Raw genomic sequence first — 92,040 nt, 5'->3', positions numbered from 1 at the left:
TGATAATTTTATTAAATCATTACTTCGCCCTATACTTCTTCCATCAAAACGAACAAGCAACAACTTAGCAATTAACGTATAAAGCGAGATTATTATGAAAATGAGTCATGTAGGTATTATGGTTGGTAACATGGATAAAGCCGTCGAGTTTTATACCCAAGCATTAGGTCTTGAAATTGTCATGGGCAATTCAACAGTCATCGAAGAAAAACAAACTGCCATTGGTAGAATGTGTATTGCGGTATTTGGTGAGGGTTTTAAAGGTTTTAACATCGCCCACCTCGTCACTTCTGATGGCATCGGCTTTGAGTTATTTGAAATGAAAGACCGCGAAGAAAGACATCATGTCGACTTCACTAAAATCGGTATCTTCCATTACTCGTTAGAAACAGATGACTTTGAAGGCGTTATCGAGCGAGTTGAAAAATTCGGCGGTAAAGTCAGAATGGACATCATGCGCTATCATCCAGAAGATGATAATAAGCCTTACAAAATGGTCTATCTAGAAGACCCATTTGGAAACCTATTTGAACTGTATTCTCATTCTTATTCAGAAACTTATTCTTCTGAATACACATAAGAATTAAAGGATTTTAAAAAGCAGCTAACCGTGGTTAGCTGCTTTTTTTGTATTAGAGAAGTTTGTAGGCAAGTATTATTTAAGCGCCTAAATCACTTTTGGACAGAACCTTCTTAGGGTAATTACTTAAATTAGTGGAATACGGATAACTTTTTGTGTAGGAAATAGCGCTCAAAACAATCAAGGTCGTATGCCAACATCGTTAAAAAGCCTCATCCCAATACGGCAAATCACCATAATAATTACTGAGAAACTCGATAAATGCACTCATCTTAGTCGCAATCAGCTTACGATGCGGATACACCGCATATAGCGCCATCGGTTCTGGTTCAAACTCTTTTAGAATGACATTAAGTTTGCCCTTCTTTACCGCTTCAGATACGATAAAAGTAGGTTGAAAAACATAGCCTTCTCCCGCAATTGCTGACTCAACCAAGATATCGCCGTTGTTGCAGGATATACCGGAACTCTCCTCTTTTGACGAGAGCTTCAGTGCATGCATAAGTGGGGACTCGGATTGACTGTAATCCATGTAACTGTAGCTTAATAGATGCTCTGGAATTAGCTGATCCGGATGCTCAGGTGTTCCATGCCGTTCAAGATAGCCTGGGGAAGCACACATAACCAATCTAATCGGAGCGATACGCTTTGCAATTAAGGATGAACTCTTTAATTGTCCGATCCTCAGCGCCAGATCAAAGCCCTCTTCAACCACATCGATTTTCCGATCATTTAGCTGTAAATCGATACCTACAGCCGGATTGTGCTGCTTAAAATCCCGAATAAGTGAAGCAAGGTGTTTGGTAGCAAAAGTCACCGGTGCACTGATACGCAGCAAACCTTGCGCCTCATTCTTTAACTGCCCTATGCTCCCTTCCATGTTTTGAATACTTTCCAATATGTGCTGAACGTGTTGCACACACCGCTCGCCCGCTTCTGTAAGATGCACTTTTCTTGTCGTGCGGTTAAGCAGGCGTACCCCTAGTTGTTCCTCCAAATGCGAAACGTATTTACTCACCAACTGGTTTGACGTTCCGAGTTTCTCTGCTGCCTTGGTAAAACTACCTTCTCTAGAGACCGTGAGAAACGCCTTCATGGTGTCAATCCTATCCATTAAACAATTCCTTTTAACAAACCAATTACCAACAATACATTGGAAATCATTCAATGAAAACGCCATTTATCATCTAAATGAGAAGGAGTAATCTTGTTTCCAAGTTAAGACTTACTTGAATAAATCAACTCTGAGGGAAATACCATGAACAAGCACATGTTTAACAAAGTAATTCAATCCAATGCTGGCTTTGCGGCACTAGTACTGAGAGTTCCGGTAGGAATCGTTTTGGCTGCACATGGCGCGCAAAAGCTGTTTGGCTGGTTTGGTGGCTACGGACTTGAAGGCACTGGCCAATGGATGGCAAGCATTGGACTAGCACCCGGTTACCTAATGGCATTGATGGCTGGCAGCGCAGAATTCTTCGGGGGTTTAGCCTTGATATTTGGCCTTTTGACTCGCCCAGCGGCACTGGTCAATGCATTTGCCATGTTAGTGGCTATCTTCAGCGTGCACATCAGCCATGGCTTGTTTATCAGCAATAACGGTTACGAGTTTGCTTTGGCGTTATTCGCTGCCACTTTTGCGCTAGCCATTCAAGGTGGCGGAAAGTTTGCCATTGATAACCGCTTAAATGGCTTACTTGGCGCAACCAAAACCGCTTAAAAATAGCGTTCAGACTCGAAACAAATTAGACAAACAATAGGGACCCATGGCGTTCGATCACGGGGGACTCTTCGAAAAAAGGTAAGATTATGTTGGTAAATGGTAAGTGGGAACGCAAGTGGGATCCAGTTCAAGAGAAAGACAGTGAAGGCCGCTTCATCCGCCAAAGTAGTGCATTTACAAATCGCATTGACGATGCACAGTCAGCATTAGATAAAGGTTTACGACTCTATGCTGCTTACATTTGTCCTTGGGCAACACGCACATTAATTGCACGCACGTTGTTTAATTTAGAAGACGTGATTGACGTAAAAATCTTAGACCCAGTACTAACGGATTTCGGTTGGCATTTTGGTGGTGAATCTGATTCAACGGCAGGCTCTACAGAGAGTGGTATTGAAGGAGTGGAATATGCTCACCACCTTTATACGATGACCGACAACCAATACACAGGCCGAGCGACTGTGCCTGTACTTTGGGATTGCGGTGACAACAAAATCATCAACAACGAGTCTGCTGACATTCTTCATATTTTGAACGAAGACTTGCGACCGATTCACAATTCAGACATCAATTTGTACCCAACTGAGTTGCAGTCACAAATTGAAGAGTTTAATGCCAGCATCTACGACAGCTTAAATAATGGTGTTTACCGCGCAGGATTCGCTTCAAGCCAGAAAGCTTACGACGAAGCCATGGTTGATATTTTCGCTCGCTTAGAAGAATTGGAAACACATTTTGTGAATAACGAATTTGCCGTTGGCAACCAGCTTACAGAAAGCGACATTCGGTTATTCGTTACCTTAATTCGATTTGATGTGGCCTACCATGGCTTGTTTAAAACCAATATCAAGGCCATCTCTGACTACCCTGAGTTGTCAGCGTATTTGGGCCGCTTATTACAAATCGAAGCCTTTGCGAAAAACACTCGTGTCGATCATATTAAAGCGGGCTACTACTCGGTAACTGCGCTAAATCCATCTGGCATCATTCCTCAGGGCCCATACATGGATTGGTTTAAATATTTACCGGAGGGAGTATGAAACTGGCACCTCTGATGTTCGTTGGTCACGGTTCTCCGATGTTTGCGTTAGGCGCTAGCATCGAGGCTCAACAACAGGCTACCGATAACTTAACCCATCAAATAGCTAAATTTGATGATGTGGAAGCTATCTTAGTGATATCACCACACTGGGTTACCCGCGGTAATGTCGTTATCACCAACGATCAACCAGAAACCATTCACGACTTTGGTGGCTTTCCACCTGAATTGTACGAATTGAACTACCCTGCTGTGGGCTCACGCATTGTTGGTAATAGAGTCATCGACTTATTAACCAACAATGGTTTCGAAACCAAGGCAGACAATAACCGAGGCTGGGATCACGGTGTTTGGGTGCCGCTGCGTCATTTGCGCCCTAATGCAGACAAGCCAATAGTGCAATTGTCGTTGAATGTTGATTTGTCACCCGATGAACTAGAAAAGCTCGGTAATACCTTGAAGCAATTGCGTAAGCAGAATATTGCGGTTATCTGTTCAGGTTGCCTGACGCACAATTTGTATGACATCCGAATGAGTCATGAACGCATCGCAGATTACGCTACCAAATTCGCACTTTGGGTTAGACATGCAGCTATTGAAGGAAATTTAGCAGACGTTAAGCAACCTCACGTTAAATCAACTCATTATGCGAAGTCACACCCTACCTCTGAGCATTATTTGCCATTGATTATTGCAATGGCAGCAAAAGATGGCGCTGATAATCTTACGGTATTGGAAAGCCCAATCTTGCATTACTCTATCTCAATGGAGAGTTATGTTTGGTCTCAGTGTGCAATAACATTACTTTAGTTTGGGAAAATAGCAGCAACCAAGATAGGCGTAAATTGCAAGGATAACACCGAATGGGGCATAAATGCGTTACAGCCACCAACTTTATACTTCGTTTATATTGGCTCTTTTTCAGTAGTCCATTACTTCAGTTTAATCTATTGCCTGCCGCAGGTGCTATATAGAATATACGAATGTCGCGATCACATAGTCAATGATGTTCCCTACATCATAATGACATCTAACCCATATCCCTATGGGTTAGATGTGAAACAGCGACCTTATGTGCAGATACAACTGCGAGACGCTGCACTCTTTATATAAGTCAAAAGGCCCATAAACTTTGCCACAACAAATGCCTGTTTTGGTCATATTTGTTCCCGACAAATAATGACTGTTCCCGCCATCCTTGGCAGTCAGAAGCTTGCTGCTGCATCTACACAGGGGTTATTATCTCTTCGATTTGACTGCATTCGTGGCAATAAAAGAGCTAACGTTAGAAATCTATAACATTAAAAGTCTAAAAGACTCAATTTGAATTGAGGTCATCGAGACTCTTTATTCCGAGAACTCGTGAGCTTGGCATGGAAGCCAATTCAAATTGTAATACTTCATCTAAACAGCAACATTGCCCTGCTTATAACACCTTAAAGCATCATCACTAAGAGTCAGCCTCAAAACGAGCCACTCTGGCTTCAACCTCTGTGCAGCCGGTGCTTTGTATCAACTCAGCTAAGGTGGTACTCGGGCGTTCAGTGAGCAGGCGCACCAGTTTTACGGCTAATGGTTCTAACTTGTCACTATGTTCAAGCAGTGCGATGTTTAGCTTTTTTATCAGGTAGGCAAACTCATTATTAGTTTGCCCTGATAACTGTGCGGCAAAAGACTGAATATTAATGGCATCTCCCACGAGTTGCCAATTGCGAGAACGACGCACTCGCTTAAGCTCACAACCATATTGCGTAGCCATATCTTTAGCCTGCTTGGCGGCGCTGCCACCGATGCGATGAATAAGCGAAGGCAGTGCAATGGTGATATCTTCATTCATAGGAGGATTGGTTAATACTCATTGAGGGCCTTTGATTAATAATGAATCATACCCCAATAACACCAATCTAAACATGAGAAAGCAGCTTGGCGAGTTAAAGTGCACTACTTTTTCAAAGACTTAAGCTGACCTGTTTAAGTTCAGATAAAAAAACGCCGCATTGCTGCGGCGTAAAGGAGGTTGGAACGAAAAAAGCTTAACGCTATATTCAGACCTCTTGGCCCAATAGCGTAATTAAAACTAGCTAGCCATGGCTAAAGAAGGCTTGTTTTCTGGTAACTTCACCATGAAAGAGATGACGGTTGATAATACGATAAGTCCTAGCATTAAGTAGAAAGTCGGAACAAAGCCACCAAATAACGAAGCGACAATAGAGCCAATGATGCTGCCGATACCAAAGCCAAGATAAATAAAGCCATAAATTTTGGTTAAGTTGTTAAGGCCAAAGAAGTCACTCACTAGCGATGGGAACACAGTAATGGTGCCACCAAAACTAAAGGCGATACAGGCAACGGCTAAGTAAAAGCTCCACGCATTTAAGTGAACAAATAACAGTGAACCGACACCCGCTAAACATACAATAAGCGCAATGCTGATGACTTTCATGCGATCCATTTTGTCAGATAACACACCAAGAACTAAACGACCTGAAAGGTTAGCCACCGCAATCACTGCCACTGCAGATGCTGCTGTTGCCATACTTAAATGTACGTAACCTTCGCCAATGTCTTTTGCCACACCAATCACGTATAAGCCACTCATACAGATGGTTAAAAAGATTAATGCTAGTACCCAAAACTGTGATGATTTCATTGCTTGCGCCAGTGTAAAGTCTCTGTTTGCAACGCTGTTTTCTGCGGTTGAGACTTCTTGAAGGGGGGCATCTTTCATCATTAATCCACCCGCAATGACTAGCACCATGGCAATCACAGCCCATGTATCAAATGTCATCGCCAAACCTGAATGGGTCAGCATATACATGTTGATGTATTTAAAGCCTAAACTGCCAAGGCCATAAGCACCAATAGCACAAGCAGACACTAAACCTTTACGTTCAGGGAATAATTTAACGCAGTTAGATAGGCTCATTAGGTAACCGGTACCATCAGCAAAACCCACTAACAGGCCACCACATACATATAGCATTAATAGGCTATCTGCATGCGCAGTAAGAAATAAGCTCGCGCCGATTAATAGCCCAGCACCAATGGTGACATTACGAACCCCAAAGCGCTCTTGTAACTTGCCTGACACTGACGAGGCCACGGCTAGTGATAAACTTAAAATACCGAAAGTAAACGCCACATTACTCACTGGAAGCGACAGTTTCTCAGCTAACGGGGCATTGAATAAGCTCCATGTGTATACCGAACCCAAGGCGAACTGCGCCAAAATGGTACCAATAAGCGTCATAATACGCGCTCGGTTTGATATTTGTGCTGACATAGTGTCACTCTCCACAGCAATAATTAATGATTAATTTAACAATATGGTGGTCAAAATACGGCTTTTTGAGAGGAAGACAAGAGTCTGAATTAACTAAAACATGAGCTGTAAAATAGCGGCATCAAATGCAATATATCGGCATGAAATGCATTTATGGGGGTTAAATGCTGAGTGAGCTTATCTGCAGTAGCAAGGGTGGTTGTATCGTTTTTTGAGTCGTCTTTATGGGTAGGCGGTGTTGAATAGTTCGTTAGCTAGCCAATGACAGCAGCGGTTATAAGTTCATCAGTGCTCGAAAGGTTTTTATGTTACTGCGACTCACCAGCACTTCACCGTCAATATCGCGCAGTTTTAACAGATAGGTGCTATTGGTCCAAGGGATGATCTCACGAATTTTATCGATATTAATGCAATAGGATCGATGGCAGCGAAAAAACGATTCGCTCGGTAAACGTTCCATCAAATCAGTAATGGTATAAGGCACATGAAACACCCCTTCGCGAGTATATACCTCAGTGATTTTTTCGTTGGCAACCGCATAATAAATATCATTAATATAGCTGACCACAATGCGGTTATTTTGGGTTAAATTAATGGTCTGATTAAGGCTGCTGGCCTTAGGCTTGGGCTTGTCGGTATTCACTGGCAAAGACTCGACATTGATATCTGCCGCTGGTAGGTGTTTTTGAGCTTGCTCAAGTTTTTGCAACACCCCAATAGCCCGCTGCTCATTAAAAGGCTTGAGCAAATAATCAAATGCTTCTAACTCAAAGGCATCTGCGGCGTGCTCTTTATAGGCAGTCACAAACACGATATGCGGCTTTTCAGAAAATTGATGAATGTTTCTCGCCAATAACATACCGTCAATGGATGGAATATTAATATCAAGAAATATCACATCCACTTTATTGCTTTGCAGGTATTTAAAAGCTTCAAGACCATCATCGAAGGTCGCTACCACTTCAATCTGACTATGGGTTGCGATCAAATAAATCAGCTCTTCTCGTGCTAGGTATTCATCTTCTACAATCAAGGCTTTTAACATAGCTCCCCCTATAGTCTTCTAATGAATGAAAAAAGACATCTCAGTGCCTTTTGTCAATGCAGTAATCTCTAAGCCAGCACCATAGAGTAGCTTTAACCTTTGGTGTACATTCATCAAGCCGATGCTCGTGCTGTCTATGGTTCCTTGGTGCAACTTATCAATCAAAGCCGGATCGATGCCAACCCCAGTATCACGAATGGTAATTTTCACCCGATCATCTTGCTGCTTTTTAACCGTAATCAGCACCTCACCAGGATAAGACGCAGGCTGAATGCCATGTAAAATGGCATTTTCCACCAGCGGCTGTATCAGTAAGCTTGGCACACAAGTGTGTACATCATCAATATCAAAGCTGACGGTTAATTTAGGCCCAAATCTCGCCTGCTCAATCGCGGCATAATCCCGCACCTGTTGCAGCTCTTCTTGGATATCTATCAGCTCATCAGTGTGATCTAAATTAAAGCGCAAAAAATCCGCTAGTTTGGCGATCAATTCTCGAGCTTGCTGAGGCCGAATACGTATTAACGTAGAGATAGCATTGAGGGCGTTAAATAAAAAATGCGGATTAATTTTACTTTGCAGCGCCGAAAACTCTGCTTTTGAGGCCATGGTTTTTAACTGTTCGATGCGCGACACTTCCATTTGGGTAGAAATCAGCTGCGATAATCCCACCGCCATTTCCCGCAGTGAAGACTTAATTTGATAAGGCTCACGGTAAAATATTTTTAAGGTACCAGTAACGACATTGTTCTCCATTAATGGAATGATTAACAATGAATGAAAGTCATGGGCATCAAGGTTATTGCTAATAATTTGTTTGCCTGTGGCAACGGCTTGCTCGGTCATCTCGTTAATTTTATTGTGGGGCTCTAGGTAGTTTTCTTGACCTATACCCACATAAGCCAGTACTGAGGTGGTATCAGTTATCGCCACCACATCCGCTTGTGTATCAAGGCGGATGATCTGGCAAACCGCAATTAACGACTGACGATCATTTTGACGAAAATAAGGTAAGGTTTTATTGGCAATATCTAAGGCCAATTTTGCCTGCTGCGCAGCAATCCAATCTTTTTCATCGTCAATATCTTGCACTAACTTGATAATCAGCCCAATGGACACAGTGCCCAATATCATCGGCAAACCAATGTGACGCACAATCACCATTGCCTGCTCATAATCATCTGAAAACACCACAATCAGCACCATGGTCAGCACCTCGCAGATAACCCCCGCTAAAATGCCATACCAGGTATAGTGTTTTTTATCGACACCGACATGTATCCAACTTGCCAGAAAACCTGCAAAAATACTCGATATTAAACAGGCGGTTGAAGTCGCGCCATCAAGATCAATTAAGTAACGATGCAGCCCTGAGATGATACCTGCTGGGATCCCCACCCAAGGGCCAAAAAGGATACCGCCAGATAACACTGCAATAATACGCACATTAACCAAGGAGCCATCGACCTCAATGCCGGTGTAGGTGCTCATAACCGCAAATAAAGTAAATAACAGCGACATCATCGCCATCTCAATCGGTTTTCGATTTGGTTTGGTGATGATTTTTTGAAAGCTGCGGGTGCGAGTAAGCAAAAACAGCAGCATCAGCATTAAGGCTGCCCGTTCAAATACGGCGATTAACATCATTAATTGCTCGGTATACATAGCAGCGCCTCTAATAAACCCAATTGATAGCAATAGGTATAAGAATTATATGATGAAATTTTTACAATGCCAGTATTTGACCTTAAAGGTAAATTGTAGAAAGGTTTATATCGATTAAAGAAGTTTAAAATTTTCCAAGCTTAAAAAGCTTGCCAAAAAATGCCAAATGAACAGAAAATTGCCACAAACCAAGCCAGTGAGCGCATAGTTGATAAGCCCTTTAAGTACAGCAAGTGATAGCTCACTCTAGCAACCACATGCACCATAGCTAACGTCGAAACAGTAGCATTAACATTATCAGTTGCGATCGCGGTTAAACTGCATAAACCAAAAACGATCAAAGATTCAAAGGCGTTTTGATGCCCTGCTAGTGCTCTTGCGCCAAAACCGGTTAACTTGGCTTGCTGTGCCCGCGGATGTGCATTGTCATAACCGCCGAGTTTTGCCATTGCCACAGCAACTGGCCCCTTGGCTAAATAGGGTAATAAGATTGTGATAAACAGACAAATCAGTAACGTTTGCATAAAAGCAGCCCGAGTAAGTTAAGGTCATTAATTACTAGTAAATCATTAATTACTTTTTAAGCCCAATGTTTTATTCAGCTAATGTTTTATAAATAATTGATTACCCATGGACCATTCCACCCTGTAAAACCGTTACTACTAACTTATGCACAGTCATCAGAATTTATTTTAAACAAAGTGATTCATTATTAAGCCTTTAAAATCAGAAACACACCTTGGTTAAATTAGCTGTCAGTCATAACAGCCTAGTAACAGCTTCACCAATGCAACTGATACAGCGCCCTGATTGAGGTTACTAAAGGTAATCCTCCAGCAATGAACCCCAGCCTACTGACAGCATAAATCTAACCATTTTATGCACAATATCGATAAGTTATACTTTAGCTAAATTCTTTAGCTCAAAGCTTTAGATCAAAGCTTTAGATCAAAGCTTTAGCTGAGTGCTCTGTTCACTGCAATTTGAGCCACTGTCACGATCGCAACCCTTCACGCGTTCAGGGTTTGTCAGTCATTGCTAATAAATAGATAAACCATTGGCAGATTACGACTCTAATACTCGCCACCCTAGCTGTATCATTATCAAACAATAACAGTTGTTTTTATGCACATTTTTTAACTACTTATTCCTAAAAATCTTTTGACACCTTTGTTAATGAATTGTTAAGTTAGAGCTTGTACTCCAGCTGATAATGAATTGGAGTGACAAAAATAACCTCATGAAAAAGAAGGCTAATTGATTAGTTACTTTTAACCATCGTGTATGTAATGACGTTTATTTCGTGATGGATAATAATAAAAACACCCACAAGGAAGCGCTAAATTATGAACAGATTACTGGTTCTCATTTTACTCTTTGTCAGTTTACAAGTTTCAGCTAAATCGTTACCACCGATACTCGATCATCTGCCTGTGTGCACGCCAACAGTGATCGATGGCATCTATGTGGAAAATACCCTTAAAAATAGCTCAAATGATAAATTAATAGAAACTAGCTTTCGCCTGATCCAGAAAAAAGCCAAACAAAAGCGGGTCGATGCCGTCATTATTACTAATTTAATTGAAGCCAATAAAATTATTATCACTGCTGACTTAATTGATTTTTGCGACGAAGATGACCGGTTATCTTCGGTGAAAACTGCTTATAATCAACTTAGTCGTAAACCCATTAGCTTTAAAAAACCGGCGCCAGCCACTAAGGTTTCAACAGCAGCAACGACCAATCGCATTGCAGCTAAACCCAAAACGACCACTGCGCCACAAGTCACTTTAGCGCAGTCACAAATTAGCCCTGCGATTACAATACTGTCAGAAAAAGAATTATCTAGCCTTGCAAGAGAAGCAAGCTTTCCTTCAACTAATGTGACTCTATCTAGCGCCTACGGGGTTAGCATTGATGATTCAACCCAACGTCTGATTGAATTACTAGGTCCTGCCAGCGCTTTATTTACCCTAAAAGATCAATCCCAAGCATGGCTATATGGCCGCGAGCTGTGGTTTATTATCGACAACAATAAAATTCAGCAAATATCCTATAAAGATCGCTCATTACTTAACTACAATGGCAAAAATTTAATTAGCTACAACGAAAGGTTTGATAATAACTGGCTGATTGATGATAAAGCCGGATACCGTGATGAAGTACTGCAAGTGCGCAATAAGCTTGATTATTTAAAGCAAACCAGTACTGAAGAATATATCGTCTCCAATCATAAAAACTTACTGACGTTAGAGTTTGATGAGTTTTCTTCTATCACCAGCGATGAGCCTGAATTACTGCTCACAGGTTTCACCTTTAAATCAAGAAAATACAGCCGTGATAATGATGAGATATTATTTTCGGAGCTCAATACCCAAAAGTTAACTGAAGTACTTTTACCTACTGAGAACAATCAACCCAGCACGCTCGATGCGCTAGTTAACCGTTTTGTGCCTAATGTTATTCAATTTTCAAACAACGGCGTTTGGAGTTTACTGTCAAAAAATGTGCAGGTTAAGCATTACAATAATGTCATTCAAAAAGTAAAACTCTCTGAGAGTATTAACTACCCTATTGAGTCTGATGAGCAGTTTATGGCTTATTTAAAATCCATTAATATCCCAGCCACCCGTGAAGCTATGTTGGCACACTTTAGCGATCAAGCCAGTGCATGGTATGAGATCATTAATGTCGAAAGTGATGACTTTGTATTAAAAGCCGAGTTCACTTCAGAAGATGATGATGCGATGTTGATTTCATTGGAAGTTGAGTATTTATAAACAGCTCTTATACGTAGCACTTATCAATAACAATCATCACTCGCTTAAACAGTGATATTGTTATTAATACTATGATTAACACTTCAAAAAAGCCCAATAGAGACTATCTATTGGGCTTTCTTTATTCTTACCGTTATTAACTAAGTACGACTACTCATTTGGCAGCCACAATTTAACGCTTAAGCCTTTCTCTTTACGATTTTGCATGGTGATATGGCCACCATGAGCTTCAACTATTTCGCGGCATAAGGGTAAGCCAATGCCAGTGCCCGATTGTTTAGTTGAATAAAACGGTAATAAGGCTTGAGATAACACCTCGCTAGACATGCCTAAACCGTTATCTTCAATGGTGATCATCACCCCAGTAAGCGGATGACTGACCTCTAGAAACGCCATAGTGACTCCGTCTTTATCAGTCCCAGATTCATGGGCATTTTTAAGTAGGTTTATTAGCGCCTGTTCTAATTGCACACAGTCTAAGGCAATGGCTTGTTGCGGCAATGCTGAAGTTAAACTGAACCGATACTGCTGGTCTAACTGCTCGATTAAATTGTCCCAATTAACTGGCGATCTTTTAGGTAAAGGCAGCTTAGCGAATTGGGCATAATGGGAAATAAATTGGCTTAAATGGGCGGTGCGATTTTCAATGGTATCGAATATCAGCGCTAATCTTTCATTATCAAAATCTTTAGTGAGTACTCTGCCAGAATTGACCATTGAAGCAATAGGCGCCACAGAGTTATTCAACTCATGACTGATAATGCGGATGACTTTTTTCCACACCGCTACTTCTTGGCGATTAAGTTCTTTGGTTAATTGTTTAAGTAAAATTAAATGGTGACGTTGATTATTTTGATTAAATTGCCCACGGGAGATATGCCATGTTTCGATTTCACCCGCGCTATCATCGCTTAACCCTTCGCCATTGGCATCAATGGAAAACAAGCCTTCATGTTCACTCTCTAATGCCTGCTTTAACGCGCTTGGTAACACTGCAATCAGCTCTGAAAGCAACATACCTTCAATTCTAATCCCCTGATTAAATAAGTGTCTGGCAGCATCGTTAGCATAAATAATGCGTTGATTATCATCCACCAGCAACATGATGTTAGGCGAGTTTTGTATCACTTTATCGAGCATTAATTCACGCTGATAAATAAACTGCCGCTCTTTTCGCAGCTTGGCCGAGGCTTGATTGTATAAATCAGCCAGTTCATTCAGTTGCGGCTCAGCATATTCAGGTAATGACACACTAAATTCATTATCTTTAAAGTTGAGTAAGCCGACTTCTAATGCTTGTAAGCTTTCGCCCAGTTGACGAGTCAGGTACATACTGATGAGAAAACACAGGCCCAAGCTCACAACCACCGCGGCCCATACTGACTCATCCCCAAGCCATTGCCACAGACCGTAAGCCAGCAACAATGACACTAGGGTGCAGGCTAAATTTGACAGTACCAGTTTGTTCCGTAGGCTCATTTAAGGTTTGTTCTCTAAGTTGATTTTCATAATGGTTTTCCATAACCACACTGCTGAGCAAAATTACTTATTCACTGACAAGCCATATTTTTCCATCCGCCTGTACAGTGCTTGGCGGCTTAACCCCAGTGCTTTAGCGACTCTGGATATTACCCCATTGTGCGCCACTAACGCTTGTTCAATTTGTTGCTTATCAGGCTCTACAGTGGTGTTTGTCGACGTAACTGTGTGGTCTTGAGTAGGAAACTCTTTAGTAAGAGGTACGTTGTGCGATGAAGTCTTTGTTAGTGCATTCTGCTCTGTCAGCGTTTGCAACATTGACAACCCTAAATCAGCACTGCTTAATTGTGATGTCTTAGCCAGTAATACCGCCCTTTTACAGACATTTTCAAGCTCACGTACATTGCCCGACCAAGGATGATTTAACAGCGCTTGCTGTGCCTGTTTATCAAAACTAAATGTCTCCCCGACAAAGAAACTGGCTAAAGGTAAGATGTCATCAATACGCTGATTAAGCGGCGCTAACGCTAGTTCAATAACATTTAAGCGATAAAATAAATCTTCTCTGAATTGCCCATTGGCAATATCTTCAGCTAAATCAGCATTGGTGGCGCTGATGACACGGACATTCACTTTTCGAGTTTGATGGCTACCTAAACGTTCAAACTCGCCAGTTTGTAATACCCGCAATAACTTCACTTGCCCTGATAAAGGCAAGTTACCAATTTCATCTAAAAATAAAGTGCCACCATCCGCCGCTTCAAAACGGCCTATCCGCGTTTTATTGGCGCCAGTAAAAGCGCCCGCTTCAGCGCCAAACAGTTCAGCTTCCAATAAGTCCATTGGCAAGGCGCCAATGTTCACTTTTATAAATGGTTTACTTTTTAACAATGAATTTGCTTGGACGATATCAGCAATTTTATCTTTACCTGCGCCATTGGGGCCAGTGATCATCACCGACACATCAGAGCGCGCCACTTGCAGTGCTAAGTCAATGCAACGTTGCATGGCGCCGCTGCCAAACACCATACCGCACAAGTCAGCGTCTTTAATGGCGCTCATGCGTTCAGAATCAACCCGAGACAATTGATTATTCTGTTTTGAAAGGTGATAAATCGACAGTAAATTGCTGATGCTATTGAGCAACTTGGCATCATCCCAAGGTTTACCCATGTAATCAGCAGCCCCAGCTTTCACCAGCTCAACCGCGGTTTCTAGCTGAGTCCAGGCGGTCATTAAGATGATAGGTAAATTGGGTTGTTGTTCACGTAAGGTATAGAACAGCTGGCGGCCTTCTTCACCTGAGGTGGTGTCCTGGGTGAAGTTCATATCCTGAATAACCAGGCTGATATCTTGCTCTGCCACAATCTGTAAAGCTTGCTCTGGGGTTTCGCAGCTTAATGATTTATAGCCATGAATATCCAACATTAATGTCAGAGCGCTACAAATGGCATGATTATCATCAACGACTAAAATACTATCCATGTGTGTTCATTGTTCTCTTTTTTAGGGATACCCTTATGGGGTTCAAACTACCGTAAAATAGCCTCGTTTACGAGGGTATCTTACGGTACATTTGCTCTACACGCTGCGGGTGGCCATTGCAGGTGAAATACTTGAGGCGCGAACGGCAGGAATAATAACCGCGAGAGTCGTCACCACCAATAAACCCAAGGCTGCAGAAATTGGATAAACACTGGGCAGCATAGGCAGGCTATATAGCGTCATTAATTGTTGGCCTAACTGCATCGCCAGTAAGCCCCCGATAATGCCGCCAGCAATACAAATTAAATAATTTTCAACCATAAAATAACTGACTATATCGCGCTTTTTAGCCCCTAATGCACGGCGAGTACCAATCTGTTTAGTGCGGCGCTGAATGTTAAACATCACCATTCCCGTCAAGCCTAATGCAGTAATCAATAGCAATAGCACCACCATCATACTCAGCACTGTCGCCATTAAACGGTGATTACTATAGGTCTGTTTTTTAAGGTCTGACAGCGATGAAAAGTTATCAATAACCCGATTAGGGTTTTCTGCATGGAACGCCTTTTTAATGATCGCTTCCAAATCTGCTATATGCTCAGGTAGTGCTCTTACCATATAGGTCTTATTAGTACTCTGACCACCAAAATCAATATTTTGCATCACACTGTATTCAAAATTTGGGTTATCTACCCAAGCCCCTTGCAGCTTTTCAATCACCCCGATTATTTCAATGGGCGTCTCACCTTGATACATGACTTTACCCACGGGTGATTCATCGCCCCAAAACTCTTTAGCTAAAGGCTGAGACACCATGGCTAACATACCGCTGTCATCTAAGCTGGTATTCATTTCTTCAGGCCTAAAATTACGCCCTTCTATGAGTTTAGCTCCCATGGTGTTTAACAGATGATCGCTACCTAAATAAAAGGCAAAACCAGGCGTTATTTTAGCAGTATCACTATCTGGTCCATCGTTATATATGTCCATCCAACCACTATCACTTAACGGCATCATATTCGTTGATGACGCATCAATCACATTAGGCAAACTGCGCAATATTTGCTGGTCAATTTTGTTCTGCTCAATATTATTAATTGCGGGGTCAAAGTTATAAACATTAAAGCTAAAGATTTGCTCTTCAGCGTAACCTGAGTCGCGCTGCATCATGGTTAAGCGTTCATGAATAATAAAACTGGCATTAGCCACAATCGCTACTGAAAGCATGATTTGCAGTAACAACAGAACTGGCGCGCTCTTACTGCGCAATAAACTCGATATAATCGGTTTGATATGTAACATGTCGAATTCCTTTTTCTGGTTAGCTATTGTGCTTTCAAATACACACTTGGTTTAGTGCGGCACACGACCCAAGCAGGATAAACACCCGCTAACACAGCGGTTGAAATGGCAATTAATGGGGTAATAATCCACATACTGCTATCAAGCCCTGCCACGCTGGCATCGACATTAAATTGTGATTCAAGCAGGATTAGTGCCCCCCAAGCCCATAACAACCCGACCACGCCACCAATAAAACCGATAATGCCAACTTCAACCATATATTGACTGAATATTTGCCCACGGCTAGCACCAATAGCACGGCGAACACCGACTTCTGGCGCACGCTTTAAAAACTTTGTCAGCAATAATCCAAGAATATTGACTAAGCACACCGTCAGAAACAATACACTCAATCCCACTAAGATTTTGTTATCCCTCGGTACGACATTATTGTCCTCAAGCCACTTCTCCACATGACTTATCTGTACAGCTTCTTTGGCTGTTTTAGCCGTATCAGTAAAGCGGCCAAAGCTGCGTTGCTGTTCAACATATTGCGTTAACCACGTTTGTAACTGTTGCTTATCAGCTTCTGTATCTAATAGTGTCCAGAATTGAATCCAAACTTTCTCAGAATTCAATCTATCTTGGTGGGTCAACATCGGTTCAAACTGCCATCCTTGGGTATTACCCCAAACATCAAATTCTTCTTGTTCGGTTAATGAGAAGGGAATAAATATATTCTCTGCATCATTAAAACCACCATTGGTAGGATCATAGTATTTAGGTTGTGGATTCCAATCCTTTATCACCCCAACAATTTGATATGGTTTACGGTTTAAATAAATTGTTTTACCAATACTATTCTCACCATCAAAAAAAGTAGTATTAAGTTTTTCACTAATCACCACTTGATACGCTGGCAGAGAATCAACACTTTTATCCCATCGCTCACCGTATAGGAATGGCACTTCAAAAATGGTAAAAAAATCGCCATCAATCACTCGAACACTTTCTAAAGTCGGCTCTTTTTTAGGATCATCAGACTGCATGGCCAGTCCCGTTCGATAAGAAGCGGCTTTAAGCTTTAGATCATTATGATTTCTAAGGTTAATTACATCCGTGTAGGTGATGTTTGACATGAACTCATCCCATGAATCTAATCCTTGGCTCCACAGCTGCACCGAGTTAATTTGCTCGCTACGCTCCCCTGCGGGGTTATAGGACATGGTTTTATAGACATTTAAGGTGGTGATGGTAATACCAATGCCAATAGATATGGCTAATATCATTAGCAATGACAACATGGGTGTTTTCTTGATGCTGCGCCAAGCAAGATCGCAATAGTATAAAAACATAGTGACTCTCCTACTGAGTGATTAAGCGCCGTTAGCGACTTTTTGTAAGTCGGCTACCACACTGTGGTCAGCTTGTTGATACATCGAAAAATCACAAACCTGGCCATCGACAATTTGGATATTGCGCTGAGCGCGGCGAGCAAGTTCGGCATCATGGGTTACCATAATAATGGTGGTCCCTGACTGATTAATATTTTCTAATAATTCCATCACTTGGCGCGCCATTAAGCTGTCTAAATTACCCGTTGGCTCATCGGCAAGTAAAAAACGAGGTTCACCAGCCAGCGCTCGAGCAATAGCAACTCGTTGCTGTTGCCCGCCGGATAGTTGCGTCGGTAAATGCTTCATTCTGGCAGCAAGACCGACTTGTTCTAATGCTGATTCCACACGGCGCTTGCGCTCAGCCTTATTAAAGCCACGATAGCGCAGAGGTACTTCAACATTTTCAGCTAAATTCAAATCAGGAATAAGGTTAAATCCTTGGAAAATGAAACCAATTTTTTCATTGCGAACTTGGGCACTTTTATTGTCATTAAGGTTTGATACATTGACGCCATCAAGGTGATATTCGCCGTCAGTAAAACCTTCAAGCAAACCTGCAATATTCAAAAAGGTGGTTTTACCTGAACCTGATGGCCCTGTTACAGCAACAAACTCACCTTCTGCCACTTCAAGGTTAAACTCCCGTAATGCATGGGTTTCGACTAAGTCCGTTTTAAATACTTTGCTAATATTTTTCATTGATAACATTGTTGTATTTCCTTGTTTAACTCGGCGGTATTTCATACCACTTCAAGTTCAATTAATTTGTTTAACCTTCCATATATGATCGATATGGCATGATTGAATAGGCGTTAAAAAATCACCACTATCTGTAATACTGAGGAGATGTCGAGCTTGATGAAGGCGTTAACTAAGTCATTCTGAACCGCTTCAGTCGCGCTATCTGACACTTGAGCGGTTAAATCAATGAGCTGAAAAGTGAATGACAACCAGTCTAGGCTGGCATCTATACGATAACTCACCGCTAAACTTAAAAGCATCAAAGCCATCACGCTAATAAAGGGTCTAGTTTGTAATTTTTTCATGGTCGTATCCTTACCGAGCTTGGATTAAATTTGTTGGATAAAATTTAAGTTTTTATAAATTCTGATTATCTAATTTGAGCTTATCTAAGCTGAATAGTGTCATCGTTACTAAAAGCTTCGGTGCCTGAAATTACCCACACATCACCTTCTTTACCGCCTTCAATCACTTCCACCTGACTCATACTTCTCACACCTAAAGTCACGGCCGTCTTTTGGGCTATATCATCAGTCAATAAATAAGCTGTTGAGCCACCGCGATTTAAAAAGTCGCCGCGCTTAACCATTAATACATTGGGGCGGTTTTCCAGTAATACTCGAGCCGATAAGCGCTGATTTTGACGTAATGACAATTGCTCATCAGCATCAAAGCGAACTCTGGCAGTGACTTCACGGTTACGCACTTCTGGTGAGATTGAGGACAATTGCCCCATGACATTGATATTGCCAAAGCTCAGCTCTACATCCATGCCGATACCTAAGTCATCAGCATAAGATTCAGGTACGGCGAGCTCTGCTTCAAAGGCACTTAAATCCACCACGGTTAAAATAGGTTGGCTGGCACCAATACGGGCTTTTTGCTCCACCAGCCAGTTACCAATAATGCCTTTCACTGGGGCTTTAATGTTAAGCGCACCAAGTTGACGGGCTAACTCCTTGACCACTAACGCTTGTCTAGACACTTCTTCGGCACGATTTTTAAGCTCAAATGCTAAGGTATCGCCCATTAAGTCAACTTCGGCAATGGCATGTTGATGCAGCAATTTTGCTTTGTGCAGATCATCCTTACCCTTTTCAAAATCGATTCGACTAATCAAACGGCTTTCAATCAGTTGATCGCCGCGGCGACTTTCACGATCTGCCGCCTCTAAGTCCACTTTGGCCATGTCTAACACTTGGCTAACTCTGAGTTGTTCTCGGCGAGCATCTAACTTGGCCCGTTCTAAATTACTTTCCATTGCCCCATACAATGATTGCTGCTGCTCATAAGAATTTTGTAACTTAGGGCTTTCTATTTGAGCAACCACTTGACCAAGTTCAACGATATCGCCAGGTTGGCTCAGCATAGTCACCACACCTTGTTCAGTGCTATATAAAACAGGTGCATTAGCAGCAACGATTTTACCGGTGGTGGCAATATCACGAACCAAAGTGCCGCGAGTCAGTGTTGCTAGCCTTAAGTCAGTTGCATCAATTGAGCGAATATTATTGTCATGTCCTAAGCTTGCCCACACCAACGCACTCATCAACAAGCCAAGGGTACCAATCACTAATGGCATTTTTAGCTTATTGGTTAGCTTTGGCTGAATAACCTTATCTTGTCCGCTGGTATCTTTAATCATCATTAATCCTAGAATGCGCTCAATGCTGCATTTATCAATCATATTGCATTGGATATAGCACAGGCTGTGCCATAAATTAAATAATGATATTAATTAGATACTTAAGATATTTTAATTATACGACCAACAATCGAAAGTGTCCGCGGACACCTTGTAAAGTGTCCGCATTAAAATGAGAAGTGTCCGAAAACAAAAAAAGTGTCCGCGCGGACACTTTTGGGCAATCTATATTGAACTGCTTAATTCAAGCCGCTTTAGGGCTGACGCACTTTATCCAATGCACCACACAAGGCTTCAACACCTAAAATAGCCCGTGGGGAGGCGCGATGCAGTACATCAGCATTGAGTTGATAGATATGCTGATTTTTAACTGCGGGTAATTCTGGCCACTGTGACCAATCAACACCAATAACGTTGCCCTCATCTTGGCTTTGTAAAATCACTTCTGCCATGGTGAGCAATACATTCTCAACGCTTACTTGCGGGTATTCACTGGCTGCATCGATAAAAACATTTTCACCATGACAAGCTTCGATAATATGCTCTATCCAACTGCCTTTAGATACTGTCATTAACGGCGTTGACCACAACTGGTAAAACACTTTTACTGGCGACTTTAATTGATTTTCAGCGCGGATATCCGTTAGCTGCTGACGATAGTTTGCTGCGACTTTCGCCGCTTTATCTTGATTACCCGTAAGCTCACCCAATTGTTCTAATTCATTGGCTACATCATCAAGGCTTTTAGGATCGCTATTAAACACCTTAAAGCCTAGCTGAGTTAGCTGGGTGATATCGTCCATTTTATTGCCGCTATTCCACACCACGATTAAGTCAGGGTTTAGCTCTAACACTCGCTCAATTTGAATACCGTAGTAACCACCGATACTGGGAATAGACTTTGCTGCCTCTGGAAAATCAGTATGATCAGTAGTGGCAACAATAGACTCGCCAGCACCGATGGCATAGAGCATTTCAACCGCGTGGGGCGAAAGCGCTATGATACGTTTAGCGGGTTCGGCTTCTTTTGTCTTAGCGTCTAAAAAAGGACTTACCACAGTTGTGATGATAAAAAAGATACTGATGGAAATTCGTGACAACATGCTTTTCCTTTGAAAAATTACACTGGGGTTATTGGGTCAATGCTATCCCAGACTCTATCTGCAACCGACCATTACTTCAAACAACTCAGTCAATGAGCTACTCAATGAGTGTATCAGGCCAACCGTGAGTATCGATGTAAGCTTGTAAGTTTTTAGGTCTATATTTCATGTCAGCATCCCACCTTTGTTTCACTGATTGATGTATCCAAATAGGTTTCTCGCAGTCAGTTAGCGGGCGATGATATTCACCACGAATACGATACACATGCTTTTTAGACTTATGCTTGGTCGCCATAGGATTAGGGCGCAAACTGTCATGCAAATGGGTCTCAAATGCTAAGTCAAATTCACTGGCTTGTTGCATCATCCATTTAAGCGCGATATCCGATAAACAGCTCTGATCATCATCAGGCTTATAACTGCCGCCTATATTACTGTGCACCCCTGCAAACCACACTTGTTGAATATTCATGTTGCTGCGAGGCTGCCAAATGGTGGGTCTAAAGTCGTCACGCACTTCATCAATGGCCAAAGCATGGCGCGCTACGCTAACATTACGCCCAAGCTTAGTGTCGTAAAACTCATCTTTATCTTCAAATAAGCCTAAAAATGAGAATGGAATTCCCATGGCGCCGACGGTATCCCACACCCCAACAAATTTGACCTGCCTTGATGGGTAACTGTATTGCTCACGAAAAGCGATGGATTTTGCGCCATCAGGCTTATAAGGTTTTGATTTGGATTTATAGTGCTCAAACGCCGCTTGAATTTGATTGGCATCGGGGCGCTTTAGAATGCCGCAGTTATTAATTAAGCCGCATAAACTGCGCACGGTATAAGCGCCGCGGCTAAAACCAAACAGATATATTTCATCGCCTTCGTGGTAGTTTTGCACGATATAGCGATAACAATCCATAATGTTCTTTTGAACACCACTGCCGGTTATGCCACCAGATACTGAGTCATAATATGAGCCGACGCCCCAATCGTAAAACACCTGTTGCGCCACACCATCATCGGCAATGGGTTTAATACCTCTGGCAATACGTAGCACATTGGTGGGAAAGTCTTTTTTAAGGTCTTTCTCTGGGCGGTTCCAAGTGCCATCGGCACAAATAACAATACGTTTTTTCATTATATCTTCCTTGAATTACAGCAATAAGTGCTAAGTAATAAAATAGTATCAATCCTTGCTAGCAGATAAAGCTTCGACCTTTAGACTATAGTCAGCCCGCCCTAACAGGGTTTACTCTAACTCAGTTATTGAGCCATAAACAAAGGAGTTTTTATGTTAACTGCGGATCAATCTGTACTGGTGATTGTGGATGTGCAAGGTAAACTTGCACAGGTAATGCAGCAATCTTCGGCGCTGCATCATCAGCTCGCTATCTTGATCCAAGGGGCGCAATTATTTGATATTCCAATTTTATGGCTAGAACAACTGCCCGATAAATTAGGTCCGACCTCAGCGCAATTGAGCGAGCATTTATCTAAAACTACCCAAGTGATTGCTAAATCTCACTTTAGCGCATGGCAGTGCCAGGAGTTTCAGCAGCAGTTAACGCGCTTAAATCGCAATCAGATTATTCTCGCGGGCATTGAAACCCATGTATGTGTTTATCAAACCTGTCAGGATTTGTTGGCTAATCGTTACCATGTGCATTTAGTTGCCGATGCGGTGTCATCGCGCATTGAGGCCAATAGAGCCTTAGGCATTGAAATGATGCAAGCCCTAGGCGCTAAACTCACTAACACTGAATCTTGTTTATTTGAATTGCAACATCAAGCGACAGGCGAGCGCTTTAAATCATTACTTAAGTTGATCAAATAGCAATTCTAAATTAAAGCCTTATGGATGATTGTTAGCGCTTTGATACCAAGCAAATGGCTTTTTAGATGTCATATTTAATCCCATGTAACCTTTATCATTGGGCATGATTTGGACTTAAATAATCGCATTTCTTGCGCTAAACACTGCTGCATGCAAACTTAGTTTCTCGATTTATCCTCCCAAGATTGTCAATAAATTGCTGTAAATCTAACCTGTGTATTTTGTATTAAGCTAAACTTACTGATAGTTTTATGGGAAACACAGTATTTCTGTTATTATTTGCAACCAAATAATCATAATTTAATGGATTAGCACTCGCTATCCAAGTTCATTCGCCACAGGTAAAAATATGATTAACCACTTCACCGTCCTCGGTGTTAAAGCCAGTGCCAAAGAAGACGAAATAAAAAAAGCCTATAAACGTTTATCAAATAAGCTGCACCCCGATAAACTGCTTAACGCATCTGAAGAAGAAAAGCATCAAGCTGCAGAGCAGCTACAAAGGGTTAAAAATGCCTATGATGTTTTATCTGATAAAAAATTAAGAACTGCATTTATTAAAGATTTTAATAATGTCATCGTGACCAATCCTACAGCGGCAATGACCGAGCTGTGGGACCAATTTTATTCTTGAGAAACCCATGAGCCAAACACTTAATATCTCACGCATCAATGAGTTAAAAAATAATGCCTATGACAATATCGAATCGTACAACGACCCCGATACCCCTGATGCATTAGCAAAATTCACCAACTCAATGAAAGAGATTTTATTAGCCGATCCGTCGATGCTAGCTGCGGTACCCGAGTATTTACCGGTTGCCTTATTTAATCGCATTCGTTTTTCTGACGAAGCCAAAATGAAATGGGCAGGCTGGATTGATAATGCGGTATTGCCAACATGGGACGAGTTTAAAGTCACGGTGCAGTTCAACAATGCCGATGTGCCATTAGTCCTTGCAGTACGTAAATATTCTGAAGAACTGTTAATTGAAAGCTGCGCCGTGGTTTATCTGCTTAATACTCAAGATAACGTGGTTGCACCAAGTAAGTCTTTTGCTTCATCTGAAGGTGGCAATAGCGACGATGGTTATGACCCATATAATAATGATGACGACAGCCAAAGCGAAGATGAAGAAGGCTATTACGACCAATATGATGAAGAGGAGCGTTAATGAACAATCTTATTGAAATCACTGCTGCTGAGATTAAAGATCTCGCTGATGTTGAGCCACAACAAGCCAGTAAGCGCTTCGAAATCATTGCTAACACAATGAATGATGAGCAGCTTGTTGATGTCATTGAGCATATGGATATCGTTACCTTAACTCAAATCAACAGTCATCATGATATTTCTTGTCCGTCGATCATGTCTGAGCTGATGACCCCAGAGCAGATCCGCGACATCGTATGCCAACAGCCTTTGTATTGGGAAGAGCAGGTTAAAACTAATGTTGATGAGCTAATGCATCATACCTTTGAGTTTTTAACCTACCTTATTCGTATTCAAGGTACTGAAGAAAAACAAGCTGCTATTTTAGAATGTATTGCTGAAGATCCTGCTGGGTTATTTTACTTATCAATTCCCTTTATTGAGTTGATTTTGGCGCCATCAGCCGAGCAAGACCACAACACTATTTTTGATTCTTACGATGACGAAGATGATGGTGAAACAGTGGGTTATAGCAACTGGCAAGCAGATGAAGAAGCCCATAGCCTAGCGATGGATGATCCCCGCAGCCTATTGGCATTAATTCAACAAATTGCGCCTGAAGTGGCCAAGTCGATTAAAAATCTGCTGCGTAATGAAAGTTCTGGTTGGGAACAAATCATCGGTAAATTCGTTAATGAGCTGGTGTTACAAGCAAAAGATAAAAACCAAGTGGCTGATGAGTACGCTGAAGTCGATGATATGTTTACTTTTCTTGATTAAGGAAACCAGTTAATGCAGTTAGCATTACGTGATAACAATCAAGGCCCATACTTTAGTCGGGTACTTGAGTATGGCCGCCGTGAAGCACTATTAACCGATGAGCATGTCACCCAAATAAAATCGAAAGCGATTTTAATGAGTCTTAAACTTGCTGATAAGTTTTATAACAAGCACAAAATGCATTTGCTGGAGCAAGCAGCCCATGATGTCATTGGCGTGGTTAGCCTAGGGCTTATTGCACTAACCGGTCACGAACCCGTTGGCTCAATCAACTTGCTGAAAACCCCTGATGGCATAATGAAATGCTTTCAAAAAGGCTGGAGCATGTTGACCACTGTGAGTAAGCATATGCATGGCAGTGAAAAATCACTCTATGGTGATATCAATCCAATACTCATGGAAAAAATCTCGACCCCGCCAGATACAGATGAGTGGCTAGGTTGGCAAGATTATCAAAAAGCGCTTACTGACCACAGAAGTCAAGAAGCCACGAAAGTATTGCTTGAAACCTTTTACGCTAAAACTGAACTCGATCCATTATTTAGTCTTGGGCTTGAAAGCGTGCTGGCTGAAGCCGTGCTTTATCGCATGATGTTTGATGATGCTCGTGTACGTGAAGACATGAAAAAGCGCCTGCGTAAAATTGCGTTAGACGATAAGTGGTTTAGTGTTGAAGTGATTCAAATTCATACCGACCGCGCGTTGAAACTGTTACCAGATTCATTAGCAGAGGCCATTCGCCAAGACTTAGGTAAACATTTTTACCAAGAGTTATTGCGAACGCTTAAGTTTGCCAAGAAATACCGAGAACTTGCCCTTGGTGATGCCAGTCCTGAAAAGCTTGAGCGTTACGAGCAAAAACATGGCCTACAAAGTGTGTTACTCGGTTGGCAAGACACCTTTGAGTTTTAGTGACACCAAAGACACTAAATAGCGCAATATTAAAGGGTAATAACATTACCCTTTTTTTATGCTTTAAACTTCTGATCTGAATATAAATTTCCAACGTATTATCTAACTCAGTATAACGCGAGCAAGTACCGGAGTTGCCCATGAATAGAGATGTTACTGACAGAAATAGCGCGAGCAGTGTAGCCAAGATCCCCAGTAGTCGTTTATCTCGTTTAGGTAAAATGGGCTCATTAGCATCAAGGGTTGCTGGCAACGTACTGTTTGAAGGCGCCAAACAGCTCAGTAAAGGTCAATCACCTCAGTTGCAACAGCTGGTACTTACTCCCAAGAATATGACTCAAGTGGCTGAAAAGCTCGCTCAACTTCGTGGCGCGGCCATGAAAGTGGGTCAGATGATCTCTATGGATAGTGGTGATTTACTGCCTCCAGAAATCAGTGACATCTTAGCGAAACTCCGCGATGATGCTAAAGCCATGCCCCATAAACAACTGGTTGCGATCCTCAAACAACAATGGGGACAAGATTGGTTAGCTCCTTTTGCCCAATTTGAATTACGCCCTTTTGCAGCCGCCTCTATTGGTCAGGTACATTTAGCCTATCTAGACAGTGGTGAAAAACTAGCAGTTAAAATTCAATATCCCGGTATTAAAGACAGTATCGACAGCGATATTGATAATGTTGCGAGCCTGCTAAAAATGGCGCAGTTAGTGCCCGACCATGTGCAATTTGATAAGTTACTCACTGAAGCTAAAGCACAATTACACCACGAAGCTGATTATCACTACGAAGCTAATTTACTGCAGCAATACTACACTTGGGTCGCTGATACGCCACACTTTGTGGTACCAAGAGTTTATTCGCAGCTTAGCACCGACAGTATTTTAGTGATGCAGTTTATCGAAGGCGTGCCAATAGAATCTGTGCTCAATATGGCGCAAAGCATTCGCGATAAGGTCGCCACCCGGTTACTCAGTCTTTTTTTAGATGAGCTGTTTACCTTTAAGTTAGTACAAACAGATCCCAACTTTGCCAACTTTATGTACCAAGCAGATCCTGACAAAATTGTGCTGTTAGATTTTGGTGCTACCCGCAGCATTTCTGATGATTTATCCAGCGGCTATAACATGTTAATGCAAGGCGCTATGACCAGTGATAGCGCACTCATGACCCAGGCTGCAGCGCAAATTGGTTTTTTTCAAAAACACATTACCCCAGAGCAGCAACAAGTCATTGTCGATATTTTCCATCAAGCCTGTGAGCCATTACGATGTGAAGGGGAATATGATTTTGCCAATAGTAATCTCGCTAAACGCATTACCGACTCAGCCAAGGCCATGAGCACCAAACAAGATGAATGGCACACACCGCCAACCGATGCGATTTTTATCCATCGCAAGTTAGCCGGTATCTACTTACTTGCCTCTCGCATAAAAGCAAAAATTGATGTCAGGCAGCTGTATTTAAGCCATCAAAACAACATCTAGCATTCGCACTTAACGCTGACGTTTATTGCCAAAAGGCTTGTTTAATAATAAAACAGTCCCATATAAGAAAGTGACGTTTATTAAAAAATTTATAAACGCCTTATAATTCAACAAGGAGAGTGACATGTTCAGCCACATCATGATCGGCAGTAACGATATACAAAAATCAAAAGCATTTTACGATGCCACCTTCGCCGTTTTAGGTTACGAACCTGGGGTCATCGATGATAAAGGTCGTTGTTTTTACTTCACTGAAAGCGGTATTTTTGCCATCACTAAACCCATCGATGGCGAACCTGCAACCCACGGCAACGGCACCACTATCGGTTTTAGTGTTAAAGATGCTGCTCAGGGCGATAAATGGCATGAAGTCGGCGCCGCTCATGGCGGCACACCTTGTGAAGAACCGCCTGGAGTACGTTCAAACCCTGCGATGAATTTGTACCTTGCCTATTTACGCGACCCTGATGGCAATAAAATTTGTGTACTGCATCGACTTCCAAAATAATCGCAGTCGTAAATACAAAATAGTAACGACTGAAGTTATTTCTACCGCACGATAAACACTGAAAAATGACTTAAAGTCCAACAATCACATAGCCTTGATACTCGCTATGTGATTGTTAAATTGTCAAAGGCTGACATCAGCAACTCAAATAGCGTCTCTCACTCAAAATAGCTCATAATGCCGCTCAACAAAGGCTCTCATACTGAAGCCTATCAACCTCAAGCGCTACCTGTGTAAAATTAGCCACAATAGTAAGCGGCTACACTATCTTAATAGACTGCACCATCTTAATAGCAATAGGGTAAACTCTAGCCTGTAACCACTTGGACAGAGACTGCATGATGAAATTGGCCATAGCATTATTCCTCGCTTATATTTTACTGTTAGTGCCCAGCACCCACGCTAGCCAAGAACAGTTTAAAAGCGCCACTAATCAGCTTGAACCAACAAAAGGCCAATTATCAGTCAAGCCGTTAATCGACAATGTATTTCAGTTTACCTCTTACTTCCAAACTCAAGATTACGGCTTTGTATCAGCTAATGGCTTAGTGGTTATCGATGGCTCAGAGGCCTACTTGATTGATACCCCATGGACAGAAAAAGATACCATTCAACTGGTGCGATGGATTAAGCAACAAGGCTTTACGCTGCGGGCGAGTATTTCAACTCATTCCCATGATGATCGCGCAGCCGGAATTGGCTACTTAAATACCATAGGGGTTGATACTAACGCCTCTGAATTAACCAATTCATACTTAAAAGCCAATAATAAGCCTTTAGCAAAACAGGCTTTTACAGGCGACAAGTTGCAATTAGCCCACAAGCAGATTGAAGTAAAATATCTCGGTGCAGGCCATACAGAAGATAACCTCGTGGTGTGGCTGCCTGAGTCGAAATTACTATTCGGCGGATGCCTAATAAAAAGTCAAGCTAGCAAAACTATGGGCTATATTGCACAAGCGTCACTTTCTGAGTGGCCAAATACCCTAGATAAAGCCAAAAGCCGTTATAATGATGCAATCATTGTGGTACCAGGTCATGGCAACAATGGCGGATTAGAACTACTCAAGCACACCCAAGAGCTGATTAGTAACCATTTAAAGTAATTTATTGAAAAAGAAGCTGTAGAAGATGCCAACTGATAATAACGCAAGCCATTCCACTACAAACCAGCACTGCTTTGTGCCATTTAACACCAATGTAGATGGATATACATTGCCGGAAAAATTTACTTTCCCCTTTTATTATCAGCCACACCCATTAGCGATTATCGCCGCCGAGCAGCTACAAGAGCATTTACAACAGCAAACAGATTGGCTGCATAATTTTGGCATTACCGATAAAGAACATGATCAGTCAGCACCAACTGAAGCATTGCTTAGAAGAGAAGCATCAAAACACCTTCCTGCCATAGGTAAAATGTTTGGGGTATTAGTGGTCAAAAATACTCAGGGACAACTGGGTTTTTTAGCTGCTTTTTCAGGTAAATTAGCTGATAAAAACCTATGGCCACAATTCGTGCCGCCAGTATTTGATATGCTCAGTAAAGATAGTTTTTTCAAACAAGAAAATATCGAAATCAATCAACTCAATGCCCAGCTGGTTGAGTTAGAAAACGATCCATTATTACAGCAGTTGACCACTAAACTAGCGTTAACGCAGCAGCAAGCTGAAAATGCCATCGCGGCGCAGCGATCGCAAATGATCGAAAACAGAAAGTATCGCAAAGCTCAGCGAGCTCAAGCGCAAAGTCTCAATGAAACTGACTTTAAAACCTTATCAATTGAAATGAGCAGACAAAGCGTTAATGATAAATATTGCTTAGCAGAGCTTAAAGAGCATTGGGAGCGGCAAACTAAACTGGTTGCTGAGCCATTAGCTGAATTAGAACAAGCTATTAGTGCTATTAAACAACAAAGAAAGCAGCTATCTAATGGGCTACAGCATAAGTTATTTAGCCACTATCAGTTTTTAAATGCCCTAGGTGAGAGTAGTGATCTTAATAAGATTTTTAATGATGCGCCCAATCATTTACCACCTGCTGGAGCTGGTGAGTGCGCCGCGCCTAAACTGCTACAATATGCCTTTAAACATAATTTCACTCCTATCACTATGGCTGAGTTTTGGTGGGGCATGTCGCCCAAATCTGAAATTAAACAGCATAAAAACTATTACCCTGCATGCCATGGAAAATGCCGCCCAATTTTAGGGCATATGCTTAAAGGCCTACAGGTTGATGAAAATCCACTACTTAGCAACCCTGCTGAAGGGGTCGAGCTTCCCATCGTTTACCAAGACGATCATATTGTGATCGTGAATAAACCAGCGGAGTTTTTATCTGTGCCTGGTAAAAATATCACCGACTCAGTATATAGCAGAATGAAGCAAGCTTTTCCCCACGCCACTGGGCCACTCATAGTACATCGCCTAGATATGTCGACCTCAGGATTAATGGTTATTGCGCTGTCTAAAGAAGCCAATAAGCATTTAGTGCAGCAATTTATCAGTCGTACTGTCACCAAGCGTTATATCGCTAAGATCGATGGGGTCCCACAGCTTGATCGCGGCGATATTACACTGCCATTAAGAGTAGATTTAGACGATAGACCAAAGCAACTTGTCTGTTATTCACACGGAAAAAATGCACAAACCCATTGGCAAAAAGTACAGGAATTAAACAACTCTTGCTTAATTCACTTATTCCCCAAGACAGGCAGAACTCATCAATTAAGAGTCCATTGCGCCCACGCCAAAGGCTTGAACATGCCAATTTTAGGCGATGATTTATATGGAAAAAATGCACAAAGACTGCATTTACATGCTCAATTGCTGTCGATTATTCACCCTAATACAAATCACAGAATAACCTTTGAAGTTAATGCTGACTTCGAATAATCACAATATAAAACAATAGTTTTAAACAACTGAATGAATTAGTGTCAATTTTCTGTCTATTTGGCACTGATAAAAACTCTTAAAAATCCCCATTTCCAAGTGGAAATGTTAATCAATATCAGTTAATGTAATAAGTTCGTACGATATGCGATTTAATTGATAACAACCCAATAAGCTAACGTTTTCTACGTTATAAATTTTAGCCTTCCTACAAGCTGTTGATTAAATTAATAAAACTTTGGCTTACTGCACTATTTAAGGAAAAAAGTGGACTATGAAAGAGTGGTATTTCTCAAATAATGGTGAGATCAGCGGACCATTAAGGCTGGCAGAATCAAATAAGTTTATTGCGTCAAATCCAAATGTTTATGCTTGGCATCCTTCTTATGCGCAGTGGGTTCCTGTAAGTGATATAGAAGAGTTCGATGTTATTGGCTCTCCACCACCTGCACCGGCGGAAATCCCGCAACAACTGATAGAGCATTTCACAGCTAAAGAGCGTGAGCTAAATGCTGCGCTAGGCCGAATAGATAATACGATTCAAACTATCAGTAGTTCAATGGCAGATATTGATCGCGACACCAATCGCTTTAAACAAACCACCAAAGATTTAAACGATAAAGTAGAAGCAACGTTAAAAAGCGTTAATGAGCAATATGCTGCATTACAGAAGACTCTTGCTGGTGTTAACTGATTGAGTAAAGAAACCTTATTACTCTGATTTGCATATAACATTTGTTTATAACTAAAACATTAAGAATACGATTATGAAAAAATGGTTTTTTTCCAAAAATGGCAAAATAACTGGGCCATTTACAGAAGTTGAAGCAAAAGAATTTTTACTCAGTGATGGTAACTGTTATGGATGGCACCCATCATTCACTCAATGGAAACCTGCAAGCAGCATTCCCGAATTTGCCGCCTTTGTTCCAGCAGTGACACCACCAGCTGAAATACCTCAAGCATTAATCGCCGAATTTGCAGCTAAAGATAAAGCATTACAAGCAAAAATACTTAGCATGGAAGAAAGCGTTATTTCTACCAAGGCCTACCTGCTTGAGTTTGAGCAAGAAATTACTAATTATAAAAAATTAACGAATAATCTAAATGATGAAGTTAAAAATAATATTAGTCCTTTTGAAAACAAATATAATTCGCTACAAAACTCATTTGACGAATTAGTTAGTGCGTTATCAATTGCTAAAACTGAAGTTAATGAAGCTGTTACTGAATTTAATCAACGAGTCAACAAACGGCTTGCTGAAAGCGGCACCGATACTAAAGCCGTTACCGCAGCTCCTGTAGCTAAAGATGCTGCAGTAAGTTCGGCAGCTTTATCTGTTGATAATGTCTCTGCAATCAGTGATCAAATTCAAAAAGCACTTGCTGAAAGCATGATGTCAGCAGTAGAAGACGTCAACAACTCAGAACTGACAGCGAAGAAATCGTTAGATCCTGTTGCCGTAGCACCTAAAAAAGCTAAAGCAAAAATTGATAAAATAGAATTCTCTGAAGACATCGCTGAAGATACTCAATCTGAAGCTGAAGAAAAAGCGGCTGGTCTATCTGGCGTGAGTAATATCTTCAAATCTGTCTTCAAGGGGGATCCTAAGACACCGCCAAAAAAGTCAGAAACGCCGGATGATGCAGATCAACTGGTGAAATCAACGAATGCTAACAGCAATGATAAGAAAGCTACTGATAAAAAAGAAGAAGTTGTAGAAACTGAAGATGAAAAAGAAGCCAGAATGAGACGTCGTAGAAGACGTACACATTACATTGCTTCTTAACATTTACAGCTACTGAGGTAATGATATTTAACTGCTGATAGTTGCACCGAATTGAATATCAAAACGGCCTATTTATTAAATAGGCCGTTTTTTATTGAATCGAGTTCGTTGGAATAGTCTTAACAGAGGTGACTCAATGCAGTATTCAGCGACTCAACTTTCCGAGTTGAACATTTGCAATGATTATCACTGTAATCGAATACAAAAATGTCCGCTCACTGCTGCAATCACCTTGTAAATGTCGCTTGGATATTACTCACTGCATATGTTGGCAAAGGTTGCTTGAGTTAGCGTTTGCAAATCTGCTGGCGCCAATGAGATTTCTAAGCCCCTGCGACCCGCGCTCACGTACATGGTATTAAGCTCCTTGGCAGAGCTATTTATCACGGTTTTTAAACACCGTTTTTGTCCTAATGGGCTCACTCCACCAAATACATAACCGGTGGTTTTTTCCGCTAGCCCTTTATCCGCCATGACCGCTTTTTTACCACCAAGAGCTTTAGCAAGTAATTTAAGGCTCAACATTGATGTCATGGGCACAACCGCAACGGCCAATTCCTTGCTGTCTATTGTAACCACTAAAGTCTTAAACACTTGGCTCGCTGACACGCCAAGTTTTTCTACCGCTTCATCACCATAGGACTGGGCATTACTATCATGCTCATATTCATGGATAGTGTGAGGAGTTTTATGTTTTTTGAGGGTGTTAATCGCTGGGGTCATAGTGTCTGTAATAAATCCGTAAATAAGACCACCTAATGCTGTGATCTTTTAGCTGTTAGTATCTGTGATTTGTTGATATTCAAAACTGGTAATTTCAAAAGGATTGCCATCGGGATCTGCAAAGTAAATTGACCAGGTAATTTCATGATCGCTTTCAGTATATTTTATCTTATTCTCAGCAAGTTTTTGTTTCCACATCTGGTAATTATTAGCATCCACCCCAAAAGCGACTGTGGTAAATTTAGGCTTAATACTTTCAAAAAGCGCTAAATGAATATCACCATGCTCGATAGTTAGCGGGCCGTCGCCTTGACTCCAAAAGGCTAACGCTTCGACCAGCCTAAAACCCAGCACTTGTTGATACCAAGCGAATGCCTTTGCCCTATCCCTGACATAAATATGAATATGGTCAACCCGAGTCAGTTTAGGGCCAGTTTGACTGAGTTTTGGCTCATTAGAAACAGACATATTAACTCCGATTAATCCACGTTGGTGCACCAAACTCAGTCAATTGCTTATCGACTAGCACAATTGCATCATCATCTGAACAACACAGCAATGCTTGCTGTTTAGCTAATGGCAGCGACTTAAACAGTGATTGCGTTTGTGCGTCATTAATCTCTGTGGCCGATAGGTGCGGCACAAATAAAAATGGCACTAAGGCTAAAGCGCTGGTATCAATTAATCCCACTTGATTACTATCACCACATAAAGGCGCTGTATCAATTGATGGCGTCATTATCATCGCCCCAGCACTGATCCCAATAATCGCAGTACTAGTTCCTGCACTCTGTTTTACAGGACGATCAATTCTAAGGCGATCAATTTCCGGGCTATCTTGACTTATATCACCCAGTGCCAGTTGATAGAGTAACTTATCTAGCCCACGCTGCTTTAACCAGTATAGGAAACGATAAGTATCGCCACCGGATAAATATATTAGCCCTGCTTGGCGTAAAATACGTTCCGACTCGGTGGTATAACCATCTTCAAGATCAATATAGTTAACCTTGTCAAAGCCAAGGCCCTTAAACATGGCAGCTACTGGCGCAAAATAGCTTCGCTGAGCATCTGGCTCAGATGCTATATAAACTACGCCAGCTTGCTTTTCAGCAATCGACAATGTCGCCACCATAGCTGCTATCGCTTGCTGGGATGCTATTGATGTTGCATCACTTAATAATGCTAATTTCATTGATCTTGTAAGTCCGTTTACTGTTTTGCATTTATGTCACATTTTGCCGAATAGCTAGACTGCTTAGTCGTCTGCTAAAGCATCAAACTGCTGTCTTTTCTCGTCCATAAACTGCTGCATCGCTGCAGGATCTTGCATCAAATGCGCCATTTGCGACATCACTAACATGTGTGGGGCATCTTGCTGCTGAAACATCGCCATAGCGTGCATTTTACTTTGCGCGACCATTTGCTCGAATGTCTCTGCGCGAAATACTTCATCACAAGCGCCACCAAGCTGTTTACAGGTCATTGTTTTCATCATTATCTCTCTTTTTAAATTATTAAAATTCTGTTGTATTAAGCACTTTGGCTTGCATAATGTTACCAAGGGTAAAGCAACAAATAAATTTGATTAATAATCAAACCCTAGCTGCGCTTTAATGCCATCATTAAAAGCGTGTTTTATCGGTTGAACTTCGGACACTGTATCGGCAAGTTCAATGATTTCACGATGGCAGGCACGGCCGGTAATGATAACATGTTGCATGGCTGGGCGATTTTTTAACGCATTCAGTACCCGCTCAACCTCTATGTAGTGATAGCTCACCATATAAGTTAACTCATCTAATAGCACTAAATTAACTGACTCATCTTGTAAGAGTTTTTCAGCTTCAAGCCAGGCTTCCATCGCCGCTTGAGTGTCTTTTTCTTTATCTTGGGTTTCCCAGGTAAAGCCTGTGCCCATGACATGAAACTCAACCCCTGCGCCTTCTAACAGATTGCGCTCGCCACAGGCCCAAGTGCCTTTGATAAATTGCACCACTGCGGCTTTGTGTCCATGGCCGACGGCGCGGGCTACTGAGCCAAAACCTGAAGTCGATTTACCTTTACCGTTACCAGTAAGCACTAGCAAAATGCCTTTTTCATCTTGGGCGGCAGCAATTTTTGCATCAACCCCTTGTTTTACTTTTTGCTGACGCGCTTTATGGCGATCGGCTTTAGTGGCATCGATATTACTGGTTTGGCTCTGGCTTTCGTTTTGGTTTTCATTATCACTCATGAGAGACTTCCTGTTAATTTATCCATATCTAAATGCGCTTCAAGCACATCTGCTAATCGTTCTAATTGTTGTTCACGTATTTGGTTTATATCAATGCTTTTGGCTTGAGCAAGCCCTGCCCACTGCAATATAAGCTCACAGGCATCTGGGCTATCAAATAAACCATGAACATAGGTTGCCAAAATTTGGTTATCATCACTGAGTAGGCCTTCTGCGTACTGCGTATCACTCTGCTGTGATGTGAGACTGATAGGCGCTAGCAAATCTGCAGAAGTTAGCTTTTGAGTCACCCCGCAGTGAATTTCATAACCTTCAATGCTTGCTTTAGCTTGATTAAGCCCTAAGTGACCACTTACTTTACATAGGGTTTTATCTGCCGTCAGTGTGGTTTCAATGGGCAGTAAGCTTAAGCCTTTACTGCTACCTGCCACATCTTCAATGGCATCGGGGTCATGAATATATTGGCCTAACATTTGATAACCACCACAAATGCCTATGACTTTACCGCCATAACGTAAGTGCTTATTAACCTCAAGATCCCAGCCTTGTTGACGCATAAATTCTAAATCTGCTCTGACATTTTTACTGCCTGGTAATATGATTAAATCCACTTTGGGGAAATCTGGATTACTGGATTGGGTTTGCAGGCTAAGATAATGAAACTCAATGTAAGGGTTCAAGCGTAAAGGGTCAAAGTCGGTATGATTACTGATCCTTGGAAAAACTAACACCAGCACTTTGAGCTTATGATTGATAATGGCTAAGTCCTTTTCCGAACCTGTGACTTTCCCATGGGAGTCAATCAGCGCATCTTCAGCATCTAAATGTAAATCATGTAAGTAAGGCAAAACCCCAAATACCGGTTTTTGGGTGTAGTTTTCCAGCCAGTCGATGCCAGATTGTAATAGGCTAATATCGCCACGAAAGCGATTAATCACAAAGCCTTTAACTCTTTGTTGCTCAGATCCACTGAGCAGTGACAAGGTGCCCACAAGGTGGGCAAATACGCCGCCTTTATCAATATCAGCAATAATAATGACAGGGCAATCGACCGCTTCAGCAAAGCCCATATTGGCGATATCCCCTTCGCGCAAATTGATTTCTGCAGGGCTACCTGCCCCTTCAACTACCACCAGCTGATATTGCTGGGTCAAGCGCTCAAAAGACTGTAATACCGCATCCATAGCGAGGGTTTTATAGTTACGGCTTTCCGGGCCAAAAAAAGCTTTTGCCTCTAATGTGGTCAAGGCTTTACCGTGAATAATCACTTGGGAGCCAGTATCACTACTTGGCTTTAATAATACTGGATTAAAATCCGTATGCAGCGCAAGCTTACACGCCACGGCTTGCAATGCTTGGGCGCGGCCAATTTCGCCGCCATCTGCGGTAACTGCGCTATTTAATGCCATATTTTGTGGTTTAAATGGCGCCACCTTAGTACCTTGGCGAGCAAATACCCGACAAAGACCCGCAACTAGGGTGCTTTTACCCGCATCTGATGTGGTGCCTTGCACCATTAAGGTTTTAGCCGCTCCAGCTTGATAGCTATGGCCAGAACTGCCCGTATTGCTTGTGCTAGTTTTAGTTTGGTTTTTAATTTGCATCATGGTTGATTTTTATCTGTCATTTAAGCTGCTATGGCGTGACATTAGAGAAAGTGAATGAGGTATTGGCAGTGTTAACCATGCTTATACAATCGCTGTTGTAAGAATATAGCTTAGCCATAGGTTTAGCGTTTAAGCTCAACGGGTAAGCCTGCAACCACTAAGGTGACCTTGTCAGCGATTTTAGCAATAGCTTGGTTTAACCAACCGGCTTCATCAGCAAAACGACGGCTTAATTCTCCAAGTGGCACAATGCCTGAGCCCACTTCATTGCTGATTAATATCACCTGCGCTTCAAGAGTGGGTAAACATGCCAATAACGCCTGCTTTTGCTGTTGCCATAATTCATCAACACCATCACGGTGGGTCTCTTCACTGGCCACAAGATGATTAGTTAAATACAGCGTGAGGCAATCGACAAACAATACCGTATTCGGGGAGTCATATTTAACTAAGGTATGAGCAATGGCTAGCGACGTTTCAACCAGCTGCCAATCAATATTTGAGTTATCTCTGTCTTGTTGGTGACGTAAAATTCGCTGCTTCATCTCATCATCAAGTGCGGTGGCGGTGGCGATATAGACGCAACGATGCCCTTGCAAAGCGAAAGGCTCAGCAAGGGATTCACCATAACGGCTTTTACCTGAACGGGCACCACCAAGCACCAGATGGATCATGCAGTTTTTCCTTTATTAACATTCATCTAAGCTAAAATTTTTACTTCAAAAATTTAATTTAGCCCTATGACTAAAATTGCGCCATAACACAGTAGTTCAGCAATCTGTTGTGCAGCGCCTAACGTGTCACCGGTATAGCCGCCAATTTGACGATTACCGCCCCATATCAAGGCTTGTCGTAATAACACTAATAGCAATAACAAGCCAAAGGCGACTACGCCGTTTAAGCAGGCTAGTACCACAAAGCCACTTAAGCATAAAATCAATAAATCATTGATGTGCTGATGCTGCGCCAGAGGTTTTGATTTGCTGCCATCATCTTCAGTAACATATTGGCCTGAAAAGATAATGCTCCCTGCTAACACGCGGCTTAAACCATGGGCAACAACAATGGCGACGACCGCATTAATCGGGCTATAAAGGGCAATTTCGACTAACAATTGCCACTTTAATAATAGGCAAAGCACTAAGGCTAAGGTGCCATAAGTGCCTATTCTTGAATCTTTCATGATGCGCAGCTTGTCAGCAACTTTCCAGCCACCACCAAAACCATCAGCGGTATCAGCAAGGCCATCTTCATGAAAGCCTCCTGTGACTAATACGCCGGTTATCATCGCCAAGATCACCGCAACCCCATTAGGCAACACAAACTGACTCACCCAAAACACCGCTGCGCTTATGCTGCCAACAAATAACCCTATTACGCCAAAATAACGGCTAGCTTGATTAAGCTTTTCACTGTCAAACTCAACCCAAGCTGGCACAGGGATTCGAGTGAAGAAACTTAACGCAATAAGCAATAAATTCAGTTGTTTTTTTAGTGTACTTCCACTTTTAGGCGCTTGATAATCAGTTTCATCAGACTGATTTTTTGCCCCCTCAGATGACGACTGTTGCTCCATGACGTTTCCTTTAATTGCCTATCACAGCTAATTGGCTATCACAGCGTTAATATTTACTGCGTTATTTACTTCTCGATTTACTTCTCGATTCGCAGCGCAATTACACCACTGACTTTACGCCGGCATTTTCAAAACTAGCCATATCATTGTAGAAGTTCACCGCCGCTTCAATGATTGGCAGTGATAGCGCAGCGCCTGTACCTTCACCTAGTCTAAACCCTAATTGCAATAATGGTTTAGCATCCATTGCGGCTAGCATTTTAATATGGCCTTGCTCATCTGATTGGTGAGCAAAAATTAAGTAATCTTTTACATCAGGGTGTAATTTAACTGCGGCTAATGCCGCTGCGGTTGCAATAAAGCCATCAATAACCACCAGCATCTTTTTCTCAGCGGCCGCTAAAATAGCGCCTGTCATTTGCACAATTTCAAAGCCGCCAACACAGGCAAGTACATTAACCGGATCGGTAAATTTACTTCTATGCAGGTTAAGCGCTACCCCCAATAACTCGGTTTTAAGAGCAAAGGCTCTATCATCAATCCCCGTACCTCGGCCGACACACTCTTTAATATCTAAGCCTAATAATGCGGCCATAATCGCCGCAGCTGACGAGGTATTGCCAATGCCCATTTCACCAAGCGCAATCAGGTTACAACCTGAATCATAGTGACGTTGCACCACTTCACTTGCATAGCTAAAGCCATCTTTAACCGCTAATAAACTCATGGCCGCTTTTTGATGAATTGCTTGAGTGCCATTGCCTAAACGATGCTGAGTAATACGAGGGGCATCAACTGGCTGCAACATGCCGCAATCAATCACTTCAAGGTTTAAACCCATTTGACGGCAAAAGACATTAATCGCAGCGCCGCCATTGGCAAAGTTAGCCACCATTTGTTGAGTAACTTCACTGGGGGCAATCGATACCCCATGAGCAGCAATACCATGATCGCCAGCAAACACCAACATAGCAGGCTTATTAATACTCAACTTATGCCTAATATTGTACTTTGGTTTCATATTAGCTTGTGGCGTTAGTTGCACTTGCGCAATCTGCATTGCTAGCGTTTCGAGTAACCCTAGCGCCCCTAGCGGCTTAGTTTTCTGATTAATTTTATGCTGTATTTGATCATCAAATTTATGACTAACTGGATCTACCGCAAACATCCCTTACTCTCCAAAACTGCAATCTCATCGACGATGACGTAATACAAAAAGAAAAAATACACTACCAATTGCGGCAGTGATAATACCTACCGGCAACTCTTGGTTGCCTAATAAACAACGGGCTAATACATCAATCCATACCATAAATATGCCGCCGACTAATGCCGTCATCATAATAGGTTGTTGCCCAGGATAGAGCAGCCGCACGGTATGAGGGATCATCAAGCCAACAAAGCCAATGCCGCCGCAACTTGCCACCAGCGTGGCGGTGATTAATGAACACAAAATAAGCATAGCTAAGCGAATTTTGGCGACGTTAACCCCTAAGGAGTGCGCCGTTTCATCCCCCGCTTGAATGGCTAATACCTGACGCTTAAAAGCTAAAATAATTAATATGCTGCAAACTACCACCACAGATGGGATAACCAGGCCTGCCCAGCTAGCTTTAGCAAAGCTGCCCAAACTCCAAAATAATACTGAAGCCGCCGCTTGAGGGCTTGAAAAATACAGTACCAAACTGGTTAGCGCGCCGAACATGAAAGAGGTGGCCACCCCAGACAATAGCATCCGCTCAACTTGGCTAGCACGACCAAAACCAGATAAACCTAATACCAACAGCACAGATAAACTCGAACCAATAAAAGCGCCAATTGGTAAACTAATGGATGACCAAGACCACCAGGCATCATTACTGAATAAGCCTGAACTTAAAATGGCATTGGCAAGATGACCAGAAGACTCTCCTAACCATTGCAGCACTAAGCCTTGGCTGCCAAAAAAGCTCAGCACTAATACCGCCCCAAATGACGCCCCAGAGCTAATACCAAATAAATAGGGATCCGCCAACGGGTTACGTGTCACCGTTTGCAATACACTGCCCGCAAGCGCCAAACCTGCGCCTGCCACAAAGGCTAAAATAATTCTTGGAAAACGCAGCTCAAACACAATCCGCTGCGTTAGTGAATCTGTTTCACCTGTACCTAATGCCAAATTAGCAAACAAGCTAACGACTTGTTCAAAACTGATATTAGCAGCGCCGAAACTTGCCGCGGCGATTGGAGTAACTAAGGTCACTATGGCAGTAACAAACAGCAGTAGCTTATGCTTAAAACTTAAACTCATCTGCTTTGCTAGCTTCACTGATTGTGTGGCATCAATGGCTGTCATTTATCGCCCTGCCCGTGGTTTGATTGGCCATGTTTTTGTTCAGAGCTTGGATATGCGTTTTGCTGCGAGCTTTGACAAGTGTTTTGATTAGCATTGTCATAATGACTTTGATAACCATAAAAATAAGTAATTAACGGTTTACCGTGCTGTGGGTGACTTGATATTTGGCAGCAAACATCAAACACGTTCCCCAAAATGGTTTCTGTTAATACTTCATCAGGTAAACCTTGAGCGATGCACTTTCCTTGATCAAGTAACAGCAATCTATCGCACATTGCGCTGGCTAAATTAAGATCGTGAATAGAGGCAATCACGCTAATGCCAAGTTGCCTAACCAACTCAAGAATTTGGATTTGATAGCGAATATCTAAATGATTAGTCGGCTCATCAAGGATCAATAACTGCGGCTTTTGCACGATAGCCCGTGCAATTAATGCCCGCTGTTTTTCACCGCCAGATAACTGCTCATATTGCTGCAAGGCTTTGTGCTCAAGACCCACTTTAGCCAGCGCCTTGGCAATATCATCTGCATCTGCTTGGGTATTGGTTTCAAAAAGGCCTTTATGGGGCGTTAAGCCCATAGAAACCAGTTGATGGGTGGTCATATCAAAATAATGGGGTGACTCTTGCTGCACAACGGCAACCTTAGTGGCCAATTGTTTATGAGAAAAACCATTAATATTATCGCCAAATAAGCTGATTTTGCCAGCATCAGGGGTGATATAGCGATACAAGCAGCGCAGTAAGCTGGATTTACCCGCACCATTAGGGCCAATAAGCCCTAGCATTTCACCACGTTGCAAGGCAAAACTGACTTGAGAAAGGATCTCATTGTCTGCAACTGACCAGCTTAGCTGATCAACTGTTAATGCCGCAGTAGTCAAGATACTACCCCTGCGGTTATCCAAGAGGCATGTTTAGCCACATCTGGGGTTTTAATACTGATCACGATACAAACTCCGCCTGAGTTACCCGCTCAAGTTGTTGTTAGGTGCTGCTAATTCAGCAAGAAAAACTAAGCTAGGTATCTGACTTAATGGCATTCATTAATCACTTATCTTACAAGTGATGAGATGCTATTTTACAGTTGCGGGTACAGTTCGAGCTAAACAGCATTTAGGCTAGTTCTCGATTCCCTACTCATTTAGCGAACCGCTTGATACTGGTGTTGCTTAAAGCATTTCACACAAGCACTCAACTGCAGCTAAATTGACTTAATTTGAAATTTTATTGCACTTAATAAATGCGGCTTATATTGTACGGTATATCTGCCTAAGTGAAGTTAGTTTTTTCTGCTAATTTTAGGCTAAAACTAATTATTCCAGTTTAAACGATAGACGGGTTTAGTCGATTTATCATCAGCTTCAGGCCAAAACACATCAATGGTTACCGTCGCGGCATAATCTATATTCAGTTGTCCATATAGCCCTTTACAGCGCTCAAGCCCTAACACCAAAGCGATAATATGACGGATAACTCCACCGTGAGTCACTACCAGAGCAGTGGCTGATGCTGTTGCCTTAGCACTATTAGCCTCAGCAGTATGAGCTTTAGCCAAGTTGTAAGCTTGCAAGGTTATTTGCGCAAAAGCCTGCGCCACCCTTTGTTCAAATTCAGCCATGGGCTCAGCTTGGGGCGCGCCATGCTCCCAAGGGTTATCCCAATAGGCGTCTAACGCTTTAGCGCTATGCTGATAAAGCTCTGCAAAGCTTTTTCCGTCCCACAAGCCAAAATCAATTTCCTGTAATTGAGACATTATCTCAACCTGTAAAGCTAAATCAGCACTCACTTGGTTTAACTGCTGCGCTAATTCAGCGGCAAACGCATGGCAGCGCACCAAAGGCGAACTGTATAGCTGCAGTGATGGCAAACAACCTAATAGCCCTAGCTTAGCCGCACTCTGGTGCATGTTCGTTAGCCCCAAATCAGTTAGCGCCACATCGGTTTTACCCCGCAAAATACTGTCGCCCTCACATTGGCCATGGCGTAACAATATTATCTTAGCTTGCTTCATCTAAGGAGACTCCATCGGCCGTTTCAATTGGCTTATGTTTTTAGTGTGAGCAATGGGCTTGCTCTTACAATCTATTTAAACGTATTATGGACGTCTATACGTTTAAATGTCCAAACAAAATATTTTAAGATGAATTTTATTACAGGGGATTTCGCATTATTCTGCCCTATAAAAGCATAAATAAAGGTATGCTTATTTCATCTAAAACCGTTAACACAATCCACTAACTACTTAAGTTAGCGTGTTATTTAACGCTCGATTAAGTGATTAGCATAAAAGCAATTAAGGTAATACGTTATGGCGAAGTCGACTTCCTACAGTCAGGTACTTGAACAACTTACAAATACGCTAAAACAGCGCATAGTTATCCTCGATGGTGCCATGGGCACAATGATTCAAGACTACAAACTGGAAGAAGAAGACTACCGTGGTGAGCGTTTTAAAGACTGGCACTGTGACGTAAAAGGCAACAACGACATGTTGGTGCTAAGCCAACGCCAAATCATTAAAGATATCCACACTAAATACCTGTTAGCGGGTGCTGACATTATTGAAACCAATACCTTTAATGCCACCACGATTGCTATGGCCGATTACGACATGCAGTCGTTGTCAGCAGAAATTAACCTTGAAGGCGCCAAAGTTGCCCGTGAAGCCGCTGATGACGTTACTGCGCAAACGGGTATTAAACGCTATGTTGCAGGAGTGCTTGGGCCAACCAACCGCACTTGCTCTATCAGCCCAGATGTGAACGACCCCAGTTTTCGTAATATCAGCTTTGATGAGTTAGTCGAAGCCTATGTTGAATCAACCCGTGCATTAATTGATGGCGGCGCAGATATCATCATGGTCGAAACCATCTTTGATACCCTCAACGCCAAAGCCGCATTATTTGCCATCGAATTAGTGTTTGATCAAATTGGTGATCGTCTACCTGTGATGATTTCAGGCACCATTACTGATGCTTCAGGTCGTACCCTAACTGGGCAAACCACCGAAGGCTTTTACAACTCACTGCGCCATATCAAACCATTATCCATTGGCCTTAACTGCGCCCTTGGCCCAAAAGAGTTGCGTCCCTACGTTGAAGAGTTATCACGGATTGCAGAATGTTATGTTTCTGCCCACCCTAACGCTGGCTTACCTAATGAGTTTGGTGGTTACGATGAAACCCCAGAAGAAATGGCCGAAGTGATCAGTGATTGGGCACGGGAAGGCATGCTCAATATTGTGGGTGGCTGTTGTGGTAGTACACCAGCGCACATTAGTGTTATTCGCGATGCCGTTATCAGCCATGAGCCACGTGTCATACCTGATATTCCCGTTGCCTGTCGCTTATCAGGGCTTGAGCCATTAACCATTGATGGCAACTCATTATTTGTTAACGTCGGCGAGCGTGCCAACGTTACAGGTTCAGCCAAGTTCCTGCGCTTAATCAAAGAAGAAAAGTTTGAAGAGGCCCTAGATGTCGTGCGTGAGCAAGTTGAAAACGGCGCACAAATCATCGATGTCAACATGGATGAAGGTATGCTTGATGGCGTCGAGTCGATGAAAAAGTTCTTGAACTTAATCGCCTCAGAGCCTGATATTTCTCGGGTGCCTATCATGATCGACTCATCAAAATGGGACGTGATTGAAGCTGGCCTTAAATGCGTTCAAGGCAAGTCGATTGTTAACTCCATTTCGATGAAAGAAGGTGAACAAGCCTTTATTCAGCAAGCCACCTTAGTGAAACGCTATGGCGCAGCCGCTATTGTGATGGCATTTGATGAAGATGGCCAAGCCGATACCCGCGCCCGTAAAACCGAAATCTGTACCCGCGCCTATCGCATACTGGTTGATGTGGTTGGCTTTGCCCCAGAAGACATCATTTTCGACCCGAATATATTTGCCATTGCCACCGGCATTGACGAGCACGATAACTACGCCGTCGATTTTATTGAGTCCATTAAAGACATTAAAGCCACTCTACCCCATGCAATGATTTCTGGCGGTGTGTCAAACGTCTCGTTCTCGTTTCGTGGTAACAACCCAGTCCGCGAAGCCATTCATGCGGTGTTTTTATACCACGCGATTCAAGCGGGCATGGACATGGGTATCGTTAACGCAGGTCAGTTAGCCATATTTGATGACATCGACAAAGACTTAAAAGAAAAAGTCGAAAATGTGGTACTGAATTTACCTTGCCCCGTTGCCGACTCAAGCAATACTGAGCAACTACTAGATGTTGCTGAGCGTTTTCGTGGTGACGGCAAACAAGTGGCTAAAAAGGAAGACTTAGCTTGGCGTAGTCTGCCCGTTAATGAGCGCTTATCCCACGCCTTAGTGAAAGGCATTACTGAGTTTATCGACCAAGACACCGAAGAAGCGCGCGCCGCTGCCACCCGCCCACTTGATGTGATTGAAGGGCCATTAATGGATGGGATGAATGTGGTCGGTGACTTATTTGGCTCAGGCAAAATGTTTCTGCCGCAAGTCGTTAAATCAGCCCGGGTAATGAAAAAAGCCGTGGCTTATTTAAACCCATACATTGAAGCGGAAAAAGTTGAAGGTCAATCAAACGGTAAAATTTTAATGGTTACCGTAAAAGGTGACGTGCACGATATTGGTAAAAACATTGTCGGCGTGGTGCTAGCCTGTAACGGCTTTGAAGTGTTCGACCTAGGCGTCATGGTGTCAGTTGAAAAAATCCTCGAAGCCGTAAAAGAGCACAATATTGATATTATTGGTATGTCAGGGCTTATTACCCCAAGCCTTGATGAAATGGTACATAACGTCAAAACCTTCCACCGAGAAGGGTTAACCATTCCGGCGATTATTGGTGGTGCAACCTGCTCGAAAATTCATACCGCAGTAAAAATTGCCCCACATTATCCACATGGTGCAATTTACATTGCCGATGCCTCGCGCGCAGTGCCTATGGTGTCAAAACTGGTAAATAACGACACTCGCCAGCCCACCATTGATGCAACCTATGCTGAATACGACATCATGCGTGAAAAGCGGTTATCACAAACCAAACGCAAAACCATAGTGTCAATTGACGCTGCCCGTGAAAACCGCTGTAAACACGATTGGGATAACTACACCCCATTTAAACCGAACAAATTGGGCCGCCAAGTATTTGATGATTACCCACTAGAAGATCTAGTGGATCGCATCGATTGGACGCCGTTTTTCAGAAGCTGGGAGCTGCATGGTCACTTCCCTGAAATTTTAGATGATAAAATTGTCGGTGAAGAAGCCCGTAAGCTCTATGCCGATGGTAAAGCCATGCTTGAAACCATCATCAGTGAAAAATGGCTTACTGCCAAAGCGGTCATTGGCTTATTCCCTGCCAATACCGTTAACCATGACGACATTGAGCTATACACAGATGAAACACGCACCACGGTTGAAATGACCACCCATCACTTGCGGATGCAGCTTGAACGTGTGGGCAATGACAACTTCTGTTTATCTGATTTTGTCGCGCCAAAAGACTCAGGCGTCGCCGACTACATGGGCGGCTTTGCTGTCACCGCAGGCCACGGCATTGATGAACATGTGGCACGTTTTGAAGCCAACCATGATGACTACAACGCCATTATGCTTAAGTGCCTAGCCGACCGTTTAGCTGAAGCCTTTGCAGAGCGTATGCATGAACGGTTACGAAAAGAGTTTTGGGGTTACGCTGCAGATGAAGTATTGGATAACGAAGCCCTTATTCGTGAAAAATACAAAGGTATTCGCCCAGCACCTGGTTACCCAGCCTGTCCTGATCATACTGAAAAAGGCTTGTTATGGGATTTACTAAAACCCGATGAAACGATTAACCTTAATATCACTGAAAGTTATGCCATGTTTCCAACCGCTGCGGTATCAGGTTGGTACTTTGCTCACCCGAAATCACGTTACTTTGGGGTGACCAATATTGGCCGCGATCAAGTTGAGGATTATGCCAAGCGTAAAGGCATGACATTGGCTGAAGCGGAGAAGTGGTTGGCACCCGTGTTGGATTATGATCCTGAGTAAGAGTGACCCTGAATAGAGAGTGATCCTGAGTAATCATAAGGTTACTCTTTAGGTTTCCAAACTTCGTTTGGATTAAAAATGTGGCCACTAGGCCACATTTTTTATACCTGGCGTTTAGCCTTTAAGGTATCGGCTATTATTCTAAAATCGCACCTTCATGGTTATCAATTGCCTGCCGCAGGCTTTCGTGCAAGCACAGCTGTGACACGCTGCACTCTTTATATAAGTCAAAAGGTCCCTGAAAGCTCGGCCATGACGAATAACATCCTTGTTAAACGGCCAGTTCGGCATCCATGCCGCTCGCTCAGAACGTTTCACACTGTGAAACTTCGCCATATCATGGACGGTCACAGCCGCGCTTACACCTGATATTCAATCTCTTCGATTTGGGTTTATTTGTGGCGATTGAGTATTTACTTTGATTCTGACCCAACATATTCAGTTACGTAGTCAGAAAACGGTATTACTTCAACACCTATCATTTTTGAAAGGTATTCTTCGAAAAATACCCGATGAGATGCACCTACAATAATGACAATTCGTCCGCCAATCTCACTCGCAACCACTCTCATGATGTGAGACACCATATTTAGGTTTCTAACTTCCCATAAAGCAACTCTAGCTAACGCAGGTTCAACATCTAAATCTTTATCAACAAACATACTCCACTCTTGCCCAATAACTTGAGAGCTTTGTTCAGGGCTATTCAACCAAAGGTATAAAGGCAGCCAATCCCCTGTTTGTATTGCGTGTTTTTGCAAAGCTTGAGATTTAGTTATAAACGTACTTTTTTGAAGTTCATTTCCTGCTTGGGATTTACTATAAGATGGCATTAACCTTTTAACCATGTCTTGATACATATCTTTATCAAGATGGTCATCAATAGGGTAGATCGTATTTATGCCCTCACTTAAAGCTAAGTTAATTGCGATATTGAGTGTTTCATTATTTTTTGTAGCACGCGCATTAAGATAGGCTTTTAAATCTGAGGACAATTGAGAAGTGTCATTTTCTGTTAATTTTAACCAGTGTAGTGTTGCTGTATCAGGGTAGTAGCCTGCAATAGATAGTCTTATAAGTTCGATTCGCTTTTCATCGGACAAATTATTTACTATTTCAAACTGTTTCATTTTCTGTATTGCTTCAGTGGCAGAAAGTCCTAATGATGATTGTTCTTTTTTTGCGATACTCAGTAGTTCATCACCCACAAAGCTTGTTAAAGTTTCATGATATTCAACAGAGCCATTAAGCATTGTAAAAATATCTTCACCTCGAAGTGATTCGACTGCAATAGCTGTTGGTTTAAATTTACCTAAATAACCTCTAATTTCAGACAGGTCGATCTCTTCTTTAATACTTTTTAAATGCATCGTTCCTAAGACCATTACCTCAGTCTTCTGTTTAACACGTGCATTTAGACTTTGTATACCTTGCTGTGCATTTACCAAGCTAGGTAATAAAACCAGAGCTGCAAAAATGACTCTTATCATTCTGTTATCCTTAACCTTCGACTCACTCTAATAATGAAAAAAGAACATACCATAATAGAAAAAATTACAATTTTTAATAACTTACCTTTCATTGGGATATACTTTTATTATTATCTACAACAATACTTAACATGCCACCCATTATTAAAAAGTATTGGAGACTGCGGCGGTGTTTGAGTTTGTATACTCTGACGCAAAATATTCATTTTCCCCAACATGTTCCTACAATCGAAGTTAGTTTCTCTACCTCCAATAAATTTTATTCTAACTTCAACTTCTTCCATATACTGGCTATAAACTGTCTGTCTACAGCGTCAAATGGATTATCAGCGACCACATATGATGAGGTCGATTTTGTCATTGCAAATAATTCACTGTTGGGATTAATCCCGTTTTCGTCTATGGCAAGGTTATTGAACAAATCAACCACCGCAGTTTTTAATTCTGCCAATAATTGTTCAAAAACTTGCTGCACCTGATGGATAAACACATGGTAAGGCTCGTTACCACTTAACATAAAACTGGAGCCCGCTGTCCCCACTAAATTAATGCCTTCTTTGATATAGTCAATCTCAGACAAATGCTGGACCCATAGCTTGTCGATGGCGTGCATAACTACAATATTCAGGGCTTCATTGAGCTTTTCATCGCTCACGACTGTACTGAGATTTTGCCAACGCGATGTGACTTTGCTTTTAAACTCTTCAGCCCCTTCCCCCTGTAAAATGTCATTCCGTAGTTGGTGGATCATTTGCCTTTGCTGTTCAACCAAATCACTGTATTTGTATAACGCTTTGCGTCTATCAAGATTCGCGCCTTCTAGCACTCGCTGGCCGTGCGCAATTTTTTTGCTGATACGGGCATTGGATAGCAACTCCCCAGTGTCACTTTTGCCAGACAACAAGCCATCCTGCCCCAAGTGATTAAACAATTTGTCTTCAAGGCTGACAAAATATTGCGAAGACCCAGGCTCGCCTTGCCTTGCCGCCCGTCCACGTAATTGATCATCTATCCGTCTCGACTCAAATCGGCTAGTGCCGATAATATGCAGGCCACCTGCCTTTTTTACTTGTATATTGCTTGCAGTGTCTTTTGCCCCCAGTAAAATATCTGTACCGCGTCCGGCCAAGTTGGTACAGATGGTGACGGCCCCCCAAGCACCTGCCTGAGCAATTATTTGGGCTTCCTGCTCATCATTTTTAGCATTGAGCAGACAACACTCAATCCCTTTTTCAACTAACAAAGCATATAAGTTTTCAGACTCGCGGACATTGGGCGTGCCCACCAAAACAGGTTGCCCTGTACGTTGAATCAAGGATATTTCATTGCAAATGGCAATGGTTTTTTCGGCTTTTGTACTGAACACCCGATCTGGCTTGTCTATTCTAATGCAGGGTTTACGCGGTGGAATAACACAGGTTTTTAATTGGTATAACAGCTCAAACTCTTGCGCTGCCAACACCGCGGTGCCGGTCATGCCGCTCACTTTCTTAAACAAACACATCAAATGTTGCAAGGTGATTGAACCTAGGGTTTGACCTTCCTTTTTGACTGGCAGACCTTCTTTGGATTCCAATGCCGATTGCATACCATCAGGCCAGCGGTGTTTTTCGGCAATTCTGCCGGTGAATTCATCAACCAGTTTGATGCAGTTGTCTTTGACTATGTAATCTATATCTTTGACTAGCAAAACCTCGACGTGCAGTGCTAGATTGACGCTGGTCAGCAAGGGCAAATTATCGATATCAAACAGGTTTTTACAGCCAAATTGTTGCTCTATTTTACGACTGCCGCTGTCCGTCAAATGAACAGAGGTGCTAAATTCATCGACCGCATAATCGTTTGTTTTGTCTAGTTGTTTAATCACCGTCGCAATGCGCGTCAGTTGATCATTGTTTTGGTGAATATCACCTGAAATAACCAGAGGAATACGGGCTTCGTCAATTAGAATCGAATCGGCTTCATCAACAATGGCAACATCCAACTCCGACAATACTTTTTGCTGTTTATAATGCACCAACTGATCACGTAAATAATCAAAGCCAACTTCTCGGGCTGTGGCATAAACAATGTCGCAGGCATGAGCTTTTCTCCGTTGTTTACCCGACATGCCAGCTTGGATCATACCCACGCTCAAACCAAAAAATTGATAGAGGGGCTGTAAAAAGTGACTATCTCGTTTGGCCAAATAGTCATTAAAGGTGAGTACGTGAACTTTGCGGCCAGCTAACGCGTTAACAATAACGGGGGCAGCTGCAGCCAATGTTTTACCTTCCCCAGTTTTCATATCGACAATATAGCCGTCATGTAATGCTAAGCCTGCCAACATTTGGCTACCGAAGGGCCTCATGCCTAATAATCTGTTTGATACTTCTGACACAAAAGCAAAAACTTTGACTTGAGTGGGTATATTCATTGGCGGAGAAATAGGAGCACACAGTGATTGTAGCTGTGCTTTGAGTTCATCATCACAAAGCGATTTCAATGTCTCGCTAAAGGAATCTATTTGTGTCAACGTTCTCTTAAACGTTTTAAGGTCGGATTCAATCGATGACCTTTGCAGTTTTTCCATAACCCTTTTAAACATACTTCCACCTGTTTGTTTATGCTTAAATTATATATTGGTTGTGGAAAGGCTTAATTCAAGTCAAAAGCCTTTAAATCCTTGTTTCTCAATCTAACCAATGCTAACTACCGCACCTAAAATAACTCCTAAAGCAATGATTTTATTTCCAATTAATAAAGAAAACTTTAAAGGAAATAGGTTAAAAGTAAGTGGGTAGAGTCAGTGTGTAGAGTCAGTGACAAGAGTAACTTAATCTAAAACTCATCAGTTTAAATTAGGTCTAACCCCATGAGGTGAATGCTGTATCAATGGGGACTGCAAGACGTTTAATGCAAGAAGCGAAAAGGGAAATGCTTTTGGTTTCCTTTCGTTTAGTATGGGCAAAGCGCTACGGCTTTCTCCGCCATTAATACCGTAAAAATTTGAGAATAAATGGATCAGAGCCTGACCATAACGACTCAGGCTAAATTTCTAATGTTCAGGGTTAGGATTAGGGCTGGGCTTAGAATTAGCAGCAAAACTTAACATGCCACCCATTATTAAAAAGTATTGGAGACTGCTGCGGTGTTTGGATTTAGTTTACTCTGATCTAACATATTTCAGATGTCACTTTCCACTCTAATAATATCACCACTGATTAAGCTATTTTTGAACATAAAAAAACGTCTCATTAGAGGCGCTTTTTTGTATTTGCGGTTTGCCAATTAAGAGTTAGCTAAACTCACTACTTAGGTGGTTAAAATGACTAATTGTTTATTTATCACACAGGTTTAAATTGAATATGTTTTGATTTATGTCTGATTTTCTTTTGACAAAAACCATTTAAAATAATTTTAAATCAGCCACTTAAGTGACTACATCAAAACTTGGCACGCTGCTTGTAATAACCTAGGTGTACCCCATAATTGAAAAGGAAGACACCATGTTTAACTCAACCTCAAATACAAATTTAGTAGCTCGTTCAGCATCTACAAAAACTAACCGTACATTTAAAAAATTAGCGTTAATTGCCATTATTGCAACAGCAAGTATTGGCGCTCAAGCAAATGAATTGAGTAGTGCTGATGTCGTGAGTGCATTAGAAACACGTTTTACTGAAGCAACCACAGAAATGCTACAAACTGCGAAACAAGAAATTACTTTGAATCTGCATAGTAAAATCGCAGAGCAACTATTTGAGCTAAGTACTTCTCTTGAGTTGACTGAATCAGTAACAGAGCCAGATACAGCATTAGTAAGTAATGAGGACTAATAAATGGATTTAATGATGTTACTTAATTTTGCAGACCCATTAATCTCATTGCTTCTGCTTCCCGTTATCAGCTTTATTGTGTGTTCGTTGTTGATATGCGGGTTGCAGTGGTACCAATTTAGAAGCATCAATGTTATTTCCAAAGAGTTTGTTTCACTGGAAATGGTGGGAAAAACAGCATGAACTTAACTGATGTAGAAAAGTGTTTAAAAGCAGATGACAGCCTAAATCTAATAATAATTTCGTAAATATGTAACAACCATTTTGTCTAAAAATCACTTAATAGCAGGTTCATACGCCTTGTTGACGTGCTTGTAATTGTTAATTCATCCTGTATAAACTTGAGCTTTCACAGTTTATAAAATCATTAGCACTGTGCTCAATTAAAAGGTCTAAATCGGAGCTCATAAATTCAAGGTGACACTGAAAGACATAAACAAAATCAGAATAACTAACTATTTACCTTGGGCAACCCGCACTGACCAGCCACACTTTTTATGCCTAACGTTTAGCCTTTTAGGTATCGGTTATTATTCTAAAATCGCAGCTTCATGGTTATCAATTGCCTGCCGCAGGCCTTCATGAAAGCACAGCTGTGATACGCTGCAAGTTCATCCAATAAAGCTCCGCCATAACAAATAACATCCATCATGTTAAACGGCCTGTTCGACATCCATACCTCTCGCCCAGAGCGTTTCACACAGTGAAACTTCGCCATCTCATGGACGGTCACCGCCGCGCTTACACCTGATATTCTATCTCTTCGATTTAGGTTTATTTTAAGCAACGAAAAATTTTACTCTGAGCCTGAAAGATCCTAACGAATTTATTGAGTTATGGAAAAAATACTTTAAATAAGATATTGTTTCAGAATTGAAAGCAATGTTGGCAATCGGTAGGCGAATGGTTTCAAAGGTAGGGTGGCCCAGTTGGGATAACTCAACAAATATGTCCACCGCTCACAAAAAATACCTTAAAAATAAATTTTACAATTACCATATTAATTAATAGCTAAAATTAATAAATTACGATCTATTTTATGCTAAAAAATTCAACATTGAATATTCAATAGTAAGCCCAATTATCGCTCTCTGGGTCATTATTTACATATTAAAATTAAAAGAGAAAAAAATGAAAAAAAGGAATATTTTCACATTTTCGGTCATGGCATTGTTTTGCTTTCATGCACCGACATTTGCAACAGGGTTAGATGCAACCTCTGCATCTAAAAATACTTCAATAGAGTCCACACAAACCTTCTTAAAACGTAAAGTTGCTATAGCAAGATTTTCCAATGAAACCCAAGCAGCAAACAGTTTCCTAGTTGACAGTTCAAACAATCGAATAGGTAAGCAAGCAGCTGATATTCTGAGTGCACGACTTGCTGATACAAATAAATTTATCATGTTTGAGCGCCTTGATAATGAAGAGGTCAACTCGGAGAACATATTAAAAGGTATAAGCGACAGCGGTGTTTCTGTTGATTATTTAATCGTTGGTTCAGTCAGTGAATTTGGCCGTTCAGCAGAAAGCACTACGGGTTTATTCTCCCAATCAAAATTACAAAAAGCATATACCAAAGTGAATGTACGCCTAGTTGATGTTGTAACAGGAAGAATTATAAGCTCTGTTGAAGGCGCTGGCGAAGCGACAACAGAAACGAAGAAAACCCTTGGTGCAGGTACTTCAGCTGCATTTGATCAAAGCTTGACTGACAAAGCATTGTCACAAGCCATTTCTCAAATGATAAGCAACCTCGTAGAAAACATGACGGCTAAACCATGGAAATCATTTTTCTTATCAAATGAAGATGGCACGTTAATCATTTCTGGTGGTGAAGCTCAAGGGCTTACAGCAGGAATGGAATTGGTCATTTACCAAAATGGAAAGCAAGTCAAAAATCCTCAAAGCGGTGGTGTGATTACTTTACCAGGGAAAAAAATCGGCAAGGTAACAGTCCAATCAACCTATGGTAACGATGAATTTGAACAGATCTCTTTTGTCGATATTGTTGAAGGTAGCATTACTGATGAGCTATCAAAATATTACCTTTCAGATAAATAACTCGAGGCTTTCATGAGAACACTAATATTTATTTTCCTAAGTTTTTTTCTAATGGCATGTGGTTCTAACGTCCAGCGAAGCCAAACAGGCCTAGAGCATGAACAGCAGGTCGTCATTATTGCAGATGTTTTAGTTGGCAATTCAATCACGGTAGCCAACATCAATAATCACATGATTAATGGCAGTGATTTAACCCCATATTCTACGGGTGTTGTAGGTGCTGCTGACGCTGAAGATGAAAACCGTCAAATCCTCATTATCAAATTAGATAAAGGTTCACATAAGTTGTTAATTAAGAACTCAGCTGGAACCATACTTTACTCTAAAGATATCTACCTTGCAGATGGTCAAGTACGAACCATCAGATTTTAAAAGGAAATCAATAAATGCTAACTAAAACAAAATATTTATTCATTATTGCCATAACATTCATGTTTACAGGCTGTGCTTCGGTAACCGAAAGTGGCTACTACTGGGGAAGCTATTCTGAAACTTATTATGAATACATTAAAGCGCCTTCAGAGCAAAGTGTCACCAACCATCTCAATGAACTCAATGACATTGTTAATGTGTCAGAGAAAAAAGGCTTAAAGGTACCGCCAGGGATATATGCAGAAATAGGCTACATTACTGCTAAGCGAGGAGACAAGGATAGCAGTATCAATTATTACCGCCAAGAAGCTGAATTGTACCCAGAATCCAAAGGCTTTATTGAACGTCTAATAACAGATCAAAAATAGGAATGAACATGCGCATATTAATTTCAATTACTCTTGTTTTTCTCATGACTGGTTGTGCAGCGACTACGACGACTAAGGAGGCTGCATTTCCCGAAATGTATTCTGATGTGAATCGTCAAACAATGTTAATCGTGCCCGTTATTAATGAAACAACAGCCGCTGAAGCACCAGATTTTCTAAATGCAACAGTTGCCCAACCTCTAGCCGATAAAGGCTATTATGTTTTACCTGTACCTATTGTAAGCAATATTTTCAAGGAAGCAGGAATCATTGATGGCACACAACTACAAGGGATCCCTTTTTCTACTTACAAAGATAAGTTTGGCGCTGAGTCTGTACTATTTATTAAGCTGAAAACATGGGAAACCAATTACATGGTCATTGCTGGCAATGTGACTGTTGGTATGGAATACGTACTAGTTTCAGCAGAAACAAATAACGTTTTATGGTCGTACCAAAACACATTCGTGTTAGATACTTCTGGCTCTTCAGGCAATTTAATTGCCGACATCATCGTTACAGCAATCGCCACAGCAGCAACTGATTACGTACCAGTGGCAAGACGGGTTCACGCCAACGCCGTAACAACTCTTCCTGTAGGTAAATACCACCCTAATTACTTAAAAGATGGAAAAGTAAAAAATGTTATCCCAGAACTCGCCACAGCCCCAGTAGAGAGATTCTAACGAGAGCCACAAAGTGACCAATCAATAGGTCGATATAGAATAAACATAGTTCCCTAAAACAAAAGGCGACCCTAAGGTCGCTTTTTTAATATTTAAATGCCAACCAAAGCCAGCTACCCTGCTTGAATGCTAGAAGAGTGATTAGATTGTTCGCTATTTTCAAAATACACTGAGGATGACTGATGTGAAGTGGTCAAGTTAATCACCTATCAAAAAAGCATTTGTAAATCCGCTAGCCTTTGCCTAGAGACCTTAAAAGCTTATTAGATTTTGGCTTTATTTTCGTTTTGTGAACTATGCACCTTTGTTCAGCGCACACTTGTACCCATAATGCCTTATCAGCGATATTGACCATTGGAGTTTGCGATGCAACAGATTAATTGCCCACAGTGCAGCCAAAAAATCGACCTTAACCAAGTGACTTGCCCACAATGTCATGCCGCGCTAGGTTTAGATGCCCTCGGTGGCGTCGACCCAGATGTTCGCATCAAAAATCAGAAGCTTGCAATATGGTTTAGTGTGCTGTTTGGAGGCTTAGGTTTGCATAAATTCTATTTAGGTCAGTATCTCAAGGGTAGCTTGTACTTAGTGTTTAGCTGGACACTGGTGCCTATGGTAGCTGGCTGGGTTGATGCGATTCGCACCTTGAAAATGAGTCCATTTAGTTTTCAGCAGCGTTACTCACGTAAAGCGAGTCAGTACTCCGCTTAACTAAAACTAGCTTATCCTCCTAAATGAGTAGGGAGTTGCATATTGCTCCCTATTTATAAAACTCGATTTATAAAATCCTATTGAATAGCTTCCTATTAATAATGCCACAGTCTCGTGAGCTTTAATGATTTAAGACGTCAACGATGACATCGCTAAGCCACATTAACGCCGGGGATTTCTCATAGGTTTAGTGTGAAACTTCTTTTGCAAAAGGCTGAAAATCCCCCTTACTGGGCTGCTACAACAATATTCCAAGCTGTTTTACATTTTATCTATCACTTTTTAAGGTAGTCACTCACTTTATTCTTTTGTCATTAATGATAACTTTAGCAACCAAGAACCACTACCCAACAGAAATGAGAATGACCATGAACACCAAAGAGCGCATTTTTCACAGCGTATTATTTGAAGCGATTGCTTTAGCATTTGTTATCGGCGCCGCAACTTTATTTACTGATGCGGGCCCAAAGTCTGCTACAGGCTTAGCGGTAGGCTTATCGCTAATTGCAATGAGTTGGAATTATGCATACAACTTAGGCTTTGACCATATATTTGGTCATAACCGTATTAAACGCACCCTTAAAATGCGCTTAGGTCATGGTCTAGGTTTTGAGTTTGGTCTTATTTTTGCCACACAGCCCTTTATGATGTGGGTGTTGCAGTTAGATTTCTGGACGGTGTTTATGATGAACATTGGGGTGGTGGTATTCTTCTTGATATACGCGATTATATACAATTGGTGCTATGACCAACTTCGAGCGCGTATTGTCTCCGCTCGCGCTGCAGCCAATAATGCTGCCGTCAGTTAAGCTAGCCCAGCTTTAGGTATATGAAACGATACTTAGGTTAATCCCAAGTTCGTCAAATAAAGCAATAATACTAGAGTGACAGTCTATATCGGCGTTAGGTGCTAGGAGTTAAGAATTAAGAATTAAGAATTAAGAGATAGAATCTAGAGTCAAGAGCGACAGAGTTCGCTCTTAACCTCATGCTGAAAGATGCACTGAATAGGCTTAACAGTCCGTTTTGATTAATGTTCCCGCTGTGTTAATAGCGCCTGTTACGCCATCTAAAATGACGATATAGGCATCTAACTCGACACATACGATGAAGAATAAACTTTATTGTTATTGAACCTCAGTCAGTGGCATTTCTAGCGCCCCACCATTGCCTGCTTTAACCACCTTATAAACACCAAGGGTACATATTGGCAGCACATAAACACATGCAAATCCGTAAGACATCAAGCTGTAACCTTTACCTATGAGATCGACAATGCCTATGGTGCCAAGCAATGCAGCCAATGACACTGTACCGAAGGCGATGAGCGCTCTTAACCAAGGCTTTGCATTAGCCTCATCACTGGTGGCAGGGATACGTTCAATAACACTTTGCACTAAGCCGACACCGGTTTCGATAAGCGTGCCAAACAAAGCGATGATAAATAGCATTAACAGCCAATCGGGGGCAAATTGCTGGATCATCCAATAATTGGGCAGCGGTTTATCTAATACATCAGGATAGCCAACGCTGTAACTTAAGTGGAACAGCAACGCCGGGATCATAATAGCAACTGCGGCAATCGCAGCTGACACGAAAGCCTGCTGCCGAGTTACAATATCGCGGGTAGAAAATAATAACCCTGGGGCAATCGCCAAGTTATACATCGCATACAATGCGCCGCCAAACCACCAGCTTGGCTCAATATCCGTTAGCGCAGTAGCGGCTAATAAATCCGTATCAGATTGGCCAACCACAATGACGAAATAAGTAATAAATACCCCGTACATCAGCACTGACCACAAGGCTAACGCCTTCTCAACCACCAGTCGCCCAAAAAGCACAAACAAAGCCACCAATATTGGCATTAAAATTAGCCCTATTGTGGCAGGCACATCAAAGCGCTCTTGCAAAGTGTTACCCGCAGCGGCGCTCACCACCCCCAGCACTAACAAAAACAGTAAGATGTATAAGATTTCAAATACAACCCAAAAAGGCCCAATTAATTTCTTAAAGAAATGGCGATAATCATAAACCTTAAACACCCGTGCAAATTCAAAGGTTATTCCTAATACTATTGCAAAAATTACCGTTGCCGTGCATATGGCTAATACGCCTCCCATTTGGCCGTATTGGGTAAAAAACTCGATAACCTCTCTGCCCGTCCCATAACCACCACCAATAAGCACTGACAGAAATACCGCTGCGGGGATAAAATAAATCTGTATTACCTTAATCATGTTTGAGTCCATTATTATTTTATGAGTCAGTTGCAGCTGACTTTCTCCGTCTTAAGTTCAACTTTGTTATCGAGTTCTCGTTAGCACAAGAACTGCTAAGCTAAATTTTTATTATTTTTTAATCACATATTTTAAGGTAAACGTCATTTAACCTTTATGCAACAACTAGCGTTATTGATAAAAAGCTTAATCTGCGAGACAGTCTGTAACCCTCCCTTGAACTCAATAATTTTGAAGCTAGTCTGCTAAAACGATGGCATGTGGAGTATGGCGTAAGGTGTGTGGGTTAAGGTTTATGGAGTAAAGATTGAGGAATAAGTTTGTTCAGCCCGAAATACGAAAGCGATTGTATGAAAAGAATACCTCAGAAAACGCTATCGTCCTGCTTGTTATAAGTTTGCGGTCATAGCGCTAAATTAACCGCAAACTTGATTACGGCCGTTATTTTTAGCTTGATACAAAAGTTCATCAGCTTCATTAATGAGTGCGCGTAAGCTTTGCTTCGTATAACAACTCACCCCACAGCTAATGCTAAGATGAACAAGTTGCGAGTCGAGTTTAATTGGCGTTGAAGCAACAGCCTCACGAATATCGTTAGCAATGACGAGCATGTCATGTTTAAAATCGTGCTCATCATTAGAGCGGCTAGCAACAGTATCGCTAAGAGGCGCTTTGATTAATAGAAGAAACTCTTCACCGCCCCATCGAATTACTGTGGTTTCAGGCGAATTTGATTGCTTAATAATGGCAGCGATATGTTGCAAGGCCAGATCTCCAACGCCATGACCGAATTGATCATTTACACGTTTAAAGTGGTCAACATCCAGCATGATCACCCCAAACTCAATTTCGCCATTTACCGCTAATACCATGTTTTCTACCGCGATAGCCGCGCCTTCACGGCGATTATAAAAGCCTGTTAAGTCATCAAAAGTGGCATGTTGAGTCAATTTGGCTTCTAAGGCTTTTTGTTCGGTTACATCGAATATTACTCCGATTAAACCAGCCACATTACCTTCCGCATCAAAAAAGCTGGTTTTGTGAAATTTTACAAACACAATATCTCCGCTATTGGTGCGAATTTCTTTTTCATAAATTTGCACCCCAGGATTATCAAACAAGGCTTGATCCGCTTGTTGGTAACTATCCGCCAAGGCTTTATCAAACAATTGATATACGCTAAACCCCACCAGTTGTTGTCTCGAAATTTTTATGAAGTCTTCAAAAGCCCGATTACAGCCCAAATAAACCCCATTCACATCTTTGTAAAAAATCGGCACCGGAAGCGTATCAATCGTAAACTGCAAAAGAGGGTTATCCGCGCTAAAAAACACCAATAAATCGTGTGGAGCTAAGGGGTTTGTTAAGGCCATATCTACTCACTAGTAAAAAATCATGCTCTTTGAGTATAGACATGTTAGCTAACACTTTCCTCAAGCCTGCAATTAATGGCAATTTAGCAGTCCGTTAAAAACTAAAATGTTTAGGGCTTATTTATGGGCAACTATTAGAGGGGATGTCAGGGGACAAAATGAATGATTGGAGTGTCACTGGATAATTAAAATATAATCATTAACAACAAAACTCAGGGGGATCTGACTGTGACTCCCCTGATCGCTTAGCAATGTTCAACTCGCATATTTAAAAGTGGTACTTTACCAATAAGCTAGTCACATTTTGATTGGTATTAAAGCCCGAGCTGCTCTTAATACCGTACTTGTTTTTCCAATAGTCATATTCAATACCCACATAAAGTGCACTATCTCGCATACCGACTTGCTTACCTAAATCATATTTAAGTTGTGGATTGAAATGAAAGTTCTTTTCATAACTGCCATCAGAATCAACTACCCAATCAATAAAACCATCAAATACGATATTTGAATCGCCTACAGGCCAGGTGACTTTCCAGGCAGGGGTGATTTGCCAAGTATCACCATCGCGGCCATCGGGGAAGCGGCGATACATATTAAGCTGAAAAAAATCAAAACCAGGAATGGCTAAATCAATACCTGCACCAATTAAAAATGATTCAACATCGCCTTCGCCAAACTCAACGGTGGTTGCTAGCAGTACATCTTTAACAACCCCCATTTCAACCGGTTCACCAAGCATTTTACTGAAGCTAAAGCGCGGGCTAAATTCACCATAATAGGCGCTTTTACCGTTTAAAAAGTCTTCTTCACCATTGTATTTAGTGAAATCGACAAACATAAATAAATCGCCAACACTCCAACCGCTAACATGTTCAAAAGTCAGTGTTTGTTGAATTTCAGGATTAACCTTAAAGTCGTCACCATATAGGTAAGTTAAACTATTGTCTTGCCACTGAACCACGTCATTGGCAGCAGCAAATGGTGCGTAACTCGCTAACAAGGCTATAAGCAGGCGTTTCATATTACATCCTTTTAAATAAGTTTAATTGATATAAGCCATTAAGGGATTGGCCTTGAATGATTTCAGCATTAGTGCAATAGGTTTCTCATAAGGTAACAGCGTATTATGACCCTTGCTGTGATAACCATTTTATCGCTTTCGAGTCGATATCAGAGTGTCTATCACAAGCGACATCAATAGTAATGCAATAACAACGGTGGAGATTATGCCAGTAACCTTTTAGATACTTAAGCGTTACATTGCCAAATTGCTTGATAAGTGAATTCTGAATCAAGGACGTTTAAACTTGCTGCATTCACTGAAAAGGAATTAGATTTTGTCGGCCAATAAATCTTACCAAGATTAAAACAGCTATCCCCATAAGTGACTCAATATAAAATGACGATTGCGCGGGCGAAAGTTCTGTCACAGCGACTGAACACAGAGAAATGATCATTTAATGCTTCTATAGTTTGTCTAATACAAGTCAGCTATATTTATACTTCTAACTCATTTACCTCACATCATTTGCACCACTCATTCTGCCCCGACATTCCAATAAGGTCATTCAATGGAAAAGCTAAAAGCATTATTAAGTACCGTGTGGCGAGTAATTAAAAGCCTAGTGTTCATTACAGTTTAGGCTTCTTAGTTATCGGCGGCTTTATAGCGGGAGTCATATTTGGGGGGCGTTTAATACTGCATTGGAAATGTCGAGCACTGAAGAATTCTGTAGTAGTTGTCATCAAAATGTTTACGAAGAAATGAAACCTACCATTCATTTCACTAATCGCAGTGGCGTAAGAGCGACTTGTCATGATTGTCATGTGCCCCATAAATGGACCGATAAAATTGCACGAAAAATGCAAGCGTCTAAAGAAATATGGGCAGACTTAGTCGGCACCATTGATACCCCTGAAAAATTTGAAGCAAAACGTCGTGAGCTTGCTGGACATGAATGGCGTCGATTAAAAGCCAATAACTCACTTGAATGTCGAAATTGTCATGAATACGATTATATGGACTTCACTCGCCAATCAGATAGGGCAGCTAATATGCACTCAAAGTATTTAGAGAGCGGCGAACAAACCTGTATTGATTGCCACAAAGGTATTGCCCATCAACTACCAGATATGGAAGGCGTAGAAGGCTGGTAACTTCATCCTCCAAAGACGGTTATATATTGCGATAAGATGAACATGTATGACCACCGTATACCAAAGGTATATCACCAAACACACTGGAATATAGGTAATCACTGCCGTTAATCATATAGAACAGCGCAAATTAAACACGACGCCACTATCTCGACAAGTAGATAAACAGTAAACCCACTTTAGAGGGCTAACTCAGTTTCATTTCGGCAATATTGGGTCGAGAAAGTCTGGTTAATATCCGATAAAGATAGATAACCACAACACATAAAACCGCCCCTATCATAAATAGCCACGGGCCTCCGAATAGGTCAAGAATGATCCCTCCTCCTAACGGCGCCATGGCAAAACCAATTTCACTAAATGAAGCTGCGCCAAAGTAGGCACCTCGAAGGTGTTGCGGCGCTAATCGATCAATATGTACATTCATGGTCGGAAATAAAATCGTCTCAGCAAGACTCATCACCACTACGGCCCCTATCCAGCCCCAAAATATATCCACTGGGTTTAATGCCAGCCACACTTGGGAGCACATGAGCAAGATCAATCCAAATTGAATTCGCTGAATTAAACTATATTTAGCCATCAGTTTTAATAAGATAAACTGCGTAGAAATGATCACTAATGCATTGGTAAAAATTATACTCGATATCAACGTCAGTAATTGAGGCGCTTGTGCTCGGGTTAAATACTGAATGAGCGAACTGTCCATTTGCGCATAAATAAACATGCATAAGGTATTGGCTAATATTAAACATTGAAACAATTTATCTTGTTTTAAAATGGCAAAAATTTGCTGGCGAGTTTCTTTTGCAACAGGCTTTGTTACACCCGAATGAGCCTCTTTATCAGCGGTATTTTTAGCGGAATCAATATTTGATTGATGACTAAACCCCCAATAAAGCATTATCAGTAACACCACAAAGGCAGCGGCTGTGATGTAAAAACTCGATTGCTCACCCGTTAGTCCTAACCAAATGCCAAGCATAGGCCCAACAGCGCAGCCGACATTGACGATGAAATACCATGATTGCATCGCTAATTCACGGGTTTGCTTATCATGGATTATGTCACCGATAACGGCTGAGGTGAGCGGTCGCCATATCGAGGTCGCGATTGAACATAAGGTCATCACCACCACATAACCATTAACGCTGTCGACTTGTGCTAGCAATGAAAAAGAAATGATATATAGCACACCAGTCATGTACATCAATTTGTGCCGACCAATACGGTCTGACAATGCACTACCGATAAAACTGGTGAATACAGACACCAATGCTGCACTGGATAAAATCAATCCCACTTCTGTGGCACTTAACGCAAACCTGTCATATAAAATAATCGCGAGAAACGGCCACACCATATAATAGCTGCCACGAGTAATAAACGAGCCAAACAACAATATCCACATGAGTAATGGAAACTGCTTAACACGGGCTATAGAGACATCGCTTTGCATTGTAAAACCTTTAAAAGGAAAGCCTAACAGAAATGAGCTTGACCAAATCTAAAGAGTTGGCGCCATTAAAGCAACAATTGCATAACAAGATGCACTGGTTATTACGAATACAGCCGTGTTTGCATAGCGGACTCAAAAATGGTCAGGCAAATTAAAAATAATAAAGAGCAATTCTATTAAATTAAGCTGAACGCCTAGGGGCATGATGAAAATAGCTTAAAAACTTAAGCTTATTTATCCCTTCCATCGACAGTTTATAATGACCAATAATTGACACTAATGGGGGATATTGTTAATTTAATTGTCAGTGACGAAGTGAGGCTTTAATTGCATAGTTTTAAATGCTTAAACCTTATTTTGCTTAATGGATTATAAACACACAAGGGAATGCCCAATGAAAAAAATACTGCTATGTGCATGTATATTAGCTATGACTGCCTGTAAAACTACTGATATCCGTAATATTGCTGACTCAGTTTCAGACATTGCCGGAGCGGCACAAGGTAACTCAACGAGTGTACCAACTAACCAAGCTTATTCGCACCCGACTCAGCAATACGCAAAAACAAGTCAAACATTCCGTATAACCAAACCGACAAAAATGAACCCTGAACTTGGTCAAATTCGTCCATTACGCACAGAAAGAAACCCTCAAGGCATGACCAAGGTTCGATTCGAAGCCTATCACCTTGATAGTGGCGCGCCGATGCAGAGCAATCAATACCTTTATCAGGTTTCAGCCGAAGGGTGGTTGAGTGAAGAACCATTCGTGAACTTTAATTCAAAATTAGTCACCATCAATAGTGGTAATTACTATATCAAGGCACAGGCCGATACCGGTAAATTTTATGCTTCTGGAATGGTGACTTTAGAGCGCGGCGTAACCAATATTGTTAGTTTTGATCTTCAATAAGTAAATTTAAAAATTGGCGGGTATTAAGTCCTTTCAAATTAGGCTTTTATTTTATCAATCAACAATTTTGCCAAAACTTGAGCTTGTAACAATAAATGACTTACAAGCTTAGATAAATCATTTAAGGGCTAATACCTTTTCAGCCCTTAAATGATTCGATTCATTAAACCACTTTAATTTCAGCAATCATTGCTACATGCTTCCCACAATTGCGCCGACATTCATTAGCAAAAAAGTGCAAAAATCAAGCTTTCAGCACTAATGCCACTTGGCTAAACTCAATCCCTTGCCAACCATTAAGCATAAATTGACGAATGTTTTGATGATCTTTTCCCTCAGGCATGGCTAATACATCCCGATAATATTGACCAAATAATTGCAGCGTTTGAGGCTGGGTTAAATGGTGAATTTGCGCAAACGAAAACACCTTACAAGAACCTGAGTTTTCGCCAGCGTCATTAGCTTGTTTACCATTAGTAAAAGCGCTTGGAGTGAAATCATAGTGAGCATCGATGATTGCCATCGTGTCTTCAAAGCGAACGGGTTCAGCAGTTGTTTGAGACAGTGTTTCGATAAAGCTGACAACATCAGCTTGGGTATTTGTCAGTTCAGTCATGTTAAATCCTGTATTGCTGTCATAAACAGTGTGAAAAATCCTATAAACATCATATAAAAAGATTAACCCATCGTCCTTATAAAATGTGTAACTTACTCATCCAGCAGCAAATGACCCACTTTCACCCAAATAAGCGTATCTTGTTCAACATAAGGATTATGCTGACTTAAATGTGGACTGCGGATCCAAGTGCCTGCAGGATAACGACCTAATTCATCAATAAACTCACCGCTAATAACGTAAATTTCTTCACCACCAAAATGACGATGAGGCTGAAATTGGCAACCTGCAGGCCAAAAAACTAAGGCTGTCGATTCGGTAAGATGTTGATGCAGCGGCATCACCTTTAAATCACCTTGCCCAGCAGACCATGGTGTATTGTTAGTATCGATACGAACTTGAGCGCCATCGCTAGCTTGAAATTGATGTAGCTTTACTAGTAATTCACAGCCTTGTTCACTAAAGGGCGCATGACTAAAGCCTTCAGGGTTACGAATATAACTGCCAGCGGGATAATCGCCGCTTTCATCTGAAAATATCCCACTGAGTACCAGTATTTCTTCACCTAAAGGATGCGGATGCGATGCAAAGCTTGCTCCAGCATCATACTTCACCACACTGGTCGCATGACCACGTTCAGCTTCTTCTCTGGCCAATCTTTTACGCCATACCCCTTGAGCTGGGCTTTTATCCCATTGAAGCTTATTGGTATTAATAACAACCCGCTGACTAAAGTCCATGTTAAGCATAGTGATTTCCTGCTGAATTTATATATCAGTGTAATAGGACTTAAACGAAATAAATAGCTAACAAATCATTAGCTGATAAATGAATAGCAGGGAAATAAAAAACCTGCACTATCGCTAGTGCAGGCTTTGAGGGAGTTGCGGATAATTTCCAGCTAGTTGGTAACGTTAAGCTGAAGTGTTATCGCGACTTCAATACTGTTTTATTTAAACGGCACTGGACGCGGTGTATTCGCATTTGAAGGCGGTAAAATCGGCAACATAATTTGTGGCTGCTCACCGGTTAAACTGTTCAAAAACTCAACCATTTGTGCAGTTTCTTTAGCTGACATTTTTTGCCCTAGTTGAATGTCGGCCATGGTATTAACCGCTTCATCTAGGTTCCATACGCTACCATCATGGAAGTATGGGTAGGTAAGCTCAATGTTACGTAAGGTTGGTACTTTAAAGACGAACTTATCAGCTTCTTTACCGGTAACCCCTTTACGCCCTTCCGCTGGATTGTCTGTGTGGAATGGTTTAATTAAGCCCATTTTCATGTACATAGTGCCGCCAACCGCTGGGCCGTTATGACACGCGACACACCCTTTGTCTTTAAATAACTGATAACCCGTTTGTGCATCTGCAGAGATGGCTTTTTTATCGCCTTCTAAATATTTATCAAATGGGCTATTTGGCGTCACTAAGGTTTTTTCGAATGTCGCTATGGCATCTGTAATACGGTCGATGTTGACTTCATTTGAACCATAAATGTCATTAAAACGCGCAACATATGCAGGCATTGAAGCGATAGTATCTACTGCTAAATCATGGGTATAACCCATTTCTTTTGGATTATCGATAGGACCTGCAGCTTGCTCTTTTAAGGTTGCAGCGCGGCCATCCCAAAATTGCGCCAGCATATAATCAGCGTTTAAGACTGTAGGCGAGTTTATTGGACCTTGTTGCCACTCATGACCAATTGAGGTCGGCAGTGCATCCACACCACCAAGGGACAAGTTATGACATGAGTTACATGAGATAAAACCAGACATTGATAGACGTGGCTCAAAGAAAAGCATTTTACCTAGCTCAACTTTTTCAGGCTCGGTGATCACCGCAGGCTTAATGACTTCAATGGGCTCACTGGCCTGAGAAGTTGAAATAGAAAAAATCGAAGCTAGCATTACAGCAACGGTGGTCAGCTTAGTCATAATAAATAACCTTGTTCATAGTATGGTTTAATGGCAAGCATCTTAATTGTTCTATATCTTAGGTTAAAACGGTAAAATCCGATTAAGTCCATCGCAATCGCAAATTCTATTTATGCGGCTTAAGTCACTGTTTATTTTTAAAAATAAGATAGGTTAACGAACCATTCGATTAAATTAAACCTGCACACCACCAATAGCGATTAAGATTGCTGTAGATCACATCCTTTTGTATCAAACACTGCGCCAATATTGATACAAATGACTTTTTACAGGTGTAATATCGCGATAAAAAATGCAGCTTATTCTTGCCTATTAAGCTCCATCACTCCTTAAAGCTGATTTTCTCGCCCATATGGCTTAGCTATATTATTTACCGAAGTTAAGTATATAGGGATTTACTGACGCATATGGCAATACACTTATAACTCTTGAGTGTAACGATTCGTGTAACTGCCAGTTAATAAATCAGCCAACAACGTACCTGCTATGGCTTAGCATTTGTTATACTTAACCAAATTTATTACTTACCATTGGTAGATTGCCACCTCAGGATGTTGATATGACCCAAGACGAAATGAAAAAAGCCGCTGGATGGGCTGCACTTAAATATGTTGAAGAAGGTTCAATTGTTGGTGTTGGAACAGGTTCAACGGTTAATCACTTTATTGATGCGTTAGCGACAATGAAAGATGACATTGAAGGCGCCGTATCAAGCTCTGAAGCCTCAACCCAAAAACTAAAAAGTTTAGGCATTGAAGTATTTGATCTCAATAGTGTCTCAGATCTATCTGTGTACGTTGATGGCGCTGATGAAATCAATGACCATATGGACATGATTAAAGGCGGCGGCGCGGCATTAACCCGTGAAAAAATTGTCGCGGCTGTGGCTAAAAAGTTTGTTTGTATTGTTGATAATACCAAGCAAGTTGAGATTTTAGGTGAGTTTCCACTGCCTATTGAAGTGATCCCAATGGCGCGCTCTTACGTTGCTCGTGAATTAGTAAAATTAGGTGGCGATCCGGTTTACCGTGAAGGTGTCGTCACTGACAATGGTAATGTAATTTTGGATATGTACAACTACCGCATTCTTGATCCTAAAACCTTAGAAAAGCAATTAAATGATATTGTTGGTGTGGTCACTAATGGTTTATTTGCTAACCGCGGTGCTGATGTATTGCTGGTTGGCAGCCCAGATGGCGTTAACACGATTGTCGCCAAATAGTCCTAAAGGCTAGTTGCTTAAGTCCGGTAATTAAAGTTAATCGCACTGATAAAATGCTCAATTCACCATTGGGCATTTTTGTTTTTATAACCATAAAGCCCTTAAAGTTGTGCCAAGCCCCTATCCTACTTGCTTCCACTTAAAATTTTCACTTTAACCTTTCACACCTAAGCTTACTCAAGCAGATGCTTTTCAGCATTTTGACTCCCCATAGTAATCAAAAAAATATTTTATTTAATCAAGTAAACCTTTTAGCAACTTGCTAATGTCTAATCTAGTAACTCACATCACATTGGAATAATTGGTGAACTTAACCTCAAGCAATATCACAGACATTGATAATCAACTCAGCAGTAATACTCGCGCTGCTGAAGCTGGTGAAATCAATAATGCCTGCTTAGATGACGCTTTAGTGGCGAAAGCTAAGGGCGGCGATAAAGCAGCGTTTAAGCTACTTTATCAGCGCCATCAAGGCCGTGTGTATGCAATTTGTTTGCGTTTAAGTGGTAGCGCTGATCATGCCGATGAAATTTGCCAAGACTGCTTTGTCAGATTATGGCAAAAGCTAAATCAGTTTAATGGCGATAGTCAGTTTACGACTTGGTTATATAAGCTGTGTGTCCACCAAGCTATTAACAGCATGAAAGCAAAGCAAAGCTTTTGGCATCGATTTTTACCAGAATCGAGCTTGAGTGAGCATCATCAAAGTCTCAGCGAAAATCATCAAACGCAAAACGGCCATCAAGAGTATCACCGCCTTGATAAATTAATTATGCAACTGCCACAACGCACCCGCGTGGTGTTTGTACTGTGCGCAATTGAAGGTTATCAACATGATGAAGTTGCGCAGATTTTGGATATTGCCGTTGGCACCAGTAAAGCCCAATACCACAGAGCAAAGCAGATGCTACAGGAGATGTTGGCATGAAAAATAGCAATCAGCAGCAACAATTAACAAGGCTTATTGATAGCTTGCCAAAAGAGATCTCACCAAACAAAGATCTATGGCAAGACATTGAGGCGAAAATAAGCGCCCCAACAAATTCTTCAGTGCCAGCAAAGCAAACTGATGCTGCAACTCAGTACCGCAGCGCTAACTCGCAATACTGGCGACATCTTGCCGTTGCCGCCAGTATTAGTTTTGTATTGGTATTAGGCTGGCTATTAACAAGCCCTACAGCACAAAAGCCAAGCCTTGAGCCTATCACCGTCACAAATGCCCTTAGCAATCAGTCTACTGAAGATTTAATTGCCTTGGTTGATCAAATAGCCCTGACCCATCAACAGCAAATTAATGGCTTTGATGACAACAAATATACTGTTGGCATGCAGCTTGATGACCTTACTAATCCATTCAATAAGGGTTATAGCGAATTGCAGCTTGCATCAAAAGAGATCCAAAAAGCCCTTAAAAGCGATCCCAATAACAAGCAAGTGTGGGATTTATGGTTATGGGTAATGAAGCGCGAAATACAGCTGTTACAACAGCAACAACGCACCCCAATTAACACGACTCCATCGACTCAAGGAAATTCCATATGAACAATCAAACTAGTCAGTTTATCAGCCGACTTATCATTGGCGGCAGCCTGCTATTCACAACAACACTCATGACATCAACAATGGCCTTTGCAGCACAATCCGTTGAACAAGAAATGACGGTTAATGCGAAACCACAAATTGAGCTAAAAGTGCAGCGCGGCAAAGTAGAGATCATCGGCTGGGACAAAGACCTCATCACAGTATCCGGTCAGTTAGATGAATTGTCTGAAGGGTTTATCTTTGAGCAAAAAGGCAATCAAATCACTATTGAAGATAAGCTACCCAACAGCTATCGGGGTCATGATGAAGATGGCTCAAATTTAGTCATCAAATTACCCATAAAGCTAATGCTTGAAGCTGAAGGGGTTTCAGCAGATTACAAGATTGAAAATCTATCAGGCGAAATAGACTTGGCATTAGTCAGTGGTAACTTAAAAGCTAACCACATGGATGGCGACATAAAACTACAAACAGTGTCAGGCAATATTGAGTCAGACAAGCTCAATGGCAAGCTTGAATTAGAAACCGTTTCTGGCGATATCAAGGATAAAAGCTCTGCAGGCAAAGCTCAGTATCGCCTCGTCAGTGGCGAGTTAGAGTCTAAAGATAACCAAGTCACTAAGCTTAGTATCGATCAAGTATCAGGTGATATTGAAGGCAACTTTAGCGCGGTAGAAAAAATCAAAATTGTCAGTGTCAGTGGCGATATCGACATCAGTTTAAGCGCCAAAGTCACTAAGGCATCATTTGATACGGTTAGCGGTGATGTTGAAGTCAAATTCACTCAAATGCCTAACCTGACATTTGAGATTGATGGTGGCCCAGGTGGCGATATTAATAACGAATTAACCGATGATAAACCGCTAAAAACTAAGTATTCAGCAAGAGAAAGCATCCAATTTACAACCGGCGATGCCACAGGTAAATTTAGCGTTAATACCATAAGCGGCAATATCGAATTGAAGTAGCGTTTTTATCTTCATGCTGCAGTTACAGGCGCTAGCATGGGGATCTTAAGTCTGATATTACTCGGCACATTAGGCGCTAAACGTCGCCGTAAACTACACTAGGATAGCATTCCAAACTAGTGCTTGGGCCTTCTACAAAGAAGGCCCTTTTTTTTCATTTAACGCCAGCTCACAACCTAACCCGAATAGCAGCTATAAACCCGTCGAGATTGTGACAATTCACTCGTATAACATAGTCATTCGTTTTACATAATCACTCGTATTACATTGTCACTCGTAGCGCTAATAATTCTGACAACCTTGTATAATCTAAAATAATCATCTTGCCTCTGACTAAATCAATATAGCCATCTTCAGCCAACTTATTGAGTACTTCATTGACTCGAGGGCGACTTACATTGGCAATTTCACTCAGTTGCTGCTGGGTGATTTTTAGTTCAATAACGGGCAAATCAATCATGCGTTTAGCACGTACTAATTCTAATAAAAAATGAATGATACGTTCTTCAATACCATAAAATGACAAGTGCATACCTTGAACCAGTTTAGGGGTATTACGGCGCATAATGCTATAAATAAACTTATAAATCTCAGGGTTAATGTTAGCTAACTCAGTGAGTTCACATTTAGGGAAAAACAAGCTGTTGATCGGTTCCAGTTCATTGGTATAAAGACTAATTTTAGGGAAAATCTCAACCGCTACAGCCCCAACCCACATTTCTTTACCAAATATAAAACTCGCTAAAGGGCGGTTATCAGCACTGGTGGTGGCAAATGTACCCAGACCATCGATACAGTAAAAATACCCCCGTTCACTGTCATCAGCCAGTAGGTTACTGTATTTCTCAATGCCTTGATCATCGACAGCAATATCCATGATCTCAGCTTTGGTTCTTTCGCTCAATTCACAGGGCCAGTTTATTTGTTTACGTAACGCGAGTGTCATTTATTCTCCAGTCAAACATTTCAGCAAGCGTTAAGCAGACATAACTTGTTTAAAGCTATTAAGCATTGAGCGATCTGTACGTGCTTTTTTTAATTTTCTAATACTTTCTTTTAATGATTGCTCTGCCAAGCGGCCAAATACACCATCATATTCTTTTTCATCAATTTCTTTTTCTGACTCAGCCTCATCTGCAATTTCTTGGGCAACACGGCTTAACTGCATCCACGCATTGGCAATATAAAAACCATGAAACTCCGCCTTGGGCAGTAATTTTTGTGCACTCGCAGGCATTGCTTGCCAGCTTTTAGCAAATAACTCAGCCTTGTCTTCAATTAGCTCATTAAACAAACCTTCATAAGCCTCAAGTAAAGTCTCTGGTAATTTATCCATCGGCAGCACTTTATTAGCGACATTAAAAGAAATCTGCTTTGCTGTTGCTTTATACTCTTCGCTTAGTTGACTCATTAGTTTGTTCTCTATTTCAATGATTAAGTTAGCGCCATGAATTCATGTGATTAACGCAGTTTGAGTAACTAAGTCGCATTAACAGCACTTAAAATGGCACAGGCATAAGGTTTCTATCGCAGAAAATACTGCCATTAAACCTTTAAGCTTTATGTTATTTAGCAACAGACTAGTATAAACGATATTATCAACGCCTTTATAGGTTATAGACATATATATTGGTTGTTTTTGTGAAGCTGCAAATACCTACCCAGTCAATAATGTGATCTTATCCAGTTAGATTAAAAGTGGCCCGTTAAACACATAAAATGAATGCAAACAACTTGACTCATGAATGATGATGCTTTTAACATTTATCGACTCTTTTTAAGGTGTTTTCACTATGGTAAACACAGTTAACGAACTATATTAGCAACAGCTATTTTTAAAAGATGAAATAAACAATTAATCAGATTACCTCACAGTGCATTTAAACAAAAAAACGCGAGTAAATATTAACAAAAGCACAGGCTGAAGTGTTCTTTGTGTGACACATACTTATTTATTTACCTTTTTAAACAGAAGCTTAGCCATAACAGCGCTACTTATTCAGCTTTGATTGAACAAACCAAAATTTCTGTCATAATGTTGTGAAGCCAGTAAGTTAAATTAGCAATCTTTGATATAGATCTTATCTCTTTTTTTATTAACTTTTATGCCTGCTTAACGATTTATGCAGCTTTACGTAATTCGACATACCTAGATAGCTGCACCAGCAATAGTTACCAAGATGATAACAATAAGTTAGTAAAGTTAAGTAAATTTATTGATACTCACCTGCAGAAAAAAGATATTATTGCTCCTAGTGGCTAATTGAACTTTTTATATTGTTATCAAATACTAAATAATAAAATACAAAAATATTAATTCAGGGAAAAGTTGCATGACCGATATTAAGCAAAGCGGCCAATTTTTAACCTGTAGCCTAACAATAAAAAGCACTGAGTACTGTTTTGCTCAAGTTGATTAGCACTTTTGTAAAAGTTGTGCTTAAAAGGATTGTTGCGAGTTAACAAGCCAGTTTACAGCCCTTAGTTAACAAACAAAAACAGCATGAAGGAACTGCGTAAAGCAAGTATAAAAAATTGCATAATAATTATAATTCAACAATTAGCGTTTTTAACGGCCTTTACTGTCACAAGGTGAGTCGTTACATCAATCAGCTGCTGTTATTGTTGGTATTAGTCGGTTTACTGAATAGTGCTTCAGTGACTGCTTTTACTTTTGATAACAAGGCAGCTGATGACTTGTTCCATCAATTAAAAACAGAACAGATCACAGATTTACTTGTCATAGAGCAAACATTACTCAAACTCGAGAACATTATTGCCAGTAACGATATTGAGCGCCAGCAGCTGTTACTTACTGAGCAATGTAAAACCTTTAGCTCCAGTGACAGTGAGCAAAACAACAACTTTATTACCACGACAAACAACATTGAGCAGCAATCTTTTTTTAGTCCACAAATTCCAATTTTGCTGAATTTATGTCGTTCAAAAGCATTCAGATACCTTGACCAACATAGCAGCGCGATTAAACTAAATCAGGCTGCACTTGAACAAGCCTTAGCACTAAATGACAAGCATATCATCGCCAAAGCCCATAATAACATTGCCAAACAAGCACTTTATCAAGGTCAGTTTTCCAAAGCGATTGATAGCTTCACTCAGTCTTTTGAGCTCAATCAACAAATAGGCTTACAGCATGCAGCTAGCTTAGACTTACTGAATTTAGCAGGTATTTACCGGCGCTCAGGCGATAACGAAAAAGCACTTTATTACTACAACAGAATAAAGGGTTACCTTAATAAAACCAGAGACTTAATGTTACTTGCCAATGTTGAAAACTCACTCGCTTATATAGAATTAGATCGCGGTGAATATCAGCAAGCACTGGAATACTTTGAAAAAGTCTATCAGGTCATCGAGGGGATCAATGATCCGCTTTACACCGCTAGAGTTGCGATTGATATGTCAGCGCCGCTGATTAAACTTGGCCGATTAGCAGAAGCAGAAAAGTGGCTAAATCAAGCTCGACCTTACATGACCCCCGAGATGTACTCTCACTATGGTTACATGCATAGTTATTATTTAGAGCTGCGCATGTTACAAGGCAACTATGCTAGCGCCTTTGAGCATTTCAATGCAGCAACAGCTAACTTTCAAAAGTATAATATGCAAAAAGGTTTAGCTATTAGTTATCAGTTAGCCAGTCAGTTATTTGCTATCCAAGCTGATTATAAGTCAGCTAACTACTGGCACCATCAGTTCTTAAGCATTCATAAACAACTCGATCAGTTAAGGCTGGACACCTATAATTCCGACATGAGACTCAAGTTTGACTCAGATAACCTAGAAGATAAACAAGCACAGTTAATTGAGTTCCAAGCGCTTAAAGACATTCAGCTTAATGCCGTAAAAACTCAGCAAAAATTACAATACACCGCCCTCGCAATGACATTTATCTTCTTGTTAATATTAGTTATTTTAATTATTAAGCTGCAAAAAAAGTCACAACAATATCGACAAATAGCATTAAAAGATCCACTCACCAACATCCCTAATCGCTTACATGCCTACGAGGTCATGCAAAAGCTGCTAAAGCAAAAAGTGCAATTTTCTATCTTACTTATCGATGTAGATCACTTTAAGAGTGTCAATGACCGATTCGGCCATGACATCGGTGATATAGCACTACAACTCATTGCTCAAACTTGTCAGCAAAATTGCCGCGAGGAAGATACTGTGGCGCGTATTGGTGGTGAAGAGTTTCTGATCATTATGCCAAAGACAAATATCGAGCAATCGATGATTTTCGCTGAGCGAATTAATCATAAAATGAAACTTGTGAACTCACCGCAGTTAAACGATAACTTGATATTTTCAGTCAGTATCGGCATTACAAGCGTGATTGATGAAAGCAGTATTTCTACTATTTTGAAAAAAGCTGATATTGCCCTCTATGAGGCAAAAAATGACGGCAGAGACTGCTATAGGCATTATCAATATCTCCCAAACATCATTAAAGGAGAGCATTGATATATGCACAGCGGCAATCAAAAAAGCCTTTTTCACGGCATTAATAAAAACCTGTTTATCCAAATGCTAGTTCGTAAGCCATTGCTCATTATTAGCTTAGGTTTAGCTATGCTCAGTATGAGTTTCTCAAGCTTTGCCAAAATAGAAAACCCTGAGTTTGATACACTCTTTAACGCCGCCGATCAAACCGATATTAACGATCCTAGTTTTCCGAAAATGGTTAAAGACCTTGAAAGCTTGCTCGATGTAGAAGATATCGAACGCACTTACTTGTTACTGCCTAAACAGTGTCTTAGTCATAATGTTTTCCATGGCGATGAAAATAAATTAGCCGATCAGTTCATTATTGATACCTTAAAAACTTATCCAGCAATGCCAGCAAGCACTCGAATAGAGTTAAAGCTCTGTGAAGCAACTATCATGCGTTACCGCGGCGATACCTCAGCGGCAAATGCCCTTATTCGTGAAAGTTTGTTAGCAGCAGAAGGGATTAACAATCGCCGCTTAATGGCTGATGCCTATTCACAGCTTGGTCAAATCGCCTCCTATACCGCTGATTTCGCGATGGCGCTGAAAAACTTATTATTGGCTCATGAGCTGTATAAAGAGTTTGATTTACCCACTAGACAGCACCTCAGCCTACTAGATTTAGCGGTCACTTATCGCCGTATGGGCGAAACGGACACCGCCCTAAAATATTATCTCCAGCTTGAGCAAGCCTTTACCAAGAGCAACCAGCTTGATTTAGCCATGATGGTAAAAATGGACATGGCCTATGCCTATGAAGATTTACGCCAATACCAAAAAGCTGCCGACCACTATTTAACCGTATTGGACTATTTTCAGACTATCTATACCGACCCTACATACCCTGCACGGGTAGCTGTAGATATGTCTTACCCACTTATTGAACTAGGCAAATATCAACTCGCCCTTGATTATCTCAAGGAATATGAAGATGTCATTGGCCCTAATGTAGATACTCATTATAGTTTTATGCAATTGTTCTTTGCCCAAGCGAAACATGGGTTAGGGCTCGAAGAGCAAGCAATACCTTACTTAGACAAGGCCACCGCAGGGTTTGAGCGCAATCACAATAAGCGCGGCCATGAAATGCTACTCAAATCAAAAATAGAGATATATGAATCCTTACAAGATTGGCAGCAAGCCTATGACGCACAAATTAGCCTGTATGAGATACATCAGCTAATTGATAAGGCGATGGAAAATCAAAGCAGCACTGAAATGCTAGTCAAGTTTGATAGTGAAAAAATTGAAGCTGAAAATGCTAAATTGATCGCATTCCAATTACTGAAAGAGCAACAGTTAGTCACCCAACAAGACAATAAAAGATTACAAATTATTGCACTAATACTGGGCGGTGCGTCATTAATATTACTGTTTATATTTACTCTCTACTCAAACAAGAAGTCGAAACAATTTAAACAGTTAGCATTGACCGATTTACTAACCCAGTTGCCAAACCGCCTTGCCTTGTATCAACAGGCAAATCAATTATTTAATAATGCCTTAATCAATCAGCAAACTTTGGCTATTGTGTCTTTTGATGTCGATCATTTTAAGCAAGTAAATGACACCTATGGTCATGACGCTGGTGATACTGTCCTTAAAACATTAGCAGAGATCTGTACTAGCAAATTACCAGCAAACGCAGTCATTGGTAGAGTAGGTGGTGAAGAGTTCTTAGTGTTATTACCGCAAATTCGCTCCACTGCTGCGATATCACTAACACAAGCGATCATCGAGCACGTATCAAGTCATGATTTCTCAGCAATTAACCCCGAGCTAAAGGTCACCATCAGTGCTGGGGTGAGCACTTATTATGATGAACAAACATTATCTGAACTGATAAAAAAATCAGACATGGCGCTTTACCAAGCCAAAAGAAATGGCCGAAATCAGCTATCGTACTACCATGATGACTCACAGAGGTTATAATAAAACAGTGGATCACTAACCTAGCGTAAATAGCTGTCATCATGCCTAATTCAAATATACCTCCTAATGCTAATCCAGCGGCTAATACTAATACAGCGCTTAATGCTAGGGAAAAGGAGTCTGCCACAACCCCCTCAGGACTATTACAGCCATTAGCGCATAAGCTTTCAGCCACTGAGATGGCGGAGTTAGCTTACTTAATAAAGAGCTGGGCGTTTGAATTAGGGTTTTCTCAGCTTGGGATCACCGATACCGATTTAAAAAGCGAAGAGAGCAAGTTACAACAATGGCTCGATAATGGTTATCACGGGGAAATGGGCTATATGGCCAGCCACGGCATGATGCGCGCTCGCCCCCATGAGCTTCACCCAGGTACCGTTCGCGTACTCAGCACCAGAATGGACTATTTACCGCCACAAGCGGGCTTTGCCACTAATTTATCAGACCCAAACTTAGGTTATATTTCTCGTTATGCAGGCGGCAGAGATTACCATAAACTGATTCGTAAACAGCTTAAAAAACTCGGTGATAAAATCGTGTCACACTGCCATAACTTAGGGCTTGATGGCATTGATTTCAGACCGTTTGTGGACTCTGCCCCAATCCTTGAACGGCCATTAGCGGAAAAAGCAGGTCTTGGCTGGACAGGTAAACATTCATTATTACTAAACCCTGAGGCTGGCAGTTGGTTCTTTTTAGGCGAAGTGTTAATTAACTTACCTTTGCCTGTAGATATTCCTATCCACCAAAGCTGTAATAGCTGCGTAGCCTGCATAAAATCATGCCCGACTAATGCCATATTAGACAACAATGTCGTCGATGGTCGCCGCTGTATCTCTTACCTCACCATTGAATTACAAGGCGTGATACCTGAAGAATTTCGCCAAGCCATTGGCAATCGCATTTATGGTTGTGATGATTGCCAATTAGTGTGCCCTGTTAACAGTAAAGCGCCGCTAACTCAGCAAACTGATTTTCATATTCGTAAACAACTGATCCAACCTGATTTACTAAGCTTGTTTGCTTGGACTGAAAAGCAATTTCTATCACTTACAGAAGGCAGCCCTATACGTCGAATTGGCCATAAAAGCTGGTTAAGAAACATTGCGATTGCCTTAGGTAACGCGCCGTTTAATCAGCAAATTATTGATGCGCTTAACCTACGCAGATGTAGCGATGAAGTCGATGAAATGGTCATAGAACATATTGATTGGGCACTAGCGCAACAAGCACTTAAACAGCAAGATTTAACCCCTGACGATAAAACAAAAACGGCGCCTAAAAGTCATTTAAGCCGTAAAACCTTGCGAGTGATCCGCAGTGTTGAAAAAGGCTTACCTAGAGACGCTTAAACCTTTTACTTATTGTCATCTTTCAGACACCACGTCTTCAATGAGGTGATTTCTGATCTAAAGTAAAACCGACTTTAATAGTGACTTGCCAGTGAGCAATTAAACCTTCTTCTAGGTGACCTCTGGTCTCAACAACCTGAAACCAACGTAAATGTTTAAGCGATTCATTAGCTGCTGCAATTGCATTTTTTATCGCATCATCAGAGCTGATAGGTGACGATCCTGTTAACTCAATAATTTTATAAGTGTGGCTCATTTGTGACTCCAGTCATTTTAAACTCAATCAACATAGAAATTCAGTAAAGCAATACCAGTCTGAGTATAGATAAGCCTAGCAAAACTGCGTAGTCGCAGATTAAAAACCTCAAAAAGCCCTCTCTCAATGACCTTTAAACTAGTGATCACTTATTAAAGTCACTTTTTATAAAATCAAAAGCTGTAATTTTCACGTCAAAACAATCACAAAAGTTAACAATGGGACTACATTTTCGTAAATAAATTACACAGGCGTCTGGACGTCTAGAAGTTTGTTGTGATAGTCTTGATACAAGCAACCGAATTGATTTCACCCGTAAGTTGAGCAAAATTCATGTGAGGATTATATGATAGAGCTGAGACACCTTCGAACTCTGATGGCACTTAAAGAAAGTGGTAGCCTTGCTGGTGCTGCGAAAAAACGCTTCGTAACTCAATCAGCGCTATCTCATCAAATAAAAGAATTAGAAACACGCATTAATTCGTCTATTTTTATTCGAAAGAGCAAACCATTATCTTTTACTCAAGAAGGCACTCGACTACTTAATTTGGCGGAGGAAATTCTCCCTAAAGTGATGGTGACAGAATCAGATCTGAAAAAAGGCCTTGATGGAGAGGCGCAATCTTTAAAATTGGGCATTGAATGCCATAGCTGCTTTCGCTGGTTAATGCCGGTGACCGAGGCCTTTAAACAAATCGCACCAGATGGCCGTATTGATTTATCTAGCCGTCATTTATTTGATTCATTAAATGCCTTAGCGCTTGGTGAGTTGGATATTGTACTCACTTCAGATCCAGTACCAGGGCATGCACTTGCCTATCAACATTTGTTTGATTTTGAAGTGAAGTTAGTCGTTTCAAATGAGCATCCTCTAGCAAAACAGCCATTCATTAAACCTGAGCAGCTCGCCAAGCAAACACTGATCACTTACCCTGTTCCATTGCAGCGCCTTGATATTTATAAGCACTTTTTAGAACCTGCTGGTGTTGAGGTGGGTGAACAAAAGCAATGTGACTTAACAGCGATGCTGCTTCAACGTATTGCTTGTAATGATGGCGTAGCGGCGCTGCCAAGCTGGTCAATTAATGAAGGCCATGGACTTAACTTAAGTTCTGTAAAACTTGGCAGCGAAGGCTTAAAAAGGCCGTTATTTGCAGCCTACCGCCTTAATACATCCAATACCCATTTAATTCAAAAATGGCTAACCTTAGTGGCTGCTGAAGGGCTAAAGTTACAAAGATTAAGTCAAAAGCACCAATCGCTCTTAGAATGTGCATAAACAAGTTGTGAAAAATCCATAAAAAATGCCACGATTAAGGTGGCATTTTTTATGTCATGGGATTAAATCAACTCGCTATACTAGCTTCATTAATTAGATTCATTAATTGGGTTTATCAATACATTACGTTTGCTCAGCACAGCTCTAAGCACTAAGCCTGCAGAGTTTACATTGCTCGTTTGGTTAATATTATGGGCCACCATAAATTCATTGCGTAACTCATCATCTAACCCAAGAGCCTCAAATGCTTCTATAGATAAACTTTGCTGCTGGGTATCAATGAGCTTTTTTATCACCTGTAATGCTATGGGCTTTTCTGAGGCGGCATTTAAAAATGCAAACGCACTTAAGGTAATCACTTGACCAAATACACTAAATAGCGCCAAGGTTTGCAGTTCATCTGCATCAATATCTATAGCTTGTTTATTGTCTTCAAGCTCACGTAAATAATGCACTGCATCGGTAGCGATATTTTCAGTAAGCGCCCAATAGCCCTTAACTAATTTACAATATGGTTCAGGTAATTCATCTAAGCGTTCTTTTAGATAAAATGAGAAGCTATAGCGGTAAATATTGACTTGGCCTAAACGGATAAGCGCATCTTTTATACTGCGATTTTTTGTCGCGATTACGCCACCAGCTTGAGCGGTATTACTGCGCCAAAGTAAATGAGCGGCAAGCGCGGGATCGCTGGCAATGATATCGATAATAATGCGGATATCTGCTTCATTAATTAAGGCCTTTTTTAAAGGGATCAAAATACCACGGCGCCCAATGACTTGTTCTTCGTTGCCAATAATAGCTTTTACTTGAGTGAGTACCTGCTGCTCAAGGTAGGTCATAAAGCGATGCTTCCCTGTATAATTCTTCGTTCTCGATTAACGAATTTATCCATAGAAACCCTACAAAGGTCAAGTGATTAATGCTGATTAAGACAAAAATCCGACAAGTGCTTTGTCGGCTTTAGTATCTTCAGTGTAATTAGCTAGATAACAAGTTATTATCGTCTAAAAATCAGACGCTTCGCTTATTATCTGTTAGTTCATTACAAAGGGATTTTAAAAACGATAACCTAAGGTTAAGCGAATTGAGCGACCATTACCCGAGTAATAACCGCTGCCGCCCCATTCCTCAGGAACATAATAGCCAGCACTGACATATTGCTTATCTAACAAGTTGTCAGCACGTAAACTGGCACTCCACTCATTACGGGTATAGTTAATGGCTAAGTTAGCTAATACATAACTGGATAACTTAGGGTCAACATTGGCATTATCACCTTCAATAAAGCGCTCGCCAGTATAAATACCTTCAGCAAAAACCTGCCACTGTTGGGCAATATCATAACTCACATACGCACGGGCATTATGCTCCGCAACCCAAGAAAGCGCCTTGCCTTCGTTCTCGCCTTCGGTAAATTCAGCATCAATGTAATCATATGATGCGCCCAGCAACCAATCTGCAGCGATTTGCACATCATAAGCGGCATTAACGCCAAAACGAGTTGAAGCATCAGCATTAACGTTAGCACCGCCGCCCTGTGGACCATCAGTGCGCCCTGCGTCATATACAATTTCATCTTCCAAATCTAAACGGTAAAGGTTTAATTTGAAGGTTTGTGTTGTAGTGGTCCAGTCCCAACCTGCTTCATATGAACGGCCGGTTTGTGGATCAAGACCAAGGGTGGTAATTGGGGTATAGGCTTGCTCATCCACTTTGGCAAAACGGAAATTATCATTGGCGCGAATATAAAAACGATGCGCAAGGCTTGGACGATAGTTTAACCCTAACTCAAATGCATGGGCATCATTATCAAGCTCAACACCATTTGCGTATGATAATTGATCTGTTAAGTCATCTGTCACTTCACTGTAACGCCCACCAACTACATAGGATAATGACTGCGTTAATGGCACTGAGGCTTGCACATAAGCACTGGTCACTTTCTGTTCATTATTACGTTGAATGTAAGCAGTATCAAAATCGGCCTCACCGATACTTAAATCAACCCCAGCAATAATGTCTAAATCACCATTATCTAGCTGATAATTTGCTGTGGCTTTGGGTGAAAAGCTTAATAAACTTCGCTCGATACGCCCAGCACTGCCCCAAATAAAGTTAGTGGTTAGAGTATCAGAGTAAGTTAAATCAGTGGCCAAAGCCCATTCTTTAGTTAATTGGTACTCATAGCCACTGCGCAGCGCTGTGGTCATTTCATGAACATAATCATCATCGGTAAAAGGTGCGGCCTGAGTTGGATCTTGCAGATACTGCTCCAGTGTTAGCGCACCAGGGGCCTGGCGATCATTATCGAAGTAGCTGGCTTCAACAAAGAAATTTTGTAAATCAGTTTGATATTGCAAACGGCCTAGAATTGAGCCGGTTTCACTGTCGTTATTATCGCGATAGTTATCACTTTGATTGTAACTGCCGGCCAAGTAATAATGCCAAGCGTCATTAATTTTGCCTGAAATATCCCCTTTAGCTTCATAAGTATCAAAGCTGCCAGCACTTAATTGCAGTCCGCCGCCGTCTTTATTAGGCGCTTTAGTGATGATGTTAATCACCCCGCCAACAGCTTGATCGCCATAAAGTACCCCAGCACTACCTGATAATATTTCCACCCGCTCAACTTGATTTAACGGCACTGCATTAATGCTAGGAGCCGCAATATCAATATTGTTTAAGCGGCGACCATCAATCAAAATTAAGGTATTGCTGGCGGCTTGAGACGCTGAAAAACCGCGCATGGCAAAAGTCGTACCTGAGTTGTTATCAGACACTTGAATACCCGCTTGAGAACGTAATAACTCCGTTAAGCTCACCGCACCACTAAGCTGAATATCAGCTTGGTCGATCACATTTACATTCGCTGCAATATTAAGAGGATTTGCATCTTGACGACCAATAACCACAATTTTTTCAACCTCTGCATTGGCAGAATTGTCTGTTGTGGTGTCAGCGTAAACAACTGAGGTTGTTGAAGCAGCTAGACCAAATACTAGGCTTAATGCTGATGCGATTTTTGTTAGATTTGTACCCATTTACCTTTAACTCCTGAAAGGAAAAATGGGGCATATTTGCCGCAGCGCATCGTACTCGTAAATTTATCTGTTAGCGATAAGCCATGATTATTTACAAGCAACGAGCTACATTTCGAGATCTGCCCACCGAAATCTCAAAATCATCTATAGGGCCGGTCTCCGGACTTAGGTTAAAGTAGCAAAGCTACTGACGAACATGAATTTTTAACGTTAAATAGCAGCTTAAATTTCACAGCTACAAGCTTTATCGCACTCAGTCCTCACCATTACCGTTGCGGGGGCAGTACTAGATTTTCACTAGTTTCCCGATTATCCCGTGTCATACACAGGCACCACTATAAATTGACGATAAATTATATAAATTTTTGATTGCTACGACTTAAAGCAGCCATATAACAAGCTGATATAGTATAACGTGCTTATGGGGATTTTTGATATAACGAAAATGAATCAATCATATTATTCAACTTATTGAAAAATAGTCTGAATAATATGATTACTCATTAATAGCTCGCTTACTGATAAGCGGATTGTTGATAAACCAATTATTGATAAAAAGAAAATGTCTAGAATCGTAACTGCTTAAAATTCGACATAAATTGACGATGATTGGTCGATTTTAATGGCGCTGAGTTTTTATTAAAAACATCGCCGCGCATAGACTTATGCATAAAGTACAAGTCTTCAACGCCTTTAATTACGGCGTAATAACCTATTTCACCTTGCTGTTTAACTGAGCCACCTTGCTGTAAAAAGTTAGCCATAACGGTACAGCCGATAATGCCGTGATACGCTTCTTGACCACCCATCTGGGTTTTTCCAAGTTGCTCATAAACCACCTCACCTTGGCAGCTGTCTTGGTAGGTGCTAGCAAAATTATTTAAAAATCGCTCAGGCTCGATATTTTCTGCCAAGCCCTCAAAGCCTTGAATACAGAATAAATCAGACCAATTATTTAAACTTTCCCCAGCAGGAACAAACTCAGCTTTATACATATTCCCTTTGCTAGAATTAAATGCCATATTCCAGCCAATAGGCAGCTCAAAAGACACACTTTTGGAAAATATTGATAACTCTCTTTTTGCAGCGTTAGTTGCATCTGCTGATTGATTGGTGGTGCTATTGAGGTAAGACTGTGACTCTTTGGCCATTACTTTATTTCCAGGGCCTAATAACAACAGCCCTGAAAATATTATTGTCGTAAAGCAAGCTTTCATACCTAATTCGTCCTTGGTATTGGTGCTGAAAGGTGAAGTTTGGTTTATTCAAAAATAAATACGGCAAACCTTGTCACCAAGTTGTTGCATTACTGTAATGTTTTAACGCTTAATCTTCAACAACATCTGCGCTATCGGCAGCATCTATTTGCTTAGCATCATCTGATAATGCATCTGCTTCATCGGTTAATGCTTCTGCAGCAATTGCATCTGCAATTGATTTAGCCTTAAGTTGTTTTTCTGTTTTACGTTTATTGCGTTCAGCTTGCGTGGTTAAAAAAGCGGGAAGCTCTTGCTTACCCCAAGCTTCAGCCTCGGCTTCTGATGCAAATCCGTCATGACTTTTAGACACAATAGTCTTAGTTGCAGTCATACGACGAGTGATTTCAGTTTTCCAAGTTGTACCAACTTGTTTTACTCTAAAATCATATTTTTTTGCTTTAGTCATTTTGGGCTTTTTCCTACAAATTTATCGCCACGCATCGCGCGTGATAATGGTTATTGAGTAATAAGATGACATCACCTGATTACTTTACTAATTGATTTGATCCAACGATCATCATTTCACATTTTAGGCAATCGAAAACCAGCTTTAAGCGGTCTTTGCCAATATCGAGCACCATTGGGTCAGCTTTAATGCCTTCAACTTCTTTAGGGCATAAATTAAAGCTGTAACGTAAGCAATGCTTAGTCACCATTAATGGTGCATCGGTTAATAGTTTGTTTTTCTCGTAAGTGTCTTCAATTTGAACCACACCGTGTTGCTCATAAAATTCACGAGACTTATCGTTTGCAACATTAGATAAAAAACTTAAATACTTTTGCGGGAAACGCGCTGACTTATCATGCTCAGCTCGCTGTGGTCGCTGGTAGCCTTTTACTCTGGCGTCATCAAAGGCGGCAATGGCATCTCGCCTTAAACCATTAATCACTGACGCTGGTAAAAACCAACGATTAGCACATTCAATCGTTAACTGCTGTAACTGATAGTCACTGTTACCCAGTTTGCCGAGCTGCGTTCGCAGGCTTGCATCTGCTTTAGCGTAATCTTTCGCCGGCTCTTTTACCCACTCAAGCTCTACTGTAACGCTATGGGCATGCTTGTCACTGATGGTCAGTGAAATGCCTTGCGGCGTATCAGCCAATACCATATCAACCGCAATGTTACGGCTAGCAGAGTCTTTTGATAGCAAAGCATCAAATTGATGATCGAAGTTTCTAAATAACTCCACACCGACTTTTAAGTCTTTCGACACATCGGTCAGATATAAAGTATTACCATCAGCGCGGTTAACCCTTAAGCCTTTGGTTTTGTTATCAGATAAACGCTGCTTTTGATAACCATCAATAAAGAAGCACAAGCCATCACCGTTATTAAACTCAACGGCTTTACCCGCTTTACTGCTATCGACTTTAATAAAATCGCGGCCAACACTGGTGATAACCCCCACTTTTTCACCAATGTACTTTGGCGAGCTAAAATGCTCAATTTGCTCAGTACGTTGATTAATAAAGTAATCTGTCTTACCGCGGTTAAAGCTTTTTTCAGGATCTGGCGTAAAAGTAAATTCGCTTCGACCATGAGACATTGACTCAAGATCGCTGCGGCGATCAATAATCGCATCTAACTGCTGGCGATAATGGGCGGTGACGTTTTTAAGATAACTAATATCTTTTAAACGGCCTTCCACTTTAAATGATGTTACGCCTGCATCAATTAATGCTTCTAAATTCTCAGTTTGGTTGTTGTCTTTTAATGACAACAAATGCTGATTTTCAGCTAACACTTCACCATCACGGGTGGATAAATCGCAAGGCAAACGGCACATTTGTGAACATTCACCACGGTTAGCACTGCGATTAGAAAACGCATGACTGATATTACATAAGCCGCTATAACTGACGCACAATGCGCCATGAACAAAGTACTCAAGCTTAAGTTGCGTACTGGCTGCAATTTCTTTAATTTGCGGTAAATTCAGCTCACGGGCTAATACCACCTGTGAAAAACCGACCTGTTCTAAAAACACTGCTTTTTCTGGGGTGCGATTATCCATTTGGGTACTCGCGTGCAGTGCAATTGGCGGTAAATCTAACTGCAACAAGCCCATATCTTGAATAATTAATGCATCCACACCTGCTTCGTATAATTCCCAAATAAGTGCCTGCGCTTTGGCAATTTCGTCATCCATTAAAATGGTATTTAACGCTACAAACACTTGAGCATGATAACGATGAGCAAACTCTGCCAGTCTGGCAATGTCTTCCACACTATTACCGGCATTATGGCGTGCACCAAATGCAGGTCCGCCAATATATACAGCATCAGCACCATGACGAATAGCTTCAATGCCGTAATCAGCATTTTTAGCGGGTGCCAGTAGTTCAAGCTGCTTTTTCTCTTGCGACTTGCTCGCTAAAGATTGAGAACCTAGAGATTGAGTATCTAGAGGCTTATCAGTGGTTTGTTGTGGGGAAAATATCTCAACAGAGCTCATAATGGGCAGTATCTTTTCAGGGTAATAATAAAAAATGCATCAAGAAGGTGAATTAAACACGGACAATAACCACGTGTCAGGCACTCTCTTGACGCACTGTTGAGCTGCTAGTTTAGCAAAAAATAACCAATATCGATGCTTTTACTTAAACAAATGCTGAATATTCTTAAAATCTGTTTTACCTTCAGCGATTTCTTGCGGGTTTAAACCTGACACTTCATGAGGAAAAACAAGCCATTCTTCAGACTCATGGATAAAATAATCCGGTTTTAAATCAACTGCGGTATTTTTTGGTTTGTAATAAGGACAAGCCACTCGAATATCTGTCGGGATATTTTTGCGCATAAATTTTTGCAATTTATCAATTAATGCATCAACACTGCGGCCAGAATCAAATACATCATCCACAATTAATAGCCCATCATCAGCATTGGCATTTTCAATGATGTAATGTAGGCCATGAACTTTGATTTTCTTGCTTTGCTTATCAGTGCCAATACCGTAATAAGATGACGTTCTTACTGCGATATGATCGGTTTCAACATTCTTAAAATCATAAAATTCTTGCACTGCAATACCGATTGGAGCACCGCCACGCCAAATCCCGACAATAAATTGCGGTCTGAATCCGCTATCGTACACTTGTGCTGCTAATTTGAATGAGTCTTCAAGCAACTGCTGTGCGCTAATATAATGTTTCTCTGTCATTGGATAAGGCCCCTATTATTTTATTGCGGCGGATTTTATACCAATTATAGGTAACTTGTCTGTGAGGAAGAGAAATATTTATCAAATAAGCCTCAAGCCGCACAATGACGACTTGGTATAAAATCACCAAAATAGAATAAGTCTCAACTACCACTCATCAAAGTGCCAGTGTAAATAGTCACAATTAAGCGGGCTATAGTGACAAAAGTGACAATAGTGACAATAGTGACAATAGTGACGACAGTGAGCAATTTCGGCAAGTTTGTGAAGCTTGGCAAATTCTGCTTACTGAGTCGTTATAAAAGCTAGTTTAAATTGCAGTGCTTTTTACTAAAAAGCACTAGGCCATCACAGTTTTAGCACTGACACTGCTAACGGATTCAGTCATAATCGCAGCTAACTTTATGGCAATTAAGCAAGTGCTTAAGTTGCTTGAGTTATTTAAGTTGCGTAAGCTTAATTATCTCTCGCGATATATCGCCAAAATCACCCCACTTTGTCGAGGCATACATGATAAAGATTAAACATATTGCATTCACTCTGGCTGTTGCTGCATTCACATTAACCCTAACGGGCTGTGGCAAACCTGCTGATACAACGGTTACAACTACAGAAAAAACTGCTGTTGAAACGGCTGTAGAAACTGTTGAAAAAACTGCTGTAACTCCATCTAGGTTTGTTGAAGGTCAACATTACACTCAAGTTTCTGATGCACCAGCATCAAGTGAACCTAAGATTTCTGAATTTTTCTCTTTTTACTGCCATAACTGTTACAACATGGAAACCCAGTACCTGCCAGAAATTAAAGGTAACTTGAATAAAGAGATTAACTTTGAAACAAAGCACGTTGACTTTATGAACAGTGATATTGGTACTGAAGTCATGCGCGCCTTAGCCGTTATTCATGAAGTGGGTAATGCGGATGTATTAAATAAAGCCATGTTCCAAGCGATTCAAGGCGAAGGTGGACACCACGACCACAGTGCTCCAGGTCATAGCCATGACGAGCCTGAAATCAACAATCGTGACGATATCAAACAAGTGTTTGCAGCTCACGGTATCGATAGCGCCGCTTATGACAAGATTGCTGACAGCGAAGCTACAGATAAGAAATTGTCTCAATGGCGCCAACAGCAAATCATGTACCGCGTTCAAAGCGTACCGACTTTCATCGTTAACGATAAGTATGCTATCAACATGAATGAAATGCGTACTCTTGGCGATCTAATTGACGTGATGAATTACTTAGCATTAGAAAAGAAATAAGCTACAAAGAATCATTGTCTAAGTACAATCTTTAGCGTATTAAAAAGCCCAATCATGATAATCATGCTTGGGCTTTTTTAGGTTTGTTATAACGTAAAATTGTCAATAGCCAATGGTATATAGATTGAATTAATGACTAAGAATTTCTCACCATATCAATAATATGAAACATGGCAAACACGATATGTACCATCAAGAAACCCACAAAGCCTTGGGCAAAAAGAATGTGGTATTTACGCCACATTAATGCATCACTGCTACCTTGAGTGGCAAACCATGCGATGCCGGTAATACTCACTAGCGCCATTAAAATCAGCCCTATTCCTTCAACAATACTGAAGATACCTTTGCCTCCAGAGCTCGGTAAAGTGCCCTTTTTTAACTGCTTAATTTCATCTACACATTGGGAAAAGTCTAATCTTAACCACGGAAAGAACTGACGCCAGTGGCCATTTAACAGATTCTTCAGCATAAATAACAAACCAAATATAGCTGCCACTAAGCCTAGATACACATGCAAACTGTCCCAAATACTGGCATTGGCTCTTAATTGCCGACCGATTAGGATCCATGGGCTAGTTACCACCAAAAATACGCTTAGGGTTATCACAATGACATGCAGTTTTTCGGCAATAGCACTAACCAAAGCAGATGACTTTTGACTCATGAATTTACCTTCCTTTTGCAATGATAAGCACTTAACTTATTCTCAGTCTTAAGCTCGTTAAGCGCTATGAATTTGGTCTACATAGGCATCTACTTTTTCCCAGTCGGTGTACTCAACTTGGGTATTAGGATCCGTAGGCCCTTTGGTCATCCACATGATAAAGCGAATAATATTACGATCCATTGGGCCATAACCTTGATAATCTAAATTACCACCAAACACTTCCAGTACTTTAGGTTGCCAGTCACTTTGCTTTAAAAAAGCTTGCATATACATATTGGTGTCTGGGGTGTTTTTACCCGGTTTCCTAGCAACTAAACTCACAGAGAAAAAACCATTGGGTTTACTATCAAGGACTGCTTTATTGTCGGCAGCAAATTGATAGAGTGCTGGGCGGTGCTTACCATGGCGGATACTGGCACCAATAAATACTTTATCAAATGCACTGATATCAGGCTTATCTTGCAGCGCTGCTAAGGTGACTGTGTTGCCTTTAGCGATGAGCTTTTGCTGCATGTAATCGCAAATCTTACGGGTTTGACCGTGAACCGTTGAATAAATAATTAAAATGCTACTCACGTTAACCTCAATTTTAAAAAGTGTTATCTGTCATTAACTTCATCTTAATTGAATTGGCGCAACAATTACATGGATCAGATCACGACAAATTAGTCGCAACACCCATTAATAATCAAGACTTTTGGCTGGCTCACAAAATGCGGGATAAAGTCTAAGCTTCACTCACTTATGTTTTTTAATTTGTAAAAAATACAAATCGAAGTTAGCTGCTATTAGCACTACGACACCTATTCAAACTGACCACCTAAGGCACGCATATCGCTAAAGCCCAAGCGATAGCTTCCTAATAGAGAGCATTTTACACTTAGCGCTAAACGGCAAATTATGTAACTATGTGGCTAAGATTGAGAGACAAGGAAAAGTGACCTTAATGCCCGCAGTTTCAGACAAAAAACCGCAGCAATTATTATTGTGGATGACCTTCATCATGTCGATGGTGTTTGCCGTATGGCAAGCCTTACTCAATAACTTTGTTATCGAGAAAGCGGCATTTACTGGGGCTGAAATTGGCATGCTGCAAAGTTTGCGTGAAGTACCCGGCTTTTTAGCCTTTACCGCTATATTTGTATTACTGCTAATTCGAGAGCAAACCTTCGCGCTGTTGTCACTGGCGGTATTAGCCATTGGCATTGCTATAACTGGCTTTTTCCCCAGTGTATTAGGGCTTTATATCACCACAGTTTTAATGTCGATTGGCTTTCATTATTTTGAAACCGTTAATCAATCTTTGACACTACAATGGGTCGATAAACAACACACCGCAGAGTTTTTAGGTAAAGCATTAGCGTGGCGATCTGCGGCTGCGTTACTGGGTTATGGCAGTATTTGGCTGGTAATGACTTGGCTTAAACTCGATTATGTGTGGATGTATGCCATCATTGGCGGCTTAGGCTTAATTGCGGTTATCATGATGAGTCTGTATTACCCACATTTCCCTATTGCTGAGCCGCAGCACAAAAAGCTTATCTTTAGACAGCGTTACTGGCTTTACTACGCACTCACTTTTTTATCAGGCGCCAGAAGACAAATCTTTATGGTCTTCGCTGGTTTCATGATGGTGGAAAAATTTGGCTATTCAGTGACTCAAATCACCTCACTGTTTTTAATTAATTACGTGGTTAATTTACTATTTGCACCAGCCATTGGCCGCTTTATTAGTCGCATAGGTGAACGTAATGCTTTGGTGATTGAATACCTTGGCTTAATTATTGTTTTTGCTAGCTACGCCGTCGTTGAGCACGCCACCATAGCCGCAGCCTTGTATGTTATTGACCATCTATTATTTGCTATGGCTATTGCCATGAAAACCTACTTTCAAAAAATTGCCGATCCTAAAGATATTGCTGCCAGTATGTCGGTTAGCTTTACCATTAATCATATTGCCGCAGTGATTATTCCGGTACTGTTAGGCATATTATGGTTAAGCTCGCCTCAATGGGTATTTATGATTGGAGTCGGCTTTGCTATATGCTCGTTAATATTGGCATTAAACATCCCGACATCTCCTGCTGCTGGCAATGAAACTAATTGGCGTTTTGTAACAAAAACATCAAAACTCAAAACACCATAAAACAATAAGAATAAACAATAAGAATAAACAATAAGAATAAAAAAATGGCAAACATTCAACCGCAAATCGCTGAAGCCCAAGTCTCCACTAAGGCCTCAACTAAGGC

At 41.1% G+C, this 92,040-nt stretch carries 82 protein-coding genes, 1 pseudogene and 2 riboswitches; of the genes and pseudogenes, 36 read left to right on the top strand and 47 right to left on the bottom strand.

The window, feature by feature from the left end:
* Positions 1-94: 94 nt before the first annotated feature.
* Positions 95-580, top strand: a complete 486-nt coding sequence (locus BCU94_RS10200; RefSeq protein WP_102476324.1) for a VOC family protein — start codon at positions 95-97, stop codon at positions 578-580.
* A gap of 202 nt (positions 581-782) precedes the next feature.
* On the opposite strand, the gene BCU94_RS10195 is transcribed toward BCU94_RS10200, so the two are convergent.
* Positions 783-1,694 (bottom strand): LysR family transcriptional regulator, encoded by a 912-nt coding sequence (locus BCU94_RS10195; protein ID WP_102476323.1) that lies wholly within the window; start codon positions 1,692-1,694, stop codon positions 783-785.
* Positions 1,695-1,838: 144 nt separating this feature from the next.
* Here BCU94_RS10195 and BCU94_RS10190 point away from each other — a divergent pair, with 144 nt between their 5' ends.
* The 3 genes from BCU94_RS10190 (at position 1,839) to BCU94_RS10180 (ending at position 4,152) form a co-directional block, all read left to right on the top strand.
* Complete coding sequence (locus BCU94_RS10190) at positions 1,839-2,300, top strand: DoxX family protein (RefSeq protein ID WP_102476322.1); 462 nt, start codon at positions 1,839-1,841, stop codon at positions 2,298-2,300.
* Positions 2,301-2,389: 89 nt separating this feature from the next.
* Positions 2,390-3,343 (top strand): glutathione S-transferase C-terminal domain-containing protein, encoded by a 954-nt coding sequence (locus tag BCU94_RS10185; RefSeq protein ID WP_102476321.1) that lies wholly within the window; start codon positions 2,390-2,392, stop codon positions 3,341-3,343.
* Positions 3,340-4,152: a class III extradiol ring-cleavage dioxygenase gene (locus BCU94_RS10180; protein ID WP_102476320.1), complete on the top strand. Its 813-nt coding sequence runs from the start codon at positions 3,340-3,342 to the stop codon at positions 4,150-4,152. Before BCU94_RS10185 ends, BCU94_RS10180 begins: the two co-directional genes overlap by 4 nt.
* 640 nt (positions 4,153-4,792) lie before the next feature.
* Here the strand turns inward: BCU94_RS10180 and BCU94_RS10175 are convergent.
* From BCU94_RS10175 to BCU94_RS10155, 5 genes are all read right to left on the bottom strand, one after another.
* The gene (locus BCU94_RS10175) at positions 4,793-5,179 is read right to left on the bottom strand and encodes a ribosome recycling factor family protein (protein ID WP_102476319.1); all 387 of its coding nucleotides are present in this window, start codon (positions 5,177-5,179) and stop codon (positions 4,793-4,795) included.
* Between the two features lie 240 nt (positions 5,180-5,419).
* Positions 5,420-6,625: an OFA family MFS transporter gene (locus BCU94_RS10170; RefSeq protein WP_102438629.1), complete on the bottom strand. Its 1,206-nt coding sequence runs from the start codon at positions 6,623-6,625 to the stop codon at positions 5,420-5,422.
* Positions 6,626-6,899: 274 nt separating this feature from the next.
* Positions 6,900-7,670, bottom strand: coding sequence for a LytTR family DNA-binding domain-containing protein (locus tag BCU94_RS10165; RefSeq protein ID WP_102438631.1), 771 nt, complete (start codon positions 7,668-7,670; stop codon positions 6,900-6,902).
* A gap of 18 nt (positions 7,671-7,688) precedes the next feature.
* Positions 7,689-9,335 carry a LytS/YhcK type 5TM receptor domain-containing protein gene (locus BCU94_RS10160; RefSeq protein WP_198589937.1) on the bottom strand — a complete coding sequence of 549 codons (1,647 nt, stop codon included), beginning with the start codon at positions 9,333-9,335 and terminating at the stop codon, positions 7,689-7,691.
* Between the two features lie 140 nt (positions 9,336-9,475).
* A complete protein-coding gene (locus BCU94_RS10155; RefSeq protein WP_102438632.1) occupies positions 9,476-9,859 on the bottom strand; it encodes an MAPEG family protein in 384 nt (127 codons plus the stop codon).
* Positions 9,860-10,681: 822 nt separating this feature from the next.
* Here BCU94_RS10155 and BCU94_RS10150 point away from each other — a divergent pair.
* On the top strand, positions 10,682-12,115 hold the full coding sequence (locus BCU94_RS10150; RefSeq protein ID WP_102476318.1) for a hypothetical protein: 1,434 nt from the start codon (positions 10,682-10,684) through the stop codon (positions 12,113-12,115).
* 150 nt (positions 12,116-12,265) lie between these two features.
* Here BCU94_RS10150 and BCU94_RS10145 read toward each other — a convergent pair whose 3' ends face one another.
* The 9 genes from BCU94_RS10145 to BCU94_RS10105 form a co-directional block, all read right to left on the bottom strand.
* A complete protein-coding gene (locus tag BCU94_RS10145; RefSeq protein WP_102476317.1) occupies positions 12,266-13,594 on the bottom strand; it encodes an ATP-binding protein in 1,329 nt (442 codons plus the stop codon).
* A 63-nt stretch (positions 13,595-13,657) separates the two neighbouring features.
* Complete coding sequence (locus BCU94_RS10140; RefSeq protein ID WP_102476316.1) at positions 13,658-15,079, bottom strand: sigma-54 dependent transcriptional regulator; 1,422 nt, start codon at positions 15,077-15,079, stop codon at positions 13,658-13,660.
* A gap of 96 nt (positions 15,080-15,175) precedes the next feature.
* Complete coding sequence (locus tag BCU94_RS10135) at positions 15,176-16,384, bottom strand: FtsX-like permease family protein (protein WP_102476315.1); 1,209 nt, start codon at positions 16,382-16,384, stop codon at positions 15,176-15,178.
* Positions 16,385-16,407: 23 nt separating this feature from the next.
* Positions 16,408-17,721 (bottom strand): ABC transporter permease, encoded by a 1,314-nt coding sequence (locus BCU94_RS10130; RefSeq protein ID WP_102476314.1) that lies wholly within the window; start codon positions 17,719-17,721, stop codon positions 16,408-16,410.
* A gap of 21 nt (positions 17,722-17,742) precedes the next feature.
* On the bottom strand, positions 17,743-18,471 hold the full coding sequence (locus tag BCU94_RS10125) for an ABC transporter ATP-binding protein (protein ID WP_102476313.1): 729 nt from the start codon (positions 18,469-18,471) through the stop codon (positions 17,743-17,745).
* A gap of 104 nt (positions 18,472-18,575) precedes the next feature.
* Positions 18,576-18,809 (bottom strand): hypothetical protein, encoded by a 234-nt coding sequence (locus BCU94_RS10120; RefSeq protein WP_102476312.1) that lies wholly within the window; start codon positions 18,807-18,809, stop codon positions 18,576-18,578.
* Positions 18,810-18,889: 80 nt separating this feature from the next.
* Entirely contained in the window at positions 18,890-20,149 is a 1,260-nt protein-coding gene (locus BCU94_RS10115; RefSeq protein WP_102476311.1) for an HlyD family efflux transporter periplasmic adaptor subunit, read from the bottom strand.
* Positions 20,150-20,403: 254 nt separating this feature from the next.
* Entirely contained in the window at positions 20,404-21,252 is an 849-nt protein-coding gene (locus BCU94_RS10110) for a cobalamin-binding protein (protein WP_102438638.1), read from the bottom strand.
* A 97-nt stretch (positions 21,253-21,349) separates the two neighbouring features.
* Entirely contained in the window at positions 21,350-22,387 is a 1,038-nt protein-coding gene (locus BCU94_RS10105; protein ID WP_102438640.1) for a DUF2235 domain-containing protein, read from the bottom strand.
* A 153-nt stretch (positions 22,388-22,540) separates the two neighbouring features.
* Between BCU94_RS10105 and BCU94_RS10100 the strand changes: the two genes are divergently transcribed.
* From BCU94_RS10100 to BCU94_RS10050, 11 genes are all read left to right on the top strand, one after another.
* Complete coding sequence (locus tag BCU94_RS10100) at positions 22,541-23,083, top strand: hydrolase (protein WP_102476310.1); 543 nt, start codon at positions 22,541-22,543, stop codon at positions 23,081-23,083.
* 349 nt (positions 23,084-23,432) lie between these two features.
* The gene (locus BCU94_RS10095; protein ID WP_076541642.1) at positions 23,433-23,717 is read left to right on the top strand and encodes a J domain-containing protein; all 285 of its coding nucleotides are present in this window, start codon (positions 23,433-23,435) and stop codon (positions 23,715-23,717) included.
* 7 nt (positions 23,718-23,724) lie between these two features.
* Positions 23,725-24,258, top strand: a complete 534-nt coding sequence (locus BCU94_RS10090) for a hypothetical protein (protein ID WP_076541640.1) — start codon at positions 23,725-23,727, stop codon at positions 24,256-24,258.
* Positions 24,258-25,016 (top strand): hypothetical protein, encoded by a 759-nt coding sequence (locus BCU94_RS10085; protein WP_102476309.1) that lies wholly within the window; start codon positions 24,258-24,260, stop codon positions 25,014-25,016. Before BCU94_RS10090 ends, BCU94_RS10085 begins: the two co-directional genes overlap by 1 nt.
* Before the next feature lie 12 nt (positions 25,017-25,028).
* Positions 25,029-25,928, top strand: coding sequence for a hypothetical protein (locus BCU94_RS10080; protein ID WP_102438645.1), 900 nt, complete (start codon positions 25,029-25,031; stop codon positions 25,926-25,928).
* 140 nt (positions 25,929-26,068) lie between these two features.
* Positions 26,069-27,412: an AarF/ABC1/UbiB kinase family protein gene (locus tag BCU94_RS10075; RefSeq protein ID WP_102438647.1), complete on the top strand. Its 1,344-nt coding sequence runs from the start codon at positions 26,069-26,071 to the stop codon at positions 27,410-27,412.
* Between the two features lie 124 nt (positions 27,413-27,536).
* On the top strand, positions 27,537-27,920 hold the full coding sequence (locus tag BCU94_RS10070) for a VOC family protein (RefSeq protein WP_102438649.1): 384 nt from the start codon (positions 27,537-27,539) through the stop codon (positions 27,918-27,920).
* A 338-nt stretch (positions 27,921-28,258) separates the two neighbouring features.
* Positions 28,259-29,026 (top strand): subclass B1 metallo-beta-lactamase, encoded by a 768-nt coding sequence (bla, locus tag BCU94_RS10065; protein ID WP_102438651.1) that lies wholly within the window; start codon positions 28,259-28,261, stop codon positions 29,024-29,026.
* 25 nt (positions 29,027-29,051) lie between these two features.
* Positions 29,052-30,815 (top strand): pseudouridine synthase, encoded by a 1,764-nt coding sequence (locus BCU94_RS10060; protein WP_102476308.1) that lies wholly within the window; start codon positions 29,052-29,054, stop codon positions 30,813-30,815.
* 274 nt (positions 30,816-31,089) lie between these two features.
* Positions 31,090-31,509 (top strand): DUF4339 domain-containing protein, encoded by a 420-nt coding sequence (locus tag BCU94_RS10055; protein ID WP_102438656.1) that lies wholly within the window; start codon positions 31,090-31,092, stop codon positions 31,507-31,509.
* A gap of 73 nt (positions 31,510-31,582) precedes the next feature.
* On the top strand, positions 31,583-32,605 hold the full coding sequence (locus tag BCU94_RS10050; RefSeq protein WP_102476307.1) for a DUF4339 domain-containing protein: 1,023 nt from the start codon (positions 31,583-31,585) through the stop codon (positions 32,603-32,605).
* Positions 32,606-32,857: 252 nt separating this feature from the next.
* On the opposite strand, the gene ybaK is transcribed toward BCU94_RS10050, so the two are convergent.
* The 12 genes from ybaK to BCU94_RS09990 all read right to left on the bottom strand — a co-directional run bounded on the left by ybaK (position 32,858) and on the right by BCU94_RS09990 (position 43,096).
* Positions 32,858-33,328, bottom strand: coding sequence for a Cys-tRNA(Pro) deacylase (gene ybaK / locus BCU94_RS10045; RefSeq protein ID WP_102476306.1), 471 nt, complete (start codon positions 33,326-33,328; stop codon positions 32,858-32,860).
* Positions 33,329-33,376: 48 nt separating this feature from the next.
* Entirely contained in the window at positions 33,377-33,796 is a 420-nt protein-coding gene (locus BCU94_RS10040; protein WP_102438662.1) for a VOC family protein, read from the bottom strand.
* 1 nt (position 33,797) lies between these two features.
* Positions 33,798-34,523: a Type 1 glutamine amidotransferase-like domain-containing protein gene (locus BCU94_RS10035; RefSeq protein WP_102476305.1), complete on the bottom strand. Its 726-nt coding sequence runs from the start codon at positions 34,521-34,523 to the stop codon at positions 33,798-33,800.
* Positions 34,524-34,586: 63 nt separating this feature from the next.
* Positions 34,587-34,826, bottom strand: a complete 240-nt coding sequence (locus BCU94_RS10030; RefSeq protein ID WP_198589317.1) for a hypothetical protein — start codon at positions 34,824-34,826, stop codon at positions 34,587-34,589.
* 90 nt (positions 34,827-34,916) lie between these two features.
* Positions 34,917-35,564, bottom strand: a complete 648-nt coding sequence (gene cobO, locus BCU94_RS10025) for a cob(I)yrinic acid a,c-diamide adenosyltransferase (protein WP_102476304.1) — start codon at positions 35,562-35,564, stop codon at positions 34,917-34,919.
* On the bottom strand, positions 35,561-37,081 hold the full coding sequence (locus BCU94_RS10020; protein WP_102476326.1) for a cobyric acid synthase: 1,521 nt from the start codon (positions 37,079-37,081) through the stop codon (positions 35,561-35,563). Before BCU94_RS10020 ends, cobO begins: the two co-directional genes overlap by 4 nt.
* A 212-nt stretch (positions 37,082-37,293) precedes the next feature.
* Entirely contained in the window at positions 37,294-37,845 is a 552-nt protein-coding gene (gene cobU / locus BCU94_RS10015; RefSeq protein WP_102476303.1) for a bifunctional adenosylcobinamide kinase/adenosylcobinamide-phosphate guanylyltransferase, read from the bottom strand.
* Between the two features lie 53 nt (positions 37,846-37,898).
* Positions 37,899-38,747 carry an adenosylcobinamide-GDP ribazoletransferase gene (locus tag BCU94_RS10010; protein ID WP_102476302.1) on the bottom strand — a complete coding sequence of 283 codons (849 nt, stop codon included), beginning with the start codon at positions 38,745-38,747 and terminating at the stop codon, positions 37,899-37,901.
* A gap of 100 nt (positions 38,748-38,847) precedes the next feature.
* Positions 38,848-39,915, bottom strand: a complete 1,068-nt coding sequence (cobT, locus tag BCU94_RS10005) for a nicotinate-nucleotide--dimethylbenzimidazole phosphoribosyltransferase (RefSeq protein WP_102476301.1) — start codon at positions 39,913-39,915, stop codon at positions 38,848-38,850.
* A 24-nt stretch (positions 39,916-39,939) separates the two neighbouring features.
* Entirely contained in the window at positions 39,940-41,037 is a 1,098-nt protein-coding gene (locus BCU94_RS10000) for an iron ABC transporter permease (protein WP_241904987.1), read from the bottom strand.
* A 41-nt stretch (positions 41,038-41,078) separates the two neighbouring features.
* Positions 41,079-41,966, bottom strand: a complete 888-nt coding sequence (locus BCU94_RS09995; protein WP_102438676.1) for an ABC transporter ATP-binding protein — start codon at positions 41,964-41,966, stop codon at positions 41,079-41,081.
* Between the two features lie 117 nt (positions 41,967-42,083).
* Positions 42,084-42,256, bottom strand: a riboswitch (cobalamin riboswitch).
* Between the two features lie 138 nt (positions 42,257-42,394).
* Positions 42,395-43,096, bottom strand: a complete 702-nt coding sequence (locus BCU94_RS09990) for a histidine phosphatase family protein (protein WP_102476299.1) — start codon at positions 43,094-43,096, stop codon at positions 42,395-42,397.
* Between the two features lie 297 nt (positions 43,097-43,393).
* Between BCU94_RS09990 and metH the strand changes: the two genes are divergently transcribed.
* Positions 43,394-47,110 carry a methionine synthase gene (metH, locus tag BCU94_RS09985; protein ID WP_102476298.1) on the top strand — a complete coding sequence of 1,239 codons (3,717 nt, stop codon included), beginning with the start codon at positions 43,394-43,396 and terminating at the stop codon, positions 47,108-47,110.
* A 413-nt stretch (positions 47,111-47,523) separates the two neighbouring features.
* Here metH and BCU94_RS09980 read toward each other — a convergent pair whose 3' ends face one another.
* Positions 47,524-48,600 carry a DUF5694 domain-containing protein gene (locus BCU94_RS09980; RefSeq protein WP_102476297.1) on the bottom strand — a complete coding sequence of 359 codons (1,077 nt, stop codon included), beginning with the start codon at positions 48,598-48,600 and terminating at the stop codon, positions 47,524-47,526.
* A gap of 259 nt (positions 48,601-48,859) precedes the next feature.
* On the bottom strand, positions 48,860-51,172 hold the full coding sequence (gene secA2 / locus BCU94_RS09975; RefSeq protein ID WP_241904986.1) for an accessory Sec system translocase SecA2: 2,313 nt from the start codon (positions 51,170-51,172) through the stop codon (positions 48,860-48,862).
* A gap of 916 nt (positions 51,173-52,088) precedes the next feature.
* On the opposite strand from secA2, the gene BCU94_RS09970 reads away from it, so the two are divergent.
* From BCU94_RS09970 to BCU94_RS09935, 7 genes are all read left to right on the top strand, one after another.
* On the top strand, positions 52,089-52,418 hold the full coding sequence (locus BCU94_RS09970) for a hypothetical protein (RefSeq protein WP_102476295.1): 330 nt from the start codon (positions 52,089-52,091) through the stop codon (positions 52,416-52,418).
* A 1,131-nt stretch (positions 52,419-53,549) separates the two neighbouring features.
* Entirely contained in the window at positions 53,550-54,482 is a 933-nt protein-coding gene (locus tag BCU94_RS09960) for a CsgG/HfaB family protein (RefSeq protein WP_102440485.1), read from the top strand.
* A gap of 12 nt (positions 54,483-54,494) precedes the next feature.
* The gene (locus tag BCU94_RS09955; protein ID WP_133149399.1) at positions 54,495-54,854 is read left to right on the top strand and encodes a hypothetical protein; all 360 of its coding nucleotides are present in this window, start codon (positions 54,495-54,497) and stop codon (positions 54,852-54,854) included.
* A 14-nt stretch (positions 54,855-54,868) separates the two neighbouring features.
* The gene (locus BCU94_RS09950; RefSeq protein ID WP_102440483.1) at positions 54,869-55,222 is read left to right on the top strand and encodes a DUF4810 domain-containing protein; all 354 of its coding nucleotides are present in this window, start codon (positions 54,869-54,871) and stop codon (positions 55,220-55,222) included.
* 8 nt (positions 55,223-55,230) lie between these two features.
* Positions 55,231-55,908 carry a GNA1162 family protein gene (locus BCU94_RS09945; protein ID WP_198589318.1) on the top strand — a complete coding sequence of 226 codons (678 nt, stop codon included), beginning with the start codon at positions 55,231-55,233 and terminating at the stop codon, positions 55,906-55,908.
* 366 nt (positions 55,909-56,274) lie between these two features.
* Positions 56,275-56,619, top strand: a complete 345-nt coding sequence (locus BCU94_RS09940) for a TM2 domain-containing protein (RefSeq protein ID WP_102440481.1) — start codon at positions 56,275-56,277, stop codon at positions 56,617-56,619.
* 368 nt (positions 56,620-56,987) lie between these two features.
* Positions 56,988-57,428 (top strand): PACE efflux transporter, encoded by a 441-nt coding sequence (locus BCU94_RS09935; RefSeq protein ID WP_102440480.1) that lies wholly within the window; start codon positions 56,988-56,990, stop codon positions 57,426-57,428.
* A gap of 318 nt (positions 57,429-57,746) precedes the next feature.
* Here the strand turns inward: BCU94_RS09935 and BCU94_RS09930 are convergent, their stop codons facing one another.
* From BCU94_RS09930 to BCU94_RS09920, 3 genes are all read right to left on the bottom strand, one after another.
* Positions 57,747-58,859, bottom strand: a complete 1,113-nt coding sequence (locus tag BCU94_RS09930) for a hypothetical protein (RefSeq protein WP_102440479.1) — start codon at positions 58,857-58,859, stop codon at positions 57,747-57,749.
* Positions 58,860-59,275: 416 nt separating this feature from the next.
* A complete protein-coding gene (locus tag BCU94_RS09925; protein WP_102476293.1) occupies positions 59,276-60,232 on the bottom strand; it encodes a GGDEF domain-containing protein in 957 nt (318 codons plus the stop codon).
* A 268-nt stretch (positions 60,233-60,500) separates the two neighbouring features.
* Positions 60,501-61,256 (bottom strand): outer membrane protein OmpK, encoded by a 756-nt coding sequence (locus BCU94_RS09920; RefSeq protein WP_102440477.1) that lies wholly within the window; start codon positions 61,254-61,256, stop codon positions 60,501-60,503.
* Between the two features lie 550 nt (positions 61,257-61,806).
* On the opposite strand from BCU94_RS09920, the pseudogene BCU94_RS09915 reads away from it, so the two are divergent.
* Positions 61,807-62,392 (top strand): annotated as a pseudogene (locus BCU94_RS09915) (NapC/NirT family cytochrome c).
* Positions 62,393-62,579: 187 nt separating this feature from the next.
* On the opposite strand, the gene BCU94_RS09910 reads toward BCU94_RS09915, so the two are convergent.
* A complete protein-coding gene (locus BCU94_RS09910) occupies positions 62,580-63,851 on the bottom strand; it encodes an MFS transporter (RefSeq protein WP_102476292.1) in 1,272 nt (423 codons plus the stop codon).
* A 394-nt stretch (positions 63,852-64,245) separates the two neighbouring features.
* On the opposite strand from BCU94_RS09910, the gene BCU94_RS09905 reads away from it, so the two are divergent.
* Positions 64,246-64,764, top strand: a complete 519-nt coding sequence (locus BCU94_RS09905) for a hypothetical protein (RefSeq protein WP_102476291.1) — start codon at positions 64,246-64,248, stop codon at positions 64,762-64,764.
* Positions 64,765-65,008: 244 nt separating this feature from the next.
* Here BCU94_RS09905 and BCU94_RS09900 read toward each other — a convergent pair whose 3' ends face one another.
* From BCU94_RS09900 to BCU94_RS09890, 3 genes are all read right to left on the bottom strand, one after another.
* Positions 65,009-65,380 carry a HopJ type III effector protein gene (locus BCU94_RS09900; RefSeq protein ID WP_102476290.1) on the bottom strand — a complete coding sequence of 124 codons (372 nt, stop codon included), beginning with the start codon at positions 65,378-65,380 and terminating at the stop codon, positions 65,009-65,011.
* Positions 65,381-65,472: 92 nt separating this feature from the next.
* Positions 65,473-66,129, bottom strand: a complete 657-nt coding sequence (locus BCU94_RS09895; RefSeq protein WP_102476289.1) for a cupin domain-containing protein — start codon at positions 66,127-66,129, stop codon at positions 65,473-65,475.
* A 200-nt stretch (positions 66,130-66,329) separates the two neighbouring features.
* Entirely contained in the window at positions 66,330-67,319 is a 990-nt protein-coding gene (locus BCU94_RS09890; protein ID WP_102476288.1) for a cytochrome-c peroxidase, read from the bottom strand.
* A 559-nt stretch (positions 67,320-67,878) separates the two neighbouring features.
* Here BCU94_RS09890 and rpiA point away from each other — a divergent pair.
* The 4 genes from rpiA (at position 67,879) to BCU94_RS09870 (ending at position 71,051) form a co-directional block, all read left to right on the top strand.
* Entirely contained in the window at positions 67,879-68,541 is a 663-nt protein-coding gene (gene rpiA, locus BCU94_RS09885) for a ribose-5-phosphate isomerase RpiA (protein ID WP_102440469.1), read from the top strand.
* Positions 68,542-68,923: 382 nt separating this feature from the next.
* Entirely contained in the window at positions 68,924-69,469 is a 546-nt protein-coding gene (locus tag BCU94_RS09880; protein ID WP_102440488.1) for an RNA polymerase sigma factor, read from the top strand.
* Positions 69,466-70,083: an anti-sigma factor gene (locus tag BCU94_RS09875; protein ID WP_102440468.1), complete on the top strand. Its 618-nt coding sequence runs from the start codon at positions 69,466-69,468 to the stop codon at positions 70,081-70,083. The genes BCU94_RS09880 and BCU94_RS09875 overlap by 4 nt, the downstream gene beginning before the upstream one ends.
* Entirely contained in the window at positions 70,080-71,051 is a 972-nt protein-coding gene (locus BCU94_RS09870) for a DUF4097 family beta strand repeat-containing protein (protein ID WP_241903591.1), read from the top strand. Before BCU94_RS09875 ends, BCU94_RS09870 begins: the two co-directional genes overlap by 4 nt.
* Before the next feature lie 262 nt (positions 71,052-71,313).
* Here BCU94_RS09870 and BCU94_RS09860 read toward each other — a convergent pair whose 3' ends face one another.
* Entirely contained in the window at positions 71,314-71,997 is a 684-nt protein-coding gene (locus tag BCU94_RS09860) for a Crp/Fnr family transcriptional regulator (protein WP_102440467.1), read from the bottom strand.
* A gap of 30 nt (positions 71,998-72,027) precedes the next feature.
* On the bottom strand, positions 72,028-72,462 hold the full coding sequence (locus BCU94_RS09855) for a DUF3069 domain-containing protein (RefSeq protein ID WP_102440466.1): 435 nt from the start codon (positions 72,460-72,462) through the stop codon (positions 72,028-72,030).
* 1,181 nt (positions 72,463-73,643) lie between these two features.
* Here BCU94_RS09855 and BCU94_RS09850 point away from each other — a divergent pair.
* From BCU94_RS09850 to queG, 3 genes are all read left to right on the top strand, one after another.
* The gene (locus tag BCU94_RS09850) at positions 73,644-75,539 is read left to right on the top strand and encodes a tetratricopeptide repeat-containing diguanylate cyclase (protein WP_198590875.1); all 1,896 of its coding nucleotides are present in this window, start codon (positions 73,644-73,646) and stop codon (positions 75,537-75,539) included.
* A 3-nt stretch (positions 75,540-75,542) separates the two neighbouring features.
* Complete coding sequence (locus BCU94_RS09845; protein WP_102476286.1) at positions 75,543-77,498, top strand: tetratricopeptide repeat-containing diguanylate cyclase; 1,956 nt, start codon at positions 75,543-75,545, stop codon at positions 77,496-77,498.
* A 179-nt stretch (positions 77,499-77,677) separates the two neighbouring features.
* Entirely contained in the window at positions 77,678-78,850 is a 1,173-nt protein-coding gene (gene queG, locus BCU94_RS09840) for a tRNA epoxyqueuosine(34) reductase QueG (RefSeq protein WP_241901051.1), read from the top strand.
* Between the two features lie 37 nt (positions 78,851-78,887).
* Here queG and BCU94_RS09835 read toward each other — a convergent pair whose 3' ends face one another.
* Positions 78,888-79,106, bottom strand: a complete 219-nt coding sequence (locus BCU94_RS09835) for a dodecin (RefSeq protein ID WP_076541563.1) — start codon at positions 79,104-79,106, stop codon at positions 78,888-78,890.
* Positions 79,107-79,452: 346 nt separating this feature from the next.
* On the opposite strand from BCU94_RS09835, the gene BCU94_RS09830 reads away from it, so the two are divergent.
* Positions 79,453-80,385, top strand: coding sequence for a LysR family transcriptional regulator (locus BCU94_RS09830; protein WP_102440462.1), 933 nt, complete (start codon positions 79,453-79,455; stop codon positions 80,383-80,385).
* 89 nt (positions 80,386-80,474) lie between these two features.
* Here BCU94_RS09830 and BCU94_RS09825 read toward each other — a convergent pair whose 3' ends face one another.
* The 6 genes from BCU94_RS09825 to BCU94_RS09800 form a co-directional block, all read right to left on the bottom strand.
* Complete coding sequence (locus tag BCU94_RS09825) at positions 80,475-81,227, bottom strand: HDOD domain-containing protein (protein WP_102476285.1); 753 nt, start codon at positions 81,225-81,227, stop codon at positions 80,475-80,477.
* Positions 81,228-81,443: 216 nt separating this feature from the next.
* On the bottom strand, positions 81,444-83,429 hold the full coding sequence (locus BCU94_RS09820; RefSeq protein WP_102476284.1) for a TonB-dependent receptor: 1,986 nt from the start codon (positions 83,427-83,429) through the stop codon (positions 81,444-81,446).
* A 132-nt stretch (positions 83,430-83,561) separates the two neighbouring features.
* Positions 83,562-83,781, bottom strand: a riboswitch (cobalamin riboswitch).
* Between the two features lie 214 nt (positions 83,782-83,995).
* A complete protein-coding gene (locus BCU94_RS09815; RefSeq protein WP_133126429.1) occupies positions 83,996-84,580 on the bottom strand; it encodes a hypothetical protein in 585 nt (194 codons plus the stop codon).
* A gap of 175 nt (positions 84,581-84,755) precedes the next feature.
* Positions 84,756-85,094, bottom strand: a complete 339-nt coding sequence (locus BCU94_RS09810; RefSeq protein ID WP_102440458.1) for a DUF3622 domain-containing protein — start codon at positions 85,092-85,094, stop codon at positions 84,756-84,758.
* 79 nt (positions 85,095-85,173) lie between these two features.
* Positions 85,174-87,144 carry a U32 family peptidase gene (locus tag BCU94_RS09805; RefSeq protein WP_102476283.1) on the bottom strand — a complete coding sequence of 657 codons (1,971 nt, stop codon included), beginning with the start codon at positions 87,142-87,144 and terminating at the stop codon, positions 85,174-85,176.
* A 141-nt stretch (positions 87,145-87,285) separates the two neighbouring features.
* Positions 87,286-87,852 (bottom strand): phosphoribosyltransferase family protein, encoded by a 567-nt coding sequence (locus BCU94_RS09800; protein ID WP_076541549.1) that lies wholly within the window; start codon positions 87,850-87,852, stop codon positions 87,286-87,288.
* A 510-nt stretch (positions 87,853-88,362) separates the two neighbouring features.
* On the opposite strand from BCU94_RS09800, the gene BCU94_RS09795 reads away from it, so the two are divergent.
* Entirely contained in the window at positions 88,363-89,118 is a 756-nt protein-coding gene (locus tag BCU94_RS09795) for a thiol:disulfide interchange protein DsbA/DsbL (protein WP_102476282.1), read from the top strand.
* 136 nt (positions 89,119-89,254) lie between these two features.
* On the opposite strand, the gene BCU94_RS09790 is transcribed toward BCU94_RS09795, so the two are convergent.
* Positions 89,255-89,785, bottom strand: coding sequence for a cytochrome b/b6 domain-containing protein (locus BCU94_RS09790; protein WP_102476281.1), 531 nt, complete (start codon positions 89,783-89,785; stop codon positions 89,255-89,257).
* Positions 89,786-89,842: 57 nt separating this feature from the next.
* Positions 89,843-90,364 (bottom strand): menaquinone-dependent protoporphyrinogen IX dehydrogenase, encoded by a 522-nt coding sequence (gene hemG, locus BCU94_RS09785; RefSeq protein ID WP_102476280.1) that lies wholly within the window; start codon positions 90,362-90,364, stop codon positions 89,843-89,845.
* 370 nt (positions 90,365-90,734) lie between these two features.
* On the opposite strand from hemG, the gene BCU94_RS09780 reads away from it, so the two are divergent.
* A complete protein-coding gene (locus BCU94_RS09780) occupies positions 90,735-91,934 on the top strand; it encodes an MFS transporter (protein ID WP_102476279.1) in 1,200 nt (399 codons plus the stop codon).
* The last annotated feature ends 106 nt before the right edge of the window (positions 91,935-92,040 follow it).

The sequence above is a fragment of the Shewanella sp. 10N.286.52.C2 genome (assembly GCF_002874545.1).
Taxonomy (GTDB): domain Bacteria; phylum Pseudomonadota; class Gammaproteobacteria; order Enterobacterales; family Shewanellaceae; genus Shewanella.
This window is presented reverse-complemented; position numbering and strand designations above follow the sequence as displayed.

What these genes read in the sequence shown, in the direction of transcription:
- BCU94_RS10200 (WP_102476324.1), top strand. Translation starts at nt 95, where the DNA reads ATGAAAATGAGTCATGTAGGTATTATGGTTGGTAACATGGATAAAGCC.
- BCU94_RS10195 (WP_102476323.1), bottom strand. Translation starts at nt 1,694, where the DNA reads ATGGATAGGATTGACACCATGAAGGCGTTTCTCACGGTCTCTAGAGAA.
- BCU94_RS10190 (WP_102476322.1), top strand. Translation starts at nt 1,839, where the DNA reads ATGAACAAGCACATGTTTAACAAAGTAATTCAATCCAATGCTGGCTTT.
- BCU94_RS10185 (WP_102476321.1), top strand. Translation starts at nt 2,390, where the DNA reads ATGTTGGTAAATGGTAAGTGGGAACGCAAGTGGGATCCAGTTCAAGAG.
- BCU94_RS10180 (WP_102476320.1), top strand. Translation starts at nt 3,340, where the DNA reads ATGAAACTGGCACCTCTGATGTTCGTTGGTCACGGTTCTCCGATGTTT.
- BCU94_RS10175 (WP_102476319.1), bottom strand. Translation starts at nt 5,179, where the DNA reads ATGAATGAAGATATCACCATTGCACTGCCTTCGCTTATTCATCGCATC.
- BCU94_RS10170 (WP_102438629.1), bottom strand. Translation starts at nt 6,625, where the DNA reads ATGTCAGCACAAATATCAAACCGAGCGCGTATTATGACGCTTATTGGT.
- BCU94_RS10165 (WP_102438631.1), bottom strand. Translation starts at nt 7,670, where the DNA reads ATGTTAAAAGCCTTGATTGTAGAAGATGAATACCTAGCACGAGAAGAG.
- BCU94_RS10160 (WP_198589937.1), bottom strand. Translation starts at nt 9,335, where the DNA reads ATGTATACCGAGCAATTAATGATGTTAATCGCCGTATTTGAACGGGCA.
- BCU94_RS10155 (WP_102438632.1), bottom strand. Translation starts at nt 9,859, where the DNA reads ATGCAAACGTTACTGATTTGTCTGTTTATCACAATCTTATTACCCTAT.
- BCU94_RS10150 (WP_102476318.1), top strand. Translation starts at nt 10,682, where the DNA reads ATGAACAGATTACTGGTTCTCATTTTACTCTTTGTCAGTTTACAAGTT.
- BCU94_RS10145 (WP_102476317.1), bottom strand. Translation starts at nt 13,594, where the DNA reads ATGAGCCTACGGAACAAACTGGTACTGTCAAATTTAGCCTGCACCCTA.
- BCU94_RS10140 (WP_102476316.1), bottom strand. Translation starts at nt 15,079, where the DNA reads ATGGATAGTATTTTAGTCGTTGATGATAATCATGCCATTTGTAGCGCT.
- BCU94_RS10135 (WP_102476315.1), bottom strand. Translation starts at nt 16,384, where the DNA reads ATGTTACATATCAAACCGATTATATCGAGTTTATTGCGCAGTAAGAGC.
- BCU94_RS10130 (WP_102476314.1), bottom strand. Translation starts at nt 17,721, where the DNA reads ATGTTTTTATACTATTGCGATCTTGCTTGGCGCAGCATCAAGAAAACA.
- BCU94_RS10125 (WP_102476313.1), bottom strand. Translation starts at nt 18,471, where the DNA reads ATGTTATCAATGAAAAATATTAGCAAAGTATTTAAAACGGACTTAGTC.
- BCU94_RS10120 (WP_102476312.1), bottom strand. Translation starts at nt 18,809, where the DNA reads ATGAAAAAATTACAAACTAGACCCTTTATTAGCGTGATGGCTTTGATG.
- BCU94_RS10115 (WP_102476311.1), bottom strand. Translation starts at nt 20,149, where the DNA reads ATGATTAAAGATACCAGCGGACAAGATAAGGTTATTCAGCCAAAGCTA.
- BCU94_RS10110 (WP_102438638.1), bottom strand. Translation starts at nt 21,252, where the DNA reads ATGTTGTCACGAATTTCCATCAGTATCTTTTTTATCATCACAACTGTG.
- BCU94_RS10105 (WP_102438640.1), bottom strand. Translation starts at nt 22,387, where the DNA reads ATGAAAAAACGTATTGTTATTTGTGCCGATGGCACTTGGAACCGCCCA.
- BCU94_RS10100 (WP_102476310.1), top strand. Translation starts at nt 22,541, where the DNA reads ATGTTAACTGCGGATCAATCTGTACTGGTGATTGTGGATGTGCAAGGT.
- BCU94_RS10095 (WP_076541642.1), top strand. Translation starts at nt 23,433, where the DNA reads ATGATTAACCACTTCACCGTCCTCGGTGTTAAAGCCAGTGCCAAAGAA.
- BCU94_RS10090 (WP_076541640.1), top strand. Translation starts at nt 23,725, where the DNA reads ATGAGCCAAACACTTAATATCTCACGCATCAATGAGTTAAAAAATAAT.
- BCU94_RS10085 (WP_102476309.1), top strand. Translation starts at nt 24,258, where the DNA reads ATGAACAATCTTATTGAAATCACTGCTGCTGAGATTAAAGATCTCGCT.
- BCU94_RS10080 (WP_102438645.1), top strand. Translation starts at nt 25,029, where the DNA reads ATGCAGTTAGCATTACGTGATAACAATCAAGGCCCATACTTTAGTCGG.
- BCU94_RS10075 (WP_102438647.1), top strand. Translation starts at nt 26,069, where the DNA reads ATGAATAGAGATGTTACTGACAGAAATAGCGCGAGCAGTGTAGCCAAG.
- BCU94_RS10070 (WP_102438649.1), top strand. Translation starts at nt 27,537, where the DNA reads ATGTTCAGCCACATCATGATCGGCAGTAACGATATACAAAAATCAAAA.
- bla (WP_102438651.1), top strand. Translation starts at nt 28,259, where the DNA reads ATGATGAAATTGGCCATAGCATTATTCCTCGCTTATATTTTACTGTTA.
- BCU94_RS10060 (WP_102476308.1), top strand. Translation starts at nt 29,052, where the DNA reads ATGCCAACTGATAATAACGCAAGCCATTCCACTACAAACCAGCACTGC.
- BCU94_RS10055 (WP_102438656.1), top strand. Translation starts at nt 31,090, where the DNA reads ATGAAAGAGTGGTATTTCTCAAATAATGGTGAGATCAGCGGACCATTA.
- BCU94_RS10050 (WP_102476307.1), top strand. Translation starts at nt 31,583, where the DNA reads ATGAAAAAATGGTTTTTTTCCAAAAATGGCAAAATAACTGGGCCATTT.
- ybaK (WP_102476306.1), bottom strand. Translation starts at nt 33,328, where the DNA reads ATGACCCCAGCGATTAACACCCTCAAAAAACATAAAACTCCTCACACT.
- BCU94_RS10040 (WP_102438662.1), bottom strand. Translation starts at nt 33,796, where the DNA reads ATGTCTGTTTCTAATGAGCCAAAACTCAGTCAAACTGGCCCTAAACTG.
- BCU94_RS10035 (WP_102476305.1), bottom strand. Translation starts at nt 34,523, where the DNA reads ATGAAATTAGCATTATTAAGTGATGCAACATCAATAGCATCCCAGCAA.
- BCU94_RS10030 (WP_198589317.1), bottom strand. Translation starts at nt 34,826, where the DNA reads ATGATGAAAACAATGACCTGTAAACAGCTTGGTGGCGCTTGTGATGAA.
- cobO (WP_102476304.1), bottom strand. Translation starts at nt 35,564, where the DNA reads ATGAGTGATAATGAAAACCAAAACGAAAGCCAGAGCCAAACCAGTAAT.
- BCU94_RS10020 (WP_102476326.1), bottom strand. Translation starts at nt 37,081, where the DNA reads ATGGTGCAAGGCACCACATCAGATGCGGGTAAAAGCACCCTAGTTGCG.
- cobU (WP_102476303.1), bottom strand. Translation starts at nt 37,845, where the DNA reads ATGATCCATCTGGTGCTTGGTGGTGCCCGTTCAGGTAAAAGCCGTTAT.
- BCU94_RS10010 (WP_102476302.1), bottom strand. Translation starts at nt 38,747, where the DNA reads ATGGAGCAACAGTCGTCATCTGAGGGGGCAAAAAATCAGTCTGATGAA.
- cobT (WP_102476301.1), bottom strand. Translation starts at nt 39,915, where the DNA reads ATGTTTGCGGTAGATCCAGTTAGTCATAAATTTGATGATCAAATACAG.
- BCU94_RS10000 (WP_241904987.1), bottom strand. Translation starts at nt 41,037, where the DNA reads ATGAGTTTAAGTTTTAAGCATAAGCTACTGCTGTTTGTTACTGCCATA.
- BCU94_RS09990 (WP_102476299.1), bottom strand. Translation starts at nt 43,096, where the DNA reads ATGAAGCAAGCTAAGATAATATTGTTACGCCATGGCCAATGTGAGGGC.
- metH (WP_102476298.1), top strand. Translation starts at nt 43,394, where the DNA reads ATGGCGAAGTCGACTTCCTACAGTCAGGTACTTGAACAACTTACAAAT.
- BCU94_RS09980 (WP_102476297.1), bottom strand. Translation starts at nt 48,600, where the DNA reads ATGATAAGAGTCATTTTTGCAGCTCTGGTTTTATTACCTAGCTTGGTA.
- secA2 (WP_241904986.1), bottom strand. Translation starts at nt 51,172, where the DNA reads ATGGAAAAACTGCAAAGGTCATCGATTGAATCCGACCTTAAAACGTTT.
- BCU94_RS09970 (WP_102476295.1), top strand. Translation starts at nt 52,089, where the DNA reads ATGTTTAACTCAACCTCAAATACAAATTTAGTAGCTCGTTCAGCATCT.
- BCU94_RS09960 (WP_102440485.1), top strand. Translation starts at nt 53,550, where the DNA reads ATGAAAAAAAGGAATATTTTCACATTTTCGGTCATGGCATTGTTTTGC.
- BCU94_RS09955 (WP_133149399.1), top strand. Translation starts at nt 54,495, where the DNA reads ATGAGAACACTAATATTTATTTTCCTAAGTTTTTTTCTAATGGCATGT.
- BCU94_RS09950 (WP_102440483.1), top strand. Translation starts at nt 54,869, where the DNA reads ATGCTAACTAAAACAAAATATTTATTCATTATTGCCATAACATTCATG.
- BCU94_RS09945 (WP_198589318.1), top strand. Translation starts at nt 55,231, where the DNA reads ATGCGCATATTAATTTCAATTACTCTTGTTTTTCTCATGACTGGTTGT.
- BCU94_RS09940 (WP_102440481.1), top strand. Translation starts at nt 56,275, where the DNA reads ATGCAACAGATTAATTGCCCACAGTGCAGCCAAAAAATCGACCTTAAC.
- BCU94_RS09935 (WP_102440480.1), top strand. Translation starts at nt 56,988, where the DNA reads ATGAACACCAAAGAGCGCATTTTTCACAGCGTATTATTTGAAGCGATT.
- BCU94_RS09930 (WP_102440479.1), bottom strand. Translation starts at nt 58,859, where the DNA reads ATGATTAAGGTAATACAGATTTATTTTATCCCCGCAGCGGTATTTCTG.
- BCU94_RS09925 (WP_102476293.1), bottom strand. Translation starts at nt 60,232, where the DNA reads ATGGCCTTAACAAACCCCTTAGCTCCACACGATTTATTGGTGTTTTTT.
- BCU94_RS09920 (WP_102440477.1), bottom strand. Translation starts at nt 61,256, where the DNA reads ATGAAACGCCTGCTTATAGCCTTGTTAGCGAGTTACGCACCATTTGCT.
- BCU94_RS09910 (WP_102476292.1), bottom strand. Translation starts at nt 63,851, where the DNA reads ATGCAAAGCGATGTCTCTATAGCCCGTGTTAAGCAGTTTCCATTACTC.
- BCU94_RS09905 (WP_102476291.1), top strand. Translation starts at nt 64,246, where the DNA reads ATGAAAAAAATACTGCTATGTGCATGTATATTAGCTATGACTGCCTGT.
- BCU94_RS09900 (WP_102476290.1), bottom strand. Translation starts at nt 65,380, where the DNA reads ATGACTGAACTGACAAATACCCAAGCTGATGTTGTCAGCTTTATCGAA.
- BCU94_RS09895 (WP_102476289.1), bottom strand. Translation starts at nt 66,129, where the DNA reads ATGCTTAACATGGACTTTAGTCAGCGGGTTGTTATTAATACCAATAAG.
- BCU94_RS09890 (WP_102476288.1), bottom strand. Translation starts at nt 67,319, where the DNA reads ATGACTAAGCTGACCACCGTTGCTGTAATGCTAGCTTCGATTTTTTCT.
- rpiA (WP_102440469.1), top strand. Translation starts at nt 67,879, where the DNA reads ATGACCCAAGACGAAATGAAAAAAGCCGCTGGATGGGCTGCACTTAAA.
- BCU94_RS09875 (WP_102440468.1), top strand. Translation starts at nt 69,466, where the DNA reads ATGAAAAATAGCAATCAGCAGCAACAATTAACAAGGCTTATTGATAGC.
- BCU94_RS09870 (WP_241903591.1), top strand. Translation starts at nt 70,080, where the DNA reads ATGAACAATCAAACTAGTCAGTTTATCAGCCGACTTATCATTGGCGGC.
- BCU94_RS09860 (WP_102440467.1), bottom strand. Translation starts at nt 71,997, where the DNA reads ATGACACTCGCGTTACGTAAACAAATAAACTGGCCCTGTGAATTGAGC.
- BCU94_RS09855 (WP_102440466.1), bottom strand. Translation starts at nt 72,462, where the DNA reads ATGAGTCAACTAAGCGAAGAGTATAAAGCAACAGCAAAGCAGATTTCT.
- BCU94_RS09845 (WP_102476286.1), top strand. Translation starts at nt 75,543, where the DNA reads ATGCACAGCGGCAATCAAAAAAGCCTTTTTCACGGCATTAATAAAAAC.
- queG (WP_241901051.1), top strand. Translation starts at nt 77,678, where the DNA reads ATGGCGGAGTTAGCTTACTTAATAAAGAGCTGGGCGTTTGAATTAGGG.
- BCU94_RS09835 (WP_076541563.1), bottom strand. Translation starts at nt 79,106, where the DNA reads ATGAGCCACACTTATAAAATTATTGAGTTAACAGGATCGTCACCTATC.
- BCU94_RS09830 (WP_102440462.1), top strand. Translation starts at nt 79,453, where the DNA reads ATGATAGAGCTGAGACACCTTCGAACTCTGATGGCACTTAAAGAAAGT.
- BCU94_RS09825 (WP_102476285.1), bottom strand. Translation starts at nt 81,227, where the DNA reads ATGACCTACCTTGAGCAGCAGGTACTCACTCAAGTAAAAGCTATTATT.
- BCU94_RS09820 (WP_102476284.1), bottom strand. Translation starts at nt 83,429, where the DNA reads ATGGGTACAAATCTAACAAAAATCGCATCAGCATTAAGCCTAGTATTT.
- BCU94_RS09815 (WP_133126429.1), bottom strand. Translation starts at nt 84,580, where the DNA reads ATGGCCAAAGAGTCACAGTCTTACCTCAATAGCACCACCAATCAATCA.
- BCU94_RS09810 (WP_102440458.1), bottom strand. Translation starts at nt 85,094, where the DNA reads ATGACTAAAGCAAAAAAATATGATTTTAGAGTAAAACAAGTTGGTACA.
- BCU94_RS09805 (WP_102476283.1), bottom strand. Translation starts at nt 87,144, where the DNA reads ATGAGCTCTGTTGAGATATTTTCCCCACAACAAACCACTGATAAGCCT.
- BCU94_RS09800 (WP_076541549.1), bottom strand. Translation starts at nt 87,852, where the DNA reads ATGACAGAGAAACATTATATTAGCGCACAGCAGTTGCTTGAAGACTCA.
- BCU94_RS09795 (WP_102476282.1), top strand. Translation starts at nt 88,363, where the DNA reads ATGATAAAGATTAAACATATTGCATTCACTCTGGCTGTTGCTGCATTC.
- BCU94_RS09790 (WP_102476281.1), bottom strand. Translation starts at nt 89,785, where the DNA reads ATGAGTCAAAAGTCATCTGCTTTGGTTAGTGCTATTGCCGAAAAACTG.
- BCU94_RS09780 (WP_102476279.1), top strand. Translation starts at nt 90,735, where the DNA reads ATGCCCGCAGTTTCAGACAAAAAACCGCAGCAATTATTATTGTGGATG.